The organism is Aeromonas sp. R4-2 (genome assembly GCF_040908295.1).
GTDB lineage: Bacteria > Pseudomonadota > Gammaproteobacteria > Enterobacterales > Aeromonadaceae > Aeromonas > Aeromonas veronii.
The window spans coordinates 714243-799222 of sequence record NZ_JBFODL010000014.1 but is presented as its reverse complement, the minus strand read 5'-3'; the positions used below and the strand labels follow the sequence as shown (position 1 = coordinate 799222).

General features: G+C 59.6%; 72 protein-coding genes and 1 tRNA gene (1 of these 73 only partly in view). 46 read left to right on the top strand and 27 right to left on the bottom strand.

Annotated features, from left to right (window positions below; genetic code table 11):
* Window positions 1-9: 9 nt before the first annotated feature.
* Window positions 10-94 (top strand) — tRNA-Tyr (locus AB5Y99_RS14105).
* Window positions 95-270: 176 nt separating this feature from the next.
* Here AB5Y99_RS14105 and AB5Y99_RS14100 read toward each other — a convergent pair.
* A complete protein-coding gene (locus tag AB5Y99_RS14100; RefSeq protein ID WP_368209950.1) occupies window positions 271-4071 on the bottom strand; it encodes a translocation/assembly module TamB domain-containing protein in 3801 nt (1266 codons plus the stop codon).
* A gap of 61 nt (window positions 4072-4132) precedes the next feature.
* On the bottom strand, window positions 4133-5908 hold the full coding sequence (locus tag AB5Y99_RS14095; RefSeq protein WP_224968007.1) for an autotransporter assembly complex family protein: 1776 nt from the start codon (window positions 5906-5908) through the stop codon (window positions 4133-4135).
* 514 nt (window positions 5909-6422) lie between these two features.
* Here AB5Y99_RS14095 and AB5Y99_RS14090 point away from each other — a divergent pair.
* A complete protein-coding gene (locus AB5Y99_RS14090) occupies window positions 6423-6797 on the top strand; it encodes a hypothetical protein (protein WP_069555247.1) in 375 nt (124 codons plus the stop codon).
* A gap of 133 nt (window positions 6798-6930) precedes the next feature.
* Entirely contained in the window at window positions 6931-7209 is a 279-nt protein-coding gene (locus tag AB5Y99_RS14085) for a peptidylprolyl isomerase (RefSeq protein WP_033136755.1), read from the top strand.
* 39 nt (window positions 7210-7248) lie between these two features.
* On the opposite strand, the gene AB5Y99_RS14080 is transcribed toward AB5Y99_RS14085, so the two are convergent.
* Window positions 7249-7917: an HNH endonuclease gene (locus tag AB5Y99_RS14080; RefSeq protein ID WP_265775883.1), complete on the bottom strand. Its 669-nt coding sequence runs from the start codon at window positions 7915-7917 to the stop codon at window positions 7249-7251.
* A gap of 1 nt (window position 7918) precedes the next feature.
* On the bottom strand, window positions 7919-9145 hold the full coding sequence (locus tag AB5Y99_RS14075) for an AAA family ATPase (protein WP_368209949.1): 1227 nt from the start codon (window positions 9143-9145) through the stop codon (window positions 7919-7921).
* A gap of 320 nt (window positions 9146-9465) precedes the next feature.
* Here AB5Y99_RS14075 and AB5Y99_RS14070 point away from each other — a divergent pair, with 320 nt between their 5' ends.
* The 8 genes from AB5Y99_RS14070 to mltB all read left to right on the top strand — a co-directional run bounded on the left by AB5Y99_RS14070 (window position 9466) and on the right by mltB (window position 18332).
* Complete coding sequence (locus AB5Y99_RS14070; protein ID WP_368209947.1) at window positions 9466-10140, top strand: DUF1499 domain-containing protein; 675 nt, start codon at window positions 9466-9468, stop codon at window positions 10138-10140.
* Between the two features lie 25 nt (window positions 10141-10165).
* A complete protein-coding gene (locus AB5Y99_RS14065; RefSeq protein ID WP_042080231.1) occupies window positions 10166-10747 on the top strand; it encodes a carboxymuconolactone decarboxylase family protein in 582 nt (193 codons plus the stop codon).
* Window positions 10747-12900, top strand: a complete 2154-nt coding sequence (locus AB5Y99_RS14060) for an FAD-dependent oxidoreductase (protein ID WP_368209946.1) — start codon at window positions 10747-10749, stop codon at window positions 12898-12900. The genes AB5Y99_RS14065 and AB5Y99_RS14060 overlap by 1 nt, the downstream gene beginning before the upstream one ends.
* Before the next feature lie 17 nt (window positions 12901-12917).
* On the top strand, window positions 12918-14102 hold the full coding sequence (locus tag AB5Y99_RS14055) for an ABC transporter substrate-binding protein (protein WP_368209944.1): 1185 nt from the start codon (window positions 12918-12920) through the stop codon (window positions 14100-14102).
* 77 nt (window positions 14103-14179) lie between these two features.
* Complete coding sequence (locus AB5Y99_RS14050; RefSeq protein ID WP_368209943.1) at window positions 14180-15814, top strand: ABC transporter permease; 1635 nt, start codon at window positions 14180-14182, stop codon at window positions 15812-15814.
* 23 nt (window positions 15815-15837) lie between these two features.
* The gene (locus AB5Y99_RS14045) at window positions 15838-16488 is read left to right on the top strand and encodes an ATP-binding cassette domain-containing protein (protein ID WP_368209942.1); all 651 of its coding nucleotides are present in this window, start codon (window positions 15838-15840) and stop codon (window positions 16486-16488) included.
* Between the two features lie 14 nt (window positions 16489-16502).
* Window positions 16503-17117 (top strand): CDP-alcohol phosphatidyltransferase family protein, encoded by a 615-nt coding sequence (locus AB5Y99_RS14040; protein ID WP_368209941.1) that lies wholly within the window; start codon window positions 16503-16505, stop codon window positions 17115-17117.
* 132 nt (window positions 17118-17249) lie between these two features.
* Window positions 17250-18332, top strand: a complete 1083-nt coding sequence (gene mltB / locus AB5Y99_RS14035) for a lytic murein transglycosylase B (protein WP_368209940.1) — start codon at window positions 17250-17252, stop codon at window positions 18330-18332.
* Window positions 18333-18434: 102 nt separating this feature from the next.
* On the opposite strand, the gene pgm is transcribed toward mltB, so the two are convergent.
* Together pgm and seqA are read right to left on the bottom strand one after the other, a co-directional pair.
* Window positions 18435-20084 (bottom strand): phosphoglucomutase (alpha-D-glucose-1,6-bisphosphate-dependent), encoded by a 1650-nt coding sequence (pgm, locus tag AB5Y99_RS14030; protein ID WP_021231101.1) that lies wholly within the window; start codon window positions 20082-20084, stop codon window positions 18435-18437.
* Between the two features lie 58 nt (window positions 20085-20142).
* Window positions 20143-20652 (bottom strand): replication initiation negative regulator SeqA, encoded by a 510-nt coding sequence (seqA, locus tag AB5Y99_RS14025; RefSeq protein WP_181497181.1) that lies wholly within the window; start codon window positions 20650-20652, stop codon window positions 20143-20145.
* 274 nt (window positions 20653-20926) lie between these two features.
* Here seqA and AB5Y99_RS14020 point away from each other — a divergent pair, with 274 nt between their 5' ends.
* The 4 genes from AB5Y99_RS14020 to fldA are packed head-to-tail and all read left to right on the top strand — an operon-like array spanning window position 20927 to window position 22867.
* Window positions 20927-21709 carry an alpha/beta fold hydrolase gene (locus tag AB5Y99_RS14020; protein ID WP_368209939.1) on the top strand — a complete coding sequence of 261 codons (783 nt, stop codon included), beginning with the start codon at window positions 20927-20929 and terminating at the stop codon, window positions 21707-21709.
* 55 nt (window positions 21710-21764) lie between these two features.
* On the top strand, window positions 21765-21986 hold the full coding sequence (locus AB5Y99_RS14015) for a DUF2788 domain-containing protein (RefSeq protein WP_005334296.1): 222 nt from the start codon (window positions 21765-21767) through the stop codon (window positions 21984-21986).
* A 20-nt stretch (window positions 21987-22006) separates the two neighbouring features.
* Window positions 22007-22303: a LexA regulated protein gene (ybfE, locus tag AB5Y99_RS14010; protein WP_005334297.1), complete on the top strand. Its 297-nt coding sequence runs from the start codon at window positions 22007-22009 to the stop codon at window positions 22301-22303.
* Between the two features lie 39 nt (window positions 22304-22342).
* Window positions 22343-22867, top strand: a complete 525-nt coding sequence (gene fldA / locus AB5Y99_RS14005; protein WP_368209937.1) for a flavodoxin FldA — start codon at window positions 22343-22345, stop codon at window positions 22865-22867.
* Between the two features lie 89 nt (window positions 22868-22956).
* On the opposite strand, the gene AB5Y99_RS14000 is transcribed toward fldA, so the two are convergent.
* Window positions 22957-23430: a DUF4442 domain-containing protein gene (locus tag AB5Y99_RS14000; protein WP_058056010.1), complete on the bottom strand. Its 474-nt coding sequence runs from the start codon at window positions 23428-23430 to the stop codon at window positions 22957-22959.
* Window positions 23431-23671: 241 nt separating this feature from the next.
* On the opposite strand from AB5Y99_RS14000, the gene fur reads away from it, so the two are divergent.
* On the top strand, window positions 23672-24100 hold the full coding sequence (gene fur / locus AB5Y99_RS13995) for a ferric iron uptake transcriptional regulator (protein WP_005334301.1): 429 nt from the start codon (window positions 23672-23674) through the stop codon (window positions 24098-24100).
* A 116-nt stretch (window positions 24101-24216) separates the two neighbouring features.
* On the opposite strand, the gene glnS is transcribed toward fur, so the two are convergent.
* From glnS to nagE, 3 genes are all read right to left on the bottom strand, one after another.
* The gene (glnS, locus tag AB5Y99_RS13990) at window positions 24217-25878 is read right to left on the bottom strand and encodes a glutamine--tRNA ligase (RefSeq protein WP_005334302.1); all 1662 of its coding nucleotides are present in this window, start codon (window positions 25876-25878) and stop codon (window positions 24217-24219) included.
* 355 nt (window positions 25879-26233) lie between these two features.
* On the bottom strand, window positions 26234-28897 hold the full coding sequence (locus AB5Y99_RS13985) for a beta-N-acetylhexosaminidase (RefSeq protein WP_021231105.1): 2664 nt from the start codon (window positions 28895-28897) through the stop codon (window positions 26234-26236).
* A gap of 121 nt (window positions 28898-29018) precedes the next feature.
* Window positions 29019-30497: an N-acetylglucosamine-specific PTS transporter subunit IIBC gene (gene nagE / locus AB5Y99_RS13980; RefSeq protein ID WP_021231106.1), complete on the bottom strand. Its 1479-nt coding sequence runs from the start codon at window positions 30495-30497 to the stop codon at window positions 29019-29021.
* 273 nt (window positions 30498-30770) lie between these two features.
* On the opposite strand from nagE, the gene nagB reads away from it, so the two are divergent.
* Genes nagB through AB5Y99_RS13965 form a run of 3 tightly spaced genes read left to right on the top strand, consistent with a single transcriptional unit; the run spans window position 30771 to window position 33945 of the window.
* Window positions 30771-31571: a glucosamine-6-phosphate deaminase gene (gene nagB, locus AB5Y99_RS13975; RefSeq protein ID WP_005334308.1), complete on the top strand. Its 801-nt coding sequence runs from the start codon at window positions 30771-30773 to the stop codon at window positions 31569-31571.
* Between the two features lie 9 nt (window positions 31572-31580).
* A complete protein-coding gene (gene nagA / locus AB5Y99_RS13970) occupies window positions 31581-32726 on the top strand; it encodes an N-acetylglucosamine-6-phosphate deacetylase (protein WP_236316681.1) in 1146 nt (381 codons plus the stop codon).
* Between the two features lie 4 nt (window positions 32727-32730).
* The gene (locus AB5Y99_RS13965; RefSeq protein ID WP_005334312.1) at window positions 32731-33945 is read left to right on the top strand and encodes an ROK family protein; all 1215 of its coding nucleotides are present in this window, start codon (window positions 32731-32733) and stop codon (window positions 33943-33945) included.
* Between the two features lie 71 nt (window positions 33946-34016).
* Here AB5Y99_RS13965 and AB5Y99_RS13960 read toward each other — a convergent pair whose 3' ends face one another.
* Window positions 34017-35633 carry a phosphoethanolamine transferase gene (locus AB5Y99_RS13960; RefSeq protein WP_110302868.1) on the bottom strand — a complete coding sequence of 539 codons (1617 nt, stop codon included), beginning with the start codon at window positions 35631-35633 and terminating at the stop codon, window positions 34017-34019.
* Between the two features lie 230 nt (window positions 35634-35863).
* On the opposite strand from AB5Y99_RS13960, the gene AB5Y99_RS13955 reads away from it, so the two are divergent.
* The 9 genes from AB5Y99_RS13955 to AB5Y99_RS13915 all read left to right on the top strand — a co-directional run bounded on the left by AB5Y99_RS13955 (window position 35864) and on the right by AB5Y99_RS13915 (window position 46793).
* Entirely contained in the window at window positions 35864-37099 is a 1236-nt protein-coding gene (locus AB5Y99_RS13955) for an HD-GYP domain-containing protein (protein ID WP_368209935.1), read from the top strand.
* Window positions 37100-37451: 352 nt separating this feature from the next.
* On the top strand, window positions 37452-39122 hold the full coding sequence (locus tag AB5Y99_RS13950; protein WP_139406341.1) for a sensor histidine kinase: 1671 nt from the start codon (window positions 37452-37454) through the stop codon (window positions 39120-39122).
* On the top strand, window positions 39119-39823 hold the full coding sequence (btsR, locus tag AB5Y99_RS13945) for a two-component system response regulator BtsR (RefSeq protein ID WP_005350523.1): 705 nt from the start codon (window positions 39119-39121) through the stop codon (window positions 39821-39823). Before AB5Y99_RS13950 ends, btsR begins: the two co-directional genes overlap by 4 nt.
* A 140-nt stretch (window positions 39824-39963) precedes the next feature.
* Window positions 39964-41385 (top strand): carbon starvation protein A, encoded by a 1422-nt coding sequence (locus tag AB5Y99_RS13940; RefSeq protein ID WP_019445441.1) that lies wholly within the window; start codon window positions 39964-39966, stop codon window positions 41383-41385.
* A gap of 211 nt (window positions 41386-41596) precedes the next feature.
* Window positions 41597-41935 carry a DUF3302 domain-containing protein gene (locus AB5Y99_RS13935; protein ID WP_005344404.1) on the top strand — a complete coding sequence of 113 codons (339 nt, stop codon included), beginning with the start codon at window positions 41597-41599 and terminating at the stop codon, window positions 41933-41935.
* A 3-nt stretch (window positions 41936-41938) separates the two neighbouring features.
* Window positions 41939-42976: an HlyD family secretion protein gene (locus AB5Y99_RS13930; protein WP_019445440.1), complete on the top strand. Its 1038-nt coding sequence runs from the start codon at window positions 41939-41941 to the stop codon at window positions 42974-42976.
* 112 nt (window positions 42977-43088) lie between these two features.
* A complete protein-coding gene (locus AB5Y99_RS13925) occupies window positions 43089-44849 on the top strand; it encodes a DEAD/DEAH box helicase (RefSeq protein ID WP_368209934.1) in 1761 nt (586 codons plus the stop codon).
* A 113-nt stretch (window positions 44850-44962) separates the two neighbouring features.
* The gene (gene dacB, locus AB5Y99_RS13920) at window positions 44963-46402 is read left to right on the top strand and encodes a D-alanyl-D-alanine carboxypeptidase/D-alanyl-D-alanine-endopeptidase (RefSeq protein WP_005350510.1); all 1440 of its coding nucleotides are present in this window, start codon (window positions 44963-44965) and stop codon (window positions 46400-46402) included.
* 94 nt (window positions 46403-46496) lie between these two features.
* A complete protein-coding gene (locus tag AB5Y99_RS13915) occupies window positions 46497-46793 on the top strand; it encodes a GrxA family glutaredoxin (protein ID WP_224970215.1) in 297 nt (98 codons plus the stop codon).
* Window positions 46794-46896: 103 nt separating this feature from the next.
* Here the strand turns inward: AB5Y99_RS13915 and AB5Y99_RS13910 are convergent, their stop codons facing one another.
* Complete coding sequence (locus AB5Y99_RS13910) at window positions 46897-47742, bottom strand: endonuclease/exonuclease/phosphatase family protein (protein WP_005350508.1); 846 nt, start codon at window positions 47740-47742, stop codon at window positions 46897-46899.
* A 107-nt stretch (window positions 47743-47849) separates the two neighbouring features.
* On the opposite strand from AB5Y99_RS13910, the gene AB5Y99_RS13905 reads away from it, so the two are divergent.
* Window positions 47850-48074: a hypothetical protein gene (locus tag AB5Y99_RS13905; protein ID WP_005337874.1), complete on the top strand. Its 225-nt coding sequence runs from the start codon at window positions 47850-47852 to the stop codon at window positions 48072-48074.
* On the opposite strand, the gene yciA is transcribed toward AB5Y99_RS13905, so the two are convergent.
* From yciA to AB5Y99_RS13875, 6 genes are all read right to left on the bottom strand, one after another.
* Complete coding sequence (gene yciA / locus AB5Y99_RS13900) at window positions 48075-48479, bottom strand: acyl-CoA thioester hydrolase YciA (protein WP_005337875.1); 405 nt, start codon at window positions 48477-48479, stop codon at window positions 48075-48077.
* Window positions 48480-48538: 59 nt separating this feature from the next.
* A complete protein-coding gene (locus tag AB5Y99_RS13895; protein ID WP_368209933.1) occupies window positions 48539-49372 on the bottom strand; it encodes an NAD-dependent epimerase/dehydratase family protein in 834 nt (277 codons plus the stop codon).
* Window positions 49373-49632: 260 nt separating this feature from the next.
* On the bottom strand, window positions 49633-50547 hold the full coding sequence (locus AB5Y99_RS13890) for a hypothetical protein (RefSeq protein ID WP_368209932.1): 915 nt from the start codon (window positions 50545-50547) through the stop codon (window positions 49633-49635).
* A 250-nt stretch (window positions 50548-50797) separates the two neighbouring features.
* A complete protein-coding gene (gene nifJ / locus AB5Y99_RS13885; RefSeq protein WP_368209931.1) occupies window positions 50798-54373 on the bottom strand; it encodes a pyruvate:ferredoxin (flavodoxin) oxidoreductase in 3576 nt (1191 codons plus the stop codon).
* A complete protein-coding gene (locus AB5Y99_RS13880; RefSeq protein WP_368209929.1) occupies window positions 54370-56016 on the bottom strand; it encodes an NAD(P)-binding protein in 1647 nt (548 codons plus the stop codon). The genes nifJ and AB5Y99_RS13880 overlap by 4 nt, the downstream gene beginning before the upstream one ends.
* 176 nt (window positions 56017-56192) lie before the next feature.
* The gene (locus AB5Y99_RS13875; RefSeq protein WP_139429027.1) at window positions 56193-56945 is read right to left on the bottom strand and encodes an ABC transporter substrate-binding protein; all 753 of its coding nucleotides are present in this window, start codon (window positions 56943-56945) and stop codon (window positions 56193-56195) included.
* A gap of 125 nt (window positions 56946-57070) precedes the next feature.
* Here AB5Y99_RS13875 and AB5Y99_RS13870 point away from each other — a divergent pair, with 125 nt between their 5' ends.
* Together AB5Y99_RS13870 and AB5Y99_RS13865 are read left to right on the top strand one after the other, a co-directional pair.
* Window positions 57071-58873, top strand: a complete 1803-nt coding sequence (locus AB5Y99_RS13870) for an MOSC N-terminal beta barrel domain-containing protein (protein ID WP_368209927.1) — start codon at window positions 57071-57073, stop codon at window positions 58871-58873.
* Window positions 58874-59095: 222 nt separating this feature from the next.
* Window positions 59096-60808, top strand: coding sequence for a methyl-accepting chemotaxis protein (locus AB5Y99_RS13865; RefSeq protein WP_021231121.1), 1713 nt, complete (start codon window positions 59096-59098; stop codon window positions 60806-60808).
* 76 nt (window positions 60809-60884) lie between these two features.
* Here AB5Y99_RS13865 and htpX read toward each other — a convergent pair whose 3' ends face one another.
* From htpX to bioB, 5 genes are all read right to left on the bottom strand, one after another.
* A complete protein-coding gene (htpX, locus tag AB5Y99_RS13860; protein WP_005337890.1) occupies window positions 60885-61757 on the bottom strand; it encodes a protease HtpX in 873 nt (290 codons plus the stop codon).
* A gap of 113 nt (window positions 61758-61870) precedes the next feature.
* Window positions 61871-62548, bottom strand: a complete 678-nt coding sequence (gene bioD, locus AB5Y99_RS13855; protein WP_005337893.1) for a dethiobiotin synthase — start codon at window positions 62546-62548, stop codon at window positions 61871-61873.
* A 59-nt stretch (window positions 62549-62607) separates the two neighbouring features.
* On the bottom strand, window positions 62608-63423 hold the full coding sequence (gene bioC / locus AB5Y99_RS13850) for a malonyl-ACP O-methyltransferase BioC (protein ID WP_058055997.1): 816 nt from the start codon (window positions 63421-63423) through the stop codon (window positions 62608-62610).
* Window positions 63416-64612, bottom strand: a complete 1197-nt coding sequence (gene bioF / locus AB5Y99_RS13845; RefSeq protein ID WP_368209925.1) for an 8-amino-7-oxononanoate synthase — start codon at window positions 64610-64612, stop codon at window positions 63416-63418. The genes bioC and bioF overlap by 8 nt, the downstream gene beginning before the upstream one ends.
* A complete protein-coding gene (gene bioB / locus AB5Y99_RS13840) occupies window positions 64609-65697 on the bottom strand; it encodes a biotin synthase BioB (RefSeq protein WP_323891146.1) in 1089 nt (362 codons plus the stop codon). Before bioB ends, bioF begins: the two co-directional genes overlap by 4 nt.
* Window positions 65698-65890: 193 nt before the next feature.
* Here bioB and bioA point away from each other — a divergent pair, with 193 nt between their 5' ends.
* Both bioA and AB5Y99_RS13830 read left to right on the top strand, forming a co-directional pair.
* Entirely contained in the window at window positions 65891-67165 is a 1275-nt protein-coding gene (gene bioA, locus AB5Y99_RS13835) for an adenosylmethionine--8-amino-7-oxononanoate transaminase (RefSeq protein WP_236303270.1), read from the top strand.
* Window positions 67166-67341: 176 nt separating this feature from the next.
* Window positions 67342-68154 carry a HAMP domain-containing protein gene (locus AB5Y99_RS13830; protein ID WP_368209924.1) on the top strand — a complete coding sequence of 271 codons (813 nt, stop codon included), beginning with the start codon at window positions 67342-67344 and terminating at the stop codon, window positions 68152-68154.
* 9 nt (window positions 68155-68163) lie between these two features.
* Here the strand turns inward: AB5Y99_RS13830 and AB5Y99_RS13825 are convergent, their stop codons facing one another.
* Window positions 68164-68508, bottom strand: coding sequence for a hypothetical protein (locus AB5Y99_RS13825; protein WP_005359354.1), 345 nt, complete (start codon window positions 68506-68508; stop codon window positions 68164-68166).
* A gap of 200 nt (window positions 68509-68708) precedes the next feature.
* Here AB5Y99_RS13825 and asnS point away from each other — a divergent pair, with 200 nt between their 5' ends.
* From asnS to AB5Y99_RS13805, 4 genes are all read left to right on the top strand, one after another.
* Window positions 68709-70109, top strand: a complete 1401-nt coding sequence (gene asnS, locus AB5Y99_RS13820; RefSeq protein WP_043818544.1) for an asparagine--tRNA ligase — start codon at window positions 68709-68711, stop codon at window positions 70107-70109.
* Between the two features lie 110 nt (window positions 70110-70219).
* Window positions 70220-70975 carry an ABC transporter substrate-binding protein gene (locus tag AB5Y99_RS13815; protein WP_075115474.1) on the top strand — a complete coding sequence of 252 codons (756 nt, stop codon included), beginning with the start codon at window positions 70220-70222 and terminating at the stop codon, window positions 70973-70975.
* Window positions 70976-71349: 374 nt separating this feature from the next.
* Window positions 71350-72693, top strand: coding sequence for an anaerobic C4-dicarboxylate transporter (locus AB5Y99_RS13810; protein WP_005337916.1), 1344 nt, complete (start codon window positions 71350-71352; stop codon window positions 72691-72693).
* A 174-nt stretch (window positions 72694-72867) separates the two neighbouring features.
* Window positions 72868-73524: a hypothetical protein gene (locus AB5Y99_RS13805; RefSeq protein ID WP_058058028.1), complete on the top strand. Its 657-nt coding sequence runs from the start codon at window positions 72868-72870 to the stop codon at window positions 73522-73524.
* 138 nt (window positions 73525-73662) lie between these two features.
* Here the strand turns inward: AB5Y99_RS13805 and AB5Y99_RS13800 are convergent, their stop codons facing one another.
* Complete coding sequence (locus AB5Y99_RS13800; protein ID WP_368209923.1) at window positions 73663-74802, bottom strand: M20 family metallopeptidase; 1140 nt, start codon at window positions 74800-74802, stop codon at window positions 73663-73665.
* Window positions 74803-74935: 133 nt separating this feature from the next.
* Window positions 74936-76312: a C4-dicarboxylate transporter DcuC gene (gene dcuC, locus AB5Y99_RS13795; protein WP_103250482.1), complete on the bottom strand. Its 1377-nt coding sequence runs from the start codon at window positions 76310-76312 to the stop codon at window positions 74936-74938.
* 285 nt (window positions 76313-76597) lie between these two features.
* Here dcuC and AB5Y99_RS13790 point away from each other — a divergent pair, with 285 nt between their 5' ends.
* The 8 genes from AB5Y99_RS13790 to AB5Y99_RS13755 all read left to right on the top strand — a co-directional run bounded on the left by AB5Y99_RS13790 (window position 76598) and on the right by AB5Y99_RS13755 (window position 83951).
* Window positions 76598-76912: a hypothetical protein gene (locus tag AB5Y99_RS13790; protein WP_005337929.1), complete on the top strand. Its 315-nt coding sequence runs from the start codon at window positions 76598-76600 to the stop codon at window positions 76910-76912.
* Between the two features lie 317 nt (window positions 76913-77229).
* Complete coding sequence (locus tag AB5Y99_RS13785; RefSeq protein ID WP_368209922.1) at window positions 77230-77580, top strand: ArsC family reductase; 351 nt, start codon at window positions 77230-77232, stop codon at window positions 77578-77580.
* Window positions 77581-77599: 19 nt separating this feature from the next.
* Window positions 77600-78727 (top strand): succinyl-diaminopimelate desuccinylase, encoded by a 1128-nt coding sequence (dapE, locus tag AB5Y99_RS13780; protein ID WP_368209920.1) that lies wholly within the window; start codon window positions 77600-77602, stop codon window positions 78725-78727.
* A complete protein-coding gene (locus AB5Y99_RS13775) occupies window positions 78724-79413 on the top strand; it encodes a M15 family metallopeptidase (protein WP_368209919.1) in 690 nt (229 codons plus the stop codon). The genes dapE and AB5Y99_RS13775 overlap by 4 nt, the downstream gene beginning before the upstream one ends.
* The gene (locus tag AB5Y99_RS13770) at window positions 79410-79556 is read left to right on the top strand and encodes a hypothetical protein (RefSeq protein WP_005337933.1); all 147 of its coding nucleotides are present in this window, start codon (window positions 79410-79412) and stop codon (window positions 79554-79556) included. Before AB5Y99_RS13775 ends, AB5Y99_RS13770 begins: the two co-directional genes overlap by 4 nt.
* Window positions 79557-79836: 280 nt before the next feature.
* On the top strand, window positions 79837-81564 hold the full coding sequence (locus AB5Y99_RS13765) for a potassium/proton antiporter (protein WP_139732460.1): 1728 nt from the start codon (window positions 79837-79839) through the stop codon (window positions 81562-81564).
* A gap of 43 nt (window positions 81565-81607) precedes the next feature.
* The gene (locus tag AB5Y99_RS13760) at window positions 81608-82711 is read left to right on the top strand and encodes a beta-N-acetylglucosaminidase domain-containing protein (RefSeq protein ID WP_368209917.1); all 1104 of its coding nucleotides are present in this window, start codon (window positions 81608-81610) and stop codon (window positions 82709-82711) included.
* A 31-nt stretch (window positions 82712-82742) separates the two neighbouring features.
* A complete protein-coding gene (locus AB5Y99_RS13755) occupies window positions 82743-83951 on the top strand; it encodes a sodium:proton antiporter (protein WP_058058021.1) in 1209 nt (402 codons plus the stop codon).
* A gap of 73 nt (window positions 83952-84024) precedes the next feature.
* On the opposite strand, the gene AB5Y99_RS13750 is transcribed toward AB5Y99_RS13755, so the two are convergent.
* Window positions 84025-84657 (bottom strand): LysE family translocator, encoded by a 633-nt coding sequence (locus tag AB5Y99_RS13750; RefSeq protein ID WP_005344345.1) that lies wholly within the window; start codon window positions 84655-84657, stop codon window positions 84025-84027.
* Window positions 84658-84889: 232 nt separating this feature from the next.
* Between AB5Y99_RS13750 and AB5Y99_RS13745 the strand changes: the two genes are divergently transcribed.
* Window positions 84890-84980 carry the start of a methyl-accepting chemotaxis protein gene (locus tag AB5Y99_RS13745; protein ID WP_368209916.1) on the top strand. Its footprint extends 1532 nt past the window's final position, so the window shows 91 of its 1623 coding nt (coding positions 1-91); the start codon lies at window positions 84890-84892; the stop codon falls past the right edge of the window.

Sequence of the window (84980 nt, the reverse complement as noted above, 5' to 3'; positions counted from 1 at the left end):
ATACCCCGTGGAGGGGTTCCCGAGCGGCCAAAGGGATCAGACTGTAAATCTGACGGCTCTGCCTTCGAAGGTTCGAATCCTTCTCCCTCCACCATCATTCAGAAAACTCGGCCTTGCGCCGGGTTTTCGCATTTCTGGTCTGCCCAATCCGTTATTCCTCTGCCCTCCAGTGCCTTATCGCCGTTTGCCTGCTGCCGATCGCGCAATAAAAAAACGGGAGGCCTGCGCCTCCCGTTTAGGTTCATATCAGCCCTGTTACGGGATGAAGCGTTACAGAGTAAAGCGATAGAAGATATCGACCGCCTGAGCCACCCCGCTCATCGCCTGCAGATAGAGCCGTGGCAATACCTCGTAGCGCAGCTTGAATTCGGCGATGGGACTGAAGACCCCGACCCCGTACTGGAACTGCAAACCCGGCAGCAGATAGGCCGACAGAGTCACCTGGGTGTTGTCACCACTGCCCGCGGTATCGAGGGAGACATCGCTCATCCCCAGCGACTCGCCGATGCTCGACACTACGCCATTGGCCTGACTCACCGCACCGGCTACCAGCAGGCCGTTGAAACCGCCATCCTCACCGCCGGTCTGCAACCCTTTGCCGCGCAGCAGATAGGAGAGCTGTTCCGACTGCGCCATCTGCGGTTCGGAATAGACAGTGATTTCAGGCTTGCTGGCAGGGCCGGTCACCCGCACCCCGACCGTCACCTGACCTTCTATGGTATCGGGATCCCGGTTGGCCTCGATGTTGAGGAACGGCCGATCCAGCGGACCGGAGAAGAGGATCCGCCCCTCCTTGATGATAAGGTTCTGACCGTAAGCCTTGAAGCGGCCGTTGGTCAGCACCAGCTGGCCGTTGCCTGCCAGCGGTTTCTCGGGATCCTGACGGATATTGAGACCGCCGGAGACATCGGTCTTCAGCCCCATGGCATCGAGCTTCACATCGTTGCCAAGGCGGATCGCCACCTTCATCGCCAGCGGCAGACTTGCCTGCTTGGGAGCAGGGGGCAGATCGTCATAGACCACAGTCACATCGTCGGAGACCGCCACCGCCGAATCCGGCAGGCTCTTGACCAGAATGCGCGCCCAGGGAATATCCACCTGACCGGTAATGCGGGTCTCCTCACCCAGCGACACCGCGATATCGGGCGAGACTCTGACCCGGCCCATGCCCGGATATTGCGCCTCCAGATCCTTGCCCTGAATGGTGAGGCTGCCGCTGACCGGCATCTTGGCCCAGCTGAGCCAGCCGCCCAACGCCAGCGGCCCCTTGCCCACCAACATGGAGCCATCGAGCTCGGCGCGGTTGCCCTCGATCTTGAGGCGGGTCACCAGCTTGGTCAGGGTCACCATGTCAGAGTGGGTCTGCACTTCACCGTCACGCAGGTTGAGCTGGCCAAACAACAGGGGCGCCGCCAGGGTGCCGTCGAAACGGGCATCGGCGGAGATGATTCCTTGCAAGGAGCGCACCTCAGGGATGAGCGGCGCGAAGGTATTAAGCTTGAGGTCGTCAAACTTGAGCTGACCACCGAGCAGACCGCGACCGGCGGGCTCCTTGATCAGCAGGTCGGTATCGATATTGCCGATCTGCTTGGAGGCAAAATCGAGGCGAATGGCCGCCTGCTGCCGCTCGAAATCAAGGGCCAGAGCCAGCTGCTGATAGTCGGTCTTGAGGCCATCGGCCACAAAAGTGCCTGGTGTGGTACGCACCACCGCATGCAAGGTAGGCTGATTGCCACGCCAGCTGGCGCGGCCATCGGCCGAGAGCATCGCCTGCCAGCGGAAGTTGTCCGGCAACCAGGGGCGCAGCCGCTTGAGATCAAACTCGCTCAGGGCAAACTCCAGAGTGCCCTGGGCAGCGGAAACCTGACTCCCCTTGACACAGAGGCTGGCCCCCTGGGAGCCGAGGCAGAGATCCCCCATCGCCAGCCGCTGACGCGGCAGATCAAGATCCAGTGCCCAGGGGGAGCTCAAGTCCCAACGGCGCAGCGGGGTTTTCAGCCGCAACTCGGAGAGCGCCCCGCGCCAGTGATCCCCCCGCACACCGCCACCCAGTTTGAGGTTGGCGGCAACAGGGTCACCCTTCATGGTCAGGGTCAACAGATGCTGACTGATATCGCCGCTGAGGTTCAAGGCCAGCTGGCTGAGCTTGGTATCCCCCTGTTTCAGCTGCGCCACCAACAACGCGAGTTCACCGGCCGGTTTGGCGCCGATCACTGCATTGCCCTTGAGACTAATGCCCTTCAGGTCGGTGCCGGCATAGTAGAGCCGGTCGGAGGCGAGATCCGCATCGATTTTTGGCGTCTGCTGATTGCCACTGACCTTCACCTGTCCCTTGATATCCCCTTTCAGGCCAGGATAGATGCCCCCCAGCTGGGGAGCCTGCAGGTTGGCATCGAGCCTCCACTGGGCAGTGCTGATACTGCCCTTGGCCTGCAACTGGTTGGGGCCACTTTGCAACGAGAGCGCCGGGATCAGCCACTCCATCTTGTCGTTGCCGCTAAGCTCCCCCTTGAGGGCCAGCGGGTACTGGTTGAGTTTGCCATCCACCTTGAGCTTGGGCAGTTTCAGCTCCCAGTGGCCCGCTTCGTTCATCACGAAACGGCTCTCCAGCTCACCGGCCAGCGTCCCTTTCAGCTCAGGCAGCAGCTCGGCCGGATTGACCCCCTTGAACAGGGTGGTTCCCTGCCACTCGATCCCCTTGTTCCAGGCGAGCTTGCCATCGAGCTTCAGCTCCCCCTTGAGGGCATTGAGCTGCAAGGCGATCTTGCTGAGCCGCTCCAGATCCCCCTTGCCCTCCAGCGCAAGCTTGAAGGGGGGGACATCGGTCCCCTTGCCGGAGGTATTGAGGGCAAACTGGTAGCTGGAGAGCTTGCCCTTGGCAGTCAGGCTCCCTTTGTCCAGCCGATAGCTCGGCTCATCTTTGGCAGGCTTGTGAAGAGGCCAGCCAAGGCTCTTCCAGTCGAGGGCCACATCAAAAGGGAGATCCGGGTCGAGAGCGGCCAGCGAGCCCTTGAGACTGGCGGCGACCGGCCCTTTGGCCGACAACGCCAGCCCCAGCTTGCCGACCGAACCGCTCAGCGCCAGCGTGGCCTGCTCCCCTTGCAGCTCGCCATCCAGCAGCCCCTTGCGGGCCTTGGCATCCAGGGTCACCGCCAGCGGGTAGTCGTCACTGAGCTGGATATGGCCCTTGAGCGCCAGATCGGCCATGGCGTGGCGCAGCGAGAGCTCGCGCACCTCGATGCGATCGTCGGCAGCAGTGGCCGACAGCAGCAGCTTGTCGAGCCCTTCAATCAGCTCGCCCTGCTTATATTGCACCCGGGTCGCGCTGACCCCTTCCAGCTGGATGGGGAAAGGAAGATGAATGGCGGGCAGGAGAATGGGGGCTGCCTTTGCCGTCTTCGCAGCTGGCGTCCCTTTGCCCTGTTTGGGGGTATTGGCGCTGGCCTTGTCGTTGTGCGCCACCGCAGCACCGGCTTGCTTCTCGTTAGCGGTCGGCTGCTTGGCGGATTTGGCTGCGCTGGCAGGTGCCGCGTCATCCAGCATCACCGTCAGGTTATCGAGCACCGGGCCGCGTACAATCAGCCCCTTGCGGTTGAGGGTGGCGCCGATATCCAGGGACCCCAGGGTCACAGCCACGCCGGGCACCGCCAGATCGAGATCGGCCACCTTGAGGCTGTCGACCTGGATCTTGAGTGGCAGCGGGCGCCAGACAAAGGGTTCGGAAGGCTCTTCCGGAGCAGGCTCGGAGTCGGCTACCTTGACCACCGGATGGGTCACCGCCAGAGATTTTATCCAGAGCTTGCCCTGCAGCAACTTGCCCAGATCCCAGTCGAGCACGGCGCGATCCACCGTTACATCCACCAGCTCATCCTGCCAACCGACCCCTTCCAGAGTCCAACCATAGCCAAGCTGACCGGCCACCAGCTCCCCCTTGAGAGAGGGCAGCGCCGCCCTGGCCTGTTGCCACAACCACTTGTTGCCCTGATGGGTAAAGCCCAGCAGGCTGACGCCGATGAGCAGCAGGAACACCAGCCCCATCAGCCAGAGAAAGATGCGTTTTAGCCAGATCACAATGCAGACCCCCGCGCAAGATACAGCCGCAGCGGCCAAAGAAAAAAGCGTTTAGACAACATCATAATTCAGGCCCCAATGCGAAATGCAGCCGCAAGGGCTTGTCCTCCTCCGATACCCCGACCGCCAGATCCAGCCTGACCTGACCGATGGGGGTGACCCAGCGCACACCGACGCCGGTACCTATTTTCCAGGGTTCGCTGTAATCGGTGGTGGAGGTGCCGCCATCCACAAACATGGCCCCCAGCCACTTCTCGCTGAAGCGGTAGTTGTATTCCAGACTGGCCACGCTGGTGTAGCGGCCACCGGTCAGCTTGCCATCCGGCCCGGTGGGGGAGATGCTCTCGTAACCAAAGCCGCGCACCGTCTGATCGCCACCGGTAAAGAAGCGCAAGGACGGTGGCACCAGCGAGAAGCTGTCACCTATGATGGCCCCCTGCTCTGCCCGCATCAGGAATCTGTGGTTATCGCCAAGAGTTCGCAGCCACTTGCTGCGCCCCCATACCCGCATAAAGCTGATGTCGGAACCCCATCTGGGGTCGGAGAACTCCAGCGTCAACTGCTGGCGATCCCCCCAGTCGGGCACCAGGGTACCGCGCACCCGCAGTCGGGACCAGGAGACCCCGGGGATCAGCAGCAAGCTGTTCCCCTCGTCGGCGCCCTGGGTATAGATCTCGTTCTCCAGCCGGATAAAGACGTCCCGATCCCAGCTCTCCGGCCGCCGCGTCCAGCGGTGCACACCGATGGTAGTGAGATCGGAGCGGGTATCGTTGTTGTCCTTGTACTGGTAACCGGTCTGGATGGAGTAGTAGTCCCGCAGCGGGTTGCCCACCGGGATCTGATAGTCGAAGCTGAGCTCTGCCTCCGGCGCCGACACCTTGGCGGTGGCAAACAGACGGTGGCCATAGCGGTTGACCCAGGGCTTCTCCCAGGTGGCACTCATCCGCGGGCCTACGTCGGTGGCGTAACCGATACCTGTCTCGATTTCGTGATCGACCCGGTTATCCAGCGTCACCGCGATGGGTACCCGATAGTTGCTCGCCTCGCTCAATACCGGCTTGATATCGACCTGACGGAACAGCTTGGTGGAGGAGACATCCTGCGACATCTCGGCCAGACGGATGGCGAGATAGGGGTCGCCGCTCTTGATGTTGATAAGCGGGCGAATAAGGTGAAGCGCTTCGGGGGTGGCATCGTAGCGGATCTCGCCAAAACGGTAGCGATGGCCCGATTCGAACAGAATAAAGATCTCTGCCGTCCCCTTGTCCGGGAACACCTTGACCTGACTCTTGCTCAGCTTGGCATCAAAGTAACCGCGGGCGAGCCCTAGGCTGCCCAGATCCGCCTTGATGGATTCATATTTGGCGTGGTTGAGAGGCTCCCCCTCTTTGAGGGGCAACTTGTCCAGCAGGGCGCTGTAGAGCTCGTCGCTGCCCGCATCCCCCTCCAGCAGAATATCGAGGCGGGAGACGATGACCGGCTCCCCTTTGTCTACCTCAATCACCACTTTGGACGAAGTCTTCTTGTCGCGACTCAGGGTGATTTTCGGCTGGTAGTAGCCATATACCTGCAGCGCCTTTTGCACGCTCTCGGTGATTTTGGCTCGAGCCGGGCGGTATTGCCGCTCCTGATAGACCGGCAGGGCATTAAGGTAGGCTTCAACGTTATCCTTGTTCTCCCCTTTCAACCCCTTGACCTGATAGGTGAGCTTGGCGGCAAACGCGGGCGAAGCCAGCAGCGACAGCAACAGGCCCACCCCCAGAACCCGCAGGCCGCGGCGAAACGCAGGGCCGGACAGTGAACGCCCTGCCAGCAGGGATGAAATGCATCCTGTCAAAGGTCAATATTCCTGAATCTGTGGTGAAGGAAACCAGCGCCCTTTCGGGCCAACCCCGAATGCGGCGCAGCACGCCATGCCGTGCATGGCCGTGACACAAAAATGCGCGCCAGAAAAATGGCGAACCTTATCCTAACATAGGCATCGGCCAGTGACAGCGCGGCGCCATTGGCAAATTCGCCATATCTTTTAAGCGGTTGACCACAAATCACACATTTTGGTGACAATGACGACGCCCGCTTTCCCGATGGAAGCGAATTGACCTGCCCTGAACAAGGTTCACTTCGTCGTCAGGCACCATTTGTCACCTCTCCCCCTCTCATTACCACCAGAAACCCACCACGACAGAGTTTGTCGGCATCACCCCACCCTCACCGTTTAACAGGCCCGGCACACGCCAAAGCCAGCCGTAGCGGGTGATTAAGAATTGCTCGTTCAGCGCAATCGAATTATCCCGCTGCCTTTGCAGCCGCCTCTCCCTCACACTTGAAGCATCAACTGAAGGAGACACATCATGCATGCACGTAGCGAACAGATGGCTGACTATATTGCCGATCGTCTCGAGTTCATCACCTTTCTCGCCTGTTGCAGCGCCCTGCTGGCCCTGCTGACCGGCATGAGTGGCCAACAGGCACTGGCCTTTACCGCCCTGAACCTGCCGTTTGGCCTCGGCATTTTGCTGGCGATGGCGCTGCTGGCCCCCCTGCCCGCCCACTGGCGGCTGCCGGGGATCACCTTGCTGCTGGCAGGTTGCGCTCTGATGACCCTGCAACTGGGGGGGGAGTGGCTCAATCCGCTGGCCATCTGGAGCCTCTACGCCCTGCTCGGGCTGGAGATCATCTGGCAAGCGCGCCCCCGCGCCGTGCTGGCCACCCGCGCTCGCCAATAACAGGGCTGACGATCGCCGGTAAATGGAGGGCTGTGATGGCTGACGCCGGTGGCAAATTGGGGTACTCTTGCGCCCCCATTTGCTACCACCCTTGGCGTTAACAACCTTCGCCATCACTCCCAGGAGCGCCCCGATGAAAAAAGCCTGTGCCCAGCACATTCTGGTCAAGACCGAAAAACAGTGTCTGGAGATCAAGGAGAAGATCGAGAAGGGAGCCGACTTCGGCCAGATGGCCAAGCGCTTCTCCACCTGCGCCTCCTCAAAACGCAGCGGCGACCTGGGGGAGTTCAATAAAGGGGATATGGTCAAGCCCTTCGACGATGCCGTCTTCAAGGGCGAACTGCTCAAGGTGCTGGGGCCGGTGCGCACCAAGTTCGGCTTCCATCTGATCAAAGTTTTATATCGGAATTGAGAGAAAAAGAGCTGGCGTATACGCCAGCTCTTTTTCTTGCTACTCAGCAACACCAATAAAGTCATTCAATAAAGGACCAAGCTCATCATCCTCAAGTATGCACCAACTGAGAAATGCGCTGTAGGGTGCTGACGGTTTAACTAATAGCTTCATTCTTTCCAAAGCAATTTCTTTTTCTTGTGGCAATACCATATCGCTATAATATTCGTCTAGAAGGTCTAGCAACAGATTGTATTGTGAGAAAACTTTCTTTCTTAAGAATGATGCAGAAACAGTTTTATTCGGTGTATGGGTGCTATTAAATATCTTGTCGAGCAACTCTGAAGTTAAATTTGTTTTTGGATTATTAAGTTGAGCTTCTATTTGAAGTTTTTTTGCGTATGGAGTTACAGGTGGAACATGCTTGATCGCTCTTAAAACATCAACGCTGGTATCACAACAGTCAATAAGGCCATCATATTTAGCCAACTTTATATTATTACACCGACCACATGAAAAATAGAGGTTGTTCCAATCAAACTTTAAATCTTCATCACCTTGGTGTGGAATAAAATGCTCCACATTTATATCTTGAGGTTCTTTCGTCTCACAAATATAGCATTTTTTATGGAATACCCGATTCAAAGCATCCCATACATCCTGTGAATCATACTTCACTTTATTAGCAAGCGAAGCCGGGGCAGGTTCATTTCTAACAACATTGAACATATTACGACCTCTTTGCCTTGCTAAGCGCAATTTTAGCCGATTTGACAAAATATAAAGACTCATCATCCAATGTCGTATTATCAGATGGCAGTAGGTTTATCAGCGCTTGTATCCCATCAATATCAAGAGGTGATGTTTTCAACAAATCAGCTAGTTTCTCGATATTCTTTTGAAGCAGACTGGATATGGGAAGTACGCCAAACAACCCCTCCAGCACAGCCTCATAGGAATACATCGAGAGATTTTCAACCTGCTCAAGACGTGATAGATCATAGATCACCGCATCATCAACCGATGAGACGACAAATGGCGAATGTGTACTAACAATAAACTGTATTTTGGGGAATGCTTTCTTTAAAAATGCGAGTATTTTCTTTTGTAATGAAACATGTAGGTGTGCATCAATTTCATCAATCAAAACGATACCAGTTAATTCATCCGGGTCTATTGACCGTAAAGATATTTTGGTAATCAAGTCTGCATATACAGCCATGATTGAAGAGAAACCTGATGATAAGCTTTGAAATGTGTATGGCTCTTTATTTTTCTGATGAATTTCAAATGATAAAGTATCTGACTTGAATGCCAATTTTAGGCTATTATCTTCAAAAAGATCTTGCAGGTCAGCCTCTAATTTTCTGAACCATTTTTCAATGCGCCTAGCTTCGTCTGGATCATTGTTTATCTTTTCTGATTCAGAAAATGCTTGATTAGCTATATTAGAAACAAGAAACTCCTCAAATATTGAAGAAGAATCACCTTGAAGGTTTTTATCTTTAGAACGTAATTCAGCAAGGCTTGTTACTGAGGATGGCTTATTAATATCAGATTTTCTTGCGGCATCAAAAGAAATTAGAACCGCCTTAAAATCATGGTATTTTACAACAAATTCTTCAAGGTTATCTATCTCTACAGTGGGGTTTTTTGCCTCTTCTAGCTTAGCATTAGTAATGCTAAGTTGGTATTGAAAAACACCATAACTAGGATCAACAGGCCCTTTTTCAAGCTGACCTTTGTAGTAACTTAGTTGATGTTCGAGAGACTCAACCCCAGCATTATCCCTTTCAATTATAGATTTTTTCAATCTAGAAAACACGTGATTTATCAACTGAGTTTTACCACACCCATTCCCTCCAGTAATAATCAATGTTCTCCCATCCACATTAATATCCACCTTTTTATCTGAATAGGGTATCTTGGTTTTTATTTTTGTTAAATATCCTGACATAAAATCACCTCTTCTAATGTTAGATTTATTATATAAAATCTTATAATCTTGTATATATATGTTTTTTGAGTTGAAAGATCGCATGAGAATATGATTGTTAAATTGATGCTACTGTGATAAGAAAAAAGTAGTTTAAAATGCACCACTAATTCTTTAATATCTACAGCACAGAGCTCTATTGCTACTGATAATTTCTTCGGTGTTCCCCCCTCGCAAAACTGGCCAAAACCACGCCAGACTCGCATCAATTTACTAACGTTATCAGGCAATTAAGTTTATCCTTCTCGGCATTGTCCACATTCGACGATGGATCCCGTGCTATGCCCCGCTCTTGCTTGTGGCCCCTGTTGGCCTGGTTACTCCCGCTCGCTGGCGCCCTCGGCAGCCGCTTTCATCTCTGGCCCTGGTGGATCGGTTTTGCGATCTGTCTCATCGGAGCCCTTATCTCCCTGATCTTGCTGGTACGCCTGCCCTGGAGCCGCAACCGCTACGCCAGCAGCCTTGGCGCCTTGCCGCTACTGCTGCCCCTGACATTTGTGGCGCAGGCGCTGCGGATGCCGCTGATCAACGATGTGAGCACAGATCCCTACAATCCCCCCCAGCTACGCTGGGCGGCAGAGCTCAGAACGGCGCAGGATCTGCCAATAAATAGCGCACCGCTGAAAGCAGTTGAGGCAAAACCCGGTCCTCTCTTTACCAGGGCCTCTCCTGCCGAAGTGGTGATTGAAGCCAACGAACTGATGCAGGAGCTGGGCTGGCAGGTGCGACCCAGCCCGGATGGTCTGGATGCGGTGGTCACCACCGGCTGGTTCGGCTTTCAGGATGATGTGGCGCTGCGGGTCTTTGCTGGCCCCAAAGAGACCCGCATCGATATGCGATCAGCCTCCCGTCAGGGGCAAAGCGATCTGGGCACCAACCGGGCGCGGATCGAGGATTTCCTGACCCGCCTGAATGAGCGCCTCGGCCAGGCCTACAAACCCAATTTGAAACCGTAAGTGTGAAACAACAAGAAGGTAACTGATGCGCGTTGAGGTCAAACCCGACCGGGAATATGCCTGGTTTATCCGCCCCTTTTTCTGGCTGCAAAAGCGCAACTATGGTCAGGTGCTTATTCCGGGCAAGTGCTGGGGCCGCTCGCCGCGCCTCTTTGCCGCCGTCGCCACCCTCTACGGGGTCATCAACCGCAAGCGCTCCCCCATCGACCCCGTGCTGCGCTCGCTGGTGACGGTGCGAGTCTCCCAGCTCAACTGGTGTCGTTTTTGCGTCGACATCAACGCCATGACCCTGGTAAAGAGAGCCGGCTCCAGCGAGAAGGTGGAGGCGCTGGCCAACTGGCGCGAAAGCCCCTTGTTTGACGAGCGGGAAAAAGCGGTGCTCGACTATACCGAAGCGATGACTGGCCTCGATGGGGTGAGCGATGAGCAGGCGGCCCGCCTCAAACCATGGTTCGATGACGATGCCATGGTGGAGCTGACCGGCCTTATCGCCTTCCAGAACATGTCGGCCAAGTTCAACGCCGCCCTCGATATCGCGCCGCAGGGCTTCTGCCAGCTGCCGGTGCAACCGGAACGCTCCGCCAAGCCCGACAGCAAGGACGCCTGATGAACCGGACCCGCCTGCTGCTTGCACTGGTGATGGGGAGCCTTATCGGCGCCTTTTTTTCCCTTGATCTTGGCCGTTACCTCACTCTGGACGCCTTGCAGGTCCAGCAGGTGGCGCTAGCGCAATGGGTTGACAGCCACTTTGTCTCGGCAAGCCTGCTGTTCGTGCTTATCTATGTGCTGAGCACCGCCCTCTCCCTGCCCGGCGCCAGCTTGCTAACCCTGGGTGGCAGCGCGGTGTTCGGCGTCGCATGGGGATTGCTGCTTGTCTCTTTTGCCAGCACCATAGGCGCGACCATGGCCTTTCTCAGCGCCCGCTTCTTGCTGCGCGACTGGGTCAGCGCCCGCTTTGGCGACAAGCTGACCACCTTTCAGGCTGGGATGGCGAAGGAGGGAGCCTTCTATCTGCTGAGCCTGCGTCTCATCCCCATCTTCCCCTTCTTTCTGGTCAATCTGCTGATGGGGCTCACCCCCATCAGAGTCAGCACCTACTACTGGGTGAGCCAGCTTGGCATGCTGCCCGGCACCTTCGTCTATGTGCTGGCGGGCAGCGAGCTTGGCCAGTTAACCAGCACCGGCAATATCCTCTCCCCCGGCCTGATGGTCGCGTTGACCCTGCTGGGGCTGATGCCCTGGCTGGTCAAGAAATTGACCACACACCTCGCCCAGCGGCGCCTGCTCGCCCCTTACCGCAAACCCGCTCGCTATGACTACAACCTGCTGGTGATCGGTGCGGGCGCTGGTGGGCTGGTTACCAGCTATATCGCGGCAGCGGTGAAGGCCAAGGTGGCGCTCATCGAGAAGCACAAGATGGGGGGAGATTGCCTCAACAGCGGCTGTGTCCCCTCCAAGGCATTGATCCGAAGCGCCCGCTTTGCCGCAGAGCAGCGTAAAGCCGACGAGCTGGGCTTTAGCCCAAGCCACTCCCGCGCCGATTTTGCCGCCGTGATGGAGCGGGTAGAGGAGGTTATCAAGGAGGTCGAGCCACACGACTCCATCGAACGCTATCAGGGGCTTGGAGTGGAATGCATCGAAGGAGAGGCGCGGCTTGTCTCCCCTTGGGAGGTGGAGGTTAACGGCCAGCGCCTCGCCAGCCGCCATATCGTTATCGCCACCGGCGCCCGGCCGCTGGTGCCCAAGCTGCCGGGGCTGGATCAGGTGCCTTACCTCACCTCGGATAGCCTCTGGCAGTTGCGTACCCCGCCGCGCCGCCTGCTGGTGCTGGGCGGTGGCCCCATCGGTTGCGAGCTGGCCCAGAGCTTCGCCCTGCTCGGCATTCCCGTGACCTTGGTGGAACTCTCGGAGCAACTGCTGCCCCGCGAAGATAGAGAGGTAGCCGACGCCCTGGCCGGGCAGATGAGCCGCGATGGCGTGCAGCTACACACCGGCTGGCGCGCCGAACGAGCCGACTATCTGCCCGCAGCCAAGGGGGATCTCCCCATCCGGCTGCAACTGCGCCGGGGCGATGAGACACAGGTGGTGGAAGGGGATCAACTGCTGCTGGCACTGGGACGGGTCGCCAATGTGAGCGGCTTCGGGCTCGAAGCGTTGGGGGTCGAGCTTGCTCCCCGCGGCACCATAGCAGTCGATGGCTTTCTTGCCACCAACTTCCCCAGCATACTGGCAGTGGGAGACGTAGCGGGCCCTTACCAGTTCACCCACTTTGCCGCCCATCAGGCCTGGTATGCGGCGGTCAATGCCCTGTTTGGTCAGTTCAAGCGCTTTCGGGCGGACTATCGGGTCATTCCGGCGGCCACCTACACCACGCCGGAGATTGCCCGGGTCGGCCTAAATCGCAAGGAGGCCGAAGCGCAGAGGATCCCCTTCGAGGCGACCCGCTTCGAGCTGGCTGAGCTGGACAGAGCCATTGCCGATGGCGAGCGCCACGGTTTTGTCGAGGTGCTCACCGTGCCGGGCAAGGATACTATCCTTGGCGCCACCATAGTGGGCACTCACGCCGGTGAACGGATCGCCGAATTTGTGCTCGCTATGCGTCACCGCCTCGGTCTTGGCAAGATCCTCGGCACCATTCACGCCTATCCCACCCTGATGGAGGGGAACAAATATGTGGCGGGTGAATGGAAACGGGCCCACCAGCCCACCCGGGTGCTGGCGTTGCTGGCCCGTTATCACCGCTGGCGCCGTGGCGCCTGACAATCAGGGAAACGTTTATGCTCAAGCCATTCTCACAACTCAAACAGCGGCTAAATGCGCTGCTGTGCACCCTGCCACTGCTCGCCAGCGGCCCGCTGTTAGCCACTCCTGATGACAACTGGCAACGGACCCTTGAGGAGGCGAAGGGACAGACCGTCTACTTCAACGCCTGGGGCGGCAGCCCGGAGATCAACGCCTATCTGGTGTGGGCCGGGCAGGAGCTGGCGCGCGACTATCAGGTCAAGCTGGTGCAGGTGAAGGTGGATGACATCGCCCAGAGCGTCAGCCAGTTGCTGGCCAACAAGCAGGCGGGCAAACAAGCTGGCGGCCCCATCGATCTGCTCTGGGTCAACGGCGAGAACTTCAAGGCGCTCAAGGAGCAGGGACTGCTCAGCGCTCCCTTTACCACCGAGCTGCCCAACATGGCGCTGCTCGACAGCAGCCTGCCGGTGAGTGAGGACTTCACCCTGCCGGTGGAAGGGCTTGAAGCCCCCTGGGGCATCGGCCAGCTCAATCTGATGGTCGACACCGAAGAGGTCGCCAGAGCGCCCACCTCGGCAACAGCCCTGCTGGCATGGGCCAAGGCCCATCCCGGTCGCTTCACCTATCCCAAGCCGCCCCAGTTCCATGGCTCCAGTTTTCTCAAGCAGATCCTGCTGGAATTGACGCCAGACCCCGCCCCCCTCTATCGGGAGGCGACCGAGCGCGATTTTGCCCAACTCACCGCCCCGCTCTGGGCCTGGCTCGATGAGCTGCATCCGGCACTCTGGCGCAAGGGCAAGCTGTTCCCCACCAGCGCCGCCGAGACCCGCCAACTGCTCGATGATGGCGAACTGGCCATGGCCATCAGCTTCAACCCGCAGGAGGCGCAAAGCGCCGCTCAGATTGGCGCCCTGCCCCCCAGCGTAGAGGCTGTCGCCATGAAAAAAGGGGCGCTCACCAACAGCCATTTTCTCGCCATCCCCTTCAACGCCAGTGCCCGTGCGGGTGCCAAGGTGGTGGCCAACTTCCTGCTGAGCCCGGCGGCGCAAGCGCGAAAAGCCAATCCGGCCTTCTGGGGTGATCCCAGCGTGCTGCGGGCCGATGCGCTGCCTGATTCAGCCAAGGGGCAACCGGCACTGCGCTTCAAAGCAGTGGCCGAGCCTCACCCCAGCTGGCAGCTCAAACTGGAAGCCGCCTGGGCCGAGCGTTACGGTCACTGATGAGTGCCTCTGGTCACCCGCATTCCTGCTCCCGACCGTGGCGCCGGTTGACACGCCACCCCAGTATGAGTTCGGGGATGGCGGTCATTTATCTGGCGATCTTCGTCATCCCCCTGCTGGCGGGGCTGTGGCAACTGCTGGCGGAGGGGATGACCGCCTCTCATCTCGCCTTGCTGCTCGCCCAACCCGGTCTTTGGTACTCAGCAGCGCTGAGCCTGTGGATTGGCGCCGCCTCGACCCTTGGCAGCCTGCTGTTGACCGCCCTGCTGCTGGCCCACAGCGACAGCCGGGCTTTCGGGCTGCTCCGTCGTCTGCTCTCGCCCATGCTGGCCATGCCTCACGTCGCCTTTGCCATCGGTTTTGCCTTTCTGCTCGCCCCCTCCGGCTGGCTGCTGCGGCTCGTCTCGCCAGCTCTGACCGGGTTTGATCTCCCCCCCGACTGGCAGACCATTCGTGACCCTTGGGGGCTCGGGCTGATTGCACTGCTCGTTTTCAAGGAGACCCCCTTTTTGCTGCTGATGGCGATGGCCGCGCAGCAACCCATCCAGCTGGCACGCCAGCAGTGGCTGGGGGCGAGCCTCGGTTTCAGCGCCCCCCAGATCTGGTGGCGCCTGCTGCTGCCCGCCCTCTGGCCTGCCCTGCGCCTGCCCATCTATGCGGTGGCGGCCTACGGAGTCGCGGTGGTGGATCTCGCCCAGCTGCTCGGGCCCGATGCCCCCGCCCCGCTGGCGGTGCGGTTGTGGCTCTGGTATCAGGACCCGGATCTGCTCTGGCGCGGTGCCACCGCCAGCGGCGCCCTGCTGCTGCTCGCCATCACGGCGCTGCTCATCGCCCTGCTCAGATTACTGGAGTGGCTTCATCAAGAGCTGGGCAAAGGCTGCTGGCTCGATGGCAAACGGGCAGAGCCCCACTCCTTTGCCAACCGGCTCGCAGCAGGTTTTGTATTGACTCTGATCACCCTCAATCTGGCGGTGCTGGCGGCTCTGCTGCTCTGGTCGCTGGCGCGCCGCTGGCCCTTTCCCGCCCTCTGGCCCAGCCAGTGGAGCAGTCACTACTGGCTGGATCTGCTGCCAACCCTGCTGCCACTGCTGGTAACCAGCGCACTGCTGGCGCTGGTGAGCGGCTTGTTGGCACTGGTGATGGCGGTGTGCAGTCTGGAGGCGCAAGCCGGGCGCCGTCCCTGGCCGCTCTGGCTTATCTGCCTGCCGCTGTTGCTGCCGCAGGCAAGCCTGCTGTTTGGTATCCGGCTCGGGCTGGACTGGCTTGCACATGATTCGATAAGCAGCGGCATTGGCTGGAGCTGGGTGCTCTGGAGCCAGCTGCTGTTTGTCTTTCCCTATGTCTATTTGTGCCTGCACGGCCCCTATCGCCAGTTCGATCCGCGGATCACCCAGAGCGCCCTGCTGCTGGGGGCTACGCCGTGGCGAGCCTGGTGGCAGGTCAAAGCGCCGCTACTGGCGCGCCCGCTGCTGTTTGCCTTCAGCGTCGGGGCGGCGGTGAGTTTGGCCCAATATCTGCCGACCCTGCTCTTTGGCGCAGGCAGAGTGGTCACCATCACCACCGAAGCAGTGGCCATCGGCAGCGGCCTAAACCGGCGACTGGCGGGGCTCTACGGCCTGCTGCAACTGCTGTTGCCACTCGTTATCTACCTGCTGGCGCTCTGGCTGCCGGCGCGGATCAATCCGGCGCTCAAGGGGGGCGGCTCACGATGAACTCTCACGATGGAAACAGCCATATGCTGAGCACCACGCCTCTTCGACTTTACCTTGATGAAAATCCGCTGCTCTCGCTCCCTGCCCTACAGGTGGCCCCCGGCGAGGTATTGACCCTGATGGGCCCCAGCGGCTGCGGTAAAAGCTCCCTGCTGGCGGGGCTGGCCGGGGCACTGCCCGGCGCGCAGACTGATAGCGGCCCGATCCGGCTGGAGGGGGAGATAAGGCTCGGCGAGCGGCCACTCAACACCTTGCCTGCGCAAACACGGCGCATCGGCATGCTGTTTCAGGATGACCTGCTGTTCGACCATCTGACGGTAGCGGAAAACCTGATGTTCGGCATGCCGGCGACCATCAAGGGAAAACGTGCGCGGCGGGAAAAGGCGCTGACCGCATTGGCGCAGGTCGCACTGGCAGATCAGGCTGACAAGCTGCCGCAGCTGCTGTCAGGGGGTCAGCGAGCGCGGGTCAGTCTGCTGCGGGCGCTGTTGGCGGAACCCGACGCCCTGCTGCTGGACGAGCCCTTCTCCCGCCTCGACAAGCCGCTGCGGGCCGCCTTTCGCGAGCTGGTGTTCGCGCAGATCAAGGCGTTGGCCATCCCCGCTATTCTGGTGACCCACGACGAAGAGGATGCACCGGGCACCATACTCAATCTCACCGAATCCTGTTTTTAACCGAGGAGTTCACCTTGTTTGACCGCCACCTGATCCCCGTGATCCGCAGTCCTCTCACCCAGCTTGCCAAACCGCTCTGCCGCGCCGGGGTCAGTGCCAATCAGGTGAGCCTCACCGGCTTTGCCATCGGCATGCTGGCGCTGCCGCTGCTGGCCTTTGGCGGCTATCCGTGGGCGCTGGCGGCCATCCTGCTCAACCGACTGCTGGACGGGCTCGATGGCGCCGTGGCGCGGGAAACCGGCATCACCGACTGCGGCGGCTTTCTCGACATCACGCTCGACTTTATTTTCTACGCCGCCGTTGTGCTGGGCTTTGCCCTCGCCGCCCCCGCCAATGCGCTGCCCGCCGCCACCCTGCTATTTGCCTTTATGGGTACCGGCTCGAGCTTTCTGGCGTTTGCTATCATGGCGGGCAAGCGGGGGATCGATAATCCGGTCTACCACCACAAATCCCTCTACTATCTGGGCGGCCTCACCGAGGGGAGCGAGACCATCGCCCTGTTCGTGCTGATGTGCCTGTGGCCCGCGGCCTTCGCCCCGCTCGCCTACGGCTTTGCCCTGCTCTGCGCCATCACTACCCTGACCCGGCTCTGGAGCGGCTACCACACGCTACGTTCCCCCCAGCGCTAACCAGTGCCGCCCTCACCGGAGGGCTAATCCATCATGCGATGAATTGGCGCTGGGTGCAGTGCACGGAACACTTGCGCCCGGATGACAATGTTTTACCATGGCGGCACTTTTATCAGTCTCCTTGAGAACCCTATGCGTCGCCTTGCCTCTCTTCTCACTCTGTCGTTGTTTCCTCTGCTCGGTGGCTGCAGCAGCACGCCGGCTGCCAAGCCCGTAGTCGTCCCCCAGCCCAAGAGCGCCTTCATCAACCAGACGCCGTCGCGCAGCCCCGTTTACAGCCAGGGGGTGAGCAAAGGGGACTTCGCCAATCGTACCAATGTGGACAGGTTCGTCCAGAAGATGGTCGAGAAGCACGGTTTTGATAGCGCCCAGCTGCATCAGGTGCTGGCGCAGGCAGAGCGCTACGACTGGATCATCCGTCTGATGGATGCCCAGGCGCCGACCACCGCCAAGCCCACCGGCCCGACCGGTGCCTGGAACCGCTATCGCGCCAAGTTCATCACCCCGGACAACGTACAGAACGGCGTCAACTTCTGGCGTGAATACGCAAGCGAACTGAACCGGGCAGAGCAGATCTACGGGGTCCCGCCGGAGATCATCGTCGGCATTATCGGGGTCGAGACCCGCTGGGGCCGGGTGATGGGCAAGACCCGCATTCTGGATGCGCTGGCCACCCTGGCATTTGATTATCCGCGCCGGGCTGAGTTCTTCACCAGCGAGCTGGAAGCCTTCCTGGTGATGACCCGCGACGAGGGGATGGACCCCACCGAACCCAAGGGCTCCTATGCGGGCGCCATGGGCTATGGCCAGTTTATGCCCTCCAGCTTCCAGCGCTATGCGGTGGACTTTGATGGCAACGGCCATACCAACCTGTGGGATCCGGTGGATGCCATCGGCAGCGTCGCCAACTACTTCAAGGCCCACGGCTGGGAGAAAGGTCAACCGGTGGCGGTGCGCGGTCAGGGCCAACTGCCCGGCTATGAGCATGGCTTCCAGACCCGCTACCCCATCGCCACACTGCGCCGCGCAGGGCTGACGCCAACCAGCAGCCTGGGCAACCACAGCGAGTCGAGCCTACTGCGCCTCGATGTCGGCACCGGCTACCAATACTGGTACGGCCTGCCCAACTTCTACACAATCACACGTTACAACCACAGCACCCACTACGCCATGGCGGTATGGCAGCTGGGTCTGGCGGTGAAGGCGGCGCGCTGACAACTCGCTGGCATAAAACTGACAATGAAAAAGGAGCCATCATGGCTCCTTTGTTATATTCAACGTTCCACCCCATCAGGGGCTCAAGGATGGCTACCTGATTTAGACGCCTGCCTTGGCCAGTGCCGCGGAGACGATCTGCTGGGCTTCCTGCTGGATAAGGTCGAGGTGCGCGTCGCCCTTGAAGCTCTCCATGTAGATCTTGTAGATGGACTCGGTGCCGGAGGGGCGCGCCGCGAACCAGCCGTTCTCGGTCACTACCTTGAGGCCGCCGATGGCGGCATCGTTGCCCGGCGCCTTGGTCAGCTTGGCGATGATGGGCTCACCGGCAAGCGTTGAGGCTTCTACCAGTGCAGGATCCAGCTTGGAGAGCACCGCTTTCTGGGCGCTGTTGGCCGGGGCGTCGATACGGCGATAGCTGGAGCGGCCGAACTTGGCTTCCAGTGCGTCGTAGTGGGCCTGCGGATCCTTGCCGGTGACAGCCAGAATTTCCGCTGCCAGCAGCGCCAGAATGAAACCATCCTTGTCTGTGGTCCAGACGGTACCATCTTTGCGCAGGAAGGAGGCGCCCGCGCTCTCCTCGCCGCCAAAGCCAAACTCGCCGCTGTAGAGGCCATCCACGAACCACTTGAAGCCGACCGGCACCTCTTTCAGAGTGCGGCCAATCTCGCCGGCAACCCGGTCGATCATGGAAGAAGAGACCAGCGTCTTGCCGACGGCCGCATCCGCAGACCAGCCGGTGCGATGGGTAAACAGATACTGGATTGCCACCGCCAGATAGTGGTTCGGGTTCATCAGGCCGGACTTGGTGACAATGCCGTGACGGTCGTAGTCAGGGTCGTTGCCAAGGGCGATGTCGAACTTGTCTTTGAGGGCAATCAGGCTCGCCATGGCGAACGGGCTGGAGCAGTCCATCCGGATCTTGCCGTCTTTATCCAGGGTCATGAAGGAGAAGGTCGGATCGACCTTGTAGTTCACCACCTCGATGTTCAGACCATAGGTCTTGGCGATGACGTCCCAGTAGGCGACGCCGGATCCGCCCAGCGGATCGACACCAATCTTGATGCCCGCATTCTTGATGGCGTCCATGTCCAGCACGTTCTTCAGATCATCCACATAGGGGGTGACATAGTCGTGCTCGACCACGAACGGACTCTTGAGCGCCTCGGCGAACGGCATCCGTTTCACGCCAGCCAGACCCGCTTCCAGAATGGCGTTGGCACGGTCTTCCACCCACTTGGTGATCTCCCCTTCGGCGGGACCACCGTGGGGCGGGTTGTACTTGAAGCCACCATCTTCCGGCGGGTTGTGGGATGGGGTGATCACCACGCCGTCAGCACGGGCAGCCGGTTTGCCTGCATTGTGGCGCAGGATGGCGTGCGAGATGACCGGGGTCGGGGTAAAGCCGAGGCCAGCCTGAATGCGGGTCTCGACGCCGTTGGCGGCCAACACTTCGACCGCACTGGCAAAGGCGGATTCGGACAGGGCGTGAGTATCCATGCCGACAAACAGCGGGCCAGTGATGCCGGCCTGCTGGCGATACTCCACCAGGGCCTGGGTCACCGCCAGAATATGGGATTCGGTAAAGGCGCTGTGCAAGGCACTGCCACGGTGGCCAGAGGTACCGAAGGCCACCCGCTGCTCGGGGCGGCTCATGTCCGGCTTGTTGAGGTAGTAGGCGCTGACCAGACGGGGGATGTTGGTCAGATCGCTTAAACGGGCCGGTTGACCGGCGTGGGAATGCTGAGCCATGGCGTTTTCCTTGCGTAATGGCGGCCTTGCCGGGCAAGGCCTGAGTCTTGAAGAATCGTTAAATGGCGCCACACACCTGCGCGATCACCTCTTCGCCATAGCCCATGCTGGCCATCAGCTGGGCAACCATGTTCTGCTTGCGGCTGGTGTTGGTGTTGGTGATCACCCAGAACGGGGTCTCCGGTACCGGCTTGGGCTTGGTGGTGCTACCACTGGCGCGCAGAGCCTCGGGATCCTGCGAGAAATAGACGCGCTTGCGCCCCTTGATTTCGGTGGCCTGGGTAAAGCCTTCCGGGTTATCCCGGTAGAGGGTACTCAGCACCAGCATGAAGCGGTTGATGGACTTCTCTTCTTTTTGCAGCTCACCAGAATCGAGCAAGGCTTGCAGCCCTTGTTGGGTGGCTACGGTACTGGGCTGCGCGACGGCAACGGGCTCGGCAACCGGCACACGTTGGTTAGCAGGCTGTTCCAGCAGACGGCGCAGGATATCGGAGGCACTCTCACCAATGTGCCGGGTCTGGCTGGCGATATAGAAGTAGAGATCGTCATCAAGCTCGATGGTTTTCATAGGGATGCGCTGGACTCGTCGAAATTCGGATGCGGCGATTATACATAGGCAAACCCGACAGCCCAAGGGAGGGGCTGGCAGATGTACATGAATCTCATCGAGAATACGGCATAATAGCGGCCCAAGTGTGTGATCGGCCGCACTGATAGCCGATCCGGACAGGATTTTTTAGAAAAAAAACCACATAAAATCCCAATTCATTGGACGAAATCCTTTTCTTTCCAGTGCGTTAAATAAAACAGCGATACGCACCCACGACCGACAAGGTGTCATTTTGCAACAAAACAGCATATTGAACTTCAAGGAACAGGGTCAGGGCCCGGCGGTCATTCTGATCCACGGCCTGTTTGGCAGCCTCGACAACCTCGGCCTGCTGGCCCGTGCCCTCTGCGAACAGTACCGGGTCATCAGCGTCGATCTGCGCAACCACGGCGCCTCCTTTCATAGCAGCGAGATGAGCTATCCGGCACAAGCGGCCGATATCCTCCCCCTGATGGATCGGCTGAAGATTGCCGAAGCGACCCTGATTGGCCACTCGATGGGTGGCAAGGTGGCGATGCAGGTCGCCAAGCTGGCGCCAGAGCGGGTGACCAAGCTGGTGGTGGCCGACATGGCGCCGGTCGCCTATCCCCACTCCCGCCACCAGAATGTCTTTGCCGGACTCAACGCCACACTGCGCACGCCGCCGCAAAGCCGCAGTGAAGCGGAAGCCATGCTGGCGCAGCATATTGAGCTCGCCGGGGTGCGCCAGTTCCTGCTCAAATCGCTCGCCAGAGGCGAGCATGGCTGGGGTTGGCGCTTCAATGTGCCCGCCCTTGAGCAAAACTACGCCAACATCATGGGCTGGCCAGAGGATGAGCATCGCTTCGAGGGGCCGGTGCTCTTTATCAAAGGGGGGGATTCTGACTACATGCAGCCCCAATACAGCGAGACGGCACTGGCCCAATTCCCGGCGGCAAAGGTGCGTGTCATCGCGGGTACCGGCCACTGGCTGCATGCGGAAAAACCGGCTCTGTTCAACAAATTGGTTGTGGATTTCCTGTCGACAGGCGGTTAACAGTTTCAAATCCTTTGTGATATAGTGCGCCGGTCATAAGGAGTGTGCGCAATCCATGCTAAGTGAACATATCGACCTGATCGAAAGTTTGGGCCTCAAGTTATTCTTTGTGGCCATTTTCATATTGATTGGCCTGGCCATTCAGGACGTGCTCAAACGCGGCAACGTGCCCCGTTTCGGTCGTTTTATCGTCTGGTTGGTACTGTTTCTGGGTTGTGCGGGTTTTGTCGCCAAGGGGCTGATCGAACTGGGCTGGGAAGGCTCAGGACTCGGCTAACTTATTTTCATCTGTGATGTATGGCCAAACAGCAAACTGATCGAACAACACTGGATCTGTTCGCAAATGAGAAGCGCCCCGGCAGGCCAAAGACCAATCCACTCCCCCGCGAGACCCAGCTCAAGATCAACAAGCGTAACCAGCTTAAGCGCGATCGGGAAAATGGGCTGAAGCGGGTAGAGTTAAAGGTGGAGGCCGAGTTGCTGGAGCGCCTGAACCAACTTGCGTTACAACAGAACATCAGCCGAGCCGAGCTGATCCAATCTATCCTGAAACAACAGATTGAGTCCGCCTTTGCGGTGGACATTGCAGTCTGAGCGTTGAGCATTAACACCAAATACGGGTAACTAAACACTATGGCAAGTGTAGGTCTGTTTTTTGGCAGCGATACCGGTAACACCGAAGCTGTCGCCAAGATGATCCAGAAAGAGCTGGGCAAAAACCTGATTGAAGTCCGTGACATCGCCAAGAGCAGCAAGACCGACATCGAGAGCTTTGATCTGCTGATGTTCGGCATCCCGACTTGGTACTACGGCGAAGCCCAGGCCGACTGGGACGACTTCTTCCCCGATCTGGGCGAAATCGACTTCACCAACAAGCTGGTCGCCATCTTCGGTTGCGGTGATCAGGAAGACTATTCCGAGTACTTCCTCGACGCCATGGGCACCCTGCGTGACATCGTCGAAGCCAAAGGCGCCATCATCATCGGTCACTGGCCGACTGCCGGCTACGAGTTCGAAGCCTCCAAGGCACTGGTCGATGACAAGCACTTTGTCGGTCTGGGTATCGATGAAGATCGCCAGCCGGAGCTGACTGCCGAGCGCGTCAAGGGCTGGTGCAAGCAGCTGCACGAAGAGATGTGCCTGGGCGAGCTGGAGTAATCCGCTTCCCCTCATACCTCTGACAACAAGGGCCCTGACGGGCCCTTGTTGTATCTGCAAGTGGCGATGCCTGCCTTCATTCTCCCCTGTTATTCACCTCTGTGCTCCGGTTTGGCTCGCACATAGAGGGTGCGCTTGACCTGCGCCACCAGCTCGCCGCTCTTGTCCTGCACCGAGACCTCGAATTCTGGGAAGTGCTTGTTGCCACCTTCGGTCGCCGCCACGATTTCGGCCAACTTGCCCTCGGTCAGGTTAAACTCGGCCACCAGCTTGCCCTTGCCGGGCTTGATATAGTTGATGCTGCCCGCCTTGTCCCAGACGTAGTAGCGATTCTTGAAGTAGCCCATCAGCATCAGTGGATAGATGGGGTCTGTCATGGCAAACATGCTGCCGCCAAACTGGGTGCGGTTGGCATTCTTGTTCCACCAGCGGGATTTCAGGGTCACCCGGCAATAACGAAAGTCATCGCTCAGGGTCTCTATCTTGATACCGGCCCCCCAGAAAGGGGGCCAGGCGTTGAGTGCGCGGCGCACCCAGGCCGCATTGTCAAAAAGCCAATCCATGGATCTCATCCGACCAGAATATGAAAGTTACATCTTATCAACATCTGCCATGCCAGCAAGTCGGACGACACGATTGATTATTTCAATCCAACCGGCTATTTATGACTAAACCCCTTGAATTGCTGGGTTTATTTTTAGGGAGGCTACGACCTATAATGACAGGCCAAGCGAGTTCAAGGTTGCCATTCCTGCGGCAGTCCATCAGAATAACCCCACCTTCGAGAATGCGAATAAGTAGAATATGGCAGACAACAACCAAGCGTTAAAAAAGGCCGGGCTCAAGATCACCTTGCCCCGGGTCAAAATCCTGGAAATCCTGCAACAGCCGGACTGCCAGCACACCAGCGCCGAAGATCTCTATAAACGACTGATCGACCTGGGTGAAGAGATTGGTCTCGCTACCGTCTATCGCGTTCTCAACCAGTTTGATGATGCCGGTATCGTTACCCGTCACCACTTCGAAGGTGGCAAGTCGGTATTCGAGCTGGCCACTCAGGAGCACCACGACCACCTGGTTTGCCTCGACTGCGGCAAGGTGATCGAGTTCTCCGACGAAGTGATCGAACAGCGTCAGCGCGAGATCGCCAAGAAATTCAATATCCGTCTCACCAACCACAGCCTCTACCTCTACGGTCACTGTGCTACCGGTGAGTGCAAGCACGACGAATAAGTCGGCCGCGACTTGCAGATAACGGACAATAAAAAAGCCAGCTGATGCTGGCTTTTTTATTGTCCGGCGCAGGCCGCTGGCAGCACACAGGGCAGAGTCTCCCCTGCCCCATCGGCTTAGCCTTCGACTTTGCCCCAGGAGTCGCGCAGGGCAACGGTGCGGTTGAACACCAGATGCTCCGGGCTGGAGAGCTTGTTGTCGGCGCAGAAATAACCTTCACGCTCGAACTGGTAAGCCTGCTCCGGCTTGGCGTTCTTGAGCGAAGCCTCGACACGGGCCCCCTCGATAATCACCAGGGATTCCGGATTCAGCGCGGCTTCGAAGTCATCCTCGGCGCCCGGGTTCGGCACCTTGAACAGACGGTCGTAAAGACGCACTTCCGCTGGCAGGGAGTGAGTGGCGCTGACCCAGTGGATCACCCCTTTCACCTTGCGGCCATCGGCCGGATCCTTGCCCAGAGTCTCGGGGTCGTAGGAGCAGTAGATGCAGGTGACCTTGCCATCGGCATCTTTCTCGATGCGCTCGGCCTTGATCACATAGGCATTGCGCAGACGCACTTCCTTGCCCAGCACCAGACGCTTGAACTGCTTGTTCGCCTCTTCTTTGAAGTCCGCTTCATCGATGAAGATCTCGCGGGTGAAGTTCAACTCGCGGGTACCCATCTCGGCATTGCTCGGGTGAGCCGGGGCAGTCAGCACTTCGTCGGCAGCCAGGTTCTCGATGACCACTTTCACCGGATGCAGCACGGCCATGGCGCGCGGCGCATGCTCGTTGAGGTCTTCACGGATGCAGGCTTCCAGCATGCTCATCTCGACGATGTTGTCCTGCTTGGTGACGCCGATGCGCTTGCAGAACTCGCGGATGGAGGCCGGAGTGTAGCCACGGCGACGCAGACCGGAGACGGTCAGCATGCGCGGGTCATCCCAACCATCGACGTGTTTCTCGGTCACCAGCAGGTTCAGCTTGCGCTTGGACATGACGGTGTATTCGAGGTTCAGACGAGAGAACTCGTACTGACGGGGGTGGCAATCGATGGTGATGTTGTCCAGCACCCAGTCGTACAGACGGCGGTTGTCCTGGAACTCCAGGGTACAGATGGAGTGGGTGATCCCTTCCAGCGCGTCCGAGATGCAGTGGGTAAAGTCATACATCGGGTAGATGCACCACTTGTCACCGGTCTGGTGGTGGTGGGCAAACTTGATGCGGTAGATAACCGGATCACGCATCACCATGAAGGGGGATGCCATGTCGATCTTGGCGCGCAGGCAGGCGGTGCCTTCGGCGAACTCGCCGTTCTTCATTTTGGCAAACAGCGCCAGGTTCTCTTCCACACTGCGATCGCGGAACGGGCTGTTCTTGCCAGCTTCAGTCAGGGTGCCACGGTACTCGCGCATCTGCTCGGGCGTCAGCTCGTCCACATAGGCCAGACCCTTTTCAATCAGCTCGATGGCGTAGCCGTGCAGCTTGTCGAAATAGTCGGAGGAGTAGCAGATCTCGCCATTCCACTGGAAGCCGAGCCACTGTACGTCCTGCTTGATGGACTCTACGTACTCGATATCTTCCTTCACCGGGTTGGTGTCATCGAAACGCAGGTTGCACTGGCCCTGATAGTCGCGGGCGATGCCGAAGTTCAGGCAGATGGATTTGGCGTGGCCGATATGGAGATAACCGTTCGGCTCGGGCGGAAAACGGGTATGCACGCTGCTGTGCTTACCGCTGGCCAGATCTTCATCAATGATCTGACGAATAAAGTTAGTTGGGCTGTTCGCCTGACTCATGGCTCACCTCAAAAAAGCGTCACTGGCGGAAGTTGTGCCGGCTGGCACCCTCATCCCCCCGCCGTCAAGCCGGGTATGATCCCTTATTACGGGCGCTGTCTCAACCTGAATTTGGCACTTCCGGGCCATTTCCCGGCCATTGCACCGCTAAAAACGGCGTAGCTTGGCACATTGCACACTAAATGCATAAAAAAGCCCCGCACTGGGCGGGGCTGAAAGTGATGAAAAACACAAAACAGACAATTACACACAACAAAGGCTCACACGCACAGTCAACCTTTCCCAAACCCGATGCGCCATCGCACTTGGGAAAGGCGGGTCTTGCGACCCACCTCATGTTAACGGTTGACTGCTATCAGTTCAGTTCGGTGACGCGGCTGGTGCGCTTGCCATCGAAGCTGGTGGTACGCAGGTAGACCTTGCCATTCACACTCGGCTTGGCCGCGGCGTCATAGGCACTCCAGTTGGTACCGTCCAGACTGTACTGGATGGGCAGACCCGGCAGATCCACGTTCGCTTCCAGCACACCGTTCACTACCTTGGCACCCGGTACGGAGAGGCGGTATTCAACACCGGCCTGATCCAGTTTCGGCAGCACGCGCTGACCCAGTACGTTGGCAAACTGGTTCCACTCTTTGTTGAGGGTGGCCTTGTTGACGAACTTGGTCTCGCCGGAGAACTCGCGGTTCTTCACGTAATCCAGCTCGAAGCCACCTTTGTGCCAGGCACGCTCGGCCACGGAGAAGATACGCGGGTAGACCATGTACTCGTACTGAGCATCGGTACGCACGGTTTCACTCCACTGCTGACCGGAGATCCCCTTGAACTTGACCGGATCCTGGTCACCCTTGGCCACGAAGGCGTTGCCGTCGCGGTCAACCGAGGTCTCGGCGTTCTGCGGCAGGTTTTCCGGGGCGAAGGCAAACACCTTGCGAGTGTCGTTGAAACGGGTAGCCCAGTAGTAGCCACGTTCAGCCGGGTGTACTTCGTTCGGGAAGTCGAAGTAGAGGTAATCCGGGTTGGACAGCACCACTTGGTAACCCTTGTGGGCCCACTTCATCGCTTCGTTGAAGCCACCCCAGTAGAGGGTTTCCCAGAAATTAACACGGGTGTTGTCGGTGGCGAAGTCCTTGGCACCGCTGGCGTACTTCAGACCATCTTCCCACGCCTGCAGGGTAGAGAAGCCGCGGTCTTTGACCATCTGGCCCACTTCCTTGGCGAAGTAAACCGGCAGCTCGCCCACTTCCTTGATCTTGCCTTCGTCGATCATCTTCTGGCACATCGGGGACTTGCCAAACGGTTTGTCCTGCTTGCTGGAGTCGACGTTGCCTTTCCAGGCGACCAGCTCTTCTTTCTTGGTGACGGCCGGATCCTGATAGCCACCGCCCTGCATGATGTTCTTCGCCTCATCACCACCGTAGTGCCATGCGGTCAGCGGCTGACCGGCGGCCTGGTGCATCTGGGCAACTTCATCCATTACCTTGGCCACGAAGGTGGCAGCACCCGGCTGGCAAGGGTTGATGAAGGACATCTTGTCGTAGAACTGGACCGAGGTGACGTTGGAGGTGTCAGCCGGATCAGTCAGACGGAACTGGTTGGCTTCCGCTTCTTTGCCTTCCGCCATCAGACGCTTGTAGCGCGCTTCCATGGAGACCACGGCAGCACGGGCGTGAGCCGGCATGTTGATCTCGGGGATCACGGTCACACCGCGGGCCTTGGCATAACGCACCAGATCCACGTAGTCAGACTTGCTATAGAAACCGGAACCCTGGTTGTCGCTGGTCGGGCCGGAACCCAGTTGCGGCATCAGGCACTTGGTTTCGGACTCGTCGTGGCAACGCTGGCTACCGACCTGGGTCAGCTCTGGCAGACCCGGGATCTCCAGACGCCAGCCTTCATCGTTGGTCAGGCCAAGGTGCAGCACGTTGAGCTTCATGGCAGACATCTGGTCAACCAGCTTCTTCATGGTATCCAGACTGCGGAAGTGGCGGGCCACGTCGGTCTGCATGCCACGGTATTCAAAGCGCGGCGCATCCTCGACGGTCATCGGGCTCACCAGCTTGTCATCAACACCCAGCAGGGAGATCAGGGATTGTGCACCCCAGAATGCCCCGTCGATGTCGCGCCCCTGGATCACTGTGCCCTTCTGACCGATGGTCATGTCATAGCCTTCAGCCTGCTTGAGCTTGCTGCCGAGCTTGATGGTCACCGGGTAGCCGGTGTCGGAGAGGGTAACACCCAGCTTGGTCAGTTGAGCCTTCAGGGCCTCGGCGCGATCGCTCGGCAAGTCCAGGGCATTAAGCTTGATGGTAGAGAAGTCGATTTGCGGACCAGCCTTGACCACCTGCTTCATCGGGGTCGGCAGGATCTGGTTGTCAATCTTGCCCGCCGGCAGCAGGGTGCTGGTCTGGTTGGCCGCAAAACGGGTTTCGCTGTTCATCAGGATGTTCTTGTCATCCTTGGTACGCTTCCAGCCATCGGCCGGCATCGGCTTCTCGTAGGTGCTGGCATCATTGATGTTGCTCATGCTGGCCAGTACTTTCGGCTCGGCACCTTCGCTGGCGACATACCAGTTCGGCATGATGTCAGATTCGAACAGTACCCAGTATTCCACCACCAGCGGCACTTCGACCGTGGCATCCTTGGCAAAGCCCTGGAACTTCTCGGTTGGCGTCAAACGATAGAGATCGCCGGTCAGGTGAGTGATGGTGAACTGGTCGTTATCCACACGCTGGATACGACGGATGGAGGAGACGTAGATGCTCCAGTCTTTGGAGGTGACGTCAGCACCGGTATTGGTCAGGTGAAGCTTGGCAACGCCACAGCTCGCCCACTCGGAACCGAGTGCCTGGCAATCGAGGCCGGCACCGGCGCCATCGTTGGTGACCACTTCATACTTGACCACCAGGTTGTTGGCGAGGGAGTCGACCACGGCCTGCTTGGCGGCATCGGCTGCCTGGACCTGGCTGACAAAAACGGTAGACATGGCAATGGCTAACAGAGAATGTTTCAAGTTCATAACTGCTGCTCTCATTTGAAGTAAAGGTTGGATTTTCTTGGCTTTTTTATATAGGGCCCCTGAGCGGGGCCCTTAGTTATGTCAACAATGGACTTAGACTTGAGGTGAGCGAGTCGCTCGATTAACGCAGGGCTTTCATCTCACCGGCGATGATTTCGGCCAATGGGCCCAGAATCACCTGCAGGTTCTGCTCACCAAGTTTGACCACACCGGCCGCACCCAGGGCTTTCAGCTTGCGCTCATCGACGATGCTGCGGTCTTTCAGAGTCAGACGCAGACGGGTGATGCAGGCATCGATGGAGACCAGGTTCTCTTGACCACCCAGCACTTCCAGGTATTGCTTGGCCAGCTCGGTACGGTTGGTAGATTGAGCGGCAGCCGGAGCAGTATCTTCGTCATCTTCACGACCCGGGGTTTTCAGGTTCAGCTTGGCAATCACTACGCGGAACACGGTGTAGTAGAGGCCGAAGAAGACCAGACCCTGAGGGATCAGCATGTACCAGTTGGTCGCCAGCGGGTTACGGCTGGAGAGCACCATATCCACCAGACCGGCACTGAAACCGAAACCGGCCATCCACTGCATGGAGGCAGCGATGAACACGGAGATACCGGTCAGTACGGCGTGGATGACATACAGTACCGGCGCCACGAACATGAAGGAGAACTCGAGCGGCTCGGTAACACCGGTGAAGAAGGAGGCAAAGGCAGCTGCGATCATGATGGAAGCAACTTTCTCTTTGTTCTCTTTCTTGGCGGAGTGGTAGATGGCCAGAGCGGCACCCGGCAGACCGAACATCATGATGGGGAAGAAGCCAGCCTGGTACATACCGACCACGCCTTTCACCTGCTCCAGGCTCTTGCCAGCGGCCAGAGCGGCATCGATGGTAGCCTGACCACCCAGGAAGTTCGGGATGTCGTTGATACCGGCCACGTTGAACCAGAACACGGAGTTCAGGGCGTGGTGCAGACCGATCGGGATCAGCAGACGGTTGAAGAAGGCGTAGATACCGGCACCGGTAGAGCCCAGGCTCACGATGGACTCACCGAAGGAGACCAAACCACCGTAGATTGCCGGCCATACGGCCATCAGGATGAAGGATACAACGATCATCACTACGGAGGTTACGATCGGTACCAGACGACGACCGGAGAAGAAGGAGAGTGCCTTGTGCAGCTCGACGCTGCTGAAGCGGTTGTACAGCTCAGCGGCGATAACACCACACAGGATACCCACGAACTGGTTGCTGATCTTGGCAAACGCGGCAGGAACCTGCTCCACCGGGATGCTCTTGATCTGTGCCACAGCACCCGGGCTCAGCAGGGTGGTAACGACCAGGAAGCCGACCAGACCTGCCAGGGCAGCAGAACCGTCTTTATCCTTGGACATACCGTAGGCGACACCGACTGCGAACAGTACGGACATGTTATCGATAATGGCTGCGCCCGCTTTAATCAGGAAGGCAGCCAGCGCACTGTCACCACCCCAACCATTCGGGTCAATCCAGTAGCCAACCCCCATCAGGATCGCGGCGGCAGGCAATACCGCTACCGGCACCATCAGGGCACGGCCGATCTTTTGCAAATAACCGAGAATGTTCACGGTTCCTCTCCTTAGTTAATGTTTTTCTAGAAATTAAGTGCTTATCACGTTTGACGCATAAGCCATCAAGGCTTGATTGGCAGTCTAGGGCTTTTATTTCGCTGCGCAAATTAATAAACCGATAATCGTGATCGTTATCACCCAAACAAGATAAAGGTGGTGGATAGATGTGGCTTAGTTCGCAATCTTTATTTACGCTATAAAACAACTTGAATCCGTCTTAGCCAATTGCCACCGCCAAACCGGTCGCAACCCGACACAGAGGTATCCCATATGCGCCTGATCCCGTTGAAATCTGCCAGCCAAGTAGGCCTGTGGTCTGCTCGTTACATCGTTGACCGCATCAACGCGTTCAAGCCGACCAGCGATCGCCCTTTCGTACTGGGCCTGCCCACCGGTGGCACCCCGCTCAACACCTACAAGCGCCTGATCGAGTTGCACAAAGCCGGTGAAGTGAGCTTCCAGAACGTGGTCACCTTCAACATGGACGAGTACGTCGGCCTGCCGGAAGATCACCCGGAGAGCTACCACAGCTTCATGCACAACAACTTCTTCAGCCACATCGACATTCGTCCCGAGAACATCAACATCCTCAACGGCAATGCCGAGGATCTGGTGGCCGAGTGCAAGCGCTACGAAGACAAAATCAAGTCCTACGGCAAGATCCACCTGTTCATGGGTGGCGTGGGTAACGACGGCCACATCGCATTCAACGAGCCAGCCTCTTCCCTCTCCTCCCGCACCCGGGTCAAGACCCTGACCGAAGACACCCGTATCGCCAACTCCCGCTTCTTCGGTGGCGACATGGAGCAGGTGCCCAAGCTGGCCCTGACCGTGGGTGTCGGCACCCTGATGGATGCGGAGGAGATCATGATCCTGGTCACCGGTCACGGCAAGGCTCTGGCCCTGCAGGCCGCCGTGGAAGGCAGCGTCAACCACATGTGGACCATCTCCACCCTGCAACTGCATCCGAAGGGAATGATGGTGTGCGACGAGCCCTCCACCATGGAGCTCAAGGTCAAGACCGTTCGCTACTTCCAGCAACTGGAAGCCGCCAACATCGGCCGTCTGTAAGGAGTCGTCATGTACGCATTGACCAACTGCACCCTCTACACCGGCAGCTGCGTGCTGACCGGCTACGGGGTGCTTATCGAGGGCGACAAGATTGTCGCCATCTCTCACCTGGCCGAACTGCCTGCGGGCATCGAGCAGATTGACCTCAAAGGCGCCAACCTGACCCCAGGTTTTATCGATGTGCAGCTCAACGGCTGTGGCGGGGTGATGTTCAACACCGACATCACGGTCGAGACCCTGGCAACCATGCAGGCGGCCAACCTCAAATCCGGTACCACCAGCTTCCTGCCGACCCTGATCACCAGTCCGGATGCGGATATGAAGCAGGCCGTTGCGGTGACCCGTGACTACATGGCGGCACACCCCAACGAGGTGCTGGGCGTCCATCTGGAAGGGCCTTACACCAACCTCAAGCGCAAGGGGATCCACCCTGCCGCGCAAATTCGCCAGCCAGCGGACGAGATGATCGACTTCTTCTGCGCCAACTCGGATGCCATCACCAAGATCACCCTGGCCCCGGAGCGCAACGAGCCGGCCCATATCCGCCGTCTGGTGGAAGCGGGCATTCTGGTCTCGGCCGGTCACACTGCCGCCAGTTACGATCAGGCCATGGCCGGGTTCGATAACGGTATTCGCTTTGCGACCCACCTCTACAACGCCATGACCCCGACCCTCAACGGTCGCGAGCCGGGCGTAGTGGGCGCCATCTACGATCGCAAGGATGTCTATGCGGGCATCATCGTCGATGGCCACCATGTGCACTGGGCCAACGTGCGTCTGGCTCACAAGGCGCTGGGGGAGCGACTGGTGCTGGTCACCGATGCCACCGCAGCAGCCGGAGCGCCGGAAGGCTTTGAGAAATTTGATTTTTGTGGCACCACCGTCTTTTTACGCGATGGTCAGTGTGTCGACGAGAATGGTACACTCGGCGGTTCCTCCCTCACCATGATTGAGGGGGTGGAAAATCTGGTCAAGCAGGTCGGATTACCGCTCGATGAAGCACTGAGAATGGCCAGCCTCTACCCCGCTCGCGCCATTGGATGGGACTCACGTCTCGGTAGTATCCAGGTCGGTAAAGTAGCCAACCTCACTGTCTTCGATCAGGACTTCACGGTCCGTGGGACCGTGGTTAACGGACACTACACACAACAGTGACATCATGACTGGCGGACAAATAGCAAACGTAGATCTTATCAAGCAGGTCAACAGTGCAGCCGTGTATCGGCTCATCGACCTGCAAGGCCCCATCTCCCGGGTCAAGATTGCCGAGTTGAGTCAGCTGGCCCCGGCCAGCGTGACCAAAATAACCCGGCAACTGATCGAGCATGGCCTGATCAAGGAGACCTCTCCGCAAGCCTCAACCGGAGGGCGGCGTGCCATCTCCCTGACCACCATCAAACATCGCTTTCAGTTTGTCTCTGCCAAGCTGGGCCGCGGCTACCTGCAACTGAGTCTCTATGACCTCGATGGCAAGGAGCTCGACCAGCACGTCATTCAGGTGACCGAGATCGACCAGCAACCCGTGGTCGACATGCTGCTGCGAGAGATTGGCGCCTTTATCGATGCCAACCGCGAACGTTGTCGCAACCTCATCAGCATCGCGCTGACCATGCCGGGTCTGGTCAACCCGGAATCCGGCATGGTCATCTACACCCCCAAGTACCAGATCCGCAATCTGGGACTGGCGAAGCTGCTTGAGAACCACTTCAACCTCCCCTGCTACGTGGGCAACGACACCCGCTCTCTGGCACTGGCCGAACACTTCTTCGGTGAGTCCCGCGACTGCATGGACTCCATTCTGGTAAGTGTCCACCAGGGAACGGGCTCCGGGATCATCACCAAGGGTCAGGTGTTCCTCGGCCAGAACCGCAACGTCGGCGAGATCGGCCACATCCAGGTCGAGCCCCTCGGCAAGCGCTGCCACTGTGGCAACTTCGGCTGCCTCGAGACCATCGCCTCCAACGAAGCGATCATCGACAAGGTGAAGGAGCTCATCAGCCGCGGTCACCAGAGCGCGCTGCAAGAGAAGCACATCACCATTCAGGAGGTGTGCAAGGCTGCGCTGGCAGGCGATGAACTGGCCCGCAGCGTGATCGAGAACGTGGGTGAGCATCTGGGACGAGCCGTGGCCATCACGGTCAACCTGTTCAACCCGCAGAAGGTGCTGATCGCCGGCGAAATCACCGCCGCCGAAGAGATCCTCTTCCCGGCTATCCGTCGCTGCGTCGAGCATCAATCACTTCCGAGCTTCCACCGTGGCCTGCCCATCGTGAAAGCCCGCTTCCAGAACCAGCCGACCTATGGCGGCTTTGCACTGGTCAAGCGCGCCCTGCTGGAGGGAGATCTGCTGCAGATCATCATGGAGCAGAAGTAAGACACTGATCTTGCGAGATAACAAAACGGCAGCCACTGGCTGCCGTTTTCTATTGTGTGCTTGCTGGCGATTTAGCCCGCCCGACATGGCTTGAACAGATCCAGCTTGTTGTCGTAAACACTCGTCTGCACATCCATGATCCCCAGCATGGAGTGAAAGAGGTTGTCATGGGAGAAGCGCTGACTGCTCGCCTCCGCCGCCAGGCAACCCATATCCAGCTGGCGATCGGCCTGTAACTGGGGCGAGAACCAGGTCAGCAGCGGCACCCGGGTCTGATCATCCGGCGCAAATTTGTAGGGCGTGCCGTGCAGATAGAGCCCCATAGCCCCAAGGGATTCGCCGTGATCGGAGAGATAGACCAGTCCCACATCGTACTGGCTCTCCAGCGACTTGAGCTTGTCTATCAGCAGCCCCACCACCTTGTCGGTGTAGCGGATGGTGTTGTCATAGGTGTTGACCAGCTCTTCGTTGCTGCAGTTTTCGATGTCGCTGCGCGGGCAGTCGGGCACGAATACCCGATCAGTGGCAGGATAGCGGCGATAGTAGGTCGGGCCATGGCTGCCCATCAGGTGAAAAGCCACCAGCTTGTTGCCCTTCATGCCGGCAATCTGCTGATCCAGCCCCTCCAGCAGCACCTCGTCATAGCAAGACTCCCCCTGACAGAGCGCAGGATAGGATTTGGGGAGGATCTCGATGGTCGGCACATTGCGGCACACCCCTTTGCAACCGCCATCGTTCTCTTTCCACAACACCGAGACTCCAGCATGTTGCAGCACATCGAGCAGGCCGTCACGGGAGCTGGCAAGCTGGTCATCGTAGCCGCGGCGCGTGAGGTTGGAGAACATGCAGGGCACCGAGACGGCGGTGGCCGTGCCGCAGGAGCGCACATCCCTGAACGACACCACCCCCTGCTCTTTGGCCGTGAAGCTGTTGGTCGCCTTGCCATACCCGTTAAGGGAGTAGTTCTGGCTGCGCGCCGTCTCCCCCACCACCAGGAACATCAAAGTCGGCTTGCTTCCCCGGGCCACCACCCTGGCATCTGTCCCCAGATGCTGGTAGGGGATCGGCGTGGCAAACAGCACATCCCGCCCATATTTGTAGAGGCCGTGCACATAGTTGGCGGGCACAATCTCTTTGGCCAGAGACTTGTTGTTGCGCCCGACCGAGGCGTAATCCTGATAGTAAAGTGACGCGACGCCCCCGATAAACAGCAGAGAGATAGCCAGTGCACCAGCCCGCAACGCCACCCCCTGATACCAGCGAGCCGGATAGCGGATCCGCAGTGACCAGAGCACCAGAACAGGCAACAGCCCGGTCAGCAGAAACCAGAGTGCAACCGAGCCATTCAAATAGGCCCCGGCCTCACCACTGTTGGTCTCCACTATGTTCTGGATCATGCCTGCATCAAAGATGACGCCGTATTTGAGCATGGCGTAGCTGACGATGGAGCCAGTCAAAATGAGCACGGTAAAAAAGGGCTTGAGCACAAACCGGAACGTGAAGGGAATAAACACGGCATTGAGCGCCGCGATCAGCACCAGCGGGATCGAGATGGCAAATCCGGCTTTGACATGGGTCAGGGCGCTGAGCACCGTATAGAAATGCAAAAAGATTGGCCAATTCAGTACCAGGGCGAAAAAGAGTACCAGCAACAGATTGGTCTGCAGTACACCGAGAGTTACACGCATAAACAACTCCTACATACCGGCCTGCAGTGCAGCGGGCCGGCCAAGCCAACAAAAACGACGGGGCCAGCGTAGGAAGTAAAACTTAAGCGCGAATTAAGAGGAGCAGCACGGCGCTCGTGCGCCCCATCACAGCACGGGGTGCTCCGCAGCACCGAAATGGATTTTTAGTTGTCTATCCATCGGATTTTGCTAGCTTGTTGAGTAGGCATTCACGAAATGCAGGTTAACCGATGGCACTGATCCAAGCCTCGATAGAGCAATTGAGAGTAGGCCACTATATCCATCTCCCCACGGGATGGACCAACCACCCGTTTATGTTCAATACCTTCAAGATCAAGGATCAGCAGCAACTCGACATTCTCCGTCATCTTGATCTCACCCTGCTGATGGTCGACCCCGACAAGAGCGATCTGCCCATCGAGCCGCTGCTGCGCGGCGATATCCCGGATGCCGGGCCTGACCTTGACGAGTTGGAAGAGCTGATTGCCTCGGGCCCGCCCCCCTTTGACGAGAAAGCCTTTCGCCGCTCCATGCGCGCCGCCGACAAAGCCTTTGGCCAATCCATGAGCGAGCTGCGTGATGCTCTCGGGGCGCTGAACCTCAAACCGGATGAAGGGCTGGCCAATACCGCCCAGATCGTCCGCAATGCCGCCTTCACCCTCAGTCAGCACGAAGGGCCTCTCGGGCTCCACCTTATTCGCAGCCCCCACACCGATATCCTGTTGCAGCACAGCCTCAACGTCGCCTTTATCGCCATGCTGATGGCCCGCGAACTCGGCATGAACCCCATCGAGATTGAGGAGACGGGACTTGCGGGACTTATCCACGACATCGGCGAACTGAAAATCCCGAGCCAGATCACCCAAAAACGCGGGGATCTCAACAAGGCCGAGCAGAACTTCCTCAATATGCATCCCCAGTACGGATTTGACATGCTGACCCAGCTCAACGCCTTTGAACCGAAAATCCGTCAGGTCGCCCATCTGCACCACGAGCGGCTCGACGGCAGCGGTTATCCGCTCGGGATCAAGGGCGGGGAGATCCCGCCGCTGGCGCGATTGATCGGGCTGGTCGACTTCTACGACGAGCTGCTCCATCCCCGCAACAGCGGCAACCCGGCCGCGCCGGGTCAGGCCATCAGCCAGCTCTACAAGTTATCCCAGAAAAAGTTCGACCAGAATCTGGTCAAGTTGTTGATCAAAGTGCTGGGAGTCTATCCGCCAGGATCACTGGTGAAACTCTCGGACGAGAGCATTGCGTTGGTGCTATCCACCGAGCCCACCATGCCCCTCAAGCCGAAGATCCTGCCCTATATCAAGGCCCAGCGGCCAGAAGCCGTCGCCATGATCGACCTGCGGGAAGACGAGCGTATTATTACCGGAGTATTGAAACAGGAAGAACTGGATGAGGGACAACGGCAGTTCTTCAACCTGACCCGCCGCTTCTGCTACTACTTTGCATTCTGAGTTATCCCCAGAAGCTGGGGATAACTCATTGGACAAACCGGAATAATTGCTCAAACCCCCATCAGAAGGTTGCCAACTGACCATGTATAAAAAACGCCCAGCCAAGGGCCGGGCGGAGCATGCCACCTCCGTGTGGCGTATCCAGCGGATACATTCATGCTCCATCCATCAATATCAACCCGCTGCCGCTTACACAAATATCAATTTAACATGCTGATTTAATATGGTTTTATCCACTTGTTCTGGCAAACTGGCGGCCCGTTGCGCCCAGTTGGGCCAACAGAACAAGATCCTGATCACACTTATTCACGGGCTGGCTATTTTTTCAGCTGGCTTATGAGGAGCGTTTTTTATGCAGTTGGTCCTCTCCTTGCTGCAACAGATGAGCGTCAGCCTGGTGATCGCCTATCTCTTCTCGAAAAGCCCGCTGCTGCGCCCGCTTGCCAACTATTCAGTGAGACTACCTCACAAAATACTGATATACATCATCTTTTCCAGCTTTTGTATCCTCGGCACCTATGTGGGCCTCGATATCGACGATGCCATCGCCAACACCCGGGCGGTCGGCGCTGTCTTGGGGGGATTATTGGGGGGGCCGCTGGTGGGCTTTCTGGTAGGGCTGACCGGCGGCCTGCACCGCTATACGCTGGGGGGATTTACCGATCTCGCCTGCGCCATCTCCACCACCTGCGAGGGGTTGCTCGGGGGCATAGTGCACTGGCGACTGATGCGCTCGGGACGAACGGATGCCCTGTTTGAACCGCGTATCGCCTTCTTTACCACCCTCTACGCCGAGATCATGCAGATGGTCATCATCCTGCTGGTGGCGACCCCGTTCGACAAATCCCTGCTGCTGGTGCGCACCATCGCCACCCCGATGATTCTGGCCAACTCCTGCGGCGCGGCGCTCTTCATCAGCATGATCCGCGACCAGCAGCGGATGTATGAGAAGTTCTCCCGGGTCTTCTCCGCCAAGGCGCTCAATATCGCCAACCGCACCGTGGGGATCATGAGTCAGGGCTTTACCCCGGAGGCGAGCAACAAGATTGCCCGCATCATTCAGGAGGAGACCGGCGTGGGGGCGGTCGCCATCACGGACACCGAGCAGATCCTCGCCTTTATCGGCACCGGCGAAGATCACCATCTGCCGGGTACCCCCATCGCGTCAGCCATCACCATGCAGGCCATCGCCCAGAACAAGGTGCTGTTTGCCGATGGCAACAGCCAACCCTATCGCTGCAGCCTCTCCTCCGCATGCCAACTGGGCTCGGTGCTGGTGATCCCGCTGCAGGGGGACAAAGGAGTGATCGGCACCATCAAGCTCTACGAGCCGAAGAAGCGGCTGTTTCTCAAGATCAACCACACCCTGGGGGAAGGGATTGCCAACCTGCTGTCACAGCAGTTGCTGGCCGGTCGGCTGGAGCAGCATCAGCGGCTGCTGGTGCAGTCCGAGTTGAAACTTATCCAGGCCCAGATCAACCCCCACTTTCTGTTCAACACCCTCAACACCATCAGTGCCATCACCCGGCGCGATCCGGACAAGGCGCGGGATCTGCTGCTGCACCTGTCGCTGTTCTTTCGCAAAAATCTCAAACGCCAGAGCGGCCTTGCGACCCTGCAGGAGGAGCAGGAGCACTGCCAATCCTATCTGGAGATCGAGCTGGCCCGTTTTGGCGATCGGCTGACGGTGATAAACGAAATCCCGCCCCATCTGGCCACACTGCGACTGCCCAGCTTCACTCTGCAACCGCTGATCGAGAATGCCATCAAGCACGGCATCTCGACCCTGCTGGAGCAAGGGCGCATTCGCCTCTGGACTGATGAGCATCCCACCAGCGTCACTATCCACGTGGAGGACAATGCAGGCACCTGGCAAGCGCACCCCGCTGGCGACGGTCTGGGCATGACCATCGTCGACCGGCGACTGAAAAGCGCCTTTGGCGAGCGCTATGGCGTGACTATTGCCTGCGAGCCGGAACAGTGGACCCGGGTCTCGTTCACCATCCCCAAGGAGCAACCATGATCCGCACCCTGATAGTCGATGACGAACACTATGCCCGCGAAGAGCTGAGGCAGCAGCTGGCCTGCGATCCTGCCATCGAGATCGTGGGGGAAGCGGCCAACGCCATCGAGGCGCTGCCGCTTATTCAGCGCCTCAAGCCCGATGTGGTGTTCCTCGATATCCAGATGCCCAAGCTGAGCGGCATGGAGCTGGTCGCCATGCTCGACCCCCTGCCCCGCATCGTCTTTGTCACCGCTTTTGACGAATATGCCATTCAGGCCTTTGAAGAGAACGCCTTCGACTACCTGCTCAAACCGGTGGAGCCCGCTCGGCTCGCCAAGACCCTCGCTCGCCTCAAGCAGGATATCTCCCCGCAGCCCATCGAGCGGCTGGCCCCGACTATCGAACATATTCCGGGCTATCTGCACAATCGGGTCAGGCTGCTGCCCATCGCGCAGGTGGAGTATGCCTTCTCCGATCTGGGCGGGGTCCATGTGGCCTGTCAGGGCGAGCTGTTCCACACCCAGCTCACCCTCAAATCGCTGGAAGAAAAGAGCCCGCTGCTGCGCTGCCACCGCCAGTATCTGGTCTCCCCCAACGCCATCTTCGAGATCCGGCTGCTGGATAACCAGCTGGCAGAGATTGTCACCCCGAGCGGCGCCCGGGTGCCGGTCAGTCGTCGCTATCTCAAGGAGCTCAAAGATCAGCTGGGGCTGGACTGAGCCACGGAGTGTGCGCCTGATCACAGCCGCCGACCGCTCGGCGCGCCAAAGCGCCGCTCGGGGAGTTTCACCTGCCAGACAGGCGCAACCGTTTTAGACTCGCTCTGCACACTAAAAAATAACAATGCAGGAGCGTAGCAATGATCTGGTTCTTCCTCTGTGTCGGCTTACTTGTGGCCGGCTACTTCATATACGGCAAATTCATCGAACGGATATTCAGCCCGAAACCCGAGCTGAAAACCCCCGCCATCACCATGGCTGACGGGGTGGACTATGTCCCGATGTCGGACAAGAAAGTCTATCTGGTTCAACTGCTCAACATCGCAGGTGTCGGCCCTATCTTCGGCCCCATCCTGGGTGCCCTCTACGGCCCGGTCGCCATGCTGTGGATCGTCTTTGGCTGCATCTTCGCCGGTGCGGTTCACGACTACTTCTCCGGCATGCTGTCGGTACGCGCCAAGGGGGCCTCGGTGCCAACCGTGGTCGGTGAGCATCTGGGCACCGCCGCCAAGCACTTCATGAACCTGTTTGCCGTGGTGCTGCTGATGCTGGTCGGCGTGGTATTCGTGCTGAGCCCGGCAGGGCTGCTCGCCAACCTCACCTCCACCGATCTGGTCTACTGGATCGTGGCAATCTTTGCCTACTACATCCTCGCGACCATAGTCCCCATCGACAAGATCATCGGCCGCTTCTACCCCATCTTCGGCGCCCTGCTGGTCTTCATGTCGGTCGGCCTCATCGTTGGCCTGATCGCCTCCGGCAAAGGCTTCTACAACACCGGGATGGACTTCTCCAACCTGCACCCGACCGAACTGCCGCTCTGGCCGCTGCTGTTCATCACCATCGCCTGTGGCGCGGTATCAGGCTTCCACGCCACCCAGTCACCGCTGATGGCGCGCTGCATGCAGAACGAAAAATCCGGCCGCTTCATCTTCTACGGCGCAATGATCGGTGAAGGGATCATCGCCCTTATCTGGTGCACCCTGGGTCTCTCCTTCTACGACAGCACCGAAGCACTCAACGCTACCATGGCCAACGGCGGCCCGGCAGCCGTGGTACACGAAGTCTCCACTAGCCTGCTCGGCACAGTCGGCGGCATTCTGGCCATCCTCGGCGTGGTGATCCTGCCCATCACCTCCGGTGACACCGCGTTTCGCAGTGCTCGCCTGATCGTGGCGGACTTCCTGAAGATGACCCAGAAGCCGCTGGCCAAACGTCTGCTGATCGCCATCCCCATGTTTATCCTTGGCTTCATCATCTCCAAGGCTGAATTCGGGGTGATCTGGCGCTACTTCGGCTGGGCCAACCAGACCACCGCTGTCATCATGCTGTGGGCTGCGGCTGCCTACCTCATCAAAGAGGGCAAGCTGCACTGGATCTGCACCATTCCCGCCATGTTCATGACCGCTGTGGTGATCACCTATCTGGCCAACGCCCCCATCGGGTTCGGTCTGGAGATGGGGACCTCCACCATCATCGGCCTGACTGCAACGGCGGCCATTACCGTGGCCTTCCTGATGAAGTTCCGCCAACCACTGGTTAGCAATCCAAGTGAAGGATGATGTCTGACTTGAGGTGGTAAAAAAGGGGCCAAAAGGCCCCTTTTTAATTGACAAAAAAACCAATAAAACAACTCGTTATTCCCTTAAGCTCCTATACAGCACAAGCCCTTAAGATTCCGTGCGACCTGACGATAAATATGTGATTTTAAATTGCTTTCCCGAATATATGAATCAATGATAAAGCTGTGCTTAAAGCCAGTGGAGGTTATACATGTTCCTTGATTACTTTGCCCTTGGCCTGCTCGTCTTTGTCGCGCTGGTCATCTTCTACGGAATCATCGTGATCCACGATATTCCTTACGAAATCGCCAAACATCGCAATCATCCCCATCAGGATGCCATCCATGTTGCCGGCTGGGTCAGTCTCTTCACCCTGCATGTGTTGTGGCCTTTCCTCTGGATCTGGGCAACCATCTATCGCCCCGATCGCGGCTGGGGCTTTAACCAGCGCCTGCAAAAAGATGAAGATGATATCGCGGCCCTCAGAGAAGAGCTGGCTGAACTGAAGGGCCGTCTCAACCATATCGAACAGCAAGAGCAACAGGGATAAATCATGGACCTGCTACTGATCCTGACCTATACGGCACTCTGTGTAGCCATTTTCAAAATCTTCCGCATCCCGCTCAACAAGTGGACTGTTCCGACTGCCGCGCTGGGTGGTGTGGTGCTCATCGGCACCCTCATCATGCTGATGAACTACAACCACCCCTACTCCGAGATGGCGCGCAACTACTACCTCTCCACCCCTATCGTACCGCTGGTCAAGGGCCGGGTAGTCGAGGTGCCGGTGCAAGCCAACCAGCCGGTGAAGAAGGGCGATGTGCTGTTTCGCCTCGATGACGAGCCTTTCAGACTGAAAGTGGAGAGCCTGAGCGCCCGGCTTGATGCCAACAAGGATCAACTCAAGTCCATTGACGCCAGACTACGCTCCGCCAAACTGGACAGAGATCGCGCCAGTGACCTGATGCGCCGTGGCGTCGGCAAGCAGCGTGACCTCGACGTGACTCAGGCGAGCGTAGACGAGATCGCCGCCCAGATGGATCAGCAACGCGCCACGCTGGAAGATCTGCAGGCCCAGCTCGATGAAGCCAAATACCAGCTGGCCCAGACCGTGGTCTATGCCCCGAGCGATGGCCATGTGGTGCAGCTTGCCCTGCGTCCAGGCATGATCGCCACCCCGTTTATGTACCGTCCGGTGATGACCTTCATCCATAAAGATGAGACTGCCTATGTTGGCTGGTTCTGGCAGAACAGCATGCAGCGTCTGGCGGTGGGTGATGAGGCCGAAGTGGTGATCGACGGTATTCCCGGCAAGATCTTCAAGGGCAAGGTGACCGCCGTGATCCCGGCCATTGCCGCCGGTAACGTGCAGGCCAACGCTATGCTGCTGGATCAGACCAGCGCTATCCGCCCGGGCCGCATGCCGGTGCTCATCTCCATCACCGACCCCGAGTGGGCCAAGTATCAGGTGATTGCCGGTGCCAGCGGGCAAGCCGCTGTCTATACCGAGTATTTCCACCATGTTTCTGTAATGCGCAAAGTGCTGCTGCGCATGGCAAGCTGGATGAACTACCTCTTCCCCTTCCACTAAGCACACAATGTATTCAACGGGCCGGCATCATGCCGGCCCGCTGTTTTTGTGGCGGCAAGCACCCTATAATGGCGCCACCCTGCGCCGTACCATGCCAAAACGCCACGCCCTCATGTTCGTTCTCAGACCCTATCAGACCGACGCCGTCAACGCCGTGATCAACCACTTTCGCAAACACCCGGATCCCGCCGTGGTTGTGCTGCCCACCGGGGCTGGCAAGAGTCTGGTGATCGCCGAACTGGCGCGCAAGGCACGCGGTCGGGTGCTGGTGCTGGCCCACGTCAAGGAGCTGGTGGAGCAGAACCACGCCAAGTACGAGGCGTGGGGGCTCAAGGCCGATATTTTCGCTGCCGGCCTGGATCGCAAGGAGGCGAGCGCCCAGGTGGTGTTCGGCTCGGTGCAGTCGGTCGCCCGTAATCTGAATGCCTTCGACGGAGCGTTTTCGCTGCTCATCATCGATGAGTGCCATCGAGTCTCGCTCGATGATGACAGCCAGTACCATCAGGTGATCGACCACCTCAAGGCCGCCAATCCGGCCCTAAAGATCCTCGGTCTCACCGCGACCCCCTATCGGCTCGGGCTGGGCTGGATCTTCCGGCGCCACTACCACGGCATGGTCAAAAGCCACGGCGAGCGGCTGTTCGGCGACTGCGTGTTCGAGCTGCCGCTGCGTTTTATGGTCAAAAACGGCTACCTGACGCCGCCGCGCATGGTGGATGCTCCCATCGTTCACTACGACTTCAGCAAGCTGGTACCGCGGGAGAACGGTCTCTTCAGCGAGGCGGAGCTCAACGGCGAGCTCAAGCGGCAGGAGCGGGTTACACCCCATATCCTGAGTCAGGTACTGGAGTATGCCGCCAACCGGCAGGGGGTGATGATCTTTGCCGCCACTGTCGAGCATGCCCGTGAAATTCACGGCCTGCTCGGCGCCCGAGGCCAGCAGGCAGCACTTATCACCGGCGAAACGCCGGGGCCGGAGCGCGATGCCCTCATCAACGCCTTCAAGGCGCGGGAGCTCAAGTTTCTGGTCAACGTAGCTGTGCTCACCACCGGCTTCGACGCCCCCCATGTCGATCTTATCGTGATGCTCAGGCCCACCGAGTCGGTCTCCCTCTATCAGCAGATCGTCGGGCGAGGCCTGCGTCTCTCGCCGGGCAAGACCGATTGTCTGGTGCTCGACTATGCGGGCAACAACTTCAACCTGTTTGCCCCCGAAGTGGGGGAGCCTCGCCCCCACGCCGGTACCGAGCCGGTGCAGGTGCCCTGCCCCGCCTGCGGTTTTGCCAACACCTTCTGGGGCAAGACCGACGAGGATGGCAAGGTGATCGAGCACTACGGCCGCCGCTGTCAGGGGCTGTTTGAAGATGACGAGGGCAACCGCGAAGAGTGCGACTACCGCTTTCGCGCCAAGATCTGCCCCGCTTGCGGCGCCGAAAACGACATCGCCGCCCGCCGCTGCCAGAGCTGCGATCAGCTGCTGGTGGACCCTGACGACAAGCTTAAAGAGGCGCTCAATCTCAAGGATTGCATGGTGATCCGCTGCGCCGGGCTAACCCTCACAGCAAGTCGCGGCAAACAGGGGGAGCGGCTGGAGGTGACCTACCACGATGAGGATGGGCTGACCCTCAATGAATACTTCGGATTACACTCCCCGGGCGCACGGCGCTTGTTTCAACAGCACTTTGTGCGTCATCATTGGCCCGCCCCGGGGCTGGAGCCCGAATTTGCCACACTGGCGAACGTGCTGGCGGCAGAAAGCCAGTTTCGCCATCCCGATTTTGTCATCGCCCGCAAATCGGGGCGCTTCTGGCAGATAAAAGAGAAAATTTTTGATTATGAGGGTCGCTATCGTACCGCCAACTCGCTGGCATGATGGCGACCGGCATACATGGCATGAATTGCATTACCCCCGTCGATCCCGCATCGGCGGGTTGAATTATCAGGGTCGGCACCACTGCCGGGCCCTTCGTCACGTTAGAGGATGTTATGCAGCGGCTGTTGATTGGTTTTTGTGCTCTCTTTTCTTCTCTGGCGGCTCATGCCGCCCCGCTGACGCCCCCTCAGGGTGGCCAGTACGCCATCATGGTGCAGGGCAATAACGGCGTCGAGTTCGCCCGCCACGCCGATCAGATGATCGCCCCCGCCTCCACCATGAAGGTGCTCACCGCGCTGGCGGCCCGCCTCGAGCTGGGTGCCGACTTCCGCTTCGCCACTGACATTCAGGCCCAACCCGGCGCCAAACAGGGTGACACCATCAACGGCGATATCTGGATCAACTTCGTCGGCGACCCCACCCTCTCCCGCATGGATCTGCTGGCCCTGTTCAAGCAGCTCGGCGTCACCAGCATCAAGGGCAATGTCTACGTCAACACCGGCGCCTACAACGGCTACGAGCGCGGCAACGGCTGGTCGTGGGGGGATCAGACCCTCTGCTTCGCCGCTCCCGTCTCCTCGGTCATCATCGACAAGAACTGCGCCTACGGCACCATCACTGCCACCCAGATTGGCAAACCGGCGGTGGGCAATGTAGCTACCGGCGTCCCCATCGGCATCGGTGCCGACAACGTGGAGGTGATGAGCTATGGCGATATGGCGCGCCAGTTCTGTGCGCTGGAAGTGGACATGGCCAAGGGCAACTTCTACGAGCTCAAGGGCTGCATCACCCCGAATAAAGAGCCGCAGGGTCTGCGTTTCGCCATTCACGACGTGGAAGCCTGGGGCTGGGACAACATCCGCTGGGCGATGAACCGTGCCGGTATCAAGCATGATGGCCTGCTGCGGGTCACCCACAAGGCCCCTGAAGGGGCTGAGACCCTCGGCACCCACTACTCGGTCTCCCTGCCGGTGATGCTCGCCAAGATGCTGAAGAAATCGGACAACCTCTACGCCGATACCTTCCTCAAAACCGTGGGCCGTCACTACTACAACAAGCCGGGCAGCTATCGCAGCGGCACCATGGCAGTGCGCGCCATCCTGACCAAGAACGGCATCGATCTGGGCAACGCCACTCTGGCTGACGGCTCCGGTCTCTCCGCTCACAATCTCATCAGCGCCCGTCAGATGATGTCGGTGCTGAACTTCATCCAGAAAAACGATGCCGAGCTTGGCCTGATCAAGCTGCTGCCAAGCTCCCAGGTGGATGGCACCCTGGCATGGCGCCGCAGCGTCACCGCCCCCATGATGAAGAACAAGGTGCACGCCAAGACCGGTACCATCACCGGCACCTCCAATCTGGTGGGCTTTATCGACACGGCAGGCGGCCAGCGCAAGGCGTTCGTGATGTTCCAGCGCGGCCTGTCCCAAGATCCGGCCACCCATGAGCGCTACCGTGCCAGCAAGGCGCCATGGCCCTGGACTGTATTCGAGAAGGGGGTGCTGGAGAGCATCTATCAGCAGCAGCCGATCCAGATCGCCGATGAGAGCTGAGCCAATAGGCCCACTCGAATCACGGTATCGATAATTTCGGCTTCAAGTCGCCACGAGGCAGGACTATGCTGTTGCCTGCCTCATATCAACGGCCATACAAAAACGGCTTAAAAAACGGAGAGAAAATATGTTTGCAGTGATTTTTGGTCGCCCGGGTTGCCCCTACTGTGTCCGTGCCGTACAGATCGCCGAGCAGCTGACCGAACAGCGCGATGACTTCAAATTCCGCTACGTGGATATCCATGCCGAAGGCATCACCAAAGAAGATCTGGCCAAGAGCGCCGGCAAGCCGGTCAATACCGTGCCGCAGATCTTCCTGGACGAGCAGCACATCGGTGGCTGCACCGATTTCGAAGCCTACGCCAAAGCGAATCTGGGTCTCTACCAGTAATTTCTGCGGGTCATCCCGAGCGGGTTGACCGCCAGAGCGTATAAAAAAATCCGGCGCCATCAAGCGCCGGATTTTTTTATGAGCGGAACTCGCACTACCCTTGTCAGGGAGTCACAGACTGGGCGGCAAAGCGCGCAATGATGGGGTTGTGATCCGAACTGTCGGTGGCCGGTGAGCTCACCTCAACCAGGTCCAGATTGCGGTAGTAGAGGTGATCCAGCGGGCGACCGAAGGCGGTGCGGCGCAAATCAGGCACCGGCACGGCCTCTTGCAAGCCCAGCTCGTCCACCAATTTGCTTAACCAGAACTGGCGCTTGTCGCTCCAGGTGTTGAAATCACCGGCCAGGATCACCGGCCCCTGATGGCGGCGCACCAAGGCAGTCAAATCGTTGAGCTGCTCGCGGAAGGTGGCCATCCCCAGCTCAAAATTGACCGCATGGATATTGATGACCATCACGCCGTCAGGATCGCCCTGCAGCGGATAGAGGCTTACCAGCCCGGATTTGGGAATGCGCAGCAAGGGCTCGGGGGAGCGCACGCCACAGACGAACGCCTGCGGGGTCTTGGCCACCGTCATCACCCCGAACGACACGCCGCCCTGGGTGAAGGCTTGCAGCTGTTGCCACTGGAAATCACCGGCGCGCAGCCAGTCGAGCATATCGGGACGGGTGGCCGACTCTTGCAGCAGCACCAGATCCTGCCCCTTGGCATAACTGTCCATCCCTTCACGCCAGTTTTTGCGCTGGCCCTTGTAGAGATTCCACACCGTCACCCCGAATTCACGGGGCAGCGCCGTGGTCGCCAACGCTACCAGCGGCGGACGCTGGCAGTCGAGTCCCGGCACAATCCCTTGAGCTGTGACCAGATGGTTCTGATCCGGCACCTCAAAACAGCCTACCAACCCCAGGGTCAGCAGGGAGGTGCCAAGAATGCGATAACTATTTTTCATTGGCTAACAACCGCCCGCCTTTGCTTTTTGTTGCGACCATCACAAACGTCATCCACGCCGACTAAGCTGATAGTCCCTGTTCCACCCAACCAGAAGGACCTTGTCTCATGGCGAAAGAACTTCGGTATAACGTGACGTTTTATGATCAACAAGGAAATTGTCATCAAGTGGAGCTGGCCACCGTCTATCAGATAAGACGAGACCCTCAATGCGATCTCTGCCTGTTTGACACCCTGCAATATGTGGGCTCGGAAGAGATGCTGGAACGCATGATACGGCAAAAAACCGGGCTTGAGCAGGAAATATCCATCATCAATGCCCGGCTGATTTAATCAGGCACTCACCGGAACCGGGCGGGATTTGCCCTGTTCGTCGATGGCGACATAGGTGAAGATCCCCTCGGTCACACAGTAACGCTGGGCATCGTTCTCCCGCAGTACCGGCTTGACCCACACCTCCAGCTTGAGCTTCATGGAGCTGCGGCCGATCTTCATGCAGCGGCCGTAGCAGCAGACCACATCGCCCACCTTGACCGGACTGTGAAAGGTCATGCCTTCGACGGATACGGTACAAATACGTCCTTTTGCCAGCTCCTTGGCCATAATGCCCCCACCTATATCCATCTGGGACATGATCCAGCCACCAAAGATGTCGCCATTGGGGTTGGTATCGGCTGGCATTGCCAGGGTTCTCAGCAACAACTCCCCATCGGGGTGACGTTTTGTATCTACCATCATTACCGCCTCTCTCTCATGGATGGCGGCATGATAGGGGGCGAGCACCCCCTTGGCAAACCTCAATTGCCCGAGGCGGCGAGCTCGGCAAACCAGTGGGCCGGATCGGGCCAGCGATAGTTGAATCCCATCTGCTGGCAAATCAGCTGACCGTCGATGGGCTGAAATTCACCGGCAGGCTCGATAAAGACCGGCACAGGCAACCCCTGCTGGCGCGCCGCAAAGGGGTAAAACTGCTCGCGGCGCGGGTGCACAGGCGCGCTCAGGTTGAAGACATCCCCGTCCTTGCCCCGCTCCAGCAGCAGCATGCAGGCCGCCACCACATCGTCCAGATGGACCAGATTGACCGACTGGGCGCCGCCATCCAGCGTCTTGCCCGCGAGGAAACGGCCGGGATGGCGGTCCGGGCCATAAAGGCCGGAGGGGCGCACTATCATCACCGTCTCGAAACCGGCCGCCAGCACCGCCTGCTCCGCCGCCAGCATCCGCTCGCCACGGGCATGGCGCGGTTTGGGCTGCTCACCCTCCTGCTGCCCCGCTCCCCATACCGAGGTGGCGCTGACAAACAGTACCCGCCGGGTGCCGCTCGCTTTGGCAAGCTGACAGGCCTTTGCCACCGCCTGCGGATAGTCATCGGTTTTGCTGGGCGGTACGCAGATCACCAGACTCTCGCAGGGGATGGGCCACGGCGCTTTTTGATCAGCGACGGGCATCTCGGCAGAAATCAGCAGCGGATGGGCAGCGATCCCCTCCCCTTGCAGATGGGCCGCCTTCTCGGCGCTGCTGACCGTCACCGCCACCGGCTTGCCTGCTGCCAGCAGGGCCCGCGCCAGCGGCAGCCCCAGCCACCCGGCCCCCAGAATACCGATCGTCCCGGCGATATGTTGTTCTGTCATTGTCCCTTCTCCTGCTTGACGCTATTTGCCCCGCAGCTTACCTGCCTTGGTAGGAAAGGGAAGCCTTAACCTGCGGATAAACAAATGCTGCCAAGACAACAACATATCATTACGTTAGGGGCGTTATATTTTCTCAATGTTCTTTCTTGGCCAGCCCCACAGAACGCTAGCCTTTCTTCATAACTAGCTATGGACACAGCACAATTTTCAACTTACCCAGCACGAATAAAAAATCCGACTATTTCATATTCACAATATTTTTATCTAGCTGAGACAGCATGTTCACACTCTGGACATGGGATGCTTTTTATTGTGTATGGCGCATCCTTTAACGCCACTTTGAATACATGGCGACATGCCTCACATAAAAACCACCTAGGATCAGACTCCTGTATATTTTTAGTTTTATTATCATAACCAGAAGTCACTTTCTTTTTCTGAGGTACTACGACATCAATATGACTGGCAATTTTATTTTTCAACTTAGCCTCATCAATGCTTTTATTAACACCCCTTACTTTTTCATCTAATTTTATTTTTAATTCAGACTTCTTTGCATGGGCTTCTGGATGAGACAGCCACTTTTTATTGGCTACGTTTTCAATAATCAATTGCTTTAGAGCATCTTTCGTTATTGTATAAGTCACCTTAGATAAGTCAATTTCAATTGCATACATTTCATTCGCCCTAATCCATTTCAGTTTCTCATTATCCACAAAGTGTGTTACTGCAATTTCAATTAGATAAGGAGTTGAACCGTTATAGGCAATTATATCAGGTCTGATAACACTCAATTGTTGCTCTAACGTCACATGACTAAAGTTCATTAATGATTCTTCAGTTACCATACACGTTTCTTCATGAGAATTCCCAAGTTTATCCTTTTGGGTGACTGTTACTGATAGCTTGGGGAATTTTGAAACACCTTCTTCACTTAGAATTTGTTTGGCCATTAAATGAATTGATGTTTCAAAAGCTGACTCACACGCCTTCGTTGTTTTAGTTGCATTGGATGGATCATGAGAAAAGTAATGTGAAACTTTTTGTCCTTTATTCGCCTGTAATTTCCCATGGCAAGATGGACATATACAACCACAAGCAAGCCCAGATTTCACTTCTGAAACCTCTACTAAAACACCGTCTCTCAAACCAAAGGATATCTTATTATTAGACATTCTAAAATCAACCTCCATGTTGATAAGTTGCCATTTAAAACAAACAATTTTGCAGAGTATTATCCTTTCATATGTTTTTCTCTGTGCCGCCTCACATATTTGTGATATCTAAGATATATTGCAATCTAATAGTTACAAGATAACAGAGCAAACCTTGCTATAGAGTTGTTCTATCTAAAGACACCTCATGATTCTCGATACAAAAAAGCGGGCCAATGGCCCGCTTGGTTATATTTCACTCACACAATCCTCACACCGGCGGATGAAAATGGCTGGCCTCACGGGTGGCCATCTCCTCGTAGGTGGCCCACTTCTGCCACGCCACTTTTTGCGCCACCTGCATCAGCCGCTCAGCCTCCTCCGGATGGCTCTGGGCCAGCACCCGATAACGGGTCTCCTCCTGCCGGTATTCAGCGAGGGGAATGGAGGGGCGCAGGCTGTCGAGGCTGAAGGGGTTCTGCCCCGCACTGCGCAGTACCGGGTTGTAGCGCATCAGCGGCCAGTGACCGGAGGCGACGGCGCGTTTTTGCTGGGTCAGGCCAAACTCCATATCGATGCCGTGGGCGATACAGTGGCTGTAGGCGATGATAAGCGAGGGGCCCGGATAGGCTTCCGCCTCACGCAAGGCCTGCAGCGCCTGCTGCGGATTGGCACCAAAGGCGATGCGGGCAACATAGACGTTGCCGTAGGAGATGGCCTGCAGCGCCACATCCTTCTTGGCCAGCGTCTTGCCCCCCGCCGCGAACTTGGCGACGGCGCCGAGCGGGGTCGATTTCGACATCTGGCCGCCGGTGTTGGAGTAGACCTCGGTATCCATCACCAGCACGTTCACATCGCGCCCGGAGGCGAGCACATGATCGAGCCCCGCCGAGCCGATGTCATAGGCCCACCCATCGCCGCCGATGATCCAGACCGAACGGCGCACCAGCTGATCGATAAGCGACAGCAGCTCGCGGGCCTTGCCGGATTTCACCTCTTCCAGCCGCTCGCGCACTTGCGCCACCTGGGTACGCTGGGCGCGGATCTCCGACTCCAGCCGCTGCGGGGCGTTGATAAGCGACTCGACCAATGCCTCACCCAGCTCCCCCTTCATCGCTTCAAGGGCCGCCACCGCCTGACCGTGATGCTGATCGGCGGTGAGGCGGAAGCCAAAGCCAAACTCGGCGTTGTCCTCAAACAGGGAGTTCGACCAGGCGGGCCCCTTCCCTTCGCCATTCTTGGCCCACGGGGTGGTCGGCAGGTTGCCGCCATAGATGGAAGAGCAACCGGTGGCGTTGGCCACCAGCATGCGATCGCCAAACAGCTGGGTCAGCAGCTTGAGATACGGAGTCTCGCCACAACCGGCGCAGGCACCGGAGAACTCGAACAGGGGTTCGAGGAACTGGGCACCGCGCACCGTGGAGAAATCCACCCGCTCGCGGGCAGGCCAGGGCAGGCTCTCGAACCAGCGCAGCGCCTGCTTCTGGCCAGCCAGATGCGGCGCCTTGTCCATCATGGTGATGGCGCGCTCGCCCTCATGGCTCTCATCTGCACCGACCCGCACCGGACAGGCTTGCACGCACTGGCCGCAGCCGGTGCAATCTTCCGGATAGAGCTGCAATGTGTAGCGGCTGTCGGGGAAGCCCTTGGCGGTGACCGGCACCGACTGAGCGGCCTCGGGGGCGGTCGCCAACCAGTCCTGATGGTAGAACTTGGCCCGCAGCGCCGCGTGGGGGCAGACAAAGACGCAGTTGCCGCACTGGATGCAGATATCGGAGTGCCAGATCGGGATCTCGCGGGCGATATCGCGCTTCTCGAAGCGGCTGGTGGCGGTGGGGTAAGTGCCATCCACTGGCAGCATGGAAACGGGGATCAGATCGCCACGCCCCGCCAGCATCTCGCCGGTGACGCGCTGGACAAACTCGCTGCCACCCGGCGCCAATGGCAGCGGATAGTCGCTGATCTGCTCTTCACCGGCCGGGATGGCCACCTGATGGAGATGAGCCAGAGTGTCGTCCACCGCCGCGAAGTTGCGCTCGACCACCTCGGGCCCCTTGCGGGCATAGCTCTTCTCGATGCTCTCCTTGATAAGGGCAATGGCCTCGTCCCGTGGTAACACCCCAGCCAGGGCGAAGAAGCAGGTCTGCATAATGGTGTTGATGCGATTGCCCATGCCGTTTTGCTCGGCCACCCGATCCCCATCGATGCAGTAGAGCTGGATATTGAGGGCGCGAATACGGGCACGCAGCCGCTCGGGCAGCTGACCCCACACCTTGTCCGCCTCATAGGGGGCATTGAGCAGCAGGGTTGCCCCTTCCGCGGCATGTTCCAGCAGGTCCACCGATTCAACAAAGCCCCACTGGTGGCAGCCGATAAAGCTCGCCTGCTCGATAAGCCAGGGGGCGTCGATGGGTTCGGGGCCAAAGCGCAGGTGGGAGACGGTGCGCGAGCCCGACTTTTTGGAGTCGTAGACGAAGTAGCCCTGAGCGTGGAACCCCTCCAGCTCGCCGATGATCTTGATGCTGTTCTTGTTGGCGCCGACGGTACCGTCGGCGCCGAGGCCGAAGAAGAGCGCCCGCACCCGGCTGGCAGGCTCCAGATCGCCGATGGGGTGCCAGGCCAGACTGAGGCCCGAGACGTCATCGACAATCCCCACGGTAAAGCGGGGGCGCGGCGCATCGGAAGAGAGCTCCTCAAACACCGCCGCGCACATGGCGGGGGTGAACTCTTTGGAGGAGAGGCCATAGCGACCGCCACTGAGCCAGGGCAGCCGCTTGATAAGACCGCGCTGCAAACCGTCGATCAGCGCGCTCTGCACATCCAGCAGCAGCGGCTCGCCGCCCGCCCCAGGCTCCTTGGTGCGATCCAGCACGGCGATGCGCCGCACGCTCTGCGGCAGCGCGTCGAGCAGCGCCTGTACCGGGAAAGGGCGATAGAGGCGAATGACCAGCACCCCGGTCTTGCGATCCTGCCGGTTGAGCCAATCCACAGTGGTGCGGGCGGTGGCCGCCCCCGAGCCCATCAGCACGATGACGTCGGTGGCATCCGATGCACCGTGGTACTCCACCAGCCGGTAGTGGCGGCCGGTCAGCTCGCCGAGATTGTCCATGCACTGCTGCACCCGGGCCGGTACCGCCTCGTAGAAGGGGTTGACGCTCTCGCGGGACTGGAAATAGGTATCCGGGTTCTGGGCGGTGCCGCGCATCACCGGATGATCCGGGTTAAGCGCCCGCGCACGGTGGGCGCGTACCCAGTCGTTGTCGATAAGGGCGCGAATTTCATCCCGATGCAGGGCGGTGATCTTGTTCACCTCGTGGGAGGTACGGAACCCGTCGAAGAAGTGGATAAAGGGCACCCGGCATTGCAAGGTGACGCTATGGGCGACCAAGGCCAGGTCCTGCGCCTCCTGCACCGAGCCGGAGACGAGCATGGCAAAGCCGGTACTGCGCGCAGCCATCACATCCTGATGGTCGCCAAAAATCGACAGCCCCTGCGCCGCCAGAGAGCGGGCCGCCACATGGAACACCGCCGAAGTCAGTTCACCGGCGATCTTGTACATGTTGGGCAGCATCAGCATCAGCCCCTGACTGGCGGTGAAGGTGGTGGCGAGCGCCCCCGCCTGCAGGGCGCCGTGTACCGTGCCGGCCGCCCCCCCTTCGCTTTGCATCTCCACCACTGTGGGAATGTTGCCCCACAGGTTGGTCTGCCCCTCCGCCGCCCAGGCATCGGCCAGTTCGGCCATGGTCGAGCTCGGGGTGATGGGGTAGATGGCACACACTTCGCTCAGCTGGTACGCCACCCGGGCCGCGGCTTCGTTGCCGTCGACCATGATCAGTTCATGTTTCATTGGGACTCCTCCGGTTGGCGCAGCTCGATGGCGTGACAAGGGCACTGGTCATGGCAGGCACCGCAGCCGGTGCAGCGCTCGGCATCCACCTGATAGCCTTTGCCCGGCCCCAGCTTGGCGATGGCCTGCTCGGGACAACTGCCGTAGCAGCCGTCGCACTCGAAGCAGTTGCCGCAGGAGTAGCAGCGCGCCGCCTCGTAGCGGGCGGCCACCTCATCCAACCCGCCGATGATCTCGCCAAAGTCGTCCCGCGCCCACGCCGGTTTGACCGGCTGACTGCTGGCCGGGGCATGAGTCTGGAACCAGAGTTGCAACTGCTCCGGCCCCACCAGCGGGTAGGAGAGTGGTTTGTGGTAGTGGCGACCGCGCAGCCAGGCATCCATATGGCGCGCCGCCTTCTTGCCATGGCCGGTGGCGATGGTGACGGTGCGCTCGGAGGGCACCATGTCGCCACCGGCAAAGAGGCCCGGCACATCCGTCATCAGGTTCTCGCCAACCTGTACCACCCCCTCCTTGTTGACCCGCACGCCGGGAATGCTCTCCAGCACGCTCAAATCAACCTCCTGACCGAGCGCCAGAATAAGGGAGTCCGCTTCGAGGGTTTCAAACTTGCCGGTGGGCACTGGCTTGCCCTCGGCATCCAGCGCCATCACCTCCACTTCGATGCTGGTGCTATCGAGCTGGCGGATAGTGCGCAGCCAGTTGATCTTGATCCCCTCCTCCTCGGCCTCATCGGCTTCAAAGGCGTGGGCCGGCATATGGTCCCGGTCGCGGCGGTAGATGATCATCGCCTCCTCGACCCCGAGGCGGCGGGCGGTGCGGGCCGCGTCCATGGCGGTGTTGCCACCCCCATAAATCGCTACCCGCCGTCCCAGTTTGGGGGGCGGCAAGCCCTGTTCTTCGGCCAGACTGGCCTGTTCGAGGAAGCTCACCGCATCGAGGATCTTGCCCGCTTCACGGGCCGGAATATCGACCCGCTTGGCCAGATGGGCGCCGATGGCCATAAAGACGGCATCAAAGCTCCCCTCGTCGCGCTCGCGCAGCACATCCGCCACCTTGTGGTTAAGAGTGAGGGTCACCCCAGCAGCCACGATGCGGGCCACCTCCCGATCCAGCACGTCGCGGGGCAGACGGTAGGCGGGAATGCCGAAACGCAGCATGCCGCCCGCCAGCGGCCCCGCTTCGCGGATCTCCACCTGATGGCCGAGCCGGTTGAGGTGCCAGGCGCAGGAGAGGCCGGAGGGGCCGGCGCCGATCACCAGCACCTTCTTGCCGCTGGCAGGGGCAGGTGGCGCAGGCTGCCAACCACGGGCCAGCGCCTCGTCGCCGAGGAAGCGCTCGATGGCGTGGATGGAGACGGATTCATCCACCTGACCGCGGTTGCAGGCGCTCTCGCAGGGGTGATAGCAGACCCGGCCATGAATGGCGGGCAAGGGGTTCTCTTCGATCAGGGTCTGCCAGGCCGCCTCAAAACGGCCGGCCTGCGCCAAAGAGAGCCAGGCCTGGATATTTTCTCCGGCCGGGCAGGCGTGATTGCAGGGTGGCAGGGCTGGCCGCCAGACGGGTAGCCGGGTACGCACCGGGCCTGTTCCCGTTTTCAGGGAGAGATCCGGCAATGGGGTCATGTCCAGTTGTTTGCTCATACATTGCTTTCTTCTTTTTGTGTGACAGGCCCCACCCGATGGCGCTTGATACCGTGTAGCCGAGGCGGACGGTGGCCGGATGGGGAAGAAGCGAAAGCGTTAGAAACTGGGAACTGGGTCGATAATGGCCGCTTTTTTATACTGATTAGCGAATCAGGATCAAAAAATGTTGCACTTTATGGTTCATAGAGACCAGAACGTGACTCAAGTAACATCTTCTCCAGCTGACCGCTGGCTTTCAGTTTGGCGAGCCCCCGATTGAAGGTTTTGATCAGCTCGTCAGCGTTGGCACGCTTGCGGCTGATCAACAGGTGACCTTCAACTTTCATCACGGGTTTTGAATGGGTTGCAAAGAGATCGACCGTGCTGGCCGGGTAGAACTGACGCAGGGAGTAGTAGCCGACATCTATGTTCTCCAGGGTCAGGTCGGCGCGGCCGGAGAGCAGCAGATCAAAGCTCTGGCGCAGCCGGGTGACGAACTGCACCTGCAGCGGCACCTGCGCGATGGCTGCAAAAAAATCTGCATTGTAGGTATAGCCACTGACCGCAGCCAACTTGCGATCCGCCAGATCCTGATAGCCGCGCCATTCCAGCGGAGCTGACTTGAGATAGAACCAGACGTAGGTCTCGCTCAGGATGGGATCGCTGTAGAGATGGGTTTTGCGCCGCTCGCTCGACTCATACCAGTGGACAGTGCCATCCACCACCCCCTCCTCCGACAAGCGAAAGGCCCGCTTCCAGGGAAGAAACTGGAACTTGACGCTCACCCCTTCACTCTTGAATGCCTCGCTCACCACATGAGGGATCAGCCCCTGATATTTCAGCGTCTCGGAGCAGTAAGGGGGATACTCTCCCGTGGTCAGGGTCAGCTCCTGCGCCCAGAGCCCGTGGCAAAAAAGGCTCCCCGCCAGCAACCAGCTTATTTTCATCCCGATGCCCTCTTGTTCTGTTTTCCCAACTATAGACCGCCCCCTTGAAAGGATTGCCGGATCGCCGGGGAACCGTTATGTTCCCCTTTTTCCAGGCGATCGCGCCGCGTCACAAGGATATGAAGATGCCCAGGCTAGACAGCATTCACCTCTACCCCATCAAATCGACTGCAGGTATGCCGCTGGCTCGCGCCCGGGTGACCGAAGAGGGACTGGCAGGGGATCGCCGCTACATGGTGGTCAAACCGGACGGCACCTTTATCACCGCCCGTACCCATCCCCAGCTGCAACAGGTCGTGGCCACCCCCATCGAAGGAGGCTTGCAACTGCGCTATCCGGGCTTTGAACCGCTCACCCTGCAAGAGGCCGACTTCAGCCGCGCCCCGCAAGCTACCGGAGTCTGGAGCGACCGCTTTACCGCCCTGCACACCGACCCCAAAGCCGATGGCTGGCTAAGCCGGGTGGCAGGGGAGACGGTACAACTGCTCTGGCTGGGTGAAACCTCTGATCGCTTTCGCGAGAAGACCGGCACCCGGGTCAGCTTTGCCGACGGTTATCCGCTGCTGCTGATAAGCCAGGCCTCTCTGGAGGATCTCAATCTGCGCTCCGATGCGCTGCACCAGATGAGCCAGTTCCGCACCAATCTGGTGGCAAGCAACACCCAGCCCTTCGAGGAGGACAGCTGGGTGCGTATCCGCATCGGCGAGGTGGAATTCAAGGTGGTCAAGCCCTGCAGCCGCTGCATCATGACCACGGTGGAAGCGGGCACCGATCGTTTCAACGCCCTGAAAGAGCCGCTGGCCACCCTCACCCGCTACCGCCGTGGCGAGGATGGCGAGGTCTACTTCGGCCAGAACCTGATCGCCCTGAACGAGGGGTGGATTGAGGCTGGCAGCGAGATCGAGGTGCTGGAACGCACCCGTCCGGTGGTCTATCCCGCCGCCGCACCGAAGAAGCGGGAGCTGGTCTGCGTGGCCCGTGAACCGCTGGCGCGGGATCTGGAGACCTTCTGGTTCGAAGCAGCCGATGGTGAGCCTCTGCCCGACTACCTGCCGGGCCAGCATCTGCCCATCAGCCTCGATATCAAAAACGAGCGGGTTCAGCGCCGCTATACCCTGAGCTCCACACCGGATCACCCGGAGCGTTACGGCATCAGCGTCAAGAAGGTGGAGGGTGGCCGCATCTCCCACTGGCTGCACCAGCAACTGCAGGTGGGCGACCGGCTGCTGGCCGCCAACCCCTCTGGCGAGTTTCACTTAGGGTCCGAGCGCAACCTCCTGTTGCTCTCCGCAGGCTCCGGCGTCACCCCCATGCTGGCGATAGCCCGCACCCTGGCGCTACGCGGGGAGCTGGAAGAGGTTCACTTTATGCACCTGTGCCGCAGTGAAGCGGACATTCCCGCCGCCAGCGAACTGCACGCCATGGCGCAGCAGGGCATGACCCTCACCCTGATCCTGAGCCAGCCGGACAATCACTGGCAGGGGCTACAAGGGCGACTCAATGATGAGCATCTGCAACTGGTCAAAGGGTTGGCCGAAAAAGAGGTCTTTATCTGTGGCCCCCACGGCTTTATGGCCGATGCGACGTCGAAAGTTGCAGTCCTCGGCGTTCCAGCCGCACGGATCAAACAGGAGAGTTTTGGCGGCGCCATTCTCTCGGTGGCTCGCCCCCATCAGGCGGTGCAACTGCTTATCGGCGCCCAAGCCTTTACCGGCAACAATCAGGGCACAGTGCTGGATCAGGCCAACAAGCAAGGTGTAGAGCTGCCGTGGAGCTGCCGCGCCGGCATCTGCGGCAGTTGCAAACAGACGCTGATCTCGGGCGAGGTGGATCACCCCGACGCCCCCGCCATCACCGCCGCCGAGCGGGCAGAGGGCAAGATCCTCACCTGCTGCGCCGTGCCGCTCACCGACCTTGAAATCCTATGATCGGGTGATCGGGCCGCATTAACTCACGCCACCCCAGATGACCGGGGAATTGACCCCGGTCATCTTTATCCACACTTGTTCACCTGATCCGCCCTTAATTTGTCCCCACGGCCTTCATCAGTGAGTTTCCCTTCCTATACTCTCAGAGCAAAAAGCCTTGCCAGCCATTGACTTGGCGATGCTCCATACGACACTCAGCCATAGGGAAAGGACGCCCATACCATGGAACAGAACAAGCCCGCCTTTCAGCTCAACCTGCTGCTATCCGTCATCACCCTGATCCTGCTGTCACTGGTGTTTTTCGCCTACAGCTGGGCGGGTAAACAACTGGAAGAGAGTTATCGACAACAATATGTCTCCTACCTGCTGGCCGACGAACTGCGCCAATCCTCCGATGATCTGACCCGACTCGGTCGCACCTATGTCATCACCAAGGATCCAGCCTACGAGCAGCAGTACATGCGGATCCTGGCCATTCGCAACGGCGAACAGCCGAGGCCGGATGGCTACAACCGTATCTACTGGGACTTTGTCGCCGCCAACGGCCAGAATCCCCGCCCCGACAGCAATGTTCGCCGTGGCCTGATCGACCTGATGAAGGATGCCGGTTTCACCGACGGTGAGCTCGCCAAACTGAACGAGGCCAAAAACAACTCGGATGCCCTGGTCAACACCGAGGTCGCCGCCTTCAAACTGGTGCAGCAGAGCGATGGCGACCCGGTTGCCAACCAGCAAAAAGCCATCGCCATGATGCATGACAAGGCCTATCACCAGAACAAGGGGCGCATCATGTCCCCCATCGATGACTTCTACGTGATGATGGAGCAGCGCAACCATGAGGCAGTCGAGAGCGCCATCGCCAATACCGACATGCTGCGCTATCTCTTTATCGCCCTCGGTCTGGTGTTGATGTTCTTCCTCTGGCGCACCTATCGCTCCCTGCTCGATCTGGTGGGCACCTCGGTCGAGCAGCTCAAGACCGACCTCCATATGATGGCGGAAGGGGACTTCTCGCGCCCCATCAAGGTGCCGCCAGGATCGAAAGAGAGCCTGATCGGCCTGCTCGGCGGCATGCAGACCACCCTCAAGGGGATCATCGCCAAGGTCTCCCACTCCACCGAGGAGCTGTCCCACTCTGCTGACAGCATCGCCCAGATCGCCGAGCAGACCGCCCAGTTTGCTACCGATCAGCAAACCAGCACCCAGACCATGGCCGCCGCCATCGAGGAGCTGGTAGTGAGCATCAGCCACCTCTCCGACAACGCCACCCATGCCGACGAGCTGAGCAAGGTCTCCGCCAATACCCTGGAGGAGGGGTCAGGGGTCATTAAAGAGACGCTTGGCAGCATCGAGAATATCTCCACCACAGTGGGGGATGCGGCCAGCACCATCTCCGAGCTCAACGGCCATACCCAGCAGATTTCGGAGATCATCGGGGTGATCCGCGGCATCGCCGATCAGACCAACCTGCTGGCCCTCAACGCGGCCATCGAGGCGGCACGGGCCGGTGAACAGGGTCGCGGCTTTGCGGTGGTGGCCGACGAGGTGCGCAATCTGGCCAGTCGCTCGGCAGCCTCAACCCAGCAGATCACCGGGATGATCAGCAAGATCCAGAGCGGGGCGGATGCCTCCATCCGCAGTATGGAGAACACGGTCAACAACGTCTCTCGCGGCGTTACGCTGGCCAACCAGACCGGCGAGGCGATCGCCAGCATCCAGAGCCACGCCTCCAACCTCACCGGCTTGATGGGGGAGATCAGCCACACCCTGCGCGAGCAGTCCACCGCCGCCAACGAGGTAGTCTCCACCGTCGGCAACATCACCTCTCTCTCCGAGCAATCGGGGGATGCCGCCCGCCATGTGTCCCAAGAGGCGGCCAAGCTCAAGCAGCTGTCACGGGTACTGCGCCAGGAGATGGGACACTTCAAGCTTTAAAGAACGCTGAAAAGCAAAACGGCTGCCCGAAGGCAGCCGTTTTTTATTCAGGGTATTCCCCGTCATTCAGTATCTATCAACCACGCAGGGCGGCGATACGCTGCTCGATGGGCGGGTGGCTCATGAACAGCTCGCTCATGGAGCGCTTGCCGTTGATGCCAAAGGCCATCATGGAGCCTTCCAGCTGCGGCTCGGCACCGCGGGAGAGGCGCTCAAGGGCGGCAATCATCTTGTCGCGACCGGCCAGCTTGGCGGCACCGGCATCGGCACGGAACTCGCGCTGACGGCTGAACCACATGACGATGATGGAGGCCAGAATACCGAACAGCATCTCCAGCACGAACACGGTGATCATGTAGGCAAAACCGCCGGTGCTGCTGCTCTCTTCCTCGTTGTTGGAGCTGAAGAAGTTGCTGATCACGCCAGCCACGATCCGGGCGAAGAACATCACGAAGGTGTTCACTACACCCTGGATCAGGGTCAGGGTCACCATGTCGCCATTGGCCACGTGGCTCACCTCGTGGGCCAGCACCGCTTCCGCCTCGTCACGGCTCATGCTGTAGAGCAGGCCGGAGGAGACCGCCACCAGCGAATCATCGCGGCGGGCGCCGGTCGCAAAGGCGTTCATCTCGGGAGAGTCGTAGATCCCCACTTCCGGCATCTTGATACCCGCTTCGCGGGCCTGACGGGCCACAGTGCTCACCAGCCAGTGCTCGGTCTCGTTACGGGGTTGCTCGATGACCTGGACGCCATAGCTGCGCTTGGCCATCCACTTGGACATCAGCAAGGAGATAAAGGAACCCCCAAAACCGAACACGGCACAGAACACCAACAGCCCGGAAATGCTGGACTTGTTGATCCCCAGAACCGAGAACAGGATATTGAGTACCACCCCCAGCACCAGCATGACGGCCAGGTTGGTCACCAGGAATAGCATAATTCGCTTCATATAGACTCCTTGTGAAGATAAGGGACATGACCGAGGATCACTCGGGATCCCCACCTGATCATGTTAATGTCGACATTCTAGGGAGATTCGATGAATGTTCGCTGAATATGCCGTCAAAGTAGCGGCGAGATATCGAGACGCCCCTGCAAATCGGCTTCAAGCGGATTGTTTATAAACGGAATTTCGCCTAGGAAGGGAGCTGGCAGCAAGCCCCTCAGGGTGTCCAGATTTTCCTGATAATGGCTCATGGAACCATGGAGCCGATTAATTACCCACCCCGCCACTGGCAGCTGATCATTGCGAATGGCGGCAAAGGTGAGCAGCGCATGGTTGAGGCAACCCAGCTTGGCCCCCACTACCATGATCACCGCCATGTTCTCCTGCTTGACCCAGTCCGACAGCAGATGCTTGCGATCGAGCGGCAGATACCAGCCCCCCGCCCCTTCCACTACCGCCAGTTCGGCCCCGGCCTGTTCAATCTTGCGTAGCCCCTCGCTCAACCCCTGCATGGTGATGGGCTGGCGCGCCTCGCTGGCGGCGATGTGGGGCGCAATCGGCGGCTCATAGGCGAAAGGATTGACCACCTCATAGGGCAGCGGCAGACTCGCTGCCTCCTGCAACAGAACGGCATCCAGGTTGCGCAGCCCGTCAGGGGTGCGGGCACATCCGGCCGAGACAGGCTTGTAACCCGCGCACTTGATTCCCTGTGCGCTGAATTCACGCAGCAGGGTGCGCGCCACCAGCGTCTTGCCCACATCGGTATCAGTGCCGGTGATAAAGAATGATTTCATACGGTTCTCTCCTTGGCAGGGCCCGTTGACTACCCTGCACACAATGCGATTCCCGGCGCTCAGCAAGGCTTGCTGAGACGGCCGAGGCACACCCGATAACTGGCGACCAGCCTGCCATCGGGCTGGCGAAACGCCTCATACGCCTGAGCCAGCTGCTGCAATCTGGCGCGACCACTCAGACCGGCCGGGGCGGCACTCCCCTGATTGTCATTGACCTGATTGGCCCCAATCCCCTTGAGATCGCGCAACAACTGCGGCAATTCAAGATAGGCGAGATCCCAGGTGATACAACGCAGCTCGGGAGCAGATACCCCGGCGCTCGCCAGCGCCTGCTCCAATTGTGGCAGGCTGAGGAAGCGATTGACATGGGCGCGACCATCAAGCTGCTGCCAGGCGGCTCGCAACTGCCAGAGCGACTCATCAAGCAGGGTTGAGAAAAAGATCTGGCCGCCCGGTTTGACCACCCGCAGCAGCTCGACAAAAGCCTGGGCCGGACGCTCGCACCACTGCAGCGCCAGACTGGAGAAAACCCAGTCGAACGCGTTATCGGCGAAAGGAAGCTGCTCCGCATCGCCGCAGAGCAGGCGAGCACCGCTGCCACGCAAGGCGGCCTGCGCCAGCATGCCGGGGGCGAGATCCAGCCCCACCAGCTGGTGACAACGGTTCGCCAGTTGGGGCAAGAAAAAGCCGGTGCCGCAGCCCAGATCCAGCCCACTCACCGTCAGATCAGTGCCAACCAGCCTGTCTGGCATCCATTCCAGCAGCGCCTGACCCACCTCCTGCTGAAAGCGGGCGTGGGCATCGTAATGACGAGCAGCGGCGCCGAAACGGCGAGCAAGCTGCGCCTTGTCCACCGTTTGAAAACGCTCAGTCATGGTGAGCCTCCCCAAGCGTTGTAACTGCAGGGCAGACCCCCAAGGCATCGAGCAAGCGATCCACATCCTGCTCGCGGTGAGCCGCGCTTAAGGTAATGCGCAGCCGGGCCGTACCGACTGGCACCGTGGGCGGGCGAATGGCGCCAGCCCAGACACCGCGATCCCGCAGCCGCTCGGCCAGTTGCAAAGCAGCAACGCTCTCCCCCACCAGCAGCGGCTGGATGGGGGTGTTGCTCGCCCCAAGCTGCCAACCCAACTCCTCTGCCCCTTGCCGGAAGCGAGCGATCAGCTGGCCAAGATGGGCGCGGGCCTCATCGGCGGCACGTACCAGTTCGATACTCTTGCTGACCGCACAGGCCTGCGCGGCGGGCATATGGGTGCTGTAGACATAATGGCGGGCGAAGTTGACCAGATACTCCACCAGCTCGCGGCTGCCGCCGACAAAGGCACCGGCAACCCCGAGCGCCTTGCCAAAAGTGCCCATCTGGATGTGTACGCTGGCAGGAGGAACCCCCTGCGCCGCCAAAGTGCCGCGCCCCTCGGGCCCCTGCACGCCGAGGCCGTGGGCATCGTCGATCATCAGCCAGTTGCCGCTCCGAGCTGCCAATGCCGCGAGTTCACCCCAGGGGGCCTGATCCCCGTCCATGCTGAACACCCCCTCCGAGACGATGAGCCCGCGATTTGGCTCAAGCTGCCGTTCAAGGGCCGCCATATCGTTGTGGGCAAAACGCTTCATCTTGCAAGGGAGCTGGCTGCCCATCTCCTGCAAAGAGGCGTGGTTGAGTTTGTCCTGCCACAGCAGATGTTCCTTGCCGAGCAGGGCTTTGAGCACCGCCTGATTGGCCGAAAAACCGCAGTTGAACAGCAGCACCGCCTCCACCCCGAGCCACTCGGCCAGGGTCTCCTCAAGCTGTTGGTGGGCACGGCTGTACCCGGTCACCAGCGGCGAGGCGCCGGAGCCCGCGCCATAGCGTTCAATCCCCGCTTTGAAGGCGGCCTTGATGGCGCCGTGTTCTGCCAGTCCCAGATAGTCGTTGGCGGAAAAGTTGAAGTATTCGCGCCCTGCAACCCTGAGCCGCCCGCCACTCGCCCCGTCGGTCGCGATGCGGTTGCGCAGCAGACCCACCTGCTCGCGCTCGGCCAGCGCCGTGCCCAACACAAAGGGGCCCGTTACTGCAGGGCCGTTCATGACCGCGCAGCCCCTGCACGGGGGCGGGTGGCGTCATAAAACATCTCGGTGGGCTCGCTCTGGCGACTCACCTCGGCCAGCAGCTCCTCTTCTTGAACCTGATCCGGCTTCTGGGCCCGCTGGGCGGGGCGAATGCCGAGCCGCTTGAACAGCTGCATATCGCTGTTTTCGTCCGGGTTGGGGGTGGTCAGCAGTTTGCAGCCGTAGAAGATGGAGTTGGCCCCGGCCATAAAACACATGGCCTGCATCTGCTCGTTCATCTTCTCCCGCCCGGCGGAGAGGCGCACATGGGAGGCGGGCATCATGATCCGCGCCACGGCGATGGTGCGGATAAATTCGAATGGATCGAGGTTCTCCTCGTTCTCCAGCGGCGTTCCCTTCACCTTGACCAACATGTTGATGGGCACGCTTTCGGGGTGGCGCGGCAGGTTGGCCAGCGCCATCAAGAGGCCCGCCCGATCTTTGGCCTGCTCGCCCATGCCGACGATACCGCCGGAGCAGACCTTCATCCCGGCACCGCGCACATGCTCCAGCGTATCGAGTCGATCCTGATAGGTGCGGGTAGAGATGATCTCGCCGTAAAACTCGGGCGAGGTATCGAGGTTGTGGTTGTAGTAATCGAGCCCCGCAGCGCCAAGACGCGCCGCCTGATCGGCGGTGAGCATCCCGAGCGTCATGCAGGTCTCCATGCCGAGCCCGCGCACCTCCTCGATCATCCGGATGATGTAGGGCATGTCCTTCTCTTTGGGATTGCGCCAGGCGGCCCCCATGCAGAAACGGGACGAGCCGTTGGCCTTGGCTTCGCGGGCCCGCTCCAGCACCTTCTCCACCTCCATCAGCCGCTCGGCTTCGAGCCCGGTGTGGTAACGGGCGCTCTGGGGGCAGTATTTGCAATCTTCCGGGCAGGCGCCGGTCTTGATGGAGAGCAAGGTGCTCACCTGCACTTCATTCGGGTCAAAGTGGGCGCGGTGGACGGTCTGGGCCTGAAACAGCAGATCGTTGAATGGCAGGGCAAACAGGGCCTGAACCTCGGTGAGGGTCCAGTCATGACGAAGGGCGTGACCGCCCGCGGTGAGAGCATTCATACATGGCTTCCGGTTGTTATTAGTGGGATCCTGCGCCCGCCATCTTGGGATGGACGGCCACAAAACCCGCCGCCGGGCCTGCGCGCTCAGGGTGATGCGCAGTGCCAAGTGGCTGAAATTGTTGGCTAGTGTAGAGAGCACGCGTAGACTGTCAACACCGACCAGATCAAACCAATTGACAACAGAACAACAAATGACCAATCAAGAATTCGACCTGCACCACATCTGGCACCCCTATACCTCCCTCACTCACCCCCTGCCCTGCTATGAAGTGGCCAGTGCCAAAGGGGTGACCATCACCCTCAGCGACGGCCGTGAACTGGTGGATGGCATGAGCTCCTGGTGGGCTTGCGTGCACGGCTATCAGGTGCCGGAGTTGGACGCCGCCGCCACCGCCCAGCTCGGCAAGATGTCCCACGTGATGTTTGGCGGCCTGACCCATGCTCCGGCGGTCGAGCTCTGCCGCAAGCTGGTGGAGATCACACCAAAGGGGCTTGATCGGGTATTTCTGGCCGACTCCGGCTCGGTGGCAGTGGAAGTGGCACTCAAGATGGCCCAGCAGTACTGGCACGCCAAGGGGACGCCCAGAGCCAAATTTGTCGCCCTGCGCAGCGGCTATCACGGCGACACCTTTGGCGCCATGAGCGTCTGCGATCCCGATGGCGGCATGCATGAGCTCTACAAGGGATTCCTGCCGGAACACTATTTTGTCGATGCGCCGAGCTGTCGCTTCCACGCCGAGTGGGACGAGCAGTGCGTAGTGGAGCTGGCGACACTCATGGCGGATCATCACGAGGAGATCGCCGCCATCGTGCTTGAGCCCATAGTACAGGGCGCTGGCGGCATGCGCTTCTACCATCCCCGCTACCTGCAGTGGGTACGCGCCCTGTGCGACGAATTCGGCGTACTGCTCATAGCTGACGAGATTGCCACCGGCTTTGGCCGCACCGGCCAGCTGTTTGCTTGCGACTGGGCGGGGATCACCCCCGACATCATGTGTCTGGGCAAGGCGCTCACTGGCGGCTACCTCACCCTCTCGGCGACCCTGACCACCGAGCATGTTGCCCGCACCATCTGTGACGGCAAGGCGGGCGTCTTTATGCACGGCCCCACCTTTATGGGCAACCCGCTCGCCTGCGCGGTGGCCAACGCCTCTATCGATCTGCTGCTGGCCTCACCTTGGCAGGAGCGGGTGCGCACCATCGAGCATCAGCTGCAAACAGAACTGGTAGAGCTGACCCTGCACCCGGCGGTCGCGGATGTGCGGGTGCTCGGCGCCATCGGGGTGGTGGAGATGAAAGAGCGGGTGGATGTGGCGCGCATCCAGCGCAAGTTTGTCGAACTGGGCGCCTGGATCCGCCCCTTTGGCAAGCTGGTCTACCTGATGCCCCCCTTCGTCATCACCCCTGAAGAGTTGCGGGTATTGACAGGCGCCATCCGTCAGGCCATCACCGAAGGCGAGTTTTAAGGCAAGCAGCGGGCGGCCATCGCTGCCGCCCGTTTGACTACCCGCATTTGATATATAAAGAGCGCAACTTTATCCACTTCAGTGCAGTTTCACTTGCCGTAATGTGAGCAAAACACCAGACCTGAGGCCCCAAGAGGGGTAAACTGCTGCGGTTTTACCATCAAGAAAGACTGCTCATGCGCCTCTCCATTGCTGCCAAAATCAACTTTTTCCTGCTCTTCATCTTCTCCATGGTACTGGTCTTCTCCGCAGCCTATCAGGCAGTGCGCGAGCGCGATCTCATCCTGACCCTCATCAAGGAGCAGAGCCGCGAGCAGACCGAAGCCTATTTCGATGGCCTCAACATGCTGATGCTGACCGGCAAAATGGATGCCCGCGATACCCTGCGCGGCAAGTTTCTCGACCACGCCCATGTGGAGGATGCCCGCATCGTCCGTGGCGACGCGGTGAGCAAACAGTTCGGCCCGGGACGGGAGACAGAACAGGTAAAAGATGAGTTTGATGAGCTGGCTCTGGCGGGCAAAGGGAGTCTGGAGGTGGTGCACAACGGCATGCACAGCCGTCTGGTGGTCACCCGACCGCTGCTGGCCAAGAAGGATTTTCGCGGCACCGACTGCACCAGCTGTCATCTGGTGCCGGAGAATACCGTGCTTGGTGCGGTGCGCTTTGACTACTCCCTCGATTCGCTGTTTACCCAGGTCGAGCAGAATATTCTCACCTCGGCGCTCATTCTCACCGGCATCTTCGGGATGGGACTGCTGCTGACCCTCTGGGTCATCCGCACCTGGATCGTGCGCCCCCTCAACCAGTTGACCCGCTCCATGGAAGAGGCCACCGACCTGCACGACTTCGGACACCGGCTGGAGGGGGATGACGGCGACGAGATTGGCCGGGTGGCGGTGGCCTACAACCAGATGCTCGACAGTGTGGAGCGCCAACTCGGCAAACGCACCAAGGCCAGCAGGCAGGAGCCGGATCAGCCCCGCTGAGGCGGGCGCTTAACCGACGTAGTAGAAGAGCAAGCTAGCGATCAGTACCAATAGCAGGATGGCCAGATTGACATGCCGGGAGTCATCCTGACGGCGGCTGCGCTTGCGCTCCAGCAACAACACCGCCAGCGTCAGGGCGCAGCAGCTCCAGAGCCCGTAGACCAGCCAGGGGGTAAGGGCCGGGTCCCAATAATCGCGCACCTCGATCCCGCCATAGACCAGAAAACCGTAGGCAATTTCGGGCCGGGCATAGTGGTAAAGGGAGAGCAGCACGATAAAGCCGCCCCAGCAGAGCATCACCAGCCCCTGCAACACCCGTGTCAGCCAATCTGGCCCATGCCGCCGATCTTTCACCCACCTCTCCTGCGCCCGTGACACTCTTGTTGAGTGAACCATGCCGAAAACCCCACCAGAGTCCGACATTTTTGCTTGTTTATCAAACCCGCGCGGGTAAGATTGACGGCTTAGTCTGCCATGGTGGGCCATCTGTGCCCGGGCCAGACTCCCTAGTGTTGCAAATAGCGCTGCAAGAACAAGCTGGAGACAATATTTCGATGACGCACGCATCCGTAGTAGATGTGCTGGCCGGTAAGTATCCGGTCGGCACCACCCAAACTGTCAAAGGGTGGATCCGGACTCGCCGTGATTCCAAGGCGGGGATCTCATTTTTGGCCATTTCCGATGGCTCCTGTTTCCATCCGGTACAGGCAGTTGTCCCCAATACCCTGGCCAATTACGAGAATGAAGTGCTGCGTCTGACCACTGCCTGCTCCGTGGAAGTGACCGGCGTGGTTGCCGCCTCTCAGGGCAGCGGCCAGGCTTTCGAACTGCAGGCGACCGAGGTGAAGGTAGTCGGCTGGGTCGAAGATCCGGACACCTACCCGATGGCCGCCAAGCGCCACAGCATCGAATACCTGCGTGAACAGGCCCACCTGCGCCCGCGCACCAACATCGTTGGCGCCGTGACCCGCGTTCGTCACTGCCTGGCGCAAGCCATCCACCGCTTCTTCCACGAAGAGGGTTTCCTCTGGGTTGCGACCCCGCTCATCACCGCCTCCGACACCGAAGGTGCCGGCGAGATGTTCCGCGTCTCCACTCTGGACATGGAAAACCTGCCGCGCACCGACGCCGGCAAGGTGGACTACAACGAAGATTTCTTCGGCAAAGAGGCTTTCCTGACCGTATCCGGCCAGCTGAACGCCGAAACCTATGCCTGCGCCCTCTCCAAGGTCTACACCTTCGGCCCGACCTTCCGCGCTGAAAACTCCAACACCAGCCGCCACCTGGCCGAGTTCTGGATGGTTGAACCGGAAGTGGCCTTCAACGATCTGGAAGATAACGCCGCCCTGGCCGAAGCCATGCTGAAGTATGTCTTCAACGCCGTACTGACCGAGCGTCGCGACGATCTGGAGTTCTTCGCCCAGCACGTGGACAAGGATGCCATCGGCCGTCTGGAGCGTTTCGTCTCCTCCGACTTCGCCCAGATCGACTACACCGACGCCATCGAAGTGCTGAAAAACTGCGGCAAGAAGTTCGAGTTCCCGGTCTCCTGGGGTATCGATCTCTCCTCCGAGCACGAGCGCTATCTGGCCGAGGAACACTTCAAGTCTCCGGTGGTGGTGAAGAACTACCCGAAAGATATCAAAGCCTTCTACATGCGCCTCAACGACGACGGCAAGACCGTTGCCGCGATGGACGTACTGGCACCGGGCATCGGCGAGATCATCGGTGGTTCCCAGCGTGAAGAGCGTCTGGACGTGCTGGATGCCCGCCTGGCCGAGATGGGCCTGAACAAGGAAGATTACTGGTGGTACCGCGACCTGCGTCGCTTCGGTACCGTGCCACACTCCGGCTTCGGTCTGGGCTTCGAGCGTCTGGTGGTCTACGTGACCGGCATGGGCAACGTCCGCGACGTGATCCCGTTCCCGCGTACTCCGCGTACCGCTGAATTCTGATCAGCGGCATCTTGCCACTGCATTGCAAAAGCCGACCTGTGGGTCGGCTTTTTTATTGTCACCGTTATGGATGATACTCAGGATCAACCGGCACAAGGAACTCGTCGCCTATGGGATATCGCCTGCTGCTCTCGCTACTACTGTCCTGCATGCCTGTTCAACTGTGGGCCGAGCCCGTTCGTCTGACTACCCTGGAGTGGCCCCCCTACACCAGCCAGAGCCTGCCCGATGGCGGCCTTACCGGTCATATCGTCAAGCGCGCCTTTGCCGAAGCGGGACTGGAAGTGACGTTCGACTTCTATCCCTGGCAGCGGGCAGTGCGCCTGGCGGCCGACCCGACCCAGCCTTATAGCGGCTATTTTCCCGAGTACCTCTCCGACACCCTGCCCACCCTGTGGCGCAGCTCCGCCAGCGTGGGCGACAGTGTGCTGGGCATGGCGCAGCGCTCAGGCCCCCCCATCCCCTGGCAGCAGCTCACGGATCTCGCCCCCTACCGGATCGGCGTAGTGGAGGGATACGTCAACACCCGTGAATTCGATGCCCTGATGGCTAGCAAGCGCCTCAACACTGCCGCCGTCGATGCAGACCTGCTCAACCTGCGCAAATTACAGCGCGACCGGCTCGATCTGGCGGTGATCGACCGGGATGTCTTTCACTGGCTCATCAACCATGATCGCAAGCTGAGCAGCGCCGGATTGCAATTTCACCCGAAGATCCTCGAACACAAGAGCCTGCACATCATGTTTCGCCCCGATCAGCAGGCGTTGCAGCAACGGGTGGCACAGGCCATTGCCAGATTGGATATTGCCAAGCTGAGCGAGGATTATCAGCGCCGCTATCTGCAGCAAGCACCTGCGGCCAAGTGAGCCAACCCGCTGAAGTCAGCCCTTGCTGGCAAAAATAGCCTGAGCGCTGGCTTTTTCCCCCTCTTCTGCCGCAATCGAGCCCTTTTTATGCCCCTCCCCTGCAGCCCTGTTGCCGCACTGTGCTGCCACCATGACCTCCCGCTGGCTTGGCCCCGAGTGATACCACTTGGTGACAAAAATGATGTGTTTATTAGTACGTGGTTTTTAAGTGGTTTAATCAAAAATTCATCGAGTTATTGAAGTAACTCAATTTTTTCACTTTTTCAGGGGAGCAGAATAGCAACTAACCCTTTTGGGCTAAATAAAACAGACAATGACAATTCATGGTTCAGGCTACCCGCGGCAATATGGGTTGAATCACACGAGGTAACGGAATGATCTTGATGGAATTTTTAGTGGTACTCGGCTGCTTGCTGCTGGGTACCCGCTTTGGGGGCATGGGACTTGGTCTCATCAGTGGTATCGGTCTCTTCCTGCTGACCTTCGTCTTCGGCCTGGTGCCGGGCGAACCGCCTGTTCAGGTAATGCTGACCATTCTGGCGGTGATCGGCTGTGCCGCTACCCTGCAGACTGCCGGTGGCCTCAACCTGATGATGCAAGTGGCCGAGCGTCTGCTGCGCCGTCACCCGCAATACATCACTATCCTGGCGCCGCTCACCACCTGGACCCTCACCTTCCTGTGCGGTACCGGCCACGTGGTCTACACCATGTTCCCCATCATCGCTGACATCGCGCTGCAGAAGAACATCCGCCCCGAGCGCCCGATGGCTGTCGCCTCCGTTGCCTCCCAGATGGCCATCTGCGCCTCCCCGGTCTCCGTTGCCGTGGTCTCCATGGTCTCCATTCTGGCGGCCGGTCACGGTATCGGTCAGGCTTACGGCCTGCTCGACATCCTGATGATCGCCATCCCCTCCTCCCTGACCGGTGTCATCGTGGCGGCCCTGTGGAGCCTGCGTCGCGGCAAGGATCTGGACAAGGACGAAGAGTTCCAGGCCAAGATCAAAGACCCGGAGCAGCGTGCCTTCATCTACGGCGGTGGTGAAACCCTGCTCAACACCAAGTTCCCGAAAGAGGCCTACTGGTCTACCTGGATCTTCTTCGCCGCTATCGCTGCCGTGGTATTGCTCGGAGCCAACGAAGGTCTGCGTCCGGTGTTCACCATCAAGGACAAAACTGGCCCGCTCTCCATGAACCTGGTGATCCAGATGATGATGCTGATCGCCGGTGCCATCATCCTGATGCGCTGCAAGGTCAAGCCGGGCGAGATCGCCAACGGTGCAGTCTTCAAGGCAGGCATGGTCGCCATCTTCTCCGTATTCGGGGTGGCATGGATGAGTGAGACCTTCTTCCAGGCCCACATGCCGCTGCTCAAAGAGACCCTGGCCCATGTGGTACAGGCCCAGCCCTGGACCTACGCCCTGGTGCTGTTCCTCATCTCCAAGCTGGTAAACAGCCAGGCCGCCGCCCTCACCGCCATCGCCCCCATGGGTCTGGCACTGGGTGTGGAGCCGAAGCTGCTGATCGCCTTCCTGCCGGCGAGCTACGGCTACTTCGTGCTGCCGACCTACCCGAGCGATCTGGCCTGTATCGGTTTCGACCGCTCCGGCACCACCCGCATCGGCAAGTTCATCATCAACCACAGCTTCATCATTCCGGGGCTGATCGGGGTGGTGACCTCCTGCTCGCTGGGCTTTATCCTGACCAGCATCCTGCTCTAATCGCAGCGGCGTTTACCACGCTATTGCAATACAGGCCCCCGCTTCGGGGGCCTGCTTTTTTCCCCGCTCAGTTACCTCAACCACTTCCCCGCCGCCATTTCCGGACACAATACCTTTACCTCTGCCCACGCCGCTGGGTAGCATGCCCCCTCGTTCACCATTGGAATCTCATCCATGTCTCGCGTCATCCTGCTCTGGAGCGGTGGCAAAGATGCCATGCTGGCCCTCTGTCATGCCCGTCAAGCGGGCCATCAGGTGGTGGCACTGGCCACCTTTGCGCCGCCAGAGCCCCGATTTCTCGCTCACCCCTTGCCGCTGGTGCGCCGTCAGGCGGAAGCCCTCGGGCTGCCCCATCTGCTGGTCACCATAGAAGCGCCGTTCGATCTCGGTTATGAGTGGGCACTGGCACGGCTCAAGGAGGAGTGGCAACTCGATGGGGTAGTCACCGGCGATATCGACAGCGTGGGCGGTGCGCCTAACTGGATCCGCGAGCGCTGCCGCCCGCTTGGTCTCACCGTCCATACCCCGCTCTGGCAGCAATCTCGCCAAGCCTTGCTGGCGGATATGCTGGCGCGCGGCATCGTCGCCCACCTCTCCTGCGTCGATACCCGGGTGCTGGCTCCCGAGTGGACTGGGCGTACCCTCGATGCCGCCACCCTCGTGGAATTACAGCAACTGGCCGAGCGCGAGGGCTTCGATGCCTGCGGCGAGCAGGGGGAGTACCACACCATGGTGACCGACGGCCCGGGCTTTGCCGCCCCGCTGCGCCTCGATGGCTGGCAGGTGGCGCGGCAGGATCATCTGGCCTATCTGGCCGAACCGCAGGGGTAACGGCCGCAAGCCATCTGGCCCGCTCACTCAGCACGCGAAAAATCGAGATAAAAAAACGGGAGGCAACAGCCTCCCGTTTGGATTTGAGCGGACCAGTTTTGAGCGGGCCATGACGACCCGAACAAGGGATAAACCGGCTTATTTCGCCAGCTTGCCCAGCACCCGCTGCAGCAGGCGGATGCGCGGCTCGATGCTCTCCAGCAGCAGGAATTCCGCCTCCGAGTGGAAACCGCCGCCCATGGGGCCGAAACCATCCAGCGACGGCACCCCCGCGGCGGCGGTGAAGTTGGCATCCGAGCCGCCACCGGCTTCCAGCCAGTTGAAGGGGATCCCCTCCTCCTTGGCTGCCGCCTCCACCAGCGCCATCAGCGCCTCGGTGTCACCGCTCGGTCGCATCGCCGGCTTGAAGGTCTGGCGATCCACCTCGACCCGACAGCCCGCGAGGAAGGGGTTGTTGGCCATAAAGGTGAGCCGATCGTGTACCGCAGCGGCCTCTTCGTTGCTCCAGAAGCGCAGATCGACGATCGCCTCGGCAAAGTCCGGCACCACGTTGACGCCGGTGCCGCCCTGTACCACGCCGACGTTCATGGTGGTGCCCGTGGTCATGTTGACCTGCTCGTTGATGGCCAGCACCCAGTGCGCCAGCTCGGTGATTGCAGAGATCCCTTCGGTCAGGGCCGAACCGGCGTGGGACGCCTTGCCGTGGAAGGTGATGCGGTACTTGGCATTGCCCTTGCGGGCGCTGATAAGATCTCCGCTCGGGCGAGCAGCTTCAGCCACCAGCACGCAGCCGCTCTGTTTGGCCTTCTCCACCAGCCAATCTTTCGACCAGGGGGAGCCAATCTCTTCGTCGCAGTTGCAGCAGACCAGCACCTTGAGCTTGGCAAGCAATACCGGATCCATCTCTTTGAGGGCATACCAGATAGAGAGCAAGCCGCTCTTCATGTCCGAGACGCCGGGGCCAAAGGCTTGATTGCCTTCGATGTTCAGCGGGCGTTTGGCCGCCGTCCCCTCGGGGAAGACGGTATCCATGTGGCCGCACAGCATCACGTCGTAGTGATCGGCACCCGGCGCATTGGTGATCTCGAGGCAGGGGCCGCACTCGGCAGCAAACTGGTGGCGAGTCACCTGCCAGCCGATGGCCTCATATTTCTCGGTCATGATGTCGGCCACCTTCGCCACCCCGGCCGGGGTGCGAGTACCGCAATCGAGGTTGATGAGCGGGGCCAGATCGGCCAGATAGTTATCGAGGGAAAACGGGCTCTTTACAACTGTCATTATCTTCTCCATGCAACAATCAGCGTTGATGCCGATCGTCTATTGCAACAATGCGACACAGTGAGAAAAAGGCGGGCAGCCATGCCACCCGCCCGACCGGTAAATTCCAAACACCACTACATAACCCACATCACTACATAAACAGCAGGTAGTTGAGGGTCAACGCCGTCACCAGCGCCCCCGCCATCGGCACGCTGGTGCGTTTGACCACGGTAAAGGGCGATACCTTGGCAATCCCCGCACAGGCGATCAGTACCGCTGCGATGGGGGAGACGGTGCGGCCGATACTGGAAGCGAGCTGCATCGGCAGCAGCATGGTCACCGCAGGTACGCCAAACTTGGCCGCCACCGCCGGTGCCAGGGTCGAGAAGCTGAGGAACGCCGCATTGCCGGAGCCCATGATGACCGCCGCTACCATGATCAGCGCCACCATCACCAGGGTCATCAGGCCGCTGCCGATACCGGCATTGCTGGCAGAGTGCAGCAGGGTATCGATGGCGCCGATGGCCTTGAGGGATTCGGCAAACAGCTCGGCACAGACGATGAGCGCCACCACGGGGCCAAACACCTTGCCCATGCCGTCGAGGAAGCTCGACAGCCCGGCAAACGCGGTACGCACCGAGCGGCTACGCAGCAGCTCGCACAGCATGCCGATAAAGACCGACAGCAGCATGGCCACCTCCACGCTCATCTTGATGTCGCTCACCAGCAGCTTGGAGAAGGTCATCATCAGCACGAAGGGGATGATCGGCAGCAGGGCATACCAAGTGGGCGCCTGCACGCTCTCGGTGCCCTGCTCGTCCAGCTCGGCGTGATCGCCGCGATGGAGCGCCGGATCCCAGCCATCCTTGCGATCGCAGTGACGCTGCCAGAAAAAGTGCAGCACCATGGTCACCAGCAGCATGGGGGCCACCAGCCAGATCTGGTAGTCAACGAAATAGCTGGTCGGATCCATGCCGGATTGACCGGCGGAGAAGATGGCGTTGGTCTGGGTCGGGCCAATCTCGAACGCCTGGGAGGTGGCGATGACGCCACAAGCGGAGGCCGGGCTGATGCCGAGGTTGCGCATCACCGGATACATGGTGACCATCAACAGCAGGCCAAGGCCGGTAGCGGAGGTAACGAACAGGGAGACAAAAACAGCCACCAGATAGCAGATGGAGAGCATCAGGTAGCTGGACTGGATGCCGGCCACCGGCTTGACCGCCACTCGCACCAGCGCCTGGGAGGCCCCGATATGGGACATGTAAGTGGCAAAACCCGCCACCGCCATGATGGTGAGGCCGAGGCCCGCCGCGCGGTAGGAGAAGATCCCCTTGAACACTTCGAACAGGTCGAACAGGGCGAAGCCGGTGCTCTTGTCAGCGGGCAGAATGGGGTGCAATCCCAGCCAGTAGGCCAGGGTGAAAATGGCCATACCGGCCAATGCCAGCACCGCCTGCGGGTTGTAATCCTTGATAATGCCGTAGACCACGGCGACCAGAACGAGCAAGACGAATAAAAGTTCCAATATTCACTCCTGATAAATTTATCGAAGAGCGAAATCTAGTGATCTGACCACTGTTTGCCTTTGATCCCTATCAATAAAGGTGCCGTCACCGTGATTCATTAGCATAATATGTCGGCCATGTAACAATTTTTCGTTATTTCAACTACCGGAAAACCTTTATCACCCCATATCCGGGAATTGTGTGACGCGACTCCCCTCTTTTTTGCGTTGGATCAACATATGACGGCGCCGAACTGGCGAAGATGCGCTTCGACATATAGCGACCATTTCGCGCCGGAGAGAGTTATGACAAGCCAAGCCACCGCAGGTGCTTCGACCTGCGACTACAAGCTGTGGGACATCCTCGTCGAGTCTGCAAAGGAACGCACTACCATTCGTTACTCCAAACTGGCCAAGCAGGCCGGGCTGGAGCAGTGCCAGGATGAACTGCGCACCCTGCTGCAACGCATCCGCATGTACTGCACCGAAAACAACCTGCCGATCCTCTCCGCCATCGTGGTGGACGACGTGGGCAAATACACTGGCCTCTCTTCCAGCCTGCCTGATGCACCTTGGGAACGGGCCCGGGTCTTTGACCATGAGTGGACCACCCTGCACTGATTGAGGTGCTTGATGATGCCGACCAAAACGCGCCCGCTGGCGCGTTTTGGCTATCTGGCGTTTGCCCCCTTCTCTTTTCTACTGCAATAGCGGCTCTTCTCCCGCAATAACGGGCCCATCGGGCATACCCGCCGCACCGCTTCTGATCTTGATCTCAAAAGCGTCGCTCAGGTGTGACCAGTTCCGGTAAAACCCGCGAGCCGGACCATCGGCGTTGCCATGGGATTGCCACAATGCCAGAATCGGGCCCTTGCACTGTGTTGATTCGGATTTTCGGGACGCGGCCCACGGCAGCGCCCACAAGAGAAGGACTCCCCATGGCCACCACCCTCTATGGCATCAAGAACTGCGACACCATCAAGAAAGCCCGCAAGTGGCTGGATGAGGCCGGTATCGACTACCGCTTTCACGACCACCGCGCCGACGGCCTGAATCCGGACGAGCTGGACAGCTGGCTGGCAAAACTCGGCTGGGAAGCCCTGCTCAACAGCCGCGGCACCACCTTCCGCGCCCTGCCGGATGAGGCCAAACAGGGGCTCGACACCGCCAAGGCACGCGCCCTGCTGCTGGAACATCCGGCCATGATCAAGCGCCCGCTGCTGGATCGTGACGGCGAACTGACTCTGGGTTTCAAGGCTGATCACTACCAATCCCTCTTCTCCCGTTAAGGACAACTAAGGACAACTGATGTCGGATGTCATCGCACTGGCCAAGGATCTGATCCGCCGCCCCTCCGTTACCCCCCTCGATGAAGGGTGCCAGACCCTGATGGCGGAGCGCCTCGCCAGGATCGGATTCGTTATCGAGCCCATGGTGTTTGAGGACACCACCAACCTCTGGGCCCGCCGTGGCAGCGAGGGGCCGCTGTTCTGCTTCGCCGGCCACACCGACGTGGTGCCCGCCGGGCCGCTGGAGAAATGGCACACCCCGCCGTTCGAGCCGACCATCAAGGATGGCGTACTCTACGGACGCGGCGCCGCCGACATGAAGGGCTCGCTGGCTTCCATGGTGGTAGCAGTCGAGCGCTTCGTGGCCGAGCATCCGGATCACACCGGGTCCATCGCCTTTCTCATCACCTCCGATGAGGAGGGGCCCTTTATCAATGGCACCACCCGGGTGATCGACACCCTGGAGGCCCGTAACGAGAAGATCCGCTGGTGCATCGTCGGCGAGCCCTCCTCCACCGCCGTGGTCGGGGATGTGGTGAAGAACGGCCGCCGCGGCTCCATCACCGGCGATCTGTTGGTTCGCGGAGTGCAGGGCCATGTCGCCTACCCCCATCTGGCGGACAACCCCATTCACAAAGCCGCGCCAGCGCTGGCGGAACTCGCTGCCACCGTGTGGGATGAGGGCAACGCCTACTTCCCGCCCACCAGCTTCCAGATCGCCAACATCTCGGCCGGCACCGGCGCCTCCAACGTCATTCCGGGCGAGCTGCAGGTACAGTTCAACTTCCGCTTCAGCACCGAACTGACCGACCTGGATATCCGCGAGCGGGTCGAAGCGCTGCTGGATAAACATGGCCTCGATTATCAACTGAGCTGGACCCTCTCCGGCCAACCGTTCCTCACCGACACCGGCAAACTGCTGGCGGCGGCAGTCTCTGCCATCGAGGCGGTGAATGGCCAGCAGCCAGCCCTGCTCACCACCGGCGGCACCTCCGACGGGCGCTTTATCGCCCCCACTGGCGCCGAGGTGATTGAGCTTGGCCCCGTCAACGCCACTATTCACAAGGTGAACGAGTGCGTGAAGGCGGACGATCTGGATCTGCTGGCGGACATGTACCAAGGGGTGCTCGAGAGATTGCTGGCATGACGCAGGAACAACTGCTGGGGCTCGACGAGAGCCACCTTATTCTGGTGGGGCGCGGCCCCCATCGTCTGACCGCCGCCACCGCAGCGGCCTTCAACGACATGCAGGTGGCGGCCGCCTATGAGGGGTTCAACCTGCAGGCGGCCTCCAGCTGGCGCAGCTTCGAGCGCCAGCTCGCCATCTGGAATGGCAAGTGGCGCGGCAAGCGGCCACTGCTCGATGTCAACAGTCAGCCCATCGATGCCCTGCAACTCGGCGATGAGGAGCGGCTGCACGCCATCCTGCGCTGGAGTGCCCTGCCCGGCACCAGCCGTCACCACTGGGGGACCGATCTCGATATCTACGACCCGGACTGCCTGCCCGCCGATACCAAACTGGCGCTGGAGCCCTGGGAGTATGAAGCCGGGGGCTGGTTTGCAGATCTCAGCGAGTGGCTCAGCGATCATATGAGCGACTTCGGCTTCTTCCTCCCTTATGCCAAGCCGGTCGGGGCAGAGAGCGGGGTCGCCTACGAGCCCTGGCATATCAGCTTCTCGCTGGAGTCCAATGAGCAGCAACTCGATCCCGCGGCACTGGCGCTTTGCCTGCAACAGGCGGATATTGAAGGCAAGTCGACCATATTGGCCAACCTTGATGAAATTTTGGCCCGTTATGTCACCACCTGTCCTGACGAAAGGAAAATCCCATGAATCTCTGGCTGTGGATAGGGTTGCCGCTGCTGTTCCTGCTCGGGCTGTTTCTCAATGCCATCAAAGACATGAAACGGCTGGAGAAGCAGTTGCCCAACTACAAGGACAAGATCCGCGAAGTGAAGGATGACGAGGACGACTGAATCCCGCCCCCATCCCGTGGGGAGCGCCCTTGTGCTCCCCTCTCCCTCTGCTGTGCCGTTTCGCTTTTCCCCGCCCTCTCCTCCCTGCACATCCTGAAATCGACGCTCCTTTGACTCCGCTTTCGTTAACCCCGTCACTGTCAGAATATGGCGCGGCCATGCTGAAAAAAGGGATGAAAAATGTAAGAAAGTGCAAATTGATGCACAAATAAGCCACACAAGGGGGGCCTAACTGCATATAATGTGCCTACTTTGCACATTACCAGGAAGGAGTTCGCCCTTGGATGCCGCTACCATCAACAGTTTCTTTTTTGTCGCTGCCCTGTTGGTGGGAGCCAGCGTACTGTTGAGCGCCCTCTCTTCCCGCCTCGGTATTCCCATTCTGGTTATCTTCCTCGCCGTCGGCATGCTGGCCGGTGAGGATGGCCCAGGTGGTATCCACTTCGCTGACTACTCCATCGCCTATCTGGTGGGCAACCTGGCGCTTGCCATCATTCTGCTCGACGGCGGCATGCGCACCCGGGTCTCCTCGTTCCGGGTAGCGCTCTGGCCTGCCTTGTCGCTGGCGACAGTCGGGGTGGCCATCACCACCGGCCTGACGGGGCTTGCCGCAGCCTGGCTGTTTGACCTCAACCTGATGCAGGGGATGCTGATCGGCGCCATCGTCGGCTCCACCGATGCGGCGGCGGTCTTCTCCCTGCTTGGCGGACGCAGTCTCAACGAGCGGGTGAGCGCCACGCTGGAGATAGAGTCGGGCAGCAACGATCCCATGGCGGTCTTTCTCACCGTCACCCTCATCGAGGTGCTCGCCACCGCCCAGCAAGGGCTGGATGGGGGCTTCCTGCTGCTGCAACTGGTCAAGCAGTTTGGCCTTGGCGCCGGGATTGGCCTTGGTGGCGGTTGGCTGCTGTGGCGCCTTATCAACACCGCCCGCCTGGCGCCGGGACTCTATCCGCTGCTCACCGTCAGCGGCGGTCTGCTGATCTTCGCCCTCACCACGGCGGTCGGTGGCAGCGGCATTCTCGCCATCTATCTCACCGGTCTGTTGCTCGGTAACCTCGCCCTGCGCAGCCGCAGCACTACCTTGTCGGTGCTGGACGGTCTGACCTGGCTCAGCCAAATCGGCATGTTTCTGGTGCTGGGGCTGCTCGCCTCCCCCCACAAGCTGCTGCCCATCGCCCTGCCCGCGCTGGCGCTGGCGATGTGGATGATCCTGTTTGCCCGCCCGGTGTCGGTCTGGATCGGGCTGCTGCCGTTCAAGAACTTCGCCCCCCGCGAGCGCTGGTTTATCTCCTGGGTTGGCCTGCGCGGCGCCGTGCCCATCATTCTGGCGGTGTTCCCCATGATGGCGGGGCTGCCCAACGCTCAGCTCTACTTCAACGTCGCTTTCTTTGTGGTGCTGGTCTCGCTGATTTTGCAGGGCAGCTCGCTACCGCTGGCCTCAAAACTGGCGCGGGTGGAGGTACCGGCACCGCCGTCGCCCATCAACCGCTCCGGGCTCGAGATCGATCTCGACAGCCAGTGGGAGACCTTCGTCTACCAGCTGGGGGAGGAGAAGTGGTGCATCGGCTCGCCACTGCGGGATCTGCAGATGCCCACCGGCACCCGGATCTGCGCCCTGTTTCGTGGCCGCGAGCTGCTCCACCCCTCGGGCAGTACCTGTCTGCAGGCCGATGACATCCTTTGCGTCATCGGTCACGAACGTGACCTCCCCGCCCTCGGCCAGCTGTTCAGTCAGGCGCCGGAGCAGGATCTCGGCCCCCGCTTCTTCGGTGACTTCCTGCTGGAAGCGGCGGCACGACTGGTGGATCTCGCCCCTCTTTACGGGCTGGATGTGAGCGAGGTGGCGGATCAGACACTGGGCGATTTTATTGCCTGTCAGTTGGGCGATAATCTGGTGGTCGGTGACAACATCGAATGGCAGGGCCTGATCTGGACCGTGGCCGAAATGGACGAGAGCGTGCCGAGCAAGATCGGGGTGCGCTTTCAGGAAGAGGACCCGGTCTGACCGACCGTCCCGTATCAAGTCCCCAGCAAGAAGGGAGAGAGTTATGCCATATCAAAGTTTGCTGTCCGGCCCCCTGCCCCCCGCTGCCAATCTGGGGGTCATTGAAGGCTTTTTTGGCAAGGGATGGAGCTGGCAGGCCCGCGCCCGCTACGCCCAGTGGCTGCCACGCCACGGCTACGGCTTCTATATCTACGCACCGAAAGAGGATGGCTATCTGCGCAAGCACTGGGCCCTCCCCTGGCCCGAGCAGCAGCTGGCCGATCTCGCCGAGCTGGCGCGCCAGTGCCGCGCCAACGGGCTCGCTTTCGGGGTGGGCTTGAGTCCCATGGGGGCGCATCACGACTACGATCGCAAACGCTCGGCACTGCTTGAGAAAGTGCGCCTCATCGACGAGATGCTCCAGCCTGACATTCTGGCAGTGCTGTTTGACGACATGAAGGGGGATACCCCGGATCTGGCTCGTCACCAGCTCACCATCGCCCACGACATCGCGGCCCACAGCAAGGCAAGCCGCCTTATCTTCTGCCCCAGCTACTACTCGACCGATCCGGTACTGGAGAAGGTGTTTGGCGCTATGCCTCCCCGCTATCTGGAGGAGCTTGGCAAACAGCTCGACCGCCGTTTCGAGATCTTCTGGACCGGCCCCAAGGTCTGCTCGACCGAGTATCCGGCGGTACACCTCAAACAGGTGACCGAACTGCTCGGCCGCAAGCCCTTCCTGTGGGACAACTACCCGGTCAACGATGGCAGCAAGGCGAGCAGCTACCTGCATCTGCGCGCCTTCGAGAATCGCCCTGCCGAGCTGGCAGAGCTGGTCTCTGGCCACGCGGTCAACCCGATGAAACAGGCAGCACTCTCCGCCCTGCCCCTCGCTACCCTGCCGATGAGCTACCGACTCGGCAAGCAGTACGACCCCGACAAGGCGCTGCATGCCGCCCTCAACGCCACCTGTGGCCCGCAGATCTCGGCGATGATCGAGGCCGACCTGCCGCTGTTTCAGGATCTGGGGCTGGCACAGCTCACCCCCGAGCAGATTGTCGCCCTCAAGGCGCGCTATCTGCCGTTTCGTGACCAATCCTGCGTAGACGAAATCGTGCGCTGGCTGGACGGGGAGTATGTGTTTGATCCCGACTGCCTGACCGATTAAACCGCCCCTGCGGGGGCAGAAAGGAGGTTGTATGGATGCACACCTGCTTTACCAGAATCTGGCGGTGATCGCCGCCTTCTTGCTGGTCTACAGCCTGATCGCGGGGCGCTTCGAGTCAAAACTGGTCAACGGCCCTCTGCTCTTTCTGCTGACCGGCTGGCTACTGGGGCCGGGAGGGCTGGAGCTGCTCTCCCTCTCTATCGACAGCGCCGGCATCAAGCTGCTGGCCGAGCTGACGCTGGTTATCGTGCTGTTCAACGATGCCGCCAACACCAACTGGCAGGTATTGCTGGCCAACCGCCAGCTCCCCATCCGGCTGCTGCTGATTGGCCTGCCCCTCACCCTGCTCTGTGGCGCCCTGTTTGGCCACTGGATCTTCCCCGACTTGCCACTGCTGGAGATGGCCATCCTCTCCACCATTCTCGCGCCCACCGATGCGGCGCTCGGCAAGGCGGTGGTGAGCAACCCGGCGGTACCGGCACCACTGCGCGAAGGGCTCAATCAGGAGAGCGGCCTCAACGACGGCATCTGCGTGCCGGTACTGCTTCTACTGCTGGCCCTTATCGCCCCCACAGAGCAACACGCAGGCACCGCCACGCTGGCCATCACCCTGATGCTCGAAGAGATCGGCATTGGCCTGCTGGTCGCCTTTGTGCTGACCAGCCTCACCATCCAGCTGTTGAAAATCTCCTATCTCAATGGCTGGCAACTGCCACTCTGGCGTCAGCTCACCATGCCGGGGCTGGCCCTGCTCTGCTTTGCGCTGGCCCAGACTCTGGGGGGCAGTGGCTTTATCGCCGCCTTTGTCGGCGGCCTCTTTATCGGCCACCGCCTCGGCGAGCACAAGCACGCCTATATGGACAGCTGCGAAGGCTACGGCGACCTGCTCTCCGTGGTGATCTGGATGGTGTTTGGCGCGACCCTGATGCCCATTCTGCCGGAGCTGCTGCACTGGCAATACTGGCTCTATGCCATTGCCAGCCTCACCCTGCTGCGGATGATGCCGGTTTGGCTGAGCCTCATCGGTACCGGCCTCAAGCCGGAGCTCAAGCTCTTTATCGGCTGGTTCGGGCCGCGGGGCCTTGCCAGCATCGTCTTTGCGGTGATGGTGCTGCAAAACGAGCCAGCCCTGATTGGCCAGCGTCCCATCATCGCCACCGTGCTCTGCACCATCATATTGAGCGTCATCCTGCACGGCCTCACCGCCAACCCCTGGGTCGAGCGTTTCAAGCCTCGCTGAGCCACCCGGCGCCCATTAAAAATGCCACCGATCGGTGGCATTTTTCTTTTGTGGCGAGGGTCACTGACAGCTCTTACCCGAGCGCCAGCCAGACTCCCACCCCCAGCATCAGGGTACCGGCGATGCGGTTCATCAGGGTGACGTTGCCGCTCTTGGCGAGGAAGTGGCGCAGAGTGCGGCCACCGCTGGCGTAGAGCAACAGGCAGGAGAACTCGATGACCAGGATCAGCGCCACCAGCGCGCTGATCTGCGGCGCCATCGGCTTGTCGGCAGAGATAAAGGGGGGCAGCAAGGAGATCATGAAGGCCCACCCCTTGGGATTGGCGATGGCGGTGACAAAGCCCTGCAGCGCCAGCCCCATGGCGCTGGTCTGCTGACCGGCCGAGAGATCCGCCGGAATGGCCATCTTCCCCTTGGCCTGCCACATCTGAATGCCGAGCCACACCAGATAGGCCCCCCCCACATATTTGAAGGCGGCGAAGATCCCCGGATAGTTGAGCATGATGGCTGCCACCCCGATCACCGACAGCACCGAGACCAGCCCGACACCGATCAGCTCCCCCCACATCATGTGCAGGGTGCGGCGCACCCCCAGGCTCATCCCCAGGGTCATCGACAGGGTCATGCACATGCCGGGGGTCACCGAGACAAAGAAAAAGGTCGGGATAAACAGAGCCAGAATGGCCGGATCGATCCAGCTGGACACAACACACCTCCATATGACGAGAGCGGGAAATCACGAAAACGGGACAGGATTGACACAACCCAGCCAGTTGTACCACATATTCAGGGGATAAAGCGCTCAATCATGCCTAAACGGCTCCTTTCCCACAAGAAAAAACCTTTTCTTCAGCACATTTCAGCAATAAAAGCCTGTGACAGCTCCTGACGTGCATGTGTAAGATGTCGGCTCCTCCAATTCCGGATTAGAGCCATTTATGTCATTGAATAATCTATCAATACGTGTCCAGGTCTTGATACCTTTGCTGCTGGCCAGCCTGCTGATGATGGTGATGATCGCCATCAGCA

Coding starts and splice junctions, on each gene's coding strand:
- AB5Y99_RS14090 (WP_069555247.1), top strand. CDS start 6,423: ATGCATGCACGTAGCGAACAGATGGCTGACTATATTGCCGATCGTCTC.
- AB5Y99_RS14085 (WP_033136755.1), top strand. CDS start 6,931: ATGAAAAAAGCCTGTGCCCAGCACATTCTGGTCAAGACCGAAAAACAG.
- AB5Y99_RS14080 (WP_265775883.1), bottom strand. CDS start 7,917: ATGTTCAATGTTGTTAGAAATGAACCTGCCCCGGCTTCGCTTGCTAAT.
- AB5Y99_RS14075 (WP_368209949.1), bottom strand. CDS start 9,145: ATGTCAGGATATTTAACAAAAATAAAAACCAAGATACCCTATTCAGAT.
- AB5Y99_RS14070 (WP_368209947.1), top strand. CDS start 9,466: ATGCCCCGCTCTTGCTTGTGGCCCCTGTTGGCCTGGTTACTCCCGCTC.
- AB5Y99_RS14065 (WP_042080231.1), top strand. CDS start 10,166: ATGCGCGTTGAGGTCAAACCCGACCGGGAATATGCCTGGTTTATCCGC.
- AB5Y99_RS14060 (WP_368209946.1), top strand. CDS start 10,747: ATGAACCGGACCCGCCTGCTGCTTGCACTGGTGATGGGGAGCCTTATC.
- AB5Y99_RS14055 (WP_368209944.1), top strand. CDS start 12,918: ATGCTCAAGCCATTCTCACAACTCAAACAGCGGCTAAATGCGCTGCTG.
- AB5Y99_RS14050 (WP_368209943.1), top strand. CDS start 14,180: ATGGCGGTCATTTATCTGGCGATCTTCGTCATCCCCCTGCTGGCGGGG.
- AB5Y99_RS14045 (WP_368209942.1), top strand. CDS start 15,838: ATGCTGAGCACCACGCCTCTTCGACTTTACCTTGATGAAAATCCGCTG.
- mltB (WP_368209940.1), top strand. CDS start 17,250: ATGCGTCGCCTTGCCTCTCTTCTCACTCTGTCGTTGTTTCCTCTGCTC.
- pgm (WP_021231101.1), bottom strand. CDS start 20,084: ATGGCTCAGCATTCCCACGCCGGTCAACCGGCCCGTTTAAGCGATCTG.
- seqA (WP_181497181.1), bottom strand. CDS start 20,652: ATGAAAACCATCGAGCTTGATGACGATCTCTACTTCTATATCGCCAGC.
- AB5Y99_RS14015 (WP_005334296.1), top strand. CDS start 21,765: ATGCTAAGTGAACATATCGACCTGATCGAAAGTTTGGGCCTCAAGTTA.
- ybfE (WP_005334297.1), top strand. CDS start 22,007: ATGGCCAAACAGCAAACTGATCGAACAACACTGGATCTGTTCGCAAAT.
- fldA (WP_368209937.1), top strand. CDS start 22,343: ATGGCAAGTGTAGGTCTGTTTTTTGGCAGCGATACCGGTAACACCGAA.
- AB5Y99_RS14000 (WP_058056010.1), bottom strand. CDS start 23,430: ATGGATTGGCTTTTTGACAATGCGGCCTGGGTGCGCCGCGCACTCAAC.
- fur (WP_005334301.1), top strand. CDS start 23,672: ATGGCAGACAACAACCAAGCGTTAAAAAAGGCCGGGCTCAAGATCACC.
- glnS (WP_005334302.1), bottom strand. CDS start 25,878: ATGAGTCAGGCGAACAGCCCAACTAACTTTATTCGTCAGATCATTGAT.
- AB5Y99_RS13985 (WP_021231105.1), bottom strand. CDS start 28,897: ATGAACTTGAAACATTCTCTGTTAGCCATTGCCATGTCTACCGTTTTT.
- nagB (WP_005334308.1), top strand. CDS start 30,771: ATGCGCCTGATCCCGTTGAAATCTGCCAGCCAAGTAGGCCTGTGGTCT.
- nagA (WP_236316681.1), top strand. CDS start 31,581: ATGTACGCATTGACCAACTGCACCCTCTACACCGGCAGCTGCGTGCTG.
- AB5Y99_RS13965 (WP_005334312.1), top strand. CDS start 32,731: ATGACTGGCGGACAAATAGCAAACGTAGATCTTATCAAGCAGGTCAAC.
- AB5Y99_RS13960 (WP_110302868.1), bottom strand. CDS start 35,633: ATGCGTGTAACTCTCGGTGTACTGCAGACCAATCTGTTGCTGGTACTC.
- AB5Y99_RS13955 (WP_368209935.1), top strand. CDS start 35,864: ATGGCACTGATCCAAGCCTCGATAGAGCAATTGAGAGTAGGCCACTAT.
- AB5Y99_RS13950 (WP_139406341.1), top strand. CDS start 37,452: ATGCAGTTGGTCCTCTCCTTGCTGCAACAGATGAGCGTCAGCCTGGTG.
- btsR (WP_005350523.1), top strand. CDS start 39,119: ATGATCCGCACCCTGATAGTCGATGACGAACACTATGCCCGCGAAGAG.
- AB5Y99_RS13940 (WP_019445441.1), top strand. CDS start 39,964: ATGATCTGGTTCTTCCTCTGTGTCGGCTTACTTGTGGCCGGCTACTTC.
- AB5Y99_RS13935 (WP_005344404.1), top strand. CDS start 41,597: ATGTTCCTTGATTACTTTGCCCTTGGCCTGCTCGTCTTTGTCGCGCTG.
- AB5Y99_RS13930 (WP_019445440.1), top strand. CDS start 41,939: ATGGACCTGCTACTGATCCTGACCTATACGGCACTCTGTGTAGCCATT.
- AB5Y99_RS13925 (WP_368209934.1), top strand. CDS start 43,089: ATGTTCGTTCTCAGACCCTATCAGACCGACGCCGTCAACGCCGTGATC.
- dacB (WP_005350510.1), top strand. CDS start 44,963: ATGCAGCGGCTGTTGATTGGTTTTTGTGCTCTCTTTTCTTCTCTGGCG.
- AB5Y99_RS13910 (WP_005350508.1), bottom strand. CDS start 47,742: ATGAAAAATAGTTATCGCATTCTTGGCACCTCCCTGCTGACCCTGGGG.
- AB5Y99_RS13905 (WP_005337874.1), top strand. CDS start 47,850: ATGGCGAAAGAACTTCGGTATAACGTGACGTTTTATGATCAACAAGGA.
- yciA (WP_005337875.1), bottom strand. CDS start 48,479: ATGATGGTAGATACAAAACGTCACCCCGATGGGGAGTTGTTGCTGAGA.
- AB5Y99_RS13895 (WP_368209933.1), bottom strand. CDS start 49,372: ATGACAGAACAACATATCGCCGGGACGATCGGTATTCTGGGGGCCGGG.
- AB5Y99_RS13890 (WP_368209932.1), bottom strand. CDS start 50,547: ATGTCTAATAATAAGATATCCTTTGGTTTGAGAGACGGTGTTTTAGTA.
- nifJ (WP_368209931.1), bottom strand. CDS start 54,373: ATGAAACATGAACTGATCATGGTCGACGGCAACGAAGCCGCGGCCCGG.
- AB5Y99_RS13880 (WP_368209929.1), bottom strand. CDS start 56,016: ATGAGCAAACAACTGGACATGACCCCATTGCCGGATCTCTCCCTGAAA.
- AB5Y99_RS13875 (WP_139429027.1), bottom strand. CDS start 56,945: ATGAAAATAAGCTGGTTGCTGGCGGGGAGCCTTTTTTGCCACGGGCTC.
- AB5Y99_RS13870 (WP_368209927.1), top strand. CDS start 57,071: ATGCCCAGGCTAGACAGCATTCACCTCTACCCCATCAAATCGACTGCA.
- AB5Y99_RS13865 (WP_021231121.1), top strand. CDS start 59,096: ATGGAACAGAACAAGCCCGCCTTTCAGCTCAACCTGCTGCTATCCGTC.
- htpX (WP_005337890.1), bottom strand. CDS start 61,757: ATGAAGCGAATTATGCTATTCCTGGTGACCAACCTGGCCGTCATGCTG.
- bioD (WP_005337893.1), bottom strand. CDS start 62,548: ATGAAATCATTCTTTATCACCGGCACTGATACCGATGTGGGCAAGACG.
- bioC (WP_058055997.1), bottom strand. CDS start 63,423: ATGACTGAGCGTTTTCAAACGGTGGACAAGGCGCAGCTTGCTCGCCGT.
- bioF (WP_368209925.1), bottom strand. CDS start 64,612: ATGAACGGCCCTGCAGTAACGGGCCCCTTTGTGTTGGGCACGGCGCTG.
- bioB (WP_323891146.1), bottom strand. CDS start 65,697: ATGAATGCTCTCACCGCGGGCGGTCACGCCCTTCGTCATGACTGGACC.
- bioA (WP_236303270.1), top strand. CDS start 65,891: ATGACCAATCAAGAATTCGACCTGCACCACATCTGGCACCCCTATACC.
- AB5Y99_RS13830 (WP_368209924.1), top strand. CDS start 67,342: ATGCGCCTCTCCATTGCTGCCAAAATCAACTTTTTCCTGCTCTTCATC.
- asnS (WP_043818544.1), top strand. CDS start 68,709: ATGACGCACGCATCCGTAGTAGATGTGCTGGCCGGTAAGTATCCGGTC.
- AB5Y99_RS13815 (WP_075115474.1), top strand. CDS start 70,220: ATGGGATATCGCCTGCTGCTCTCGCTACTACTGTCCTGCATGCCTGTT.
- AB5Y99_RS13810 (WP_005337916.1), top strand. CDS start 71,350: ATGATCTTGATGGAATTTTTAGTGGTACTCGGCTGCTTGCTGCTGGGT.
- AB5Y99_RS13805 (WP_058058028.1), top strand. CDS start 72,868: ATGTCTCGCGTCATCCTGCTCTGGAGCGGTGGCAAAGATGCCATGCTG.
- AB5Y99_RS13800 (WP_368209923.1), bottom strand. CDS start 74,802: ATGACAGTTGTAAAGAGCCCGTTTTCCCTCGATAACTATCTGGCCGAT.
- AB5Y99_RS13790 (WP_005337929.1), top strand. CDS start 76,598: ATGACAAGCCAAGCCACCGCAGGTGCTTCGACCTGCGACTACAAGCTG.
- AB5Y99_RS13785 (WP_368209922.1), top strand. CDS start 77,230: ATGGCCACCACCCTCTATGGCATCAAGAACTGCGACACCATCAAGAAA.
- dapE (WP_368209920.1), top strand. CDS start 77,600: ATGTCGGATGTCATCGCACTGGCCAAGGATCTGATCCGCCGCCCCTCC.
- AB5Y99_RS13775 (WP_368209919.1), top strand. CDS start 78,724: ATGACGCAGGAACAACTGCTGGGGCTCGACGAGAGCCACCTTATTCTG.
- AB5Y99_RS13770 (WP_005337933.1), top strand. CDS start 79,410: ATGAATCTCTGGCTGTGGATAGGGTTGCCGCTGCTGTTCCTGCTCGGG.
- AB5Y99_RS13760 (WP_368209917.1), top strand. CDS start 81,608: ATGCCATATCAAAGTTTGCTGTCCGGCCCCCTGCCCCCCGCTGCCAAT.
- AB5Y99_RS13755 (WP_058058021.1), top strand. CDS start 82,743: ATGGATGCACACCTGCTTTACCAGAATCTGGCGGTGATCGCCGCCTTC.